Origin of the sequence: Pseudoxanthomonas japonensis (assembly GCF_043632995.1) — a bacterium.
Classification (GTDB): domain Bacteria; phylum Pseudomonadota; class Gammaproteobacteria; order Xanthomonadales; family Xanthomonadaceae; genus Pseudoxanthomonas_A; species Pseudoxanthomonas_A japonensis.
In genome coordinates this window covers 725,858-837,537 of sequence record NZ_CP171632.1, presented here as the reverse complement: position 1 = coordinate 837,537, position 111,680 = coordinate 725,858, and the positions used below count along the sequence as shown (strand labels likewise).

Annotated in this window: 112 protein-coding genes, 1 tRNA gene and 2 pseudogenes (2 of these 115 running past the window's edge); 41 read left to right on the top strand and 74 right to left on the bottom strand. The window is 65.3% G+C overall.

The genetic code is table 11. From position 1 onward, the window contains the following. Positions 1-618 carry the 5' portion of a site-specific tyrosine recombinase XerD gene (xerD, locus tag ACGHX3_RS03730; protein WP_394696440.1) on the bottom strand. It extends 336 nt beyond the left edge of the window, so the window shows 618 of its 954 coding nt (coding positions 1-618); its start codon is at positions 616-618; the stop codon falls past the left edge of the window. Positions 619-778: 160 nt separating this feature from the next. Between xerD and ACGHX3_RS03725 the strand changes: the two genes are divergently transcribed. Next, positions 779-1,252, top strand: a complete 474-nt coding sequence (locus ACGHX3_RS03725; protein ID WP_394696439.1) for an RDD family protein — start codon at positions 779-781, stop codon at positions 1,250-1,252. A 16-nt stretch (positions 1,253-1,268) separates the two neighbouring features. Next, positions 1,269-1,673 (top strand): FosX/FosE/FosI family fosfomycin resistance hydrolase, encoded by a 405-nt coding sequence (gene fosX / locus ACGHX3_RS03720; RefSeq protein ID WP_394696438.1) that lies wholly within the window; start codon positions 1,269-1,271, stop codon positions 1,671-1,673. Positions 1,674-1,734: 61 nt separating this feature from the next. On the opposite strand, the gene lptG is transcribed toward fosX, so the two are convergent. Then, positions 1,735-2,838 carry an LPS export ABC transporter permease LptG gene (lptG, locus tag ACGHX3_RS03715; protein ID WP_313929271.1) on the bottom strand — a complete coding sequence of 368 codons (1,104 nt, stop codon included), beginning with the start codon at positions 2,836-2,838 and terminating at the stop codon, positions 1,735-1,737. Beyond that, complete coding sequence (gene lptF / locus ACGHX3_RS03710) at positions 2,835-3,914, bottom strand: LPS export ABC transporter permease LptF (RefSeq protein ID WP_213601041.1); 1,080 nt, start codon at positions 3,912-3,914, stop codon at positions 2,835-2,837. The genes lptG and lptF overlap by 4 nt, the downstream gene beginning before the upstream one ends. A gap of 129 nt (positions 3,915-4,043) precedes the next feature. Here lptF and ACGHX3_RS03705 point away from each other — a divergent pair, with 129 nt between their 5' ends. The 4 genes from ACGHX3_RS03705 to ACGHX3_RS03690 all read left to right on the top strand — a co-directional run bounded on the left by ACGHX3_RS03705 (position 4,044) and on the right by ACGHX3_RS03690 (position 9,705). Further along, on the top strand, positions 4,044-5,534 hold the full coding sequence (locus tag ACGHX3_RS03705) for a leucyl aminopeptidase (RefSeq protein WP_394696437.1): 1,491 nt from the start codon (positions 4,044-4,046) through the stop codon (positions 5,532-5,534). A gap of 117 nt (positions 5,535-5,651) precedes the next feature. After that, positions 5,652-6,071, top strand: coding sequence for a DNA polymerase III subunit chi (locus tag ACGHX3_RS03700; RefSeq protein ID WP_162336945.1), 420 nt, complete (start codon positions 5,652-5,654; stop codon positions 6,069-6,071). 131 nt (positions 6,072-6,202) lie between these two features. After that, on the top strand, positions 6,203-9,241 hold the full coding sequence (locus ACGHX3_RS03695) for a valine--tRNA ligase (protein WP_394696436.1): 3,039 nt from the start codon (positions 6,203-6,205) through the stop codon (positions 9,239-9,241). 35 nt (positions 9,242-9,276) lie between these two features. Beyond that, positions 9,277-9,705: a methyltransferase family protein gene (locus ACGHX3_RS03690; protein ID WP_394697232.1), complete on the top strand. Its 429-nt coding sequence runs from the start codon at positions 9,277-9,279 to the stop codon at positions 9,703-9,705. Between the two features lie 290 nt (positions 9,706-9,995). On the opposite strand, the gene rimI is transcribed toward ACGHX3_RS03690, so the two are convergent. Genes rimI through pssA form a run of 3 tightly spaced genes read right to left on the bottom strand, consistent with a single transcriptional unit; the run spans position 9,996 to position 11,718 of the window. Further along, positions 9,996-10,505: a ribosomal protein S18-alanine N-acetyltransferase gene (rimI, locus tag ACGHX3_RS03685; protein WP_394696435.1), complete on the bottom strand. Its 510-nt coding sequence runs from the start codon at positions 10,503-10,505 to the stop codon at positions 9,996-9,998. Further along, a complete protein-coding gene (locus ACGHX3_RS03680) occupies positions 10,502-10,936 on the bottom strand; it encodes an alanine acetyltransferase (protein ID WP_394697231.1) in 435 nt (144 codons plus the stop codon). Before ACGHX3_RS03680 ends, rimI begins: the two co-directional genes overlap by 4 nt. A gap of 2 nt (positions 10,937-10,938) precedes the next feature. Further along, positions 10,939-11,718: a CDP-diacylglycerol--serine O-phosphatidyltransferase gene (gene pssA, locus ACGHX3_RS03675; protein WP_162336951.1), complete on the bottom strand. Its 780-nt coding sequence runs from the start codon at positions 11,716-11,718 to the stop codon at positions 10,939-10,941. 91 nt (positions 11,719-11,809) lie between these two features. On the opposite strand from pssA, the gene ACGHX3_RS03670 reads away from it, so the two are divergent. The 4 genes and pseudogenes from ACGHX3_RS03670 to ACGHX3_RS03655 all read left to right on the top strand — a co-directional run. Next, positions 11,810-12,205 (top strand): DUF4124 domain-containing protein, encoded by a 396-nt coding sequence (locus ACGHX3_RS03670; RefSeq protein ID WP_213601051.1) that lies wholly within the window; start codon positions 11,810-11,812, stop codon positions 12,203-12,205. Positions 12,206-12,214: 9 nt separating this feature from the next. Further along, positions 12,215-12,505, top strand: a complete 291-nt coding sequence (locus tag ACGHX3_RS03665) for a DUF4124 domain-containing protein (RefSeq protein WP_313929267.1) — start codon at positions 12,215-12,217, stop codon at positions 12,503-12,505. 70 nt (positions 12,506-12,575) lie between these two features. Further along, positions 12,576-14,270 (top strand): proline--tRNA ligase, encoded by a 1,695-nt coding sequence (locus ACGHX3_RS03660; RefSeq protein ID WP_394697230.1) that lies wholly within the window; start codon positions 12,576-12,578, stop codon positions 14,268-14,270. 129 nt (positions 14,271-14,399) lie between these two features. After that, positions 14,400-14,765: pseudogene (locus tag ACGHX3_RS03655) on the top strand (H-NS family nucleoid-associated regulatory protein); the annotation flags it as partial. Positions 14,766-14,837: 72 nt separating this feature from the next. Here ACGHX3_RS03655 and ACGHX3_RS03650 read toward each other — a convergent pair. After that, on the bottom strand, positions 14,838-16,085 hold the full coding sequence (locus ACGHX3_RS03650) for a threonine/serine exporter family protein (RefSeq protein WP_313929331.1): 1,248 nt from the start codon (positions 16,083-16,085) through the stop codon (positions 14,838-14,840). 103 nt (positions 16,086-16,188) lie between these two features. On the opposite strand from ACGHX3_RS03650, the gene ACGHX3_RS03645 reads away from it, so the two are divergent. Genes ACGHX3_RS03645 through ACGHX3_RS03625 form a run of 5 tightly spaced genes read left to right on the top strand, consistent with a single transcriptional unit; the run spans position 16,189 to position 20,541 of the window. Continuing rightward, a complete protein-coding gene (locus ACGHX3_RS03645; RefSeq protein WP_394696434.1) occupies positions 16,189-17,061 on the top strand; it encodes a DMT family transporter in 873 nt (290 codons plus the stop codon). Beyond that, positions 17,058-18,173: an ABC transporter permease gene (locus ACGHX3_RS03640; RefSeq protein ID WP_162336956.1), complete on the top strand. Its 1,116-nt coding sequence runs from the start codon at positions 17,058-17,060 to the stop codon at positions 18,171-18,173. Before ACGHX3_RS03645 ends, ACGHX3_RS03640 begins: the two co-directional genes overlap by 4 nt. A gap of 2 nt (positions 18,174-18,175) precedes the next feature. Further along, on the top strand, positions 18,176-18,985 hold the full coding sequence (locus ACGHX3_RS03635) for an ABC transporter ATP-binding protein (protein ID WP_213601057.1): 810 nt from the start codon (positions 18,176-18,178) through the stop codon (positions 18,983-18,985). 3 nt (positions 18,986-18,988) lie between these two features. Then, positions 18,989-19,915, top strand: coding sequence for an MlaD family protein (locus ACGHX3_RS03630; protein ID WP_213601059.1), 927 nt, complete (start codon positions 18,989-18,991; stop codon positions 19,913-19,915). Continuing rightward, a complete protein-coding gene (locus ACGHX3_RS03625; protein ID WP_213601061.1) occupies positions 19,912-20,541 on the top strand; it encodes an ABC-type transport auxiliary lipoprotein family protein in 630 nt (209 codons plus the stop codon). Before ACGHX3_RS03630 ends, ACGHX3_RS03625 begins: the two co-directional genes overlap by 4 nt. A gap of 13 nt (positions 20,542-20,554) precedes the next feature. On the opposite strand, the gene ACGHX3_RS03620 is transcribed toward ACGHX3_RS03625, so the two are convergent. Then, positions 20,555-21,175 carry an alpha-ketoglutarate-dependent dioxygenase AlkB family protein gene (locus tag ACGHX3_RS03620; protein WP_394696433.1) on the bottom strand — a complete coding sequence of 207 codons (621 nt, stop codon included), beginning with the start codon at positions 21,173-21,175 and terminating at the stop codon, positions 20,555-20,557. Positions 21,176-21,257: 82 nt separating this feature from the next. Between ACGHX3_RS03620 and ACGHX3_RS03615 the strand changes: the two genes are divergently transcribed. Together ACGHX3_RS03615 and ACGHX3_RS03610 are read left to right on the top strand one after the other, a co-directional pair. Continuing rightward, the gene (locus ACGHX3_RS03615) at positions 21,258-22,868 is read left to right on the top strand and encodes an electron transfer flavoprotein-ubiquinone oxidoreductase (RefSeq protein ID WP_394696432.1); all 1,611 of its coding nucleotides are present in this window, start codon (positions 21,258-21,260) and stop codon (positions 22,866-22,868) included. Between the two features lie 7 nt (positions 22,869-22,875). Then, on the top strand, positions 22,876-24,951 hold the full coding sequence (locus tag ACGHX3_RS03610) for a glycoside hydrolase family 99-like domain-containing protein (protein WP_394696431.1): 2,076 nt from the start codon (positions 22,876-22,878) through the stop codon (positions 24,949-24,951). Between the two features lie 90 nt (positions 24,952-25,041). Here the strand turns inward: ACGHX3_RS03610 and ACGHX3_RS03605 are convergent, their stop codons facing one another. From ACGHX3_RS03605 to ACGHX3_RS03595, 3 genes are all read right to left on the bottom strand, one after another. Beyond that, on the bottom strand, positions 25,042-27,417 hold the full coding sequence (locus ACGHX3_RS03605; protein ID WP_394696430.1) for a reprolysin-like metallopeptidase: 2,376 nt from the start codon (positions 27,415-27,417) through the stop codon (positions 25,042-25,044). Between the two features lie 178 nt (positions 27,418-27,595). Then, positions 27,596-28,228, bottom strand: a complete 633-nt coding sequence (locus ACGHX3_RS03600; protein WP_394696429.1) for a CoA transferase subunit B — start codon at positions 28,226-28,228, stop codon at positions 27,596-27,598. Beyond that, entirely contained in the window at positions 28,228-28,959 is a 732-nt protein-coding gene (locus ACGHX3_RS03595) for a CoA transferase subunit A (protein WP_394696428.1), read from the bottom strand. Before ACGHX3_RS03595 ends, ACGHX3_RS03600 begins: the two co-directional genes overlap by 1 nt. Positions 28,960-29,071: 112 nt before the next feature. Between ACGHX3_RS03595 and ACGHX3_RS03590 the strand changes: the two genes are divergently transcribed. The 7 genes from ACGHX3_RS03590 (at position 29,072) to ACGHX3_RS03560 (ending at position 37,671) form a co-directional block, all read left to right on the top strand. Then, positions 29,072-30,004, top strand: a complete 933-nt coding sequence (locus tag ACGHX3_RS03590) for a RimK family alpha-L-glutamate ligase (RefSeq protein WP_394696427.1) — start codon at positions 29,072-29,074, stop codon at positions 30,002-30,004. Positions 30,005-30,079: 75 nt separating this feature from the next. Then, a complete protein-coding gene (locus ACGHX3_RS03585) occupies positions 30,080-30,826 on the top strand; it encodes an electron transfer flavoprotein subunit beta/FixA family protein (RefSeq protein WP_394696426.1) in 747 nt (248 codons plus the stop codon). Further along, positions 30,826-31,773, top strand: coding sequence for an electron transfer flavoprotein subunit alpha/FixB family protein (locus ACGHX3_RS03580; protein ID WP_394696425.1), 948 nt, complete (start codon positions 30,826-30,828; stop codon positions 31,771-31,773). The genes ACGHX3_RS03585 and ACGHX3_RS03580 overlap by 1 nt, the downstream gene beginning before the upstream one ends. Before the next feature lie 164 nt (positions 31,774-31,937). Beyond that, positions 31,938-33,953 (top strand): rhamnan synthesis F family protein, encoded by a 2,016-nt coding sequence (locus ACGHX3_RS03575; protein ID WP_394696424.1) that lies wholly within the window; start codon positions 31,938-31,940, stop codon positions 33,951-33,953. A gap of 27 nt (positions 33,954-33,980) precedes the next feature. Continuing rightward, positions 33,981-35,861 (top strand): rhamnan synthesis F family protein, encoded by a 1,881-nt coding sequence (locus ACGHX3_RS03570; protein ID WP_394696423.1) that lies wholly within the window; start codon positions 33,981-33,983, stop codon positions 35,859-35,861. A gap of 47 nt (positions 35,862-35,908) precedes the next feature. Further along, positions 35,909-36,970 (top strand): NAD-dependent epimerase/dehydratase family protein, encoded by a 1,062-nt coding sequence (locus ACGHX3_RS03565; RefSeq protein ID WP_394696422.1) that lies wholly within the window; start codon positions 35,909-35,911, stop codon positions 36,968-36,970. A gap of 119 nt (positions 36,971-37,089) precedes the next feature. Then, positions 37,090-37,671 carry a hypothetical protein gene (locus tag ACGHX3_RS03560; RefSeq protein ID WP_394696421.1) on the top strand — a complete coding sequence of 194 codons (582 nt, stop codon included), beginning with the start codon at positions 37,090-37,092 and terminating at the stop codon, positions 37,669-37,671. An 81-nt stretch (positions 37,672-37,752) separates the two neighbouring features. On the opposite strand, the gene ACGHX3_RS03555 is transcribed toward ACGHX3_RS03560, so the two are convergent. The 10 genes from ACGHX3_RS03555 to ACGHX3_RS03510 form a co-directional block, all read right to left on the bottom strand. Next, entirely contained in the window at positions 37,753-38,565 is an 813-nt protein-coding gene (locus ACGHX3_RS03555; RefSeq protein ID WP_394696420.1) for a phytanoyl-CoA dioxygenase family protein, read from the bottom strand. Between the two features lie 71 nt (positions 38,566-38,636). Continuing rightward, positions 38,637-40,277: an acyltransferase family protein gene (locus ACGHX3_RS03550; RefSeq protein WP_394696419.1), complete on the bottom strand. Its 1,641-nt coding sequence runs from the start codon at positions 40,275-40,277 to the stop codon at positions 38,637-38,639. Between the two features lie 84 nt (positions 40,278-40,361). Next, positions 40,362-42,305 (bottom strand): sulfotransferase, encoded by a 1,944-nt coding sequence (locus tag ACGHX3_RS03545; RefSeq protein ID WP_394696418.1) that lies wholly within the window; start codon positions 42,303-42,305, stop codon positions 40,362-40,364. After that, a complete protein-coding gene (locus ACGHX3_RS03540; RefSeq protein WP_394696417.1) occupies positions 42,302-43,690 on the bottom strand; it encodes an ABC transporter ATP-binding protein in 1,389 nt (462 codons plus the stop codon). The genes ACGHX3_RS03545 and ACGHX3_RS03540 overlap by 4 nt, the downstream gene beginning before the upstream one ends. Then, on the bottom strand, positions 43,680-44,486 hold the full coding sequence (locus ACGHX3_RS03535; RefSeq protein WP_394697229.1) for an ABC transporter permease: 807 nt from the start codon (positions 44,484-44,486) through the stop codon (positions 43,680-43,682). The genes ACGHX3_RS03540 and ACGHX3_RS03535 overlap by 11 nt, the downstream gene beginning before the upstream one ends. Before the next feature lie 45 nt (positions 44,487-44,531). Next, the gene (locus ACGHX3_RS03530) at positions 44,532-45,728 is read right to left on the bottom strand and encodes a cystathionine gamma-synthase (RefSeq protein ID WP_394696416.1); all 1,197 of its coding nucleotides are present in this window, start codon (positions 45,726-45,728) and stop codon (positions 44,532-44,534) included. A 99-nt stretch (positions 45,729-45,827) separates the two neighbouring features. Further along, the gene (locus ACGHX3_RS03525) at positions 45,828-47,198 is read right to left on the bottom strand and encodes a pyridoxal-phosphate dependent enzyme (RefSeq protein WP_394696415.1); all 1,371 of its coding nucleotides are present in this window, start codon (positions 47,196-47,198) and stop codon (positions 45,828-45,830) included. A gap of 111 nt (positions 47,199-47,309) precedes the next feature. Next, entirely contained in the window at positions 47,310-47,528 is a 219-nt protein-coding gene (locus ACGHX3_RS03520) for a YdcH family protein (RefSeq protein ID WP_055940917.1), read from the bottom strand. 357 nt (positions 47,529-47,885) lie between these two features. Continuing rightward, the gene (locus tag ACGHX3_RS03515) at positions 47,886-48,782 is read right to left on the bottom strand and encodes an OmpA family protein (RefSeq protein ID WP_394696414.1); all 897 of its coding nucleotides are present in this window, start codon (positions 48,780-48,782) and stop codon (positions 47,886-47,888) included. Next, complete coding sequence (locus ACGHX3_RS03510; RefSeq protein ID WP_313929674.1) at positions 48,779-49,174, bottom strand: DUF4398 domain-containing protein; 396 nt, start codon at positions 49,172-49,174, stop codon at positions 48,779-48,781. The genes ACGHX3_RS03515 and ACGHX3_RS03510 overlap by 4 nt, the downstream gene beginning before the upstream one ends. Before the next feature lie 93 nt (positions 49,175-49,267). Here ACGHX3_RS03510 and ACGHX3_RS03505 point away from each other — a divergent pair, with 93 nt between their 5' ends. Next, complete coding sequence (locus ACGHX3_RS03505) at positions 49,268-50,407, top strand: PilT/PilU family type 4a pilus ATPase (protein ID WP_162336981.1); 1,140 nt, start codon at positions 49,268-49,270, stop codon at positions 50,405-50,407. Positions 50,408-50,475: 68 nt separating this feature from the next. Here the strand turns inward: ACGHX3_RS03505 and maiA are convergent, their stop codons facing one another. The 6 genes from maiA to rplM form a co-directional block, all read right to left on the bottom strand. Continuing rightward, on the bottom strand, positions 50,476-51,135 hold the full coding sequence (maiA, locus tag ACGHX3_RS03500; protein WP_394696413.1) for a maleylacetoacetate isomerase: 660 nt from the start codon (positions 51,133-51,135) through the stop codon (positions 50,476-50,478). A gap of 97 nt (positions 51,136-51,232) precedes the next feature. Beyond that, positions 51,233-52,222, bottom strand: a complete 990-nt coding sequence (locus ACGHX3_RS03495) for a fumarylacetoacetate hydrolase family protein (RefSeq protein WP_394696412.1) — start codon at positions 52,220-52,222, stop codon at positions 51,233-51,235. Between the two features lie 62 nt (positions 52,223-52,284). Continuing rightward, positions 52,285-53,031, bottom strand: coding sequence for a 2OG-Fe dioxygenase family protein (locus ACGHX3_RS03490; RefSeq protein ID WP_394696411.1), 747 nt, complete (start codon positions 53,029-53,031; stop codon positions 52,285-52,287). 68 nt (positions 53,032-53,099) lie between these two features. After that, positions 53,100-53,174, bottom strand: a tRNA-Gln gene (locus ACGHX3_RS03485). Between the two features lie 33 nt (positions 53,175-53,207). Further along, on the bottom strand, positions 53,208-53,600 hold the full coding sequence (gene rpsI / locus ACGHX3_RS03480; protein WP_162110517.1) for a 30S ribosomal protein S9: 393 nt from the start codon (positions 53,598-53,600) through the stop codon (positions 53,208-53,210). A 2-nt stretch (positions 53,601-53,602) separates the two neighbouring features. Beyond that, a complete protein-coding gene (rplM, locus tag ACGHX3_RS03475) occupies positions 53,603-54,031 on the bottom strand; it encodes a 50S ribosomal protein L13 (protein ID WP_055936916.1) in 429 nt (142 codons plus the stop codon). Positions 54,032-54,222: 191 nt separating this feature from the next. Between rplM and coq7 the strand changes: the two genes are divergently transcribed. After that, positions 54,223-54,864, top strand: a complete 642-nt coding sequence (coq7, locus tag ACGHX3_RS03470; protein ID WP_394696410.1) for a 2-polyprenyl-3-methyl-6-methoxy-1,4-benzoquinone monooxygenase — start codon at positions 54,223-54,225, stop codon at positions 54,862-54,864. Positions 54,865-54,892: 28 nt separating this feature from the next. Here the strand turns inward: coq7 and sugE are convergent, their stop codons facing one another. Beyond that, the gene (gene sugE / locus ACGHX3_RS03465; protein ID WP_394696409.1) at positions 54,893-55,213 is read right to left on the bottom strand and encodes a quaternary ammonium compound efflux SMR transporter SugE; all 321 of its coding nucleotides are present in this window, start codon (positions 55,211-55,213) and stop codon (positions 54,893-54,895) included. Positions 55,214-55,394: 181 nt separating this feature from the next. Next, positions 55,395-56,189, bottom strand: coding sequence for an adenosylmethionine decarboxylase (gene speD, locus ACGHX3_RS03460; protein ID WP_055936923.1), 795 nt, complete (start codon positions 56,187-56,189; stop codon positions 55,395-55,397). A 186-nt stretch (positions 56,190-56,375) separates the two neighbouring features. Between speD and crp the strand changes: the two genes are divergently transcribed. Then, positions 56,376-57,062 (top strand): cAMP-activated global transcriptional regulator CRP, encoded by a 687-nt coding sequence (gene crp / locus ACGHX3_RS03455; RefSeq protein WP_238391179.1) that lies wholly within the window; start codon positions 56,376-56,378, stop codon positions 57,060-57,062. A gap of 360 nt (positions 57,063-57,422) precedes the next feature. Continuing rightward, on the top strand, positions 57,423-58,172 hold the full coding sequence (locus tag ACGHX3_RS03450; protein WP_394696408.1) for a sulfite exporter TauE/SafE family protein: 750 nt from the start codon (positions 57,423-57,425) through the stop codon (positions 58,170-58,172). A 70-nt stretch (positions 58,173-58,242) separates the two neighbouring features. Here the strand turns inward: ACGHX3_RS03450 and ACGHX3_RS03445 are convergent, their stop codons facing one another. The 19 genes from ACGHX3_RS03445 to ACGHX3_RS03355 form a co-directional block, all read right to left on the bottom strand. Further along, complete coding sequence (locus ACGHX3_RS03445) at positions 58,243-60,087, bottom strand: peptidoglycan-binding protein (protein WP_394696407.1); 1,845 nt, start codon at positions 60,085-60,087, stop codon at positions 58,243-58,245. A 98-nt stretch (positions 60,088-60,185) separates the two neighbouring features. Continuing rightward, complete coding sequence (locus ACGHX3_RS03440) at positions 60,186-60,929, bottom strand: hypothetical protein (protein WP_394696406.1); 744 nt, start codon at positions 60,927-60,929, stop codon at positions 60,186-60,188. A 186-nt stretch (positions 60,930-61,115) separates the two neighbouring features. Then, positions 61,116-61,475, bottom strand: a complete 360-nt coding sequence (locus ACGHX3_RS03435; RefSeq protein WP_162336989.1) for a hypothetical protein — start codon at positions 61,473-61,475, stop codon at positions 61,116-61,118. A 54-nt stretch (positions 61,476-61,529) separates the two neighbouring features. Continuing rightward, on the bottom strand, positions 61,530-62,861 hold the full coding sequence (locus ACGHX3_RS03430; protein WP_394696405.1) for a hypothetical protein: 1,332 nt from the start codon (positions 62,859-62,861) through the stop codon (positions 61,530-61,532). Then, the gene (locus ACGHX3_RS03425) at positions 62,858-63,511 is read right to left on the bottom strand and encodes a hypothetical protein (protein WP_394696404.1); all 654 of its coding nucleotides are present in this window, start codon (positions 63,509-63,511) and stop codon (positions 62,858-62,860) included. Before ACGHX3_RS03425 ends, ACGHX3_RS03430 begins: the two co-directional genes overlap by 4 nt. 56 nt (positions 63,512-63,567) lie before the next feature. Beyond that, positions 63,568-63,750 (bottom strand): hypothetical protein, encoded by a 183-nt coding sequence (locus tag ACGHX3_RS03420; protein ID WP_394696403.1) that lies wholly within the window; start codon positions 63,748-63,750, stop codon positions 63,568-63,570. Beyond that, entirely contained in the window at positions 63,747-64,304 is a 558-nt protein-coding gene (locus tag ACGHX3_RS03415) for a hypothetical protein (protein ID WP_162336993.1), read from the bottom strand. Before ACGHX3_RS03415 ends, ACGHX3_RS03420 begins: the two co-directional genes overlap by 4 nt. Before the next feature lie 214 nt (positions 64,305-64,518). Then, on the bottom strand, positions 64,519-64,836 hold the full coding sequence (locus ACGHX3_RS03410) for a DUF4189 domain-containing protein (RefSeq protein WP_162336994.1): 318 nt from the start codon (positions 64,834-64,836) through the stop codon (positions 64,519-64,521). Between the two features lie 191 nt (positions 64,837-65,027). Next, positions 65,028-66,092 carry a type IV secretion system protein gene (locus ACGHX3_RS03405; protein WP_162336995.1) on the bottom strand — a complete coding sequence of 355 codons (1,065 nt, stop codon included), beginning with the start codon at positions 66,090-66,092 and terminating at the stop codon, positions 65,028-65,030. 60 nt (positions 66,093-66,152) lie between these two features. Continuing rightward, a complete protein-coding gene (locus ACGHX3_RS03400) occupies positions 66,153-66,935 on the bottom strand; it encodes a hypothetical protein (RefSeq protein WP_162336996.1) in 783 nt (260 codons plus the stop codon). Positions 66,936-66,953: 18 nt separating this feature from the next. Next, positions 66,954-69,464 (bottom strand): VirB4 family type IV secretion/conjugal transfer ATPase, encoded by a 2,511-nt coding sequence (locus ACGHX3_RS03395; RefSeq protein WP_394696402.1) that lies wholly within the window; start codon positions 69,462-69,464, stop codon positions 66,954-66,956. A 4-nt stretch (positions 69,465-69,468) separates the two neighbouring features. Further along, positions 69,469-69,783 carry a type IV secretion system protein VirB3 gene (locus ACGHX3_RS03390; protein WP_394696401.1) on the bottom strand — a complete coding sequence of 105 codons (315 nt, stop codon included), beginning with the start codon at positions 69,781-69,783 and terminating at the stop codon, positions 69,469-69,471. Further along, a complete protein-coding gene (locus ACGHX3_RS03385; protein ID WP_394696400.1) occupies positions 69,776-70,150 on the bottom strand; it encodes a TrbC/VirB2 family protein in 375 nt (124 codons plus the stop codon). Before ACGHX3_RS03385 ends, ACGHX3_RS03390 begins: the two co-directional genes overlap by 8 nt. A gap of 74 nt (positions 70,151-70,224) precedes the next feature. Further along, positions 70,225-71,019, bottom strand: coding sequence for a lytic transglycosylase domain-containing protein (locus tag ACGHX3_RS03380; RefSeq protein ID WP_394697228.1), 795 nt, complete (start codon positions 71,017-71,019; stop codon positions 70,225-70,227). Between the two features lie 89 nt (positions 71,020-71,108). After that, positions 71,109-72,149, bottom strand: a complete 1,041-nt coding sequence (gene virB11 / locus ACGHX3_RS03375; RefSeq protein ID WP_394696399.1) for a P-type DNA transfer ATPase VirB11 — start codon at positions 72,147-72,149, stop codon at positions 71,109-71,111. A 9-nt stretch (positions 72,150-72,158) separates the two neighbouring features. Then, on the bottom strand, positions 72,159-73,370 hold the full coding sequence (locus ACGHX3_RS03370; protein WP_213604706.1) for a TrbI/VirB10 family protein: 1,212 nt from the start codon (positions 73,368-73,370) through the stop codon (positions 72,159-72,161). Continuing rightward, positions 73,367-74,128: a TrbG/VirB9 family P-type conjugative transfer protein gene (locus tag ACGHX3_RS03365; protein ID WP_162337001.1), complete on the bottom strand. Its 762-nt coding sequence runs from the start codon at positions 74,126-74,128 to the stop codon at positions 73,367-73,369. The genes ACGHX3_RS03370 and ACGHX3_RS03365 overlap by 4 nt, the downstream gene beginning before the upstream one ends. Next, positions 74,125-75,057 (bottom strand): virB8 family protein, encoded by a 933-nt coding sequence (locus ACGHX3_RS03360; RefSeq protein ID WP_394696398.1) that lies wholly within the window; start codon positions 75,055-75,057, stop codon positions 74,125-74,127. Before ACGHX3_RS03360 ends, ACGHX3_RS03365 begins: the two co-directional genes overlap by 4 nt. A gap of 16 nt (positions 75,058-75,073) precedes the next feature. Further along, the gene (locus ACGHX3_RS03355) at positions 75,074-75,496 is read right to left on the bottom strand and encodes a TcpQ domain-containing protein (protein WP_162337071.1); all 423 of its coding nucleotides are present in this window, start codon (positions 75,494-75,496) and stop codon (positions 75,074-75,076) included. 676 nt (positions 75,497-76,172) lie between these two features. Between ACGHX3_RS03355 and ACGHX3_RS03350 the strand changes: the two genes are divergently transcribed. The 6 genes and pseudogenes from ACGHX3_RS03350 (at position 76,173) to ACGHX3_RS03325 (ending at position 81,463) form a co-directional block, all read left to right on the top strand. Further along, complete coding sequence (locus ACGHX3_RS03350) at positions 76,173-76,763, top strand: hypothetical protein (protein ID WP_394696397.1); 591 nt, start codon at positions 76,173-76,175, stop codon at positions 76,761-76,763. A 42-nt stretch (positions 76,764-76,805) separates the two neighbouring features. Then, positions 76,806-78,476, top strand: a pseudogene (locus tag ACGHX3_RS03345) (type IV secretory system conjugative DNA transfer family protein); the annotation flags it as partial. A 116-nt stretch (positions 78,477-78,592) separates the two neighbouring features. Continuing rightward, complete coding sequence (locus ACGHX3_RS03340) at positions 78,593-79,561, top strand: hypothetical protein (protein ID WP_394696396.1); 969 nt, start codon at positions 78,593-78,595, stop codon at positions 79,559-79,561. 99 nt (positions 79,562-79,660) lie between these two features. Further along, the gene (locus tag ACGHX3_RS03335) at positions 79,661-80,125 is read left to right on the top strand and encodes a hypothetical protein (RefSeq protein ID WP_394696395.1); all 465 of its coding nucleotides are present in this window, start codon (positions 79,661-79,663) and stop codon (positions 80,123-80,125) included. A gap of 55 nt (positions 80,126-80,180) precedes the next feature. Continuing rightward, on the top strand, positions 80,181-80,984 hold the full coding sequence (locus ACGHX3_RS03330) for a hypothetical protein (RefSeq protein ID WP_394696394.1): 804 nt from the start codon (positions 80,181-80,183) through the stop codon (positions 80,982-80,984). Positions 80,985-81,115: 131 nt separating this feature from the next. Next, on the top strand, positions 81,116-81,463 hold the full coding sequence (locus ACGHX3_RS03325; RefSeq protein ID WP_394696393.1) for a hypothetical protein: 348 nt from the start codon (positions 81,116-81,118) through the stop codon (positions 81,461-81,463). A gap of 15 nt (positions 81,464-81,478) precedes the next feature. Here the strand turns inward: ACGHX3_RS03325 and ACGHX3_RS03320 are convergent, their stop codons facing one another. From ACGHX3_RS03320 to rpe, 9 genes are all read right to left on the bottom strand, one after another. Beyond that, positions 81,479-82,201: an HAD-IB family phosphatase gene (locus ACGHX3_RS03320; RefSeq protein WP_394696392.1), complete on the bottom strand. Its 723-nt coding sequence runs from the start codon at positions 82,199-82,201 to the stop codon at positions 81,479-81,481. Next, positions 82,198-82,992, bottom strand: a complete 795-nt coding sequence (gene trpC, locus ACGHX3_RS03315; protein WP_213604711.1) for an indole-3-glycerol phosphate synthase TrpC — start codon at positions 82,990-82,992, stop codon at positions 82,198-82,200. Before trpC ends, ACGHX3_RS03320 begins: the two co-directional genes overlap by 4 nt. A 47-nt stretch (positions 82,993-83,039) precedes the next feature. After that, a complete protein-coding gene (locus ACGHX3_RS03310; RefSeq protein ID WP_162337012.1) occupies positions 83,040-83,399 on the bottom strand; it encodes an antibiotic biosynthesis monooxygenase in 360 nt (119 codons plus the stop codon). Between the two features lies 1 nt (position 83,400). Further along, complete coding sequence (gene trpD / locus ACGHX3_RS03305; protein ID WP_162337073.1) at positions 83,401-84,444, bottom strand: anthranilate phosphoribosyltransferase; 1,044 nt, start codon at positions 84,442-84,444, stop codon at positions 83,401-83,403. Between the two features lie 103 nt (positions 84,445-84,547). Next, complete coding sequence (locus ACGHX3_RS03300) at positions 84,548-85,126, bottom strand: anthranilate synthase component II (RefSeq protein WP_394696391.1); 579 nt, start codon at positions 85,124-85,126, stop codon at positions 84,548-84,550. A 3-nt stretch (positions 85,127-85,129) separates the two neighbouring features. Then, positions 85,130-85,969: a hypothetical protein gene (locus ACGHX3_RS03295; protein WP_394696390.1), complete on the bottom strand. Its 840-nt coding sequence runs from the start codon at positions 85,967-85,969 to the stop codon at positions 85,130-85,132. Then, positions 85,966-87,438, bottom strand: coding sequence for an anthranilate synthase component I (gene trpE / locus ACGHX3_RS03290; RefSeq protein ID WP_394696389.1), 1,473 nt, complete (start codon positions 87,436-87,438; stop codon positions 85,966-85,968). The genes ACGHX3_RS03295 and trpE overlap by 4 nt, the downstream gene beginning before the upstream one ends. Before the next feature lie 299 nt (positions 87,439-87,737). Beyond that, positions 87,738-88,670 (bottom strand): lipid kinase YegS, encoded by a 933-nt coding sequence (gene yegS / locus ACGHX3_RS03285; RefSeq protein WP_162337017.1) that lies wholly within the window; start codon positions 88,668-88,670, stop codon positions 87,738-87,740. Positions 88,671-88,916: 246 nt separating this feature from the next. Further along, the gene (gene rpe / locus ACGHX3_RS03280) at positions 88,917-89,591 is read right to left on the bottom strand and encodes a ribulose-phosphate 3-epimerase (RefSeq protein ID WP_313927978.1); all 675 of its coding nucleotides are present in this window, start codon (positions 89,589-89,591) and stop codon (positions 88,917-88,919) included. Between the two features lie 234 nt (positions 89,592-89,825). Here rpe and ACGHX3_RS03275 point away from each other — a divergent pair, with 234 nt between their 5' ends. Next, positions 89,826-90,662: an outer membrane protein gene (locus ACGHX3_RS03275; protein WP_394696388.1), complete on the top strand. Its 837-nt coding sequence runs from the start codon at positions 89,826-89,828 to the stop codon at positions 90,660-90,662. 40 nt (positions 90,663-90,702) lie between these two features. Here the strand turns inward: ACGHX3_RS03275 and ACGHX3_RS03270 are convergent, their stop codons facing one another. Continuing rightward, complete coding sequence (locus ACGHX3_RS03270; RefSeq protein WP_313927980.1) at positions 90,703-91,032, bottom strand: DnaJ domain-containing protein; 330 nt, start codon at positions 91,030-91,032, stop codon at positions 90,703-90,705. 199 nt (positions 91,033-91,231) lie between these two features. Between ACGHX3_RS03270 and ACGHX3_RS03265 the strand changes: the two genes are divergently transcribed. The 3 genes from ACGHX3_RS03265 to ACGHX3_RS03255 all read left to right on the top strand — a co-directional run bounded on the left by ACGHX3_RS03265 (position 91,232) and on the right by ACGHX3_RS03255 (position 93,152). Then, the gene (locus tag ACGHX3_RS03265) at positions 91,232-92,158 is read left to right on the top strand and encodes a phosphoribosylaminoimidazolesuccinocarboxamide synthase (protein ID WP_394696387.1); all 927 of its coding nucleotides are present in this window, start codon (positions 91,232-91,234) and stop codon (positions 92,156-92,158) included. A 94-nt stretch (positions 92,159-92,252) separates the two neighbouring features. Further along, a complete protein-coding gene (locus ACGHX3_RS03260; protein ID WP_162337021.1) occupies positions 92,253-92,585 on the top strand; it encodes an SMR family transporter in 333 nt (110 codons plus the stop codon). 87 nt (positions 92,586-92,672) lie between these two features. Continuing rightward, positions 92,673-93,152 carry a DUF962 domain-containing protein gene (locus ACGHX3_RS03255; RefSeq protein WP_162337022.1) on the top strand — a complete coding sequence of 160 codons (480 nt, stop codon included), beginning with the start codon at positions 92,673-92,675 and terminating at the stop codon, positions 93,150-93,152. 89 nt (positions 93,153-93,241) lie between these two features. Here the strand turns inward: ACGHX3_RS03255 and ACGHX3_RS03250 are convergent, their stop codons facing one another. The 9 genes from ACGHX3_RS03250 to ACGHX3_RS03210 all read right to left on the bottom strand — a co-directional run bounded on the left by ACGHX3_RS03250 (position 93,242) and on the right by ACGHX3_RS03210 (position 101,831). Further along, positions 93,242-94,099: an SDR family oxidoreductase gene (locus ACGHX3_RS03250; RefSeq protein ID WP_394696386.1), complete on the bottom strand. Its 858-nt coding sequence runs from the start codon at positions 94,097-94,099 to the stop codon at positions 93,242-93,244. Positions 94,100-94,105: 6 nt separating this feature from the next. Further along, the gene (locus ACGHX3_RS03245) at positions 94,106-94,477 is read right to left on the bottom strand and encodes a Na+/H+ antiporter subunit G (RefSeq protein WP_162337024.1); all 372 of its coding nucleotides are present in this window, start codon (positions 94,475-94,477) and stop codon (positions 94,106-94,108) included. Further along, on the bottom strand, positions 94,474-94,758 hold the full coding sequence (locus tag ACGHX3_RS03240; RefSeq protein WP_162337025.1) for a K+/H+ antiporter subunit F: 285 nt from the start codon (positions 94,756-94,758) through the stop codon (positions 94,474-94,476). Before ACGHX3_RS03240 ends, ACGHX3_RS03245 begins: the two co-directional genes overlap by 4 nt. Next, positions 94,755-95,255, bottom strand: a complete 501-nt coding sequence (locus ACGHX3_RS03235) for a Na+/H+ antiporter subunit E (RefSeq protein WP_213604721.1) — start codon at positions 95,253-95,255, stop codon at positions 94,755-94,757. Before ACGHX3_RS03235 ends, ACGHX3_RS03240 begins: the two co-directional genes overlap by 4 nt. 1 nt (position 95,256) lies before the next feature. Continuing rightward, positions 95,257-96,822, bottom strand: a complete 1,566-nt coding sequence (locus ACGHX3_RS03230) for a monovalent cation/H+ antiporter subunit D (RefSeq protein WP_394697227.1) — start codon at positions 96,820-96,822, stop codon at positions 95,257-95,259. Further along, positions 96,822-97,244, bottom strand: coding sequence for a Na+/H+ antiporter subunit C (locus ACGHX3_RS03225; protein WP_162337027.1), 423 nt, complete (start codon positions 97,242-97,244; stop codon positions 96,822-96,824). The genes ACGHX3_RS03230 and ACGHX3_RS03225 overlap by 1 nt, the downstream gene beginning before the upstream one ends. Positions 97,245-97,260: 16 nt before the next feature. Beyond that, complete coding sequence (locus ACGHX3_RS03220; RefSeq protein ID WP_394696385.1) at positions 97,261-100,092, bottom strand: monovalent cation/H+ antiporter subunit A; 2,832 nt, start codon at positions 100,090-100,092, stop codon at positions 97,261-97,263. 92 nt (positions 100,093-100,184) lie between these two features. Beyond that, positions 100,185-101,135 (bottom strand): calcium/sodium antiporter, encoded by a 951-nt coding sequence (locus ACGHX3_RS03215; protein ID WP_394696384.1) that lies wholly within the window; start codon positions 101,133-101,135, stop codon positions 100,185-100,187. A 72-nt stretch (positions 101,136-101,207) separates the two neighbouring features. Next, positions 101,208-101,831, bottom strand: coding sequence for a lectin (locus ACGHX3_RS03210; RefSeq protein WP_238391174.1), 624 nt, complete (start codon positions 101,829-101,831; stop codon positions 101,208-101,210). A 127-nt stretch (positions 101,832-101,958) separates the two neighbouring features. On the opposite strand from ACGHX3_RS03210, the gene ACGHX3_RS03205 reads away from it, so the two are divergent. Continuing rightward, entirely contained in the window at positions 101,959-102,498 is a 540-nt protein-coding gene (locus ACGHX3_RS03205) for a hypothetical protein (protein WP_202924128.1), read from the top strand. A 7-nt stretch (positions 102,499-102,505) separates the two neighbouring features. Here the strand turns inward: ACGHX3_RS03205 and hmgA are convergent, their stop codons facing one another. The 3 genes from hmgA to hppD are packed head-to-tail and all read right to left on the bottom strand — an operon-like array spanning position 102,506 to position 105,369. Further along, entirely contained in the window at positions 102,506-103,801 is a 1,296-nt protein-coding gene (gene hmgA, locus ACGHX3_RS03200) for a homogentisate 1,2-dioxygenase (protein WP_394697226.1), read from the bottom strand. After that, positions 103,794-104,213 (bottom strand): endonuclease domain-containing protein, encoded by a 420-nt coding sequence (locus ACGHX3_RS03195; RefSeq protein ID WP_394696383.1) that lies wholly within the window; start codon positions 104,211-104,213, stop codon positions 103,794-103,796. The genes hmgA and ACGHX3_RS03195 overlap by 8 nt, the downstream gene beginning before the upstream one ends. A gap of 58 nt (positions 104,214-104,271) precedes the next feature. Continuing rightward, positions 104,272-105,369: a 4-hydroxyphenylpyruvate dioxygenase gene (gene hppD / locus ACGHX3_RS03190; protein ID WP_394696382.1), complete on the bottom strand. Its 1,098-nt coding sequence runs from the start codon at positions 105,367-105,369 to the stop codon at positions 104,272-104,274. 77 nt (positions 105,370-105,446) lie between these two features. On the opposite strand from hppD, the gene ACGHX3_RS03185 reads away from it, so the two are divergent. Continuing rightward, positions 105,447-105,923, top strand: coding sequence for a MarR family winged helix-turn-helix transcriptional regulator (locus ACGHX3_RS03185; RefSeq protein WP_394696381.1), 477 nt, complete (start codon positions 105,447-105,449; stop codon positions 105,921-105,923). A 119-nt stretch (positions 105,924-106,042) separates the two neighbouring features. On the opposite strand, the gene ACGHX3_RS03180 is transcribed toward ACGHX3_RS03185, so the two are convergent. The 4 genes from ACGHX3_RS03180 to ACGHX3_RS03165 form a co-directional block, all read right to left on the bottom strand. Continuing rightward, the gene (locus ACGHX3_RS03180; protein ID WP_162337033.1) at positions 106,043-107,545 is read right to left on the bottom strand and encodes a peptide MFS transporter; all 1,503 of its coding nucleotides are present in this window, start codon (positions 107,543-107,545) and stop codon (positions 106,043-106,045) included. 185 nt (positions 107,546-107,730) lie between these two features. Further along, complete coding sequence (locus ACGHX3_RS03175) at positions 107,731-109,308, bottom strand: AbgT family transporter (RefSeq protein ID WP_394696380.1); 1,578 nt, start codon at positions 109,306-109,308, stop codon at positions 107,731-107,733. 57 nt (positions 109,309-109,365) lie between these two features. After that, the gene (locus ACGHX3_RS03170; protein ID WP_394696379.1) at positions 109,366-109,998 is read right to left on the bottom strand and encodes an energy-coupling factor ABC transporter permease; all 633 of its coding nucleotides are present in this window, start codon (positions 109,996-109,998) and stop codon (positions 109,366-109,368) included. A gap of 13 nt (positions 109,999-110,011) precedes the next feature. After that, the gene (locus ACGHX3_RS03165; RefSeq protein ID WP_394696378.1) at positions 110,012-110,872 is read right to left on the bottom strand and encodes a tryptophan 2,3-dioxygenase; all 861 of its coding nucleotides are present in this window, start codon (positions 110,870-110,872) and stop codon (positions 110,012-110,014) included. Positions 110,873-111,080: 208 nt separating this feature from the next. Here ACGHX3_RS03165 and ACGHX3_RS03160 point away from each other — a divergent pair, with 208 nt between their 5' ends. Then, positions 111,081-111,680 carry the 5' portion of a lamin tail domain-containing protein gene (locus tag ACGHX3_RS03160; RefSeq protein ID WP_394696377.1) on the top strand. 2,646 nt of this gene lie beyond the right edge of the window, so the window shows 600 of its 3,246 coding nt (coding positions 1-600); its start codon is at positions 111,081-111,083; its stop codon lies beyond the right edge, outside the window.

Here is a 111,680-nt window from a genome sequence, read left to right as displayed (position 1 = left end):
TTGCTGGGACTCCTCGCCCAACGGCACCAGCCGGTCCTTGCTGCCCTTGCCGGTGACCCGCAATACGCCCTGCCGAAGGTTGACCGCCGTCGCCGGCAGCGTGACCAGTTCGCTGACGCGCAGGCCGGCCGCGTACATCAACTCCAGCATGGCGCGGTCGCGCAGCCCTAGCGGCGAGGCGATGTCCGGTGCGGCCAGCAGTGCGTCGATCTCGGTTTCCGCCAGCGCCTTGGGCAGCGAGCGCGGCAGGCGCGGCGGCTCGAGCAGCGCCGTCGGGTCGTCGCGGCGCAGGCCGCGGCGCAGGCGATGGGCGAAGAAGGCACGCAGGGCGGACAGCAGGCGTGCATTGCTGCGTGGCGAATAGCCTTCGCGCGTGCGCCACGCCAGGTAGTCGAACAGCGCGGCACGATCCGCCGCCGCCAGGCCGCCCTCGCGACCGTTGCGCCAGCGCGCGAAGCCCTCCAGGTCGCGCCGGTAGCTGTCCAGGGTCGGTCGCGCGAGACCGCTTTCGGCCCAGATGGCGTCGAGGAAAGCCGCGATGTCCGCCGCGTCGGCATCCGGAACAGGTGGCAGGGCGATCGCCTGCTGGCGGCGATCGGCGGGCGTGCGGGCAGTCATGCGGGAAGCTTAGGCGATGCACCCGCTGCCGGGGTGCACCGGCGTCCTGTGGGAGCGACGTCAGTCGCGAAAAGAGGCCCCGCCGGATCGACCATCGCGACTGACGTCGCTCCCACAACACCAAGGGAGGTTGCCTGGGGTTAGCCGGTATCCTGTCGCGATGACGGAACCCGCCTCCACGCCCGAAAAACCCCGTGCCCTGATCGGCTGGCGCCTGCTCGCCCTGCTCTACGATGTCTGGCCGGTGCTGGCGATGTGGCTCGCCGTGGCCATTCCGTTCGTCCTCGTCGACGTGGTGATCAGCGACAACGTCCGCCACAACATCGAGCCCTACAGCCTGATGTGGTGGCTGCTGTGGAGCTGCTGCTGGGGCGCCGCCGGGTTGTACGCCACCTTCAGCTGGCTGCGTGGCGGACAGACCCTGGGCATGCGGCCATGGCGGTTGAAGGTGATCGCGGCCGACGGCGGCGCGCCGACGCTGGCCGCGTTGTGGCGCCGCTATGCACTGGCGACGCTGTCGATGCTGGCCGTGGGCCTGGGCTTCTGGTGGGCATGGCTGGACCGCGACCGGCTGGCCTTCCACGACCGCTTCAGCGGCACGCGCCTGGTGCGGCTGCCGAAGCGCCCGCGTTGAGGCCGCGCGGGTACCGATGAAAGGCATCAGCCACCTGACCTTCATCGTCCGCGATCTCGATCGCATGGCGACGTTCCTGTGCGAGGGTCTGGGCGCGCGGGAGGTGTACGACAGCGCGCATCGGAATTTCTCGCTGTCGCGCGAGAAATTCTTCGTCCTCGGAGACACCTGGCTGGCGGCCATGGAGGGCGAACCGCCTGCAGAGCGCTCGTACCAGCATGTCGCCTTTGCGGTAAGCGAGCCCGACCTATCCCGCTACCGGGACAGACTCGAGGCGCTTGGCGTCGAGATCCGCCCCCCGCGCGAACGCGTGGAGGGCGAGGGCCTGTCGCTGTACTTCTACGACTTCGACAATCATCTATTCGAGTTGCACACCGGCACGCTGGAGCAGCGGTTGGCGCGCTACGCGGACGGGCGATGAAGGCATCCAGGCAGTCCGGATGCGACCAGCGCCGGGCCATGCCCGTCCGCTGACCGATGCGTCAGCGGCTCCTGCGCCGGAACATCAGCCAGGAAATGCCCAGCAGGGCGAATGGCGGGATCGCGTAGGCGAGGCGGTAGTCGAGACGGAAGGCGCCGGCCAATCGCACGAACATCGTCTGCAGCACGTAGAAGCCGACCGCGAACACGATGCCGAGGAACAGCCGCTTGCCCATGCCGCCGCTGCGCAGGCTGCCGAAGGCGAACGGGATGGCGGCCAGGCACAGCGCCAGCACGTTGAGCGGATAGAACCAGCGCGCCCAGTACTGGTCCTCGTAGTCGCGCGCGTCCAGCCCGTTGCGCTTGCGGTAGTCGATGTTCTGGCTCAGCTCGTGGCTGGGCATGTTGCGTGCGCGTACCAGGCTGGACGACAGCACCGCCGCGTCCAGCTCCGACTCCCAGCGCTCGCCCAGCACCGTCGTCTGCACGGCGGAACGCTCCTTGAAGGTCGTACGGCGCACGTTCTTCAACAGCCAGTAGCCGTCCAGGTGTTCGGCAGTTGCCGCATGGGCGATCGACGCCAGCCGGCCGTCGTCGGCCAGCTCGTACATGCGCACGTCGCGCAGCTGCAGCGCCACCTTGCCGTCGGCCTGCGCCTTCTCTTCGCCACTCTGCGCGTACAGGAAGGTGTTGCCTTCGCGCGCCCACAGACCGGAGTAGCGGTCCATCGCGACGTTGCCGGTGCGCGCGGCCATCTTCAGCACATCGGCCTGACGCTGGCCCCAGGGCCCCAGCGTTTCGCCGCTGAACACCATCAGCACGGTCAGGATGCCCAGCGCCGCGGCGACCGACACGCTCAGGCGCAGGCGCGACAGGCCCAGCGCGCGCAGCGCGGTCAGTTCGGAACTGGCGGCCAGCTGGCCCAGGCCCATCAGCGAACCGATCACGGCCGCCGTGGGGAACATCGTGTAGGCACGGCGCGGCACGGTGTACAGCACCCACGCGACCGCATGGCCGAAGGTGTAGTTGCCTGTACCCAGATCGCCGATCTCGCCTGACAGCGCCATCACCACGTCCAGGCCGACGAGCACCGCCCAGGTCAGCAGCACGGTGACCAGAACGACCTGGCCCACGTACGTGTCGTGCAGGCGCGGCAACAGCCTCATGCGCGCCTCCGCGGCCGCGACAGCAGGCCGTCACGCAGATAGAACCAGAGGCCCGCCGCGAGCAGCGGCAAGGTCAGCCACCACAGCCCGGCCAGGCCCGGCAGCTTGCCGTCGGCCAGCAGCTGGGTGCCGTTGAACATCAGGCTGATGCCGACCAGATAGGCCAGGAAGCCCAGCATCACCCGTCCGTAGCGGGTCTGCCGCGGTGAACTGCGCGACAGCGGCAGCGTCAGCAGCGCGAACGCCAGCGCCAGCAGCGGCGGCGTCAGGCGCGCGTGCAACTGCGCGTTCGCATCCGGGCGTGGGTCGGCCAGCAGCTGCGGCGTGGTCAGCAGCTCGGGATCGTCCTTGTCCAGCGTGTCGGCGCGGTCCGGCAGCGCGACCTCGTTGGACTTGTAGCGGATCAGGCGGTAATCCAGCCCCGCACCATCGGGACCCTCGACCCGGAAGCCATCGTCCAGGCGCAGGTAGCGGTTGCGTTCGCCTTCGAAGAACATCTGCCCGGACTTGGCCGTCACCACGTCGATGCGGCCCTCGTTCGCACGATGCATGAACACCTTGCTGAGGCCGGTGCCGTCGGGCGACAGCGCGCTGACGTACACCACGGCACCGCTGGACAGCACGGTGAACTTGCCGGCATCCAGGCCCGACACCACCAAGCTGCGGTTGGCGTGTTCCAGCATGGTCTGCGCGGTGCGCAGCGCCCACGGGCCCAGCCACAGCGAGCATAGGCCGACCGCGATCACGACCGGCACCACCAGCATCATCAGCGGCCGCAGCAGGCGGCGCGGCCCGATGCCGGCCGCCGTCAGCACCGCCATTTCCGAATCCCGGTACAGGCGCGAGAACGCCAGCAGCAGGCCCAGCATCAGCGCCAGCGGGATGATGTAGGGCATGTAGTTGATGAACTGCAGGCCCAGTTGGGACAACAGCAGCCGCGCCGGCACCTTGCCGTCGGCCACGTCGCCCAGCAGGTCCGCCATCACGCCGCCCACGCTGACCATCAACAGGATGATCAGGGTGGCCAGGAAGCTCTGGGTGAATTCCCGGAAGAGGTAGCGGTCCAGCTTCGGCATCAGGGGGGCTTGATTTACAATCTCGGGCTTGTGCGCCGCATCTGCGGCGGCGGTCTCTGCGGTCCGGGATGGCATCCGCCACCTTCATCCGGCCCGCGATTGTACGTAACTGAACCGGGAATCTGATCAATGACGCTGGAATTCACCCTGAACCATGACGCCCCCGCCCAGGCCGGCGTCGACTGCGTCGTGGTAGGCGCCTACGCCGACAAGAGCCTGACCTCGGCCGGCCAGGCGGTGGACGCGGCCAGCGGTGGCAAGCTGTCGGCGCTGCTGCAGCGGGGCGACATCGGCGGCAAGACCGGCAAGACCACCCTGCTGCACGACCTGCCGGGCGTGACCGCGCCGCGCGTGCTGGTGGTGGGCCTGGGCGAAGCCGCCAAGTTCGGCGTGGCGCAGTACCTGAAGGCCATCGGCGATGCCGCACGGACCCTGAAGCTCGGCCCGGTCCGCAGCGCGCTGTTCACCCTCTCGGAAGTGACGGTCAAGGACCGCGACGCAGCGTGGAAGATCCGCCAGGCGGTGATCGCCGCCGACCACGCCTGCTACCGCTACACCGCCACGCTGGGCAAGAAGAAGAACGACGACCCGGGCCTGACGTCCTTCGCCGTCAGCGGCGACGATGAGCAGGCGCTGGCGCAGGGCATCGCGATCGCCGCCGGCGTGCAGGTCACCCGCGAACTCGGCAACCTGCCACCGAACATCTGCAACCCGGCCTACCTGGCCGAGCAGGCGCAGGCGTTCGCCTCGGAGAACGGCGCCGAAGCCGAGATCCTCGACGAGGCGCAGATGGAAGCGCTGGGCATGGGCTCGCTGCTGGCGGTCGCCCGCGGCTCGGTCAACCGCCCGCGCCTGATCGTCCTGAAGTGGAACGGTGCGACGGAGGCCGACGCCAAGCCCTACGTGCTGGTCGGCAAGGGCATCACCTTCGACACCGGCGGCGTCAACCTGAAGACGCAGGGCGGCATCGAGGAAATGAAGTACGACATGCTGGGCGCCGGCAGCGTCATCGGCACCTTCGTGGCCGCCGTGAAGATGAAGCTGCCGCTGAACCTGGTGGTGATCGTGCCGGCGGTGGAGAACGCCATCGACGGCAATGCCTATCGCCCGTCCGATGTCATCACCAGCATGTCCGGCAAGACCATCGAAGTGGGCAACACCGACGCCGAGGGCCGCCTGATCCTGTGCGATGCGCTGACTTACGCCGAGCGCTTCAAGCCGGCCGCGCTGGTCGACGTCGCCACGCTGACCGGCGCCTGCATCGTGGCGCTCGGCCGCTACGCCAGCGGCCTGATGAGCAAGCACGACGACCTCAGCAACGAGTTGCTGGGTGCAGGCGAGACGGTGTTCGACCGCGCCTGGCGCCTGCCGCTGTGGGACGAGTACCAGACGCAGCTGGAATCCAGCTTCGCCGACGTCTACAACATCGGCGGCCGCTGGGCCGGCGCGATCACGGCCGGCTGCTTCCTGGCCCGCTTCACCGAAGGCCAGCGCTGGGCGCACCTGGACATCGCCGGCGTCGCCAACGACGAAGGCAAGCGTGGCATGGCCACCGGTCGCCCGGTCGGCCTGCTGAGCCAGTGGTTGCTGGACCGCGCCGGTGGCGCGGCCGGGAATTGAGAATCGGGAACAGGGAATGGTGAGAAATATTCCTTCCGAACCATCGTCGGGATACGCCGAGATCGCTGCACCTCGCCTTTTCCATTCCCGATTCCCCATTCCCGATTCCCGACTCTCATGCGCGCCGACTTCTACCTGATCGCCAAGCCGCGGTTCCTCGAGGAACCGCTGAAGCTGGTCTGCGAACTGGCCCGCAAGGCCTACGACAGCAACCAGTGGACGCTGGTGCTGGCGCGCGATGCGGCGCAGGCGGAGGAACTGGACGAACTGCTGTGGGAGTTCGATCCGGACGCCTACATCCCGCACCAGATCGCCGGCGACGAAGAGGACGAGCTGACGCCCGTGCTGATCGCCACGCCCGATATCGATGTGCCGGCGCGGGCGCTGGTGATCAACCTGCGCGACGACGCCTTCACCGGCGCCTGCGAGCGCGTGCTGGAAGTGGTGCCGGCCGATCCGTCCGCACGCGAACCGCTGCGCGAGCGCTGGAAGCAGTACAAGGCGCGCGGCTTTGAAGTGAACAAGCACGACATGTAACACCCGTCATTCCAGCGAACGCTGGAATCCACCTTGCCGTTGCAGTGGCCTTGGACAAGGCAGCGCAAAGGCAAGATCAAGATGGATCCCGGCGTTCGCCGGGATGACGACCTCAGGAATTCTGGAACCCCATGACCGACCTCGCCTCCAGCTACGACCCGAAATCCTTCGAATCCCGCCTGTATGCGCAATGGGAGGCCGCCGGCTACTTCACGCCCAGCGGCAAAGGTGAGCCGTACACCGTGCTGCTGCCGCCGCCGAACGTCACCGGCACGCTGCACATGGGCCATGCGTTCCAGCACACGCTGATGGACGCGCTGGTGCGCTACCACCGCATGCGCGGCTACGACACGCTGTGGCAGATGGGCACCGACCACGCCGGCATCGCCACCGAGATGGTGGTCAGCCGCAACCTGGCACTGGAAGGCAACGGCGAGACCCGCGATTCGCTGGGCCGCGACGGCTTCATCGCCAAGGTCTGGGAATGGAAGGCACAGTCCGGCGACACCATCGAACGCCAGATGCGCCGCATGGGCGCGTCGGGCGACTGGTCGCGCAGCACCTTCACAATGGACGAGGACGCGTCGAGGGCGGTCATCGAGGCCTTCGTGCGCTGGCATGAGCAGGGCCTGATCTACCGCGGCCAGCGCCTGGTCAACTGGGACCCGGTGCTGAAGACGGCGATCTCCGACCTGGAAGTGGAAAACGTCGAGGAAGACGGCTTCCTGTGGTCGATCGAATACCCGCTCGCCGACGGCAGCGGTTCGCTGGTCGTGGCGACGACGCGCCCGGAAACCATGCTCGGCGATACCGCCGTGATGGTGCATCCGGAAGACGCGCGTTATGCGCACCTGATTGGCAAGGCGGTGAAGCTGCCGCTGACCGACCGCGAGATCCCGGTCATTGCCGACGACTACGTCGACCGCGAGTTCGGCACGGGCGTGGTAAAGGTCACTCCTGCGCACGATTTCAACGACTACCAGGTTTGGCAACGGCATGTCGAAAGCGGCGTTTTTGACGAGCTTCCGAGTCGTGGATTGATCAATATTCTTACGCCGACTGCGCGCATTGTCGGCGCCGCTGCGGATGATGTGGACAGCGCATCTGTGCTCGCGAAAACAGCAGTCGATGCGATCGAGAAGTCGTTGGCTAACCTGCCTATCGCCGACACGATTCCGGTCAAGTATCGCGGTCTGGACCGCTATGAAGCACGCAAAGTCGTGCTCGTGGACCTTGAAGACCTCGGCCTGCTGGTCGAGACCAAACCGCACAAGCTGCAGGTGCCACGCGGCGACCGGACGGGCCAGGTGATCGAGCCGTATCTGACCGACCAGTGGTTCGTGAAGATGGACGGCCTGGCCAAGCGCGGCCTGGAACTGGTCGAGTCCGGCGAGGTGAAGTTCGTGCCGCCGAACTGGATCAACACCTACCGTCACTGGATGGAGAACATCCAGGACTGGTGCATCAGCCGCCAGCTCTGGTGGGGACACCGCATCCCAGCCTGGTTCGATGCCGAGAACCAGTGTTATGTCGCACGAAGTGAAGGGGCTGCGCGGGAAACTTTTGGCGCCAAGGTAGCAGCACTGTCGGCAGAGCTTCTCGAACTCAAACTCTCTGAAGCCGACGATCTTTCGCCTGCCTCCACAGAGGCGCTGGAGCAGAGAATAGAGGCACTGAAGTCGCACGACCTTCGCCGCGACGAAGATGTACTGGAAACCTGGTTCTCCTCGCAGTTGTGGCCGTTCAGCACGATGGGCTGGCCGGATGCGGAGGCGATGAAGGAACGCGGCTTCGACCGCTACCTGCCGTCGTCGGTGCTGGTCACCGGTTTCGACATCATCTTCTTCTGGGTGGCCCGCATGGTCATGGCCACCGACAGCTTCGTCGGCCAGGTGCCGTTCCGCGACGTCTACATGACCGGCCTGATCCGCGACAAGGACGGCCAGAAGATGTCCAAGTCGAAGGGCAACGTGCTGGACCCGCTCGACATCATCGACGGCATCTCGCTGGAAGACCTGGTGGCCAAGCGCACCGGCGGCCTGATGCAGCCGAAGATGGCCGAGAAGATCGAGAAGGCGACGCGCAAGGAATTCCCGGACGGCATCGTGCCGCACGGCGCCGACGCGCTGCGCTTCACCATCGCCGCGCTGGCGACGCACGGCCGCGATATCAAGTTCGACATGGGCCGCGCCGAGGGCTACAAGAACTTCTGCAACAAGCTGTGGAACGCCACCCGCTTCGTGCTGATGAACACCGACGGTTTCTCCCTTCCCCCGCAAGCGGGGGAAGGTGCCCGACGGGCGGATGGGGGCAGCACGATGCCGAACCCGGTCACGGACGCTGAGAAGTGGATCCTCTCGCGCCTGGCCAAGGTCACCGCGGAGGCCGAAACCCAGTTCGCCGCCTACCGCTTCGACCTGCTGTCGCAGGCGCTGTACGAGTTCGCCTGGAACGAGTTCTGCGACTGGTTCGTCGAACTCGCCAAACCCGCGCTCAATGGCGACGACAAGGACGCGGCCGACAGCACGCGCCACACGCTGCTGTACGTGCTGGAATCGCTGCTGCGCCTGCTGCACCCGCTGACCCCGTTCGTCACCGAGGAACTGTGGCAGCAGGTCGCGCCGAAGCTCGGCATCGACGGCGACACCGTGTCGCTGCGTCCCTACCCGGTCGCCAGCGACTTCGCCGGCCAGGATTACGCGCAGGCCGATGCCGACGTCGAATGGCTGAAGACGATGGTCTCCACGCTGCGCCGCGTGCGCAGCGAACTCAACGTTTCGCCGGGCAAGACCGTCCGCCTGCTGCTGCAGGACGGCCACGACAAGGACCGCGCCCGCATCGCGCGCTTCACGTCGTCGCTGTCGTTCCTGCTGAAGCTCGACGACATCGCGTGGCTGGACGCCGGTGCCGATGCGCCCGTCTCCGCGGCCGCCGTGGTCGGCGAGCTGAAGCTGCTGGTACCGCTGGAAGGCCTGGTCGACCTGGACGCCGAGCGCGCGCGCCTGGACAAGGAGATCGCCCGCGTCGCCGGCGAGAAGGACAAGAGCGAAGCCAAGCTGGCCAAGTTCACCGACAAGGTGCCGCCGGCCGTCGTCGAGCAGGAGCGTCAGCGCCTGGTCGACTGGAGCAACCAGCTCGCCGCCCTGCACGGGCAGCGCGCGAAGCTCTGAACCGGCTGGAGACCCGTGTCCCGCCTCCGGTGGTGATGGCGCTGAGCGGCGCCATCGCCTGGGGCCTCGCGCAGGCATGGCCTTCGGCGCTCGTCGCCCTGCCGTCGTCGCTGCGCCTGATACTGGTCGCGTCGCTCACCGTGCTGGGACTGCTGTTGAATCTTTTGCCGAAGCTCGCATTCGGCCGGGCCAGCACGACGGTGAATCCACTTCGCCCGGCGTCGTCACGCGCATTGGTGACCACCGGACTGCATGGCGTATCACGCAACCCGATGTATCTGGGCCATGCGCTGCTGCTCGTTGCCTGGGCGTGCTGGCTGCGACATCCCGCCGCGTTGGTGGGGGTGCCGTTGTACATGGCGTATGTCACGCGATACCAGATCCTGCCGGAGGAGCGAGTGCTCTCGGCAACGTTCGGGACTGCGTACGACGCGTACCGGGCCCAAGTCCGTCGCTGGCTTTGATGCACGGAAGCCCGCGCTGTGTAACCGGCCCTTGCCGTCATCCCAGCGAACGCTGGGATCCACATTGACGTTGTCTCTGCAGTGCAGCCAGAAAAGCAGCGAGAAAAAATGAATTCCTGCGCTCGCGGGAACGACGGACAGACGCAGGGCTGATAGTTCTTCGTCATCCCGGCGAAGGCAGGGACCCATTGTCTTGGCTTTGAAGCAGCGACATCGCCGGATACCCGCCTTCGCCATTAGGACGGCTGCAGAATTCGCTGTGGGGGCTCCGAGGCGGGCCGGGGCCCGACCTACAGTGGCGGCATCGTGGTGATGTCGTCGGCGACCAGTTCGATCGCCATCACCAGCGCGTCCTCGCGACCGTCCTTCGCCGGGTAGTAGCGCGGGCGGCGGCCGATCTCGTTGAAGCCTTCGCTGTGGTACAGCACGATCGCGCCCGGGTTGGACGGACGCACTTCCAGGAACACGCGTTGCACGCGGTGGTCGCGCGCGATCTTCACCAGCGCACGCAGCAGATGGCGACCCAGACCGCGGCCCTGTCGCTCGGGCGCGATGCAGATGTTCAACACGTGCGCTTCATCGGCGGCGATGCTCAGCAAGCCGTAGCCGATCACCAGGCCGTGCTCGGTCATGACCCACGACGGGTAACCGGCCTTCAGGCAGTCCTTGAAGATGCCGCGCGTCCACGGGAACGGATACGCGCGCTGCTCGATGGCCATCACCGCGTCGAGGTCGCCCTCGCGCATCGGCCGCAGGCTGGACGTGGACACCGGTGAGGCCTCGACGCCCAGCGCGCTCATGTCGGCATGCCCCGCCGCAACCTGCGCAGGGTCGGCCACAGCGCGCGTTTGGCAGCCGGGTTGCCACGCAGGTCGGCCGAACTGGGCCATTGCGCGAACAGCTCCGCGGCGCCGGGCGCATTCGGATTGCAGCCCGAGGCGCGGATCAGCGCGAAATGCAGGCGGTCGGGCAGCTTCGCACCGCCGGTCCGCGGCGCCGGCGCTGCTCGCCGCGCGGGCGGCGCCGTGTCAATGGCGTCGCGGGCAGGCGGACGAGCGCGCGGTGCAAGGGAAGCAGGTGCCGGCGCAGGCGTCTCTTCACGTACGGCAGGGGCCTCCGCGACCACCGGCGCGCCTGCCTCGGTCGGCCAATCGGCCGGCAGGTAGACGGCATGGCCCAGCGCACGCAGCCAACCTTGCTGCTCGGCCGACCACAGCCGGTCCGCCGCCAGGCTCACGCCGCGGCGTCCTTCTGCCGGCGCAGGCGCTGCCACAGCCAGTAACCGGGGCCCGACAGCGCGTACACCACACCCACCGCGAACAGCGTCCGCGGCAGATCGATGAAGAGGATCGCCAGCACCAGCGGCACCAGCGCCAGCACAACGAACGGGATGCGGTCGGCCTTCGCTCCGCCCTCGCCCGTGCCCTTGAAACTCCAGAAGCGGATGCGGCTGACCATCAGCAGCGCGGCGACCAGCGTGACCGCCAGCGCGACGTAGCGCAGTTCCTCGCCGGTCCAGCCCAGTTCACCGTCCGCGAACGCCCAGACGAAGGACATCATCAGGCCCGCCGCCGCCGGGCTGGCCAGGCCGACGAACCAGCGCTTGTCCACCGTGCCCACCTGGGTATTGAAGCGCGCCAGCCGCAGCGCCGCGCAGGCCGCGTACAGGAACGCCACCACCCAGCCGACCCGTCCCATCACCGTGCTGTCGAACTTCAGCGCCGACAGCGACCAGTGGTACATCACCAGCGATGGCGCAAGGCCGAAACTGACCAGGTCGGCCAGCGAGTCGTACTGCACGCCGAACTCGCTGCTGGTGCCGGTCAGCCGCGCCACGCGGCCGTCGATGCCGTCCATCAGCCCCGCCACGAACACCGCGATGGCGGCATTGACGAACTGGCCGTTGGCGGCGGCGATGATCGCGAAGAACCCCGCGAACAGGCCGGCGGTGGTGAACAGGTTGGGCAACAGGTAGATCCCGCGCGAGCGCGGGGGCGGCTTGATTTCGTTCATGGGTCGCAGTTTAGCCCAGCGCTCCCCCGGCCGGCTTGCCTGCGCGCCCGGGGGATGCTGCAATCGGGTCTCCCGCGATCCGGAGCTTCCCATGCGCCTCCTGTCCTGCCTTGCCGTGCTGGCGCTCTGCCTGGCGACCGCCGCCACCGTACAGGCCCAGCAGGTCTACCAGTGGAAGGACAAGAACGGCGTGACGCACTACTCGGACAGCCCGCCGCCCAACCAGACCGTGCAGAACCGGCGCATCAACCAGTACGGGGCCGCGGCCGCGGAGGTCGCCCAGCCCGCAGGCAAGCCGGTCGACAACCCGCAGTGCGCCAGCGCGCGCGCCAACCTGCAGATCCTCGGCGCCACCAAGGGTCCCATCCAGCAGGACACCGATGGCGACGGCAAGCCTGACACGGTGCTGGACGACACCGGCCGCGAGAACCAGCGCAACCTCGCCGAGGCCGCGGTAAAGGCCTACTGCACGTCCGCCGGCACCTGATCGCACCGGATGCGCGCCTGGCCGGCGATCGTGGCAGGCGTCGCGCTGGGCGTCGGCACCGCCTGGTGGCTGTCCCGCGAATCGCCCGACACCACCGCACGCAAGCAGGCCGCTGCAGAACAGGCCGCCGCCGCGCAGGCCCGTGATGCCCGCCCATCGCTGTACCGCTGGCGCGACGACGCCGGCGTGCTGCAGATCACCGAGCAGCCGCCGAAGGGGCGCCGCTACGAGCGCATCGACCGTGATACCCCCAGCGGCATCCGCGTGAGCGGCGATGCGGCACCCGCCGACACGGATTGACCCTCGCCCGCCCCGCCCGCGGCCAAGGCTGGCAAAATAGCCGATTCGTCCCTCCCGGATCCCCATGCCGATGCGTCTGTCGCAGTTCCACCTCCGCACCACCAAGGAAACCCCGGCCGACGCCGAACTGGTCAGCCACCAGCTGATGCTGCGCGCCGGCATGATCCGCAAGCTGGCCGCCGGCCTGTACAGCTGGTCGCCGCTGGGCCTGCGCGTGCTGCGCAAGGTGGAGACGGTCGTGCGCGAGGAAATGGACAACGCCGGCGCGATCGAGATGATCATGCCGACCATCCAGCCGCGCGAGCTGTGGGAAGAGACCGGCCGCTGGGAGAAGTTCGGCGGCCAGTTGCTGAAGATCACCGACCGCAAGGAACAGCAGTTCTGCTACAGCCCCACCGCAGAGGAAGCCGTCACCGACTTCGCGCGTCAGGAGCTGTCCAGCTACAAGCAGCTGCCGGTCAACTTCTACCAGATCCAGACCAAGTTCCGTGACGAGATCCGTCCGCGCTTCGGCGTGATGCGCGCGCGAGAGTTCGTGATGAAGGACGCCTACTCCTTCCACATCACCGACGAGGATCTCGCCCGCGAGTACCGCAACATGCATGCGGCGTACACGCGCATCTTCACCCGCCTTGGCCTGGACTTCCGCGCGGTGCAGGCCGACAGCGGCGCCATCGGCGGCGATGCCTCGCAGGAATTCCACGTGCTGGCCGAGTCCGGCGAGGATTCCATCGCGTTCTCCACCGGCTCGGATTACGCCGCCAACGTCGAAAAGGCGCAGGCCGCCGAGCCCGCCCCGCGCGGCGCGGCCACCGAAGCCATGACCAAGGTCGCCACGCCCACGCAGAAGACCTGCGAGGACGTCGCGGTGCTGCTCGGCCTCCCGCTGCAGCGCACGGTCAAGTCGGTCGCGGTGATGACGGAGGCGGGCTTCGTGCTCGCGCTCGTGCGCGGCGACCACGCGGTCAACGAGATCAAGCTTGGCAAGGTCGCCGGCATGGCCGACTACCGCCTGGCGACGGAAGCGGAAATCCTCACGCACCTGGGCAGCGAGCCCGGTTTCCTCGGCCCCATCGGCGCGAAGCAGGCGATCCGCGTGGTCGCCGACCGCGACGTGGCGGCGATGGCGGATTTCGTCGTCGGTGCCAACGAGGCCGGTTTCCACCTCACCGGCGTCAACTGGAGCCGAGACCTGCCCGAACCGGAGACCGTGGCCGACATCCGGAATGTGATCGAAGGCGACAAGGCCGCCGATGGCGGCGAGATCCGTATCGTGCGCGGCATCGAGGTGGGCCACGTGTTCCAGCTCGGCCGCAAGTACAGCGAGGCGATGAAGTTCACCGTGCTGGACGAAACCGGCAAGGCCGCCGCGCCCGCGATGGGGTGCTACGGCATCGGCGTGTCGCGCATCGTCGCGGCGGCCATCGAGCAGAACCACGACGCCAACGGCATCATCTGGCCCGTGCCGATGGCGCCGTGGACGGTCGCCGTGTGCATGATCAATCCGAAGAACGACGCGGCGGTGAATGCCGCCGCCGAGCAGTTGCTGGGGGAATTGCAGTCCGCGGGCATCGAAGCGGTACTGGACGACCGTGGCCTGCGGCCCGGTGCGATGTTCGCCGACATCGAACTGATCGGCATCCCGCACCGCGTCGTCGTTTCGGAGCGCGGCCTGGCGGCGGGGACGTTCGAATACCGCGCGCGTCGTGCGACCGAGGCCGAGAATATCGGCCGCGACGAATTGCTCGCTCGACTGCGCGGCTGATGTCGCATGCTGAAGCGTGGGCGCGGTCGCGCGCTTACGCAGCGTGACGATTTGTACCGCGATTAACTCGTCATTATCATCGGGACTCTGCCAAGGACGGGCCTTTCCCTTCCTGACTGGAGATAGTTGATGTCGATCGACCTGCGTAACCTGTCCGCCAAGGAACTTGGCGCCCTGATTGCCAAGGCCAAGGAACAGCAGACCAAGCTGGCCAAGCGCACGCCCATCGCCACGGTGCGCGGCAAGATCACCAAGTTCGCCAAGGCCGAGGGCTACACGCTGGACGAGCTGTTCGGCACGCCCGGTACGCGCAGCGCGAAGGCGCCGGCGACCAAGCCGGGTCCGCGCGCCGGCAAGAAGCTCGGCAAGGTGGCGCCGAAGTACCGCAACCCGGCCAACCCGAAGGAAACCTGGACCGGCCGCGGCAAGCACCCGCGCTGGATGGCGGCCCTGATCGCGAAGGGCAAGAAGGCCGACGACTTCCTGATCAGGAAGAAGTAATCGCCGACGAACGACACGAAAACGGGAGGCCAGGCCTCCCGTTTTCTTTTGCGATGCGTGGCGGTCTCAGAGATTCTTTCGAGAGGAAATCAGCAGGTTGCCGAACAGCAGGCCGGCGACCAGCGCCATCACCACGTTGGTGACCGCCAGCAGGGCGGATTGGCCCACGCCCACGTCCTGCTGCTGCACCAGCGTCAGCAGGCCGCGCAGGCTGGTGCTGCCCGGCACCAGCATCAGGATGCCGGGCACGCGGATCAGGGCGCCGGGACGGTTGGCCCATCGTGCGAACGCATTGCCAGCGGCGGTCAGCGTCAGCGCCGACAGGAAGATGCCCACCGGGCTGCCCCAGGTCTGGCCGGCATAGCGCGAGATGCTGTAGCCGGCGATCGCCGCCGCCATCACCCAGAAGTAGTCGCGCTTGTGCGCCTTGAACAGCACGGCGAACGCGTAGGCGGCGAATACCATCGAGACCCACTCGACCCATTCGGGCTGCGGCCGCGAGGCGCGCACGTCCGGATACAGGCCCACCAGCTGCGCCAGCGTCACCGCGATCATGCTGCCGACCGTCAGCTTGAGCACGGTCGCCATCGCGCCGGCGAAGCGCGCCACCCCCGACACCAGGTGCTGGCTGGTCAGTTCGTTCACCGCGTTGGTCAGCGCCATGCCGGGCAGCAACACGATCAGCGAGGCGATGATCACCGTGTTGAGGTTCAGCGGCGCGATGAAGTTCGCCACCAGGATCGCGACGAAGCCGGCGACCAGCGCCGAGATCGCATCGCTGGCCTCCTTCATCTTCGGCCGCCGCGCGATCACTTCGCCCAGCACGCCGATGATCACGCCGATCAGGCCGGCCGTGGCCATGTCCAGCCACGGCAGCCGCCACAGGCCGGCCACCGCGGCGGCGGCCAGGCCCGAGGCGAAGATCTGCATGGCACGCCAGCGCCAGCTTGGCTTGCGATCAAGCGCTCGAAGCGCGGTGTGTCCCTGCGCAATGCTCATTTCCCCCGACGACACCGCGTCGGCGATGCGGTCGGCCTCGCTGAGCTTGTGCAGGTCGGTCTCGCCCGGCGCGAGCCGGATCACGCGCGTGCTGTCGCTGGCCCCGAGCGGGCGCGACGGATCGCTGAAGCTCAGGATCAGGCCGGTGGGATTCGACCACGGCTCGCAGTCCAGCCCCAGGCGCTGGGACAGGCCGACCACCGTGCCTTCCAGCCGCTGCGCGGTGGTGCCGTAGCTGTGCAGGCGGCCGGCGATCTCGCAGACGAAGGCGATGCGCTGGGCATAGGTGGCGGTGGTCAGCATGTCGTCGGCCATCGGCACAGTATCGCCCAAGCCCGCGCGCGATGGCTTCATGCGGGGCCGCTTACACTGTGCGCGGACGACGGGGGCAGGGGGCGAGGTGGGGATCGGCGAAGCCATGGCACTGGGCAGCGCGGCCGCGTGGGCGGTCGGCGTGATCCTGGCGCGCCAACTCGGCGCACACCTGCCGCCGCTGGCGCTCAACCTGCTGAAGAACGGACTGGTGCTGGCCGTGCTCGCGCCGGTGGCCGTCCTCGTGTACGCCGGTGCATGGCCCGTGTTGCCCGCGCGCGACGTGGCGATCGTGCTGGCCAGCGGCATCATCGGCATCGCCTTGGCCGACACGCTGTACTTCCGTGCGCTCAACGAGCTCGGCGCCGGGCGCATGGGCGTCATCGGCAACCTCTACAGCCCGCTGGTCCTTGTGCTGGGCTTCGTCTTCCTCGATGAGCGCCTCGGCGGTGCCCAGTGGCTGGGCTTCGCGCTGGTGGCGATGGGCGTGCTGCTGGTCAGCCGGCCACCCGGCGAATGGCGTACGCATCCGCAGCACACCGCACGCGGCGTGTTGCTCGGCCTGCTCGCCATCGCGTTGATGGCCGTGGCCATCGTGATGGTGAAGCGCACCCTGGAAACGCAGCCGCTGCTGTGGGTGACGCTGCTGCGCCTGGTCGGCGCCGTCGCCGGCCTGGTGCTGCTGGCCGCCCTGCCGGCCATGCGCAAGCGCATGCACTTCGTCCCCCGCGACGTGCCCTGGCACCGTCTGGTACTCGCCGCGCTCATCGGCCAGGGCCTGTCGATGGTGCTGTGGCTGGGCGGCTACAAGTACACCAGCGCCTCGGTGGCGGCGATCCTCAACGAGTGCGCCTCGGTATTCCTCGTGCTGCTGGCCGCGTTGTGGCTGCGTGAACCGCTGGGCCGCAGGGCCTTCACCGGCGTGCTGCTAACGTTCACCGGGATAGCCTGTATGCTCCTTGGCCGAGCGACGCCATGACCCCCACCCTTGCCCGCCCGCAGTACGAAGCAGATCCCGGCGACCCCCAGCGCGTGAAGCTGGCGGGCGACTGGACGCTCGCGAGCGCGTTGACGGTGGCCGAGCAGCTGAAGACGCTGCCGGAGACCGTCAACCGGCTCGATGCCACCGCGATCAACCGCATCGACTCGGCCGGCGTGCTGCAGCTGCTGCGCTTCGCCAAGCGCCGCGGCATGGAGCCTTCGGACATCGCATTCCGCCAGGACCACCAGGCGCTGGTCAGCACCATCGAGGACGTCGCCGACGACCGCCCGCCGCGCAAGCGCGACTACGGCTTCCTGGCCGCCCTGTCGCGGCTGGGCTTCCGCGTGCACGAGAACAAGCAGGAAATCATCGCCCTGCTCAGCTTCACCGGCGAGAACCTGGTCAAGCTGGTGCGCATGGTCAAGGAGCCGCGCCGCTTCCGCCCCACCGCCACCGTGGCGCACATGGAAGCCGTCGGCCTGGACGCCGTGCCGCTGGTGATCCTGCTGTCGTACATGGTGGGCGCGGTGATCGCCTTCCTCGGCTCCACCGTGCTGCGCGACTTCGGCGCGGAGATCTACGTGGTGGAACTGGTCAGCATCGCCTTCCTGCGCGAATTCGCGGTGTTGATGACCGCCATCGTGCTGGCCGGCCGTACCGCGTCGGCGTTCACCGCACAGATCGGCGCGATGAAGAGCCGCGAGGAGATCGACGCGATCCGCACGCTGGGGCTGGACCCGATCGACCTGCTGGTCATCCCGCGCCTGATCGCGCTGCTGGTGATGCTGCCGCTGCTGACCTTCATCTCGATGATGGCCGGCCTGGCCGGCGGCGTTACCGTGGGCGCCTTCGACCTGGGCATCCCGCCGCAGATGTACATCGCCCGCATGCACGACACCATCGAGGTGAAGCATTTCCTCGTCGGCCTGTCCAAGGCGCCGGTATTCGCGCTGGTGATCGGCCTGATCGGCTGCCTGGAGGGCCTGCGCGTGGAAGGCACCGCGCAGTCGGTCGGTGAGCGCACCACGTCCAGCGTGGTGCAGACGATCTCGCTGGTCATCATGATCGACGCGCTGGCCGCGTTGTGGTTCATGCACATGGACTGGTGAGCATGGCCGACGACACCCCCATCATCCAGGTGCGCGGCCTGGTCAACCGCTTCGGCGAACAGACCGTGCACGAAGACCTCGACCTGGACGTGCGCCGTGGCGAGATCATCGGCGTGGTCGGCGGCTCCGGTACCGGCAAATCGGTGCTGATGCGCTCGATCCTCGGCCTGCGCCAGCCGAACGAGGGCCAGATCACCGTGCTGGGCGAGGACGCCCGTTCGGAAGATCCGGCTGCGCGGCAGCACATCGAACGCAACACCGGCGTGCTGTTCCAGGACGGCGCGCTGTTCTCGTCGCTGACGGTCGGCGAGAACGTGCAGGTGCCGCTGAAGGAACATCACCCCGAGCTGCCCGACAGTTGGCGTTACGAGCTGGCGCTGCTGAAGGTGAAGCTGGCCGGCCTGCCCGCCGATGCGCTGAACAAGCTGCCATCGCAATTGTCAGGCGGCATGCGCAAGCGTGCCGGCCTGGCGCGGGCGCTGGCGCTGGACCCGCCGCTGCTGTTCCTCGACGAACCCACGGCGGGCCTCGACCCCATCGGTGCCGCCGCGTTCGACCGGCTGATCAAGACGCTGCAGGAAGCACTGGGCCTGACGGTCTTCCTGATCACCCACGACCTCGACACGCTGTATGCGATCTGCGACCGCGTCGCGGTGCTGGCCGACAAGCGGGTGATCACGGTGGCACCCATCGAGGAGGTCGAACAGTTCGATCATCCCTGGGTACAGGAATACTTCCACGGTCCGCGCGCGCGCGCCGCGCGCAGCGGACAGCAGGCCTCCCGGCCCCTCTCTTCGCAAACGGCGGTCTGATCCATGGAAACACGCGCCAATTACGTGCTCATCGGTGCCTTCACCGTCATCATCGCCGCCGCGCTGCTGCTGTTCGGCCTGTGGGCGGCGAAGTATTCGTCCGAGCGCACCTGGCAGGAATACCAGGTCGTCTTCCGCGAAGCGGTGACCGGCCTGACGGTCGGCAGCCCCGTGCAGTACAACGGCATCGCGGTCGGCTCGATCACCAAGCTGTCGCTGGCGCCGAACGATCCGCGCCAGGTGATCGCCCGCATCCGTGTGGAGTCGTACACGCCAGTGAAGACCGACACCCGCGCCAAGCTCGCCATCACCAGCCTGACCGGTCCGACCATCATCCAGCTGAGCGGCGGCACGCCGCAGGCACCGACGCTGACCAGCGTCGACCGCCGCGAGGCGCCCGTGATCCAGACCGCACCGTCGGCGCTGCAGAACATCACCGACACCGCCAACCGCATCGTCGAGCGGCTCGACCAGGTGCTCAGCGACAAGAACGTCGCCAGCATCACGGCGACGCTGCACAACCTGGAGTCGATGAGCAACTCGCTGGCCAGCCGCGAAGACGGCATCGAAGCCCTGATCGTCAGCGCGCGCGACGCCGCGCAGAACCTGGACAAGACGCTCACCACCACCAACGGCGCCATCGAGCGGCTGGACAAGAACCTGGTGCAGGAACTGCCGGGCATCCTGGACAAGCTGGAGACCACGCTGGGCAAGCTGGACTCGGCCGCCGGCAATGCCGATGCGATCCTCGGCGAGAACCGTGCCGCCATCAACAGCTTCGCCAGCGACGGTCTCGGCCAGCTGGGGCCCACCCTCACCGAACTGCGCGGGCTGGTACGCGACCTGCGTCGCGTCAGCGACCGCCTCGAAGGCAATCCCGCGCGCTACCTGCTCGGCCGCGACGCACCCAAGGAGTTCGACCCGAAATGAAGCCGCTGCGTCTTTTGTTCGCCCTCCCCTTCGCCCTGGCCCTGGCCGGCTGCTCGATCCTGGGCAGCGAGCAGCGCGATCCGGTCACGATCTTTGCGCCCGACGTCCGCGTGCAGGCGCGCCCGGAGTGGCCCGCCGCCGCCTGGACGCTCATCATCGCCAAGCCGACGGCCGCGCGCGTGATCGACAGCCCCCGCATCAGCGTGCGGCCGACGCCCGGCGAACTGCAGGTGTATCGCGGCGTCTCGTGGGCGTTGCCGGCGACGGACATGCTGCAGGACGCGGTGCAGCGCACGCTGGAGGATTCGGGGCGGATTCCCGCCGTGGCCAGCGCCGATGCCGGTATCCTCGGCGACTACAAACTGGTGATGGACCTGCGTCGCTTCGAGGCCGATTACGCCGGCAGCGCGCAGCCTTCGGCGGTGGTCGAAGTGAACGCCAAGCTCGTCAACAACCGTGGCCAGCGCGTCGTCGCGTCGCGCACGTTCCTGCAGCAGAAGCAGGCAACCAGCGTCGACGTGGCGCAGGTGGCGACCGCGTTCGAAGAGGCGCTGGAAGCGGCCACCGCCGATATCGCCGGCTGGGTGCTGGTCTCCGGCAACAGCGATCCGAACCCCGGTCGATGAGCCGGGCGGCGCGTCAGCGACCGCGCGCAGGATCGATCCAGCGGAACGTCAGGTTGATGCGTGGCGCCACCGGCTTCGCCGTGCGCGGCAAGGCATGGCGATAGTGCCGCTGGGTATCGCCGGACATCACCAGCAGGCTGCCGTGCGGTAGTTCGTATGCCGCCCGCAGCGCGGCATCCTGCTTGTGCTTCAGCACGAAACGACGCACCCCACCGAGGCTGATCGAGGCGATTACCGGCTGCGGCCCCAGTTCAGGCTCATCGTCGCTGTGCCAGCCCATCGCATCGCGACCATCGCGGTACAGATTCGCCAGCACGCTGTTGAACGGGGTGTCGAGGTCGTCCTGCAGATGCAACCGCAGGTCGGACAGGGCGTCCGTCCACGGATGCGGCGTGAAGTCCGTGCCCGAATAGCGGTACACCGCATCCGCATCGCCGATCCACGCGCTCAATCTCGGCGAATCGACCTGGCGCCCGAAGATCCGGATGCGGTGCACGCTCCACGGCAGCGTCCGGCGCAGATCGTCCAGTAGCGCATCGGCCTCGATGGGCGGCAGCCAGACGGGCCGATAGACGAGATGCGCGCCGGGCAACGCGTCCGGCCCATCCCCCGGCAGCGGCAAAGGTATGGTCATGTCCATGATGCTCGCGGATTTGCCCCGCCCCGTGCAAACCACGAAAATGGCGGAAGCCTAACGCCACGCTGGAGCCGAACCGATGTCCGATGTCGAACGCGATGTGATGGAGTACGACGTCGTCACCGTCGGCGCAGGGCCGTCGGGTCTCGCTTTCGCCATCCGGCTCAAGCAGCTGAATCCCGAGCTCTCGGTGTGCGTGATCGAGAAGTCCAGCACCATCGGCGCGCACATCCTCTCTGGCGCGGTCATCGAGCCGCAGCCGCTCGACGCGCTGCTGCCCGGCTGGCGCGACAACCCGCCGCCGATCTGCGTGCCGGCGAAGGACGACGAGTTCTGGTACTTCAGCAAGGACGGCGGCCGCAAGTTCCCGATCGTGCCGCCGGGCATGCGCAACCACGGCAACTTCATCGTCTCGCTCGGCGCCATGTGCGCCTGGCTCGCCCCGCAGGCCGAAGCGCTGGGTGTGGAGATCTATCCTGGCTTCGCCGCGTCCGAGACGCTGCACGATGACGATGGCAAGGTCGTCGGCGTGCGCATCGGCGACATGGGCGTCGCGAAGGACGGCAGCCACAAGCCCGGCTACACGCCCGGCATCGACATCCGCGCCAAGGTCACCGTGCTTGCCGAAGGCGCGCGCGGCCACCTGACCAAGCGGCTGGTGAAGCGCTTCGCGCTGGACAAGGACAGCGATCCGCAGGCGTATTCGATCGGCATCAAGGAGCTGTGGCAGGTGCCGGAAGGCCGCGTCACGCCCGGCAAGATCGTGCACACGCTCGGCTGGCCGGCCAGCAACGACATCTACGGCGGCAGCTTCCTGTACCACCTGGAGAACAACCAGATCGCGCTGGGCTACGTCAGCGGCCTGGACTACAAGGATCCGGAATACAAGCCCTGGGAAGCCTTCCAGCAATGGAAGAACCATCCGCTGATCAAACCGGTGCTGGAGGGCGGCAGCATCCTGTCCGCTGGCGCGCGCGCCATCGTCACCGGGGGCTGGCAGTCGCTGCCGAAGGTTGAGATGCCCGGCGCCCTGCTGATCGGCGACACCGCCGGCCTGCTCAACGTGCCGAAGATCAAGGGCACGCACCAGGCGATCCGCAGCGGCATGCTGGCGGCCGAACACCTGATCGCGTCGCAGCTCGCGCCGGAAGGCTTCGACGCGAAGCTGCGTGCCTCCGATGCGATGGCCGAGCTGAAGTCCGTCCGCAACATCAAACCCGGCTTCAAGAAGGGCCTGTGGTTCGGCATGGCGAATGCCGCATGGGAAACCATCACCGGAGGCCATTCGCCGTGGACGCTGAAGGTGAAGCCCGACTGGTCGTCGCTCGACAAGGTCGGCGAATACGAAGAGCCCAAGCGCGACTACGTTGACCGCACCCTGACCCCACGCGACCGCCTGCAGGGCGTCTACTTCGCCGCCACCGAACACGACGAAGACCAACCCGTGCACCTGCGCGTGCACGACACCTCCGTCTGCGTCAGCCGCTGTGCCGCCGAATACGACAACCCCTGCACCCGCTTCTGCCCGGCCGGCGTCTACGAGATCGTCGACGACGGCGAAGGCAAGCGCCTGCAGATCAACGCCGCCAACTGCGTGCACTGCAAGACCTGCGACATCAAGGACCCCTACCAGATCATCGACTGGGTGACGCCGGAAGGCGGGGCGGGGCCGAATTACCAGAACCTGTAGGAACTCCGTGTCGAACTCCCTGTCCCGACGCCTTCGCACCACGCTGTTCTACGCGCTGCGGACCGCCTTCCGCCTGACGCCCATGCCACAGCGCACGCGCGACCGGATGCGCGAACGCTTCCTGGACACCAAGGGACACTGGGTTCCTGAAGGACCGAGGGGACAGGCCCCAAGTGGCGACCTGCCACGTCGACCGTATGTGCGCTCCGATGAACGCGCCATCGGCTACGTCCCTTATGAGAAGGGTGAACTGCCTGACCCGCTGCCCGTCACGCTGGTCGCGTTTTATCTGCCGCAGTTCCACACCATCCCCGAAAACGACGAATGGTGGGGCAAGGGCTTCACCGAATGGCGCAACGTCACCCGCGCCCTGCCCCAGTTCGAAGGCCATTACCAACCAAAGTTACCCGGGGACCTCGGCTTCTATGACCTTCGCAATGTCGAGGTCATGCACGAACAGGCGCGTCTCGCACGCGAATACGGCATCAGCGCATTCTGCTTCTACTTCTACTGGTTCGGCGGCAAGACCCTGCTCGAAACCCCGCTTCGCAACTGGCTCAACGACAAGACCATCGACCTGAAGTTCTGCCTGTGCTGGGCGAACGAGAAGTGGACGCGTACCTGGGATGGACGGGGCGACGAGATCCTGATCGACCAGCAGCATTCACCGGAGGACGATATCGCGTTCATAGCGCATGTGGCGGAGTACATGCGGGACCCCCGGTATTTGCGACTGGAGGGGAAGCCGATGCTGGTCGTATACCGGCCAGGTGTCATGGCCGACATGGAATCGACGTCTGCGCGTTGGCGCGCCTGGTGCCGTGAGAACGGCATCGGCGAAATCCACGTTAGCTACGTGCAAAGCTTCGAGAAGCCACACCCGGATGAGATCGGAGCCAATTCCGCAATCCAGTTCCCGCCTAATGCTTTCACAGCCTCGCCGGTGTCAGATCGACAGCGCCTTATCAATCCACTCTACAACGGCAGTATCCTGGATTGGCGGGATATCGCTCATCAAAAGAATCCGGAAGAACGGTATTCCCTTATTCCCTGCGTCAATCCCTCTTGGGACAACGAGGCCAGACGTCCTGGCGTTGGGCGGACATTCTTGCATGCCTCGCCGCATGCCTATCACGACTGGCTGGTGTCGGCCGCCAGAACTCACTCCAGCGGCAAGGACAATCATCGACTCGTGTTCATCAATGCCTGGAACGAATGGGCGGAGGGCGCCTACTTGGAGCCGGACTCGCGATGGGGGTATGCGTACCTAAATGCGACGCGCGACGCATTAAACAAGGCCTCGGGAGAGCACGGGCACTGCATGGGAATGCGAACGGCAATTGCCGTGCATGCATGGTACATGCCTGAGTTGAGCCAACTGGCCCGCTCGGTCCGCAGCGCGGCACTGGACGCTCCGATCTACGTAACCTGCGCGATCGAGCACCACGACGAAGTTCTCCGTGCATTCGCCCGTGTCGGCCTTCACGATATCCACGTAACCACCGTTGACAATCGTGGTCGCGACGTCCTGCCTTTCCTGGCAACCGCGGCGAGGCTGATTGGACAGGGTTACGACTGGGTGCTCAAGCTCCACACCAAGCGCTCTCCTCATTTGGCTGACGGCTACCGATGGCGCGAAGAACTTACCGAAGGATTGCTGGCGAGCCCGCACGAACTGATTGCTGCGCTGGCACGCAACGTCAAGCATGGCGTCGTTGTTGCTGACGGGCACCTGCTGCCCCTACATGATTACTTGGGCGCGAACGAGGCCGCGGTTCGAAGTCTCGTTTTGAGAATGGGCGGTAATCCAGACGAAGCCCTTGCACTAGACCGATTTCCTTCAGGCTCCATGTACTGGCTGCGCCTGGAAGCGCTTCGGCCACTTCTCGACGTCGGCATTACCGAGTCGGATTTCGAAGTGGAGAGAAACCAGCTGGATGGCACTTTCGCCCACGCGATCGAGCGCATCATCGGCTGCTCAGGCCGGCTCGCCGGGTTCGAATCCACCAGCATGAGTGGCTTGCTGGAAGGGCGCTCATTGGATCAGGGCGATATCTACCCCTACGCCAGAAAACACACGTAACACTCGCGCAGAACAACGCCCGCCATTGGCGGACGTTGTTCCTTTACGCATCTGGATACTCTACGAGGCCCAGTGACGCAGGCTATCGAATCACCTGGCCTTCGAAACCGCGAACTCCCAACTTTCGTCAAACGGGACCGCGTGCAATGCGGTAGCCAGGTTGATCGCGAAAGACTGGTAATTGTCGCTCCCCCTCATGATATGCGCTTCGACCTTTCCGGAGCCGCCGGCGCGATTGATGGCATAGATGTCCAGTATCCCATCCTTGTCAAAGTCCCCGACACGGAAGTTCCAGCGATTGTCTGTTCCAGTTGAATGCATGACCGTCGCTACCTGCGTCACGAAATTCTGGAACCGGTTAGCGCCATTGAGCACGTGCAACTCCGTCTTGCCGCCTCCACCAACCTTCTTGAAAGCAAAGATATCTAACGAACCATCGCCATTGCGGTCGGCAACATCAAAATCCCACTCGTAACCTGCACCCGTGGCCTCAATCGCCGTCGTCGTCTGCAACAGGAAGCTCTGGAACAGGTTGCTGCCATTCAGCACGTGCACATCGGTGCGGCCAGATCCGCCACGTTTGTTGATGCAATAGAGGTCAAGCTTACCGTCGGCATTCTGGTCACCCAGTCGGAACACCCACGTATTGTCCGAGCCAGTGCCATGCAGCGCCGTCGCGATCTGCAGGAGGAATGTAGAATAGTTGGTCGCGCCATTCAACACGTGCACTTCGGTCTTGCCGGACGAGCCCTGTTTTGCAATGGCGTACATGTCGTCGATGCCATCGCCGTTATAGTCGCCGAAGAGCAGATCCCAGCTGTTGTTGTTACCGCCGACAGCGGCCAATGCGGTTGCCAGCTGACGGGAAAACCCCTGATAGTTGTTGTTGCCATTCATGAAGTGGACTTCAGTTTTACCTGAGCCCGTCGCAGTCTTCAGTACGGACGCAATGTCCAGAACTGCAGAGCTGAATGGCACCACCGTCGCGCGGAAGCTCGCGACAACCGGAATCGTCTGGTTAAGGCTTCGCGCATTGTCTTCGCTGTTGGCGACGCCGCATGCCAGATTACCGGCTCCGCCGCACGTGCTCTTGAGGGGTGTCGAGAAGATGCGATGGGCGACCTGACCTGTGTCGCCGTAAGCCATCACCGTATAAAAATTTCCGGCGGAGGCAGCGGTCTTGTAACCGAACGAATACGGAAAACGACCGTACTGCAGATATGTGGTTCCATCAGGCCTGGTCACAACCGCGTTGGCACGATCATGCGCTGAACCCATGAGGTGCGCCGCTTCATGCACGAGCGTTTCGTCGGCACAGTAATAAGTCTTGCCATCCGTGCCGGTGTCGTAACCGTCGCTGATCACGGCGTAACCCCAAGCGGCATCCGCCGAGGTGATGGCCGTCTGGTTGGCACCGTTCAACCACGCGATGCCGCAACCTTCGTTTTCCGGCGTATTGAACTTGCGCACCAGAACAGCGATGTCCGCACCATACTGGTCGCGCGCCGTACGCAGAGGCGCCAGACTTGCGGGAACCGTAACGGGAGAGTTGCCCGTGCTGCCGGTAAGTTCCTGCAGCGCCGTCTGGTTGGTGTTGGTGTTGGTGTAGCTGACCTGCACGGTGTTCACGATGCGCAGGTAACCGTTGATGTCGCTGTTGGCGAACGCCTGGTTGCCCACCTGCACCAGGTAGACAAGCCTCGTCGCGGCACCGGAAGCGCCACCATTGGCGGTGGCGAACTCGGGCGTGTAGCCCACGGCGACATCGATGGTGTTGGCGGCAGTCGGTGGGGCAGCCTGCGCCACCGCGGTGGCGCCCTGACTCACCTGTGCCGACTGGCTGACGGCCGCCGCCATGGACGAGCGCAGCGTGGCGGCCTCGGGAATCATGACGTCCTCGTGCCCCTTCGTCGCGGACACCACTTTGGACGGATCGGTCTGGACGGCGAACACGGTGCCGTTGCGGGTCTGCAGGCTCAGCGCCGGCTTGCCGTTCGCCTGAGGAATCGAGCCGAACACAGCCTTCTCGCCGAAGGTGATGATGGCTTCCTGCATCGGATCGCCACCGACCACGCGGCCGATCCAAGTCCAGTTGCCATCGATTTCCTCGACATGGCGCTCGTAGCGCAGTTTGACCTGGCTGCCATCGGGCGCCGGCACGGTCATTTCACCGGTCGCGATGCCCTTGAAGGCATGCGCCTCGCTCATGGCAGTCGGGAACCAGGTATAGGCGCCCTCCTGCTTGGTGGGAGTCGCTTTGTTCGGATAGGACAACAGTGCACCGCGGTCGGGTGCATTCGCGATGGAATCACCGATCGCGCGGGCCAGCGGCAGCGACGTCGGCAGATTGCCGGTCGCCTTGGTTGCGGCCACGCCGCGCATCCCTGCCATGCCCGATTCGGGGCTTTCTCCACTGCACCCGGCCAAAACCAACATCAAGGCGCAAGCGCCGACCCGGAGTTTCATACGTACGCCTCTGAGAAAAAACGGATAGAGCCCCTGAACGGACACTATAGCCCAGCCGCTGGGCCACAAATAGCCAACAGGTTCCCTTCTCCGCCTTATCGGCCGGAAAACGTACAGCTGAAAGTCAGACGTGCGGCATTGCGCGTGGCAACCGGACTTGCGTCACGGCTTGAGGCGCTCAGGCAGTCTTGAATGGGACGCCCGTCTTGCTTGTCAGCTCCGTCTCGGTCACGCCATCGGCCATTTCCACCAGGACGAGCCCTGCCGGGGTGACATCGAATACCGCCAGGTCCGTGATGATCCGGTCAACCACGCCCACCCCGGTCAACGGCAGATCGCACTGCGGCAGGATCTTGTGGCTGCCGTCCTTCGCCACGTGTTCCATCAGCACGACGATGCGCTTGACGCCGGCGACCAGATCCATCGCGCCGCCCATGCCCTTGACCATCTTGCCGGGCACCATCCAGTTGGCCAGATCGCCCTGGTCGGTTACCTGCATGGCGCCCAGTACGGCCAGGTCGATATGGCCGCCCCGGATCATCGCGAAGGAGTCGTGGCTGCCGAAGTAGCTGGCGCCCGCGCGCGCGGTGACCGTCTGCTTGCCGGCATTGATCAGGTCGGCGTCCACCTCGTTTTCCGTCGGGAACGGGCCGATACCCAATAGGCCGTTCTCGGACTGCAGCCAGACGTCGACGCCAGCTGGAATGTGGTTGGCGACCAGCGTCGGCAGGCCGATGCCCAGATTGACGTAGGCGCCATCGGTCAGTTCGCGGGCGGCGCGCTGCGCCATCTCATCGCGGGTCCAGGGCATCACTTGTCTCCTTGGCGGACGGTGCGCTGCTCGATGCGCTTCTCGGGGGTCGGGTTGTGGACGATGCGGTCCACGTAGATGCCCGGCAGGTGCACGTGATCGGGGTCGATCTCGCCGACCTCGACCACTTCCTCGACTTCCGCAATGCAGACCGTGCCCGCCATGGCACAGGCCGGGTTGAAGTTGCGCGCCGTCTTGCGGAAGACCAGGTTGCCGGCCTTGTCGGCCTTCCACGCCTTCACCAGCGACACGTCGGCCGACAGCGCCGTCTCCATGACATACCAGTGCTCGCCGAACTGGCGGGTCTCCTTGCCTTCGGCGACTACCGTGCCATAGCCCGTGCGGGTGAAGAAGGCCGGGATCCCGGCACCGCCGGCGCGCAGGCGCTCGGCCAGCGTGCCCTGCGGGTTGAATTCCAGCTCGAGTTCGCCGGACAGGAACTGGCGTTCGAACTCCTTGTTTTCGCCCACGTAGGACGAAATCATCTTCTTGATCTGCCGGGTCTCCAGCAGCAGGCCCAGGCCGAAGCCGTCGACGCCGGCGTTGTTGGAAATGGCGGTCAGGCCCTTGGCGCCGCTGTCGCGCAAGGCACCGATCAGCGCTTCCGGAATGCCGCACAGGCCGAAGCCGCCGACCGCCAGCGTCTGGCCATCCGCCACCACGCCCTGCAGCGCTGCCGCCGCGCTGGGATAGAGCTTCTGCTTGCCTCCGGAGCCGGGGTTACCCGCCATGGCGCGATCCATTCGATGAGGAAAGTCCCATTCTACCCAGCGCGCCGGAACCGACACAGGTACTTTCGGGCAATGGGAATGGCGCGCGTGCCGTGCGCGTACACTGGCGGGCATGAAGACCCTTGCCCTCGTCACGGCCGTCGCCGCGTCCGGCCACGACGATGATCTGGTGCCACTGCTCGATGCCTGTGCCGACGCCGGCCTGCACGCCCGCGCGGTGGCGTGGGACGACCCGACCGTCAGCTGGGCACGCTTCGATGCGGCGCTGCTGCGCTCGCCCTGGGACTACACCGAACGCCTGCCGGAATTCCTGGCGTGGTGCGCGCACGTCGACCGGGTCACCGACTTGCTCAACCCACTCAACGTGGTGCGCTGGAACACCGACAAGCACTACCTGGCGGATCTCGCCACCGTCGGTATCCCGGTGGTACCCACGCATTTCGTGGAACCGGACGCCGAACCGATGGAGGCCCTGGCGACCTTCCTGGCCACGTTCAATACGGCCGAATTCGTGGTCAAGCCGACGGTCAGCGCCGGTGCGCGCGACACCCAGCGGTACGGTCGCGACCAGCAGTTCGCCGCCGGCAACCATGTCGCCCGCCTGCTTGACCAGGAACGCAGTGTGATGCTTCAGCCCTATCTCGCCTCGGTCGATCGATGCGGCGAGACCGCACTGCTCTATTTCGACGGGCAGTTCAGCCACGCCATCCGCAAGTCCGCCCAGCTCGCGCCGGGCGAAGGTGCCCGGCAGGCCCCGATGGCGCTGGGCGACATCGCGGCGGGCAGCGCTACGGTCGCCGAACAGGCGCTGGCGGAGCGGGTGCTGGCCGCCACCGCGCGATTGAGGCAGTTGGAAGCTCCGTTGGCGTACGCTCGCGTCGACCTGCTGGCGGGTGCCGAGGGCGAGCCTCGCCTGCTGGAGCTCGAACTCACCGAACCCTCCCTGTTTTTCGCCCAGGCACCCGGCAGCGCCGCGCGATTTGCCGGCCTGCTGGCGGCACGCCTGGCAGACGGTACCGTACGGGCTCGCATGGACCCGGCCTGAGGGCTAAAATCGGCGTTCTGCCCTCGGTCTGCCGTCGCGACCGGGTCTCACCGCTCCTACAGGAATCCCCGCAGGATGAAGATTCTCGTCGCCTACAAGCGCGTGGTGGACTACAACGTCCGCATCCAGGTCAAGCCGGACGGGTCCGGCGTGGTCACCGACGGCGTCAAGCTGTCCCCCAACCCCTTCGACGAAATCGCACTGGAAGAAGCCCTGCGCCTGCGCGACAAGGGCATCGCGACGGAAGTGGTGGTCGCCACCATCGCGCCGGCCGACGCCCAGGCGCACCTGCGCAACGGCCTGGCCATGGGCGCCAACCGCGCCATCCACGTGATCACCGACCAGGCCATCCAGCCGCTGACCGCCGCCCGCACCCTGCTCAAGCTGGTGGAAAAGGAATCGCCCGACCTGGTGATCCTCGGCAAGCAGGCCATCGACGACGACGCCAACCAGACCGGCCAGATGCTGGCCACCCTGTGGAGCCGCCCCCAGGCCACCTTCGCGAGCAAGCTGGACATTGCCGACGGCAAGGCCACCGTGACGCGCGAAGTCGACGCCGGCCTGGAAACACTGGAAGTCGACCTGCCCGCCGTGGTCACCACCGACCTGCGCCTCAACGAGCCGCGCTTCATCAAGCTGCCCGACATCATGAAGGCCAAGAGCAAGCCGCTGGAAACGCTGCAGCTGGCCGACCTGGGCGTCGACGCCGCCGATACGCACACCACCACCCACTACGCCCCGCCCGCCAAGCGCAGCAAGGGCGTCATGGTGAAGGACGCGGCCGAACTGGTCGCCGCACTCAAGCAGAAGGGGTTGCTGTAATGGCCAAGGTTCTCGTCATCGCCGAACACCTGGACGGCAAGCTCAACGCATCCACCGCCAAGACCGTCAGCGCCGCCGCCGCCGTCAACGTGGACGCCATCGACGTGGTCGTGCTGGCCGCCGACCCGTCGGCGGTCGCCGCCGAAGCCGCGCAGATCGCCGGCGTTACGAAGGTGCTGACCGTCGCCAACGCCGCCAACGCGAACGCCATCGCCCAGGTACTCGCCCCGCAGATCGCCAAGCTGGCTTCGGGCTACACGCACGTGTTCGCGCCGTCGACCACCTTCGGCAAGGATCTGCTGCCGTGCGTCGCCGCGCTGCTCGGCGTCAACCAGGTCTCCGACCTGATGGCCGTGGAAGGCCCGCACACCTTCAAGCGCCCGATCTACGCCGGCAACGCGATCATCACCGTCGACGTTCCCGCCGACCAGACGGTGGTTGCCACCGTGCGTACGGCCTCCTGGCCGGAAGCCGCCAAGGGCGGCAGTGCAGCGGTTGAAGCCGCGAGCGTGGACGCCACACTCCCGACCCACACCCGCTACGTCGGCCTCGCCGCCGGCAAGTCCGACCGCCCGGACCTGCAGAGCGCGAAGCGCGTCGTCTCCGGCGGCCGCGGTGTCGGCTCGGCCGAGAACTTCAAGGTCATCTACGCCCTGGCCGACAAACTCGGCGCCGCCGTCGGCGCCTCGCGCGCGGCAGTCGACGCCGGCTACGTGCCGAACGAACTGCAGGTCGGCCAGACCGGCAAGATCATCGCCCCCGAGCTGTACGTGGCCGTCGGCATCTCCGGCGCCATCCAGCATCTGACCGGCATCAAGGACGCCGGCACCATCGTGGCGATCAACAAGGACGGCGAAGCGCCGATCTTCGAGATCGCGGATATCGGACTGGTGGGAGATCTGTTTGCGCTGTTGCCGGAGTTGGAAGCCCAACTGGCCGGGGCTTGAGCAGCTCAAACCTGCTGCAGGACCACGCGGCCGGCAGTAGTGGCTGTTTTCCGCCGGGGAAGGGGGGCCTCGGCGCCGAACGCTCGGATTGCGCCGAGACATGACCTGTCCGACCGTAACATTCCGAGATGTCCTTGGCTTCCAGCGTTGCCGGGGGATTCTCCATGAAATTTCAAGTTCAGACAGGGGTAGTTCAAGTGAGTCAGTCGAGTAACAAGCGGATGCGCCGTCTCTGCATCTTTTCCTTCTACGATCCGGAAGGCCAAGTGGACGATTACGTCGTCTACTTCCTGAAGGAACTAGGCAAGCACGTAGACGAGATCCTGCTTTATTCCAATGGCCCGCTGCTCCCGCACTCGGAAGAAGCGCTGCGTTCCGTGGTGGCGGAAATCATCATTCGGCCGAACTTCGGATTCGACGTACTGGCTTACAAGGAAGGACTGGAGAAAATCGACTTCGACGCCGAGCGACAGTTCGACGAAGTGTTGATGGTGAACCACACCTGCTACGGCCCCATCTATCCATTTGAAGAGCTGTTCTCCGAAATGGACAGCCGTTCCTGCGATTTCTGGGGTGTTACCGCGCACATGGAGATGGTGCCCAATCCGTTCACCGGTACCGGCCGCCTTCCCTACCACATCAACACCAACTTCCTCGCGGTCCGTGCCGACCTGTTGCGCTCGCCGCCGTTCAGGAAATACTGGTCGTCCGTCCAGGGGGCTTCCAACTACGAAGAGGCGATCCAAGGACACGAAACCCTCTTCACCCAGCACTTCACTGATCTTGGCTACGTCAGCGACACCTATCTGGATTGCCGCAAGTACGGCACCCACTATCCGGCGATCCTGGACATCGACGAGACGCTCGTTGATCGCAATCCGCTTCTCAAGCGGCGCGCATTCTTCCATGACCCACGGTTCTTGGAGCACTACGCGGCAGACCTTCCGCGTGCGCTCGAAGTGTTGGCCCGCACATCCACTTACGATCAGGAGCTGATCTGGCGCAACGTGATCCGCTCCGCCGAATTGCGCAACCTGAACACCAATGCTGCGCTGACCAGCATCTTTCCCGACGTACGGCTCAAGCAGGACGGCACGAAGCCGGACTACGGCCGCATCGCCGTGTGCGCGCATGTCTATTACACCGACATGCTGGAGGAGCTTCTGCAGCTTGCCGACACGATTCCGACCGAGTACGACTTCATCGCCACGACGGAGACCGCCGAGAAGAAGGCGTTCATCGAGCAGGCGGTGGCGGGCCGGAAGAACGTCGGCAACGTCATCGTGCGAGTGGTCGAGCGGAATCGTGGGCGCGACATGTCCTCGCTGTTCATCACGTGCCGGGATCTGTTCCTCGACGATCGCTACGCGCTGGTGTGCCGTCTGCACACCAAGAAGTCTCCGCAGGTGGCGGCGGGTCGCGCGAACATGTTCAAGCGCCACATGTTCGAGAACCTGCTCAACAGTCCTGGCTACACGACCAATGTCCTCGACATGTTCCATGACAAGCCATGGGTCGGCGTAGCGGTGCCGCCTCTGGTGCACATCGGCTACCCGACGATGGGCCACGTCTGGTTTTCGAACCTGGAAAAGGCGGAGATCTTCAAGCAAGGCCTAGACCTGAAGGTCAATTTCGATCCTGAGACACCCGTGGGCGCGTTTGGCACCATGTTCTGGTTCCGTCCCAAGGCACTGAGGAAACTGTTCGATCACCAGTGGCAGTGGGAGGACTTCAACCCCGAGCCGCACCATGTGGATGGTGGCCTGGCACACGTGCTGGAACGCCTCATCTGCTACGTGGCACAGGACGCGGGGTACACGACCCAGCAGATCATCAATGCTCAACTCGCCGGCTGGAACTTTTCCATGCTGGAGTACAAGTTGCAGAAGTTCTCCGCAGCGTTGCCGAATGCCGATTTCACCGGCCAGTTCAATTTCCTCGACCACTGGAAGCGCACGGGCTATCGGATCGACGCGCCCCACCCCGCCCCACCCGAACCAGTCGTGATCGAGATGGGCATCCTGCCGCATGCGTCCCCGCCGGCGCCGCCGACCATCAGACAGGCGCTCGGCGTACTGATGCTGTCTGCCAAGCGGTCGATCGCTTACCGCTTCCCGGGCCTGGTTCGCGCACTTCGCAGCCCATCCGCATCGCCCCGACAGGAAGACCAGACGCCCTGATCGTCCCGGTTCACGAATCTGCATTCCATGGAATCCATGCGCCGCCTCTGCCTTTTTTCCTTCTACGACCCCAACGGCGTCGTCGACGATTACGTCGTGCATTTCCTGGGTGAACTGACCCGTTTCGTAGACACGACCGTAGTCTATGTCAATGGCGACCTGCGGCCGGATGCCCGCCTCCGCCTGGCCGGCGTGGCATCCGAAATCATCGTGCGGCCCAACACAGGTTTCGACGTACTGGCTTACAAAGAAGGCCTTGTCCGCAGCAGGTTCGGCCGTGACTACGACGAAGTACTGCTGGTCAACCACACTTGTTACGGACCGATCTATCCCTTTGCGGAGCTTTTCGGCGAGATGGAACGTCGCGAATGCGACTTCTGGGGGGTGACCGCGCACAAGGAAGTGACGCCGAATCCGTTCACGGGAAAGGGCACGCTTCCCTATCACCTGAACGCGAACTTCATTGCCGTTCGTTCCCGCATGCTCCGCTCTCCCGCCTTTCGCCAGTACTGGAAAGCGATCGAAGGCAAGGCTACCTACCAGGATGCCGTACTGGAGCACGAAGCCGTCTTCACCGAGCATTTCCGCAAGGCGGGTTTCACCTGCGAGAGCTATCTGGACTGCAACACGTATGGGACGGACTACCCGGCGCTGCTCGATGCGGATGCAACCCTGGAAGATCGCAACCCGTTGCTGAAACGCAGGCTCTTTTTCCAGGAGCCCTCGCATCTCGAGCAATACTCTGTCGATCTGCCGCGCGCACTCGAGATCGTTCGCCGCACGTCCGGTTACGACACCGGCATGATCTGGCGCAACGCTGTCCGTTCGGCGGAACTGCGGACCATCACCACGAATGCGGGCCTGACCAGCGTCTTCCCGGACGTGCGCATCGATGCCGCGGGACCCGTCGACCGGTGGGGACGGGTTGCCATCTGCGCCCATGTCTACTATCCGGACATGGCGGAAGAACTGCTCGCGCTGGGCGACAACATACCCTGCCCCTATGATTTCATCGCCACGACCGACAGTATCGAGAAGAAGATCGCCATTGAGGAGGCGGCCGCGCGCCATCCCAATGTGCGCAAGATCATCGTCCTGGTCATGGAGCAAAACCGCGGCCGCGACATGGCTGGCCTGTTCATCACCTGCCGCGACCTGTTCCTCGGCGACAACTACGACCTGGTGTGCCGATTGCACACCAAGAAGACGCCGCACCTGCACACCGGACGCGGCAACGTGTTCAAGCGGCACATGTTCGACAACCTGCTGAACAGCCCGGGCCATGTCGCGAACGTGCTCGACATGTTCCGCGACCATCCGTGGGTCGGCGTGGCGGTGCCCTCGATCATCCAGATGTCGTTCGGCACACTGGGGCACGCTTGGGGCATCAATCGCACGCGTACGGCCGAGGTCGCAAAGCGTGTCGGTATCGATGTCACTTTCGATCCCTACACGCCCGTAGGGGCATTCGGCAGCATGTTCTGGTTCCGACCCAAGGCGCTGCGCAAGCTGTTCGCGCATGAATGGCAATGGACCGACTTCGAACCCGAACCCTACCCGCTCGACGGCACCCTCGGCCACGCACTCGAGCGGCTGATCACCTACGCCGCACAGGATGCGCAGTACACGACCCAGCAGATCCTTTGCCGGCACTTGGCCGAGTGGAATTTCGCGATGCTGGAGTACAAGCTGCAGAAGCTCACGTCCGCACTGCCGAATGCCGACTTCTCCGCGCAGGCCGACTTCCTGTATGCGTGGAAGAACGCCCAGTACAGAAGCGAGGCGATGCCCGTCATCTCGCGGCCCGCACCACCCTTGTCGAGGGCGTGGCGCGAGCTGCGGGCCGCTTGCCGCCGTTCGCTGGCCCACCGCTCGCACTCACTTGCGCGGCGATTCCGGGCAAACTAGCGCCTGTCGTCCGTCCCACGACCACCCCCGCATTCATGGAGAGAAAAGTGTCCACATGCCTCATCACCGGCGGTGCCGGCTTCATCGGCTGCGCCATCTCGCAGGCCCTGGTCAAGCAGTACGACCGCGTCGTCGTGCTGGACAATCTGCACCCGCAGGTCCATCCGGCTCAGACCCGGCCCGATGCGCTCGATCCGGCGGTCGAGCTGGTCGTGGGCGATGTGGCCGATCCCGTGGTGTGGGACGCCCTCTTGCTGGATGTGAAGCCCGATCTGGTGATCCACCTCGCGGCGGAAACGGGAACCGGCCAGTCGCTGACCGAAGGAACCCGGCACGCCAACGTCAACGTCGTGGGCACGACCCAGATGCTGGATGCCTTCGTACGCCATCATCGACTCCCTTCGCGTGTGGTCCTTACCTCGAGCCGGGCAGTGTACGGCGAGGGCGCATGGGTATCGGCCGAGGGCACAGTGAGCTATCCGGGCCAGCGCTCCAAGACGCAGTTGGAAGCCGGCGTCTGGGACTTTCCCGGCCTGCGCTGCCTTCCGTTCGAAGCCACCACTACCGAGCCGCGACCCACCAGCATCTATGGTGCGACCAAGCTCACGCAGGAAATGATCCTGAATGCCTGGGCGGCATCCTTCGGGGTCGAGGTGGGCCTGCTTCGGCTGCAGAATGTCTACGGCCCCGGCCAGTCGCTCAGCAATCCCTACACGGGCATCGTTTCGTTGTTCTCCCGCATGGCCAAGGCTGGGAAGGTCATTCCCCTTTACGAAGATGGACAGATCATCCGTGACTTCGTGTTCATCGATGACGTCGCCCGAGCCGTGCTCGCCGTCGCCACCCAACCCATTACTTCCGGACAGGCTTACGACATCGGCTCCGGGCGTGCCACCAGCATCCGTGAGCTGGCGGAGCTCATCGCAGGCATCTATGGAGCCCCCGAACCGGTCGTCAACGGCGCCTTCCGCAACGGTGACGTCCGTGCCGCCTCATGCGACATCCGTCGAACGACAGAAGCGTTGGGCTGGCAGCCCGAGTGGCCTGTCGAGAACGGAGTCTCGGCGCTTTGCGCATGGATCGACGGACAACCGTTGCCTCCCCTCTGACAACCGGGCCATGTCGGAGAACCGAATCAGGGCCCGCCAGGCCCGGAGTAGCACGCAACACGCTTGGCATTGAACAACGCACGTATCCACCTATCAACCGTACTCCTAAAGGAACACCCATGAAGCTCAGCAGCCTCCTTTCCAGCCACAAGATCACGGCCTTGGCCGTCGCGCTGGCCCTGTCGACCGCCGCCTGCACGCAGAAGCCGGCCGAGACCACGGAGCCGGTCGCTCCGGCCGCCGAACCGGCCGCCGCACCGGCCGAAACCGCGCCGGCATCCACGGCGCCTGAAGCCCTCGCTGCGTTCGCGCCCTTCACCGGCTCGCTGCCGGCCGACATCACCAACAAGGAATGCGCGCTGGACACGGTCAATGGCCAGGCCCCGGCGGCAACCACCAGCTTTGATGCGGGTGCGTCTGCTGCGCTGGGTGGCTGGGCCGGTAACGGCGCGGGCCAGGTTGCCAGCAACTTCCACCTGGTGCTGAAGGGCGCCACGCAGTCCTTCTCGACCGCGATCCAGCCGTCCGTGGCCCGCCCGGACGTCGCGACATCGCTCAACGCTCCCGGCCTGGAAAACTCCGGTTACACGCTCAACATGTCCTTGGCCGGTGTTCCCGCCGGCGACTACGCGATGTACCTGGCAGACCCCAGCAACACCCAGGCGACCTGCGACCTGCGGTACGCCTTCACCCTGAAGTGATCGATACAACAAGGGGCGGAAACGCCAGCAACAAAAAAGCACCGCGTAAGCGGTGCTTTTTTTTGGCCTGCGGCATCCAGATCAGTCCGGCGGGAATGCACCCGGTACGCCGTCGACCGTGGGATGCTGCCGGTACAGCCAGCGGGCGCCACCTTCCTTGCGGGTCTGCCACCCATTCCGTTCGCAATCATGCGTGCTGTAATAATGGAACACGATGCTTTTGCGGGTGCGGCTGGGATCGTTGATAGGCGAACCGCCATGAAACAGGTACGCGCTCCAGATGAACACGTCACCCTTCTTCGCGGCGAATGTCACCGGACTCAGTTGGCGCGAAGACGTCTGCTCCGCCATGTAGGCATTCCACTGGTCCATCTCGTTGTCCACCACATGGGTGGAGCCGCTGGAGAACACATACGGCGGAATGGCGTTGCTGCCGGGCCAGTAGCGCAGGGGACCCGCGTCCGCATGGCAGTCCTCAAGCGCGACCCATATCGCGATGAGATGGCCGCGCGTCTGCGGCGTCATGTAGAGCGCATCCACATGATCGGGCTGGCCGCTGCCACGTTCGAAGCTGAGCGAATTGCACAATACCGGCGTATCGCCGAGCAGTTCCTTCAAGATCGGACTCAGCCGTTCATTGAGGCCGACATTCCTCACCACGGGGATTTCCAGATACAGGTCGTTGACCTTGTACCAGTTGTTGCTCTGGTCCTTGTCGACCTGTGAGAGGTAACTGCGCTGGCCGGTCCGGTTGTCGTCGACCACCACGCGGGGATGCGATTCGAACCACGCAGCATCCTGCGCCTTGACTACCTCATCGATCTCCGCATGACTGTAAAACGCGGGGAGTACGTAGAAACCGTCCTTTTTCCATTTTTCGATATCAACGCTCATCACACTCCTCCTAACTGAACTTCGATTCTTTGACAAAGCATCTTCAAGGAAGGCCGGGCTTCCTTCGAGTATCAACGCGTCACCGGGGCACTCACGACAGCAAAGCTCCCTTCATCGGCCAATATCAGACCATCGAGCATCCCAGCCGAACATTTGTCTTGGAAAGCAATGTTAGCAAGGAAGCCTGACTCCATATTCTTGATCTTCAAGGAGTCGGCGACATCTGGACGTCGCTGCCCGAGGGGCGCAACACCCAGATATTTCCCACAATAAAAGACAAGCATTCTCACGCTGCGCGCGTCAGGGGAGACGTCCGCGGCCCAACCATGGACCCTAATTCGGCCCGGCTCTCCATAAGCGTTGTCTTGGCTGAATGCACTGTCGAAATGTCCCCTCAAGGCCGAGTCCATTTTCAAGTTGGCTGACGCCGCTGACCGTGCAAGATCAAACGGCTGTCCTGCCGATACTCCCTTGCTGGCTTCAATGCTTCTTCCAACCGCCGCCGCCGACTGGGCGATCTCGGCCGTCCTCTTTCGCTCCAACGCCGTATACATGCATATCGCAGCGATCAACGCCACCGCGGAAGCAAAAACACTTGTTCTACGCCCGCTCCAGACACCGTGTGAACCCTCGCTCCTCACTAGGAGCGCCTGGTTTAGCCAACGCTGGATCGGTAGTTCGATATGACGATAACTGAAGAATCCGAATACGAACGCCGGAACGAGCCAGAGACAAACCAGGAGGAGCGGAGGAACGCCGGCAACCCAACCCCTTCCTGACAGTAAAGTCAATATGCTGTAGAAAATGAACTGATGCCATATGTAAAGCGAGTACGAGGCGTCGCCAAGCTTCACCCAACCACCCGAGAACACCCAGACCTTTCTTTGCTCCAAAGCGACGACCGCGTAGATGATGAAAGCGCTTGGCAGTCCGTTGTAAAAAGTCCTGTACCAAGGATTTAGCGTGGACCATCCCAAGTCGCGCATGATCTCGAGCCCCGCCAAGAACGACACGACACCGACAAATGCGGCCGTCATCGCAAAAGCGGTGACACCGAGCCGTATTAGCCAAGCTACCGCCATCCCCATGATGAACTCGAGAATCAATGGAGAAAATGGTAATAGACCAATCCAGCCGCGCTGACCGACAAAATAGTCGTAGGCTATGATTCCCGTCACGCCAACAGCCCAGGCCCCGAGAATCTTTCCCACGTGCCGTGGCGAAATCACTAGCGCCAGGACAACAACGGCATAGAAATAGACCTCGAACGCCAGAGACCATGCCGCCATGATGTAGCTGTTGACATGGGTGAGCAGAAGGAACTGCTGGGCCAGCGGCTTAATGTCAGTGACAGGCGGCGCAAAATTGACCCACGGAGTCAGCAGGAAAGCGCATGCGAACACCAGCCAATAGATGGGGTAGATGCGCACGACACGCTTGACGCCGAAGTTCCACGCGCAACGCAACCTGGAGGCATCTTCCTCGCCACTCTTCATCGCCACCGTTGTAATGATGAAGCCAGAGATAACGAAGAAGATATCAACGCCACTGGATGCAATGACGCCGAAGAAGGAAAAATACTGGTCCAGTCCGATGCCGTGCATCAGAAGCAGCCCATGCCCGACAAACACCACGAGCGAGGCTATGCCTCTCATCGCCTGGATATTATTGATCATTCCTGCCGGCGGCGATTTGTTTTCTTGAGAGACCACGTTGTTATATCCCCGATTCTAGCTGCACTACTATCGATCAGTTATCGCCCCCCCGGACATCCGAAGACGCACTCTTGGTTCCAATCAGTCCCCCCGCTGCCTACCCGCAGGAATTCCAATCGCACGCTTGAATAGCCAGGCCTTGTCGCTCATTAATGCCCTGGCGTCATCGAGCTCAGCGCTAAGTTGCGCTGCCTCCGCTTGGGCAGCGTCCCGCGCAAGTGAGAGTTCAGTGAGGTCGGCGGCGGCGCCTCGCAGCATGTCTTCCATGCCGTCTCTAGCTTCAACCAGCTTTGCGTACGCACTACGGGTTTCAGACAGATCTCCTTTCAAGCTCTCAGCCTCTACCTCCAGCGTCGCTATACGCTGAGCCAGATTGGCCACCTCGCGCTGATGATCATTCAACTTGGCGCCGTACTCATGCTCCAGCTGGTTCTTTTCCTGTCGCATCCCTTCACTTGCGGCGAGCGCTTGAGCAAGATCTGAATTCTTGGCTTGGAGATGAATTTCCAACTCCGCGACTCTTGAATCCGCGACAGTACGCGCATCCTCCGCTTCCTGCCGAGCGCGTTCGACGACCGCGCTCGCACCAATCACGGACGCGCGCTCTTCGCTCGCCTTCACCTGCTCATCCAGCAAGCGTGTAATTTCGGCATCGCGCTCCGCAATCTTCTCACGCAGCTCTTTCTCCAGCTTGTCCGACACCTCGAACGCGCGCTCCACGAACAGGCGCTCGCGTTCAAGAGCGTCGCGCAAGGTGTCCAGCTCCCGCCGGTCCAGCGACAAACGGTCCAGCTCATGTGCTTGCTCGTCGAGCCGCGCCTGTGCCTGTTTGCGCGCTTCGACATGCACCTGCGCCTCGGCGCGCATCCATTCGAGTTGGGCGACATGTGCGCCAAGGCTCTCGCTGAGCTCACGCACCCGCTGCTCGATCAGGTCCTTCGCGACCACCAGCCCCTCGATGTTGTTCAGACGTTCGAGCGCCACCCGTTCGAGCTCGATGTTGGCCGCGGTACTGGCCTCCAGGGTGGCACGTAGCTCGCGCTCGCGCTGCTCCACCAGCTCCTTGGCGGTCAGTAGCCCATCGATGTTATGCATGCGCTCCAAAGCAACGCGCTCGAGCTCGTTGCGCTCCGCCACGAGATCGCGGACAGGTAGCGAGAACACCGACACGGCCGTCCCGTAAGCCTCGGCGCAGGCTTCCAACGCCCGCCAATCCGATTTCCCCAACGCCACGTCCAACGCACTCCGATACGCATGCTCAAGCAATGCCGGCAGCGGTGCAGAGTCGAGCAATGCGGACACGGCCGGATCACCCGCGCGCTGGTGCTGATCCTGGGGATTCAGGAACCCATCGATTTCCTGGCCGACGGCCGCGTACGCACTTGGCCACTCCAGCCCGAGCGACGTCGCCACCCTATCCATCGCGGGGCGCCAGTCTTCCAGCAGCTGCGTGTAACCCACGATGGCACGCGGGATCGACGACGATGCCGTTAGCGCCTCCATGAGGTGCTGTATCCACATGAGATATGCATGGCCCAGCGTCCAACCGTCCCGCTTGTGGAGCGACAACGCCACTTCGCGCGGATCACGGACTGCCAGGACAGCGCGCGCGCCGATCTTCAACCGTTCGAGGGCGGCCACCCAAAGCGGCAAGAGCCGGCACATGCGGGGGTCTTTGACCGCCCAAAGCGCCTGCCCGCGCATTTCCCTGGACACGAGCGCGGCGATCTCGGAGATCGCAACCTCGGTCGCCGGATGCTCAAGCCAACCTTCAGGCATTTCGCGCACATCGTGCCAGTTGCGCCCAAGCGCGGCCAACAGCTTCTCGTGGATTTCCACAGCTGCCGCATGCTCCCAGAAGCCTTTGCTGTTGTCGTCCTGGGGCTGCAACAACTCATCGCCCAATGGAACACCCAGCAGGTTCAACACGCGCGTGAGCGCGGAAGTACCGCTGCGATGCATGCCAAGCACCAGCACCACCGAGCGATCCGGGCCTTTTCCTACCACTGGCTTTTGATGCTTCATTCTGACCTCCCGGCATGTCGCACGGGAACGACCTCTGGAACCACATCGAAATCGACGAAGCCGGTCGCGATCCGGCCAGGATCCGGGGGAATGCGGAACACCACCACGTCCACCAGCCGGTCCAGGAAATGATCCTCCTCTCCAAGCCTACCGGTAACGCCGGCATTCATGAAGTAGGTGCCTGGAGCCACCATCGCACGGAACCTGAAACGTACGTCGATGCGTTCGCCGGATTCCACAACGGGTATCGGCTCCAGCAAGCTGGAAGAGACCGCACCACCAAGCTCGACTCCGGAGACCGTCTTGATCAGCATGCCGAAGCGGACGGACATCACGGTCCTTTCGAACGCCACCGAGTAAACATAGACATACTCACTACCCGGTCTCAACACGTTGACTCGACGGCCGGACAGAGTTTCGATGTGTGGGTCATCGATGTGCGCGCCATGCGTCTCGTAGCGGAATGCACTCTGCGAAACAAGACCAGGATCTAGGTAAACCTGTTCTTCATTGTCCCCAGAAGCGCCATGAGCAGCGGCTGCGTCGCCCGGCGGAATGCCCGCAGCATCGCCGATATCCTCATCGTCACCGCTGGCCAGTTGTTCCAAGTAAAGCGCCCGAAGCCGCGCCACGCGATCGGCTGGCGCATACAACAGCTTCTGGTAGCGCGTGACGACCTTCTTCGGCGCTCCAAGCGCAAGCAGCTCGCCGCGGTCAATCAAGACCGCGCGATTGCACAGCTCCAGCACCATACTCGCCGAGTGCGAGACGAAAATGATGGTTGCACCACTATCTCGCAGCCGCTCTATCCTGGCGAAGCACTTGCGCTGGAACGCCTCGTCGCCCACGGAGAGCGCTTCGTCCACGATGAGGATGTCCGGCTCGACATGGATCGCGACGGCGAACGCCAGACGCACGAACATGCCGCTCGAATAGCTCTTGACGGGCTGCTCGATGAAATCGCCGATGTCCGCGAACGCCACGATCTCGTCGAATCGCGATTGGACCTGTTCGCGCGAAAGCCCCAGCAGCGTTCCGTTGAGATAGACGTTCTCGCGTCCCGTGAACTCGGGATTGAAGCCGGCACCCAACTCGAGCAGCGCCGCGATGCGTCCTTGCGTCCTCACGTCGCCGCGGGTCGCGGCGAGCGTTCCGCAGATGATCTGCAGCAGTGTCGATTTCCCCGACCCGTTTCGCCCGACGATACCGACGGTCTCACCCTTCATGATGCGGAACGAAACGTCGTGCAGCGCCTGAAACTCACGGAACCAACGGTGCTTGCGCGACCGCGGCGATACCATCTGCAGGAGCCGGTGGTGCGGCTTTTCGTAGATGGGAAATATCTTGCTTACGGAGGACACATCGATCGAAACGTCAGAGGACATCGGCGAATCCCCTTCTTGTCACGCGGAAGAGACTGTGACCTGCGTAACACACCAGCCATGCGGCCAGCGCATAGACGCCAAGGCCCAACCAGTCAGGCTGCACACCCCATATCGCCACGGCGCGCGCCTGGTCGATGATGAAGCTCAGCGGATTGGCGAGGAAAAGCCAGCGCATGTCCTCAGGGATGGCGCTGATTGGAATGATGGCGGTGGAAGTGAACAGCAGCGCCGTCGTGAGCGCCCCCGTAACCTGGTTGATATCGCGAAAGTACACACCGAGCGAGGCGAGAATCCATGAGATCCCGAGCGCCAGAACGACAAGGGGGGCGACGACCAGAGGAAAGAGCAGGATCGTCCAGCCGACCCCCTCGCCGAACGCCAGCGCCAGGACGATGTACGCGAAGAGGTTCATGAACAGGTGGAAGAGCACCGACAGCACCATCGGCCAAGGCAACACCTCGAGCGGGAACACGACCTTCTTGACGTAACTCGGATTGCCCGACACCAGACGTGGCGCCTGCGTAACGCACTCTGCCAGGAAGCCGTGAACGATCAGCCCGACGAACAAGATGAGAGCGAAGCTGTGTTGCTTGCCCTCCACGGCAGGCCAATGACTACCCAGTATGCTGCCGAAAGCGAGCGTATACACCGCCAGCATCAGGAACGGGCTGATCAGCGCCCACAACAATCCGAAATTCGCGCCGCGATAGCGGCCCAGAATCTCCCGCTGCGCCAGCTCGCGGATCAACGAACCATGCTGCACTATCGAAGAGAATGGCCCCCTCATCTTCAGCATGCCGGGATTGCTCCATCGCCACCCGAGAATGGCCATGCACGACGCTCAGACGCCGTCTGCACGAAGCGCCCTCGCCAAGTCGGAGCGCAGATCCTCCAGTGCCTCCACGCCCACGCTCAACCGTATCAGTCCATCAGTGATGCCCAGCGCTTCCCGCCGCTCCACGGGTATCGAGGCGTGGGTCATCACGGCGGGATGGTTCAGCAGACTCTCCACACCTCCCAGCGATTCGGCAAGGGTAAAGAGCCCGGTGTTCTCGCAGAATTTTCTTGCGGCCTCGAAACCGCCTTTCAGAACCACGGAGACGATGCCGCCATAGCCCTGCATCTGCTTCGCGGCGAGCGCATGTTGCGGGTGCGAGGCGAGACCGGGGTAGATGACTTTCTCGATCGCGGGATGCGCTTCCAGCCACTGCGCCAACGCCAGCGCGTTCTCGCAATGCGCCTTCATCCGTAGGTGCAGCGTCTTCAGGCCACGAAGAGCAAGGAAGCTGTCGAACGGCCCCTGCACCGCCCCGATGGAGTTCTGCAGGAACGCCATCTGCTCGGCCAGTTCCGCATCGTCACCCACCACCACCATGCCGCCGACCATGTCGGAGTGGCCGTTGAGGTACTTGGTGGCGGAATGCATCACGACGTCGGCGCCAAGCAACAACGGGCGCTGCAGGATCGGCGAAGCGAAGGTATTGTCGACCACGACTCGCAGACCGCGCTTGTGCGCGATGTCGCAGATGGCGGCAATGTCGACGATCTTCAGCATGGGGTTGGTCGGGGTTTCCACCCACACCATTCGCGTCTCCGCCTTGATCGCGGACTCGAACGCGGTCAGGTCGGTCAGGTCGACGAAACTGAAATCCAGCGCCGCCGTGCGCCTGCGCACCCGCTCGAACAGCCGGTAGCTGCCACCATACAGGTCGTCCATTGCAATCACGTGACTGCCGCTGTCCAGCAATTCCAGCACGGTCGAAGTCGCCGCCATGCCGGACGCAAACGCGTAGCCTCGAGTACCGCCCTCGAGGGCGGCCACGCAACGTTCGTAGGCGAACCGTGTGGGATTGTGCGTACGCGAGTACTCGAACCCTTGGTGTACGCCTGGGCTGGCTTGCGCGTAGGTCGAGGTGGCGTAAATCGGCGGCATGACCGCGCCGGTCGTCGGGTCGGGCGACTGACCACCATGAATCGCCAGCGTACCGAGGGCCATGCCCTCGATCTGACCGCTGGATTGGGAACGGCTCTGCGACATATTTGGTTCCTTGAGCAGCCGGCAAGTTTACCAGCCGCGGCTTAACGCACTGTCCACGACACGCACGCCATGCGCCCCCTGTTACGCAGCCATTACTCGCTACTGGGCTCGCCGTCGCAGGTAGTTCAGCAGATCGATGCGGGTGATCAGGCCAAGGAACGCGTCACCGTCCGTGATGATGGCTACTTGACCCCTGTCGAACACCGGCAGCAGGGCCTCGATCGGCGAGCGCACGTCCAGCCGGTCCAGCTTGCTGACCATGGCGGTGGAGACCGGGTCGCGGAAGCGGGTTTCGTCGCCATAGACATGCAGCAGCACGTCGCTTTCGTCGACGATGCCGACCAGACGATCCCCTTCCATCACCGGCAACTGCGAGACGTCGTACAGCTTCATGCGCTGATACGCGGTCGTAAGCAGGTCGGTGGGGCTGACCACCACCGTGTCGCGCTGGCTGTAGGGGCGCAGGATCAGGTCGCGAAGGTCGCCATACTGGGGCCGGTCGATGAAGCCGTTGTCCAGCATCCAGTAGTCGTTGTACATCTTGGACAGGTACTTGTTGCCCGTGTCGCAGACGAACACCAGCACCTTCTTCGGGGTGGTTTGCTCGCGGCAGTACTTCAGCGCCGCGGCCAGCAGGGTGCCGGTGGACGAGCCGCCCAGGATGCCCTCCTTCGCCAGCAGCTCGCGGGCGGTATGGAAGCTCTCGCCGTCGCTGATCGCATAGGCCTTCTTCACCCGGCTGAAATCCGAGATCTGCGGCAGGAAATCCTCGCCGATCCCTTCCACCAGCCAACTGCCCGACTTGGTGCTGAGCGTGCCCTCGTTGATGTACTGGGTCAGGATCGAGCCGACCGGATCGGCCAGCACCAGCTCCGTCTGTGGCGAATGCTCGGCGAAGCAGCGCGACAGGCCGGTCATCGTGCCCGAGCTGCCGCAGCCGAAGACGATGGCATCCAGTTCGCCGTCCATCTGGCGCAGGATTTCCGGGCCGGTGCCGAATTCGTGGGCCGCCGGATTGTCCGGATTGCCGAACTGGTTGATGAAGTAGGCGCCCGGCGTTTCGCGGGCGATGCGCTCGGCCAGGTCCTGGTAATACTCAGGGTGGCCCTTCGCCACGTCGGAACGCGTCAGGATGACCTCCGCGCCCATGGCCTTCAGGTTGAAGATCTTTTCCCGGCTCATCTTGTCAGGGACCACCAGCATCAGCTTGTAACCCTTCTGCTGGGCTACCAGGGCCAGGCCGATGCCCGTGTTGCCGGCCGTGCCTTCGACCAGCGTGGCACCCGGCTTCAGATCACCGCGCTTCTCCGCGGCTTCGATCATCGACATGCCGATACGGTCCTTGATGGACCCGCCCGGATTGGCGCTCTCGAGCTTCAGGTAAAGGGTGCAGAGCCCGGTGTCGAGGCGCCTGGCCTGGACGATCGGCGTGTCGCCGATCAGGTCAAGTACGGAAGGGTGGATCGCCATGCGGCCGTGCATCCGGTGCGGTACAGGGCCGGGATTATCGCATTGGGTGACGCGGACGGCGACGGCCGACGAGGAGGCCGCCGCCGCCCGCGACGAGAAAACCGGGAAGGATCAGTGGGGCTTGGCGTCGTAGATCCGGAGCAATCGCTCCTTGGCGTGCAGCTTCTCGCGCTTCATCTGGCCGAGCAGGGTGTCGTCGATGGGCAGCACGCCGAGTTCGGCGTCGGTGACCTTCTTGTCCAACTCGCGGTGGCGCTGGTACAGCTGCTTGAATTCCGGATCGGCCTTGATGAGCGCATCGATGTCGGCCTGCGGTTGACCTTCGAACATGATCGTTACCTCCTTCAGCGGAAATACGAACGCCCCGGCCTTTGCAGGCACGGGGCGTTGGCTTGGGAGCGGAGCATCGGATCGACAGCGCGGGCACTTCCCATCGGAATGCCCGCTGCGGCCTGCTTGCCGGCGGCGGTCTCCAGGGGGATCGGTACGGGCGTCATCGGGGTCGATTCTCCGGTGAGCCAAGCGGCGGGAGCCACTTGGGTATACGACCCTACTCCTCGATTTCCGGCCCGGCAAGGGTCACTCCAAGTCGTTGATTTCTGGAACAAACCCCGCAAAGGCGGGCATTCAGGCTACACGCCCGAAAGCCACCATATTTCGTTCAACCCGCTGATTTACAAGACAAAATCAGTGCGTGACGATGATTTCCAGCGCGCGCGCCTTGCTGCCGGCCCCTTTCGCGGCGCTCTGCAGCCGCGACCTGGGGATGCCTGCGGCCACCAGGGCGTCGCGGAGCGCATCCGCACGGCGCTGGCCAGGCGTCTGGCTGTCGCCGAACCCCTCGACCCGGGCGCGGGCCTTGGGATTGGCCTGCAGGTAGGCCGCCAACGCCTTGGCACTGGCAGTGCCACCGGTCGACAGCTTGGCCGAACCACTCCCGAACGCATCCGCACCCAGCGTGAAGACCTCGCCGCGCGCCTCGAACTTCGACGCGGGCAGCTTGGCCCCCGAGACCAGTTCGGCTTCTTCGCGCGCCAGTTTCAGCTCGCGCTGGCGTGCCGCGCTCAGGCGGTTGGCCTGTTGACCGGCCACCGTGTCCAGCGTGGTTTCCGCTTCCTGGCGCGCGAGTGCTTCGGCTTCGGCGGCCAGGCGCAGGCGTTCGGTTTCCTCGGCCTGGATCTGCGCCTGCACGCGCAGGCGTTCGGCCTCGCGGCGCGCCTTCTCGGCTTCGCGGCGGCTGGCCTCCACCAGCAACTCGCTGCGGGTGCGGTCCAGCCGATCCACGTCACGGCGGGCCGCCTGGGTACGGGCGGCGATCTCGGCGATCTCCACGCGGCGTTCGGCGATGTACTGCGCCGTCTCGCGCTGGCTGCGGCGCGCCTTGTCGAACGCCGCGATGGCGTGCTGGGCCTGCAGCTTTTCGTAGGCGGCCATCTCGGCCAGGGCGGGATCGGCCTGCAGCGCCACCAGTCGCTGGTTCAATTGCACGACCACCGGATTGTCGGCGGCGCCGGCAGCCAGCGATGCCGTCGCGAGGGCGAGGCCCAGTACGGTCGAATGCAGGCTCATGCGGAAGGCGCTCATCGCTTGCCCTCCCCGCCGATCTGCCGCTGCAGGTCGGCGATCTCCGCCTGGCGCTGCGCCACTTCGGCCAGGGCCACCGCCTCCTGGCTGCGTGCACGGGCGAGATCGGCCTCGACCGCGGCCCGCTGCGCGAAGTCCAGCGCCTTTTTCTTGTCGCGTGCGGCATGCGCCGCCTGGGCCTGCGCCAGCGTCTGCCGTGCGGCCGCCAGCGGTTCGGGGGCGTACTGGTCCGCGTCCGCCTGGTCGGCGCGTTGTACGGCCTGCACCGCAGCTTCGAGTTCCGGCGTCGGCGCGCTCTGCGCAAAAGCGGGTTCACCCGACAGGGCCATTGCCGCTACTGCGGCGGCCATCACATGCAGGGGCCTGCGGAAGTGTGCGAAGCTAACGATCATTGGGGTGCCGTGACGTTGAGGGGTGCGCGCGGCCATTGTCGGAAGCCTTTGGCGCCGTTGCAACGTCGCCGCGCATCGTGGGGAGCTTTGCATATGGACATCGGCTATTTCCTGAAGCTGATGACCGAGAAGAACGCCTCGGACATGTTCCTCACGACCGGGGCGCCGGTCTACATCAAGATCGAGGGCAAGCTCTACCCGCTGGGCAATACCGGGCTGCCGCCCGGCATGGTCAAGAAGATCGCGTACTCGCTGATGGACGAAGGCCAGGTGCCGGTGTTCGAGCGCGAGCTCGAGCTCAACATGGCCATCGCCCTGCAGGACGCCGGCCGCTTCCGCGTCAACGTGTTCAAGCAGCGCGGCGAAGTCGGCATGGTCATCCGTGCCATCCGCAGCGTGATCCCGACCATCGAGGAGCTGAACCTGCCGCCGGTGCTGAAGGACATCATCATGACCCCGCGCGGGCTGGTGCTGATCGTCGGTTCCACCGGTTCGGGCAAGTCGACCTCGCTGGCGTCGATGATCGACTACCGCAACACCACCAGCACCGGCCACATCCTCACCATCGAGGATCCGATCGAGTACCTGCACAAGCACAAACAGTCGATCGTCAACCAGCGCGAAGTCGGCCTGGATACGCACGCCTTCCACAACGCACTGAAGAACGCGATGCGCGAGGCGCCGGACGTCATCCTGATCGGCGAGATCCTGGACGCCACCACCATGGAAGCCGCCATCGCCTTCGCCGAAACCGGCCACCTGTGCCTGGCGACGTTGCACTCGAACAACGCCGACCAGACCATCGAGCGCATCCTCAACTTCTTCCCCGAGAGCGCGCACAAGAACGTGCTGATGAACCTGGCGCTGAACCTGCGCGCCGTGGTCTCCCAGCGCCTGGTGAAGGGCACCGACGGGCGCCGCATGCCGGCGGCGGAGGTGCTGATCAACACGCCGATGATCCGCGACCTGCTGCGGCGCGGACAGGTGCACGAGATCAAGGCCGCGATGGAGGAGTCGCTGGAAGAAGGCATGGAGACCTTCGACCAGTGCCTGTTCCGCATGGTCAAGGAAGGCCAGATCGAGCAGGAGGAAGCGCTGCGCGCCGCCGACTCGCGCGACGGCCTTGCGCTCAAGTTCCGCCTGTCCGAAGGCAGCAAGGGCGAGCACGATCCCTACGCGGACTACGACAGCGGCGGCAGCAGTTCGCCGCGCATCACCCACGGCTTCGGCTGAGCGCGGACCGGGCAGTGCAGGCTGGAACGGGCGGGGAAACCCGCCCGTCCGCGTTTCACGCGCGCCGCTCAGGCGTTGGCGTCGGGCTGGTTGTCGGGCCGCGCCTGATCGAAAGCGGGCAACGCCAGGCAGGCCTGCTCGATGCGGACGATGGTCGGGAAGGCGCTCATGTCCACGCCGAAGCGGCGCGCATTGAAGACCTGAGGCACCAGGCAACAGTCGGCCAGACCCGGCGTCGCCCCATGGCAGAAGGCACCGGTGGCCGCGTCCTCGGCCAGCAGCGTTTCCATGGCGGTGAATCCTTCGATCACCCAGTGCTTGATCCAGTCGTCGCGCTCGGGCTGGGGTACGTTCCAGGTCCCCTCGAAATACTGCAGCACGCGCAGGTTGTTGAGCGAATGGATGTCGCAGGCGACCATCAGGGCCAGCGCGCGCACGCGGGCGCGGTCGCGGGCCGTCATCGGCAGCAGGCGGGGGGAGGGCCAGGCTTCGTCGAGGTATTCGAGGATGGCGAGCGACTGCCGGATCACCCGCACGCCGTGCTGCAGCGTGGGCACCATGTGCTGGGGATTCCTGGCGACGTAGTCCGGCGCGTGCTGCTGCCCGCCGTCGCGCACCAGGTGCACGGGCACCGTCTCGTAAGCCAGGCCCTTGAGGTTCAGGCCGATGCGTACGCGATAGGCGGCGCTGGAGCGCCAGTAGGAATACAGCCGGAGTTGCTCAGCCATGCAAGCCGCTCCCCGCGGTTTGCGCCTTCGAATGCCCGGAATCCATGCCCCACCCACCCTGCTCCGTCCTGGGTTCACACTGGACCCGGGCGCGCCTTCAAGGCAAGGGTTGCTTCTCGATCCGCTGCTCGATCGCGCCAAAAATGGAACGGCCGTCACGGTTCGTCATTTCGATGCGGACCACGTCGCCGAAACTCATGAACGGCGTGGACGGCTTGCCGTCACGCAGCGTCTCGACGGTGCGCTGCTCGGCGAAGCACGAGGCGCCCTTGGAGGTGTCCTCGTTGGCGATGGTGCCCGAGCCGACGATGGTGCCGGCCGACAGCGGCCGCGTCTTGGCCGCGTGCGCGACCAGTTGGGCGAAATCGAACTGCATGTCCACGCCGGCTTCCGGCGCGCCAAACCATTCACCGTTGATATGCGTGACCAGCGGCAGGTGCACCTTGTTGTCGCGCCAGGCATCGTCCAACTCATCCGGCGTGACGAACACCGGCGACAGCGCTGAGCGCGGCTTGGACTGCAGGAAGCCGAAGCCCTTCGCCAGTTCGCCCGGGATCAGGTTGCGCAGCGACACGTCGTTGACCAGACCGATCAACTGGATGTGGGCGGCGGCCTGCGCCGGCGTGACCGCCATCGGCACGTCGTCGGTGACGACGACGATCTCCGCCTCGAGATCGATGCCGTACTCCTCGCTGACCACCTTCACCGGATCGCGCGGACCATGGAACGCGGCACTGGTGGCCTGGTACATCAGCGGGTCGGTGTAGAAACTCTCCGGCACCTCTGCGCCGCGGGCACGGCGCACGCGTTCCACGTGCGGCAGGTAGGCGCTGCCGTCGACGAATTCGTAGGCACGCGGCAAAGGGGCGGCCAGCGCCTGCAGGTCGATATCGAACGCACCGTCGGCGTCGCCGGCATTCAACGACTCGTACAACGCATTGAGACGCGGCGCGGCGTTGCTCCAGTCCTCCAGTGCGCGCTGCAGCGTCGGCGCGATGCCGGTGGCGCGCACGCCGCGGGCCAGATCACGCGACACCACGATCAACGAACCGTCCCGACCACCTTCCTTCAGGGAACCCAGCTTCATCGCAACTCCAGATGGCGGCGCCCGTGCGCCATGGTTTCAATTGTAACGAAAGACGGCAACGATCAGCCGGCAGCGGTGTCGCCCTGGAAACCGTCCTTGCGGAACGTCAGTACCAGCGTATCGCGATGACCCTGCACGTCCAGCGGCTGGATGGGGGTGGATTCGTGGATGACGCGTTCGTCGTCGAGGAACAGCAGCGACCACGGCGCTTCCAGCGTGAAGCGCTGACCGTCCGGCCCGGCCGCAGCGAACACCCGGGTCTCACCGCCCTTGATGCCTTGGCGGCCCAGCAGCAGCACCGCAACGAAATCGACACCGTCGCGGTGCGCGCCTTCCGGCGTCGGCCGGCCGATGCCGTCGGTGGTGTCGATGCGGAACTGGTGCGCCTCCACGTACCAGGGACGCTCGCCCTTCAGCGCGGAGCACCACTGTCCCAGCCCTGCCAGCAACCGGGTCCAGGCCGGAGCGTCCGCGACACCCGGTTCGATCGGCTCGAACCAGCGCTGCATGCCGCCGTGCAGGGCGTTGTAGTCCAGCGACTGCCAGTGCGCGCGGTGCGGGACCTGCTGCACGCGGTCCGCATCGACGACGAAACAGGAATGCCGGCGACGCCGGTAACGACCACCGTCCTTGAGGTAACCGTCCACCTCCAGCCGATCCCAGCTGGGCAGCAGTGTGTCGAGCGCGTCGAGATCGATGCCCACTGCATCGGCCATGGCGCGCGGCTCCAGCACGGCATAGCCGCGCTCCTGCACGCGGCGCACGGCCTCGTCGGCGGGACAGAACGGCGGTTGGAACATCGCGACCATCGGCAAGATCCCTCAACGCAAAAACCCGCCAGAGGCGGGCTTTTGCGGATGTCCAGTGGACGTCAAGTTGGCAGCCCCGGATGGATTCGAACCACCGAATGCCTGAGTCAGAGTCAGGTGCCTTACCGCTTGGCGACGGGGCTGTGTAACCAGTGACGCGTAGTGTAGCGCGTCTGTTAGCGCTTGGAGAACTGCGTGGCACGACGCGCCTTGTGCAGACCGACCTTCTTGCGCTCGACTTCACGCGCATCGCGGGTCACGAAGCCTGCCTTGCGCAGTTCCGACTTCAGCGTTTCGTCGTACTCCACCAGCGCGCGGGCGATGCCCAGGCGGATGGCGCCGGCCTGACCGGTGATGCCGCCGCCGGTGGTCGTCACGGTGATGTCGAAGGTTTCGGTGTTCTTGGTCAGCTCCAGCGGCTGGCGCACGATCATGCGGCCGGTTTCGCGGCCGAAGAACTCGTCCAGCGGACGACCGTTGACCGTGATGTTGCCGGTGCCCTTGCGCAGGAACACGCGGGCGGTGGAGGACTTGCGACGGCCGGTGCCGTAGTTCTGAGTGATAGCCATGATTAGATGTCCAGGACCTGCGGCTGCTGAGCGGCGTGCGGATGATTCGGGCCGGCGTAGACCTTGAGCTTGCGATACATGTCGCGGCCCAGCGGGCCCTTCGGCAGCATGCCCTTCACGGCGGTTTCGATGACGCGCTCCGGATGGCGCTCCAGCGCCTGGGCCAGCGTCTCGGTCTTCAGGTTGCCGATGTAGCCGGTGAAGCGGTGGTACTTCTTGTCGGCCAGCTTGTTGCCGGTGACATGGATCTTCTCGGCGTTGATCACGACGAGGTAGTCGCCGGTGTCAACGTGAGGGGTATAGACGGGCTTGTGCTTGCCGCGGAGGCGACGTGCCAGCTCGGTGGACAGGCGACCCAGGGTCTTGCCTGCTGCGTCGACGACGTACCAGTCGCGCTGGACGGTCTCGGACTTGGCGGTAAAGGTGCTCATGTAACTCTCGTGTGTCTGGTCGGGCGGATTCCGCGGTTTCCCGGGCGGAACTTTGCCACGCGTTGTGAAGGGTGAAACGGAAGAGGCGGGATTGTACGGGGCCTTGCCGCAGTGCGCAACCCTGAGGCAACCCCTGCCAGTCGGGGCGTCCAGGGCAGACGACGGGCCCGTCGACGCGGCAGAATGACCCCATGACTACGCGGACCTTTTCGCCCTTCGATCACTGGCTGGTGGAAGCACAGCGCGGCCTGGACACCGTCTTCGGCAACCCGCCCGCCCAGCGCGCCAACCCGGCCGGGGACACCCCCGAGGTGGCCCTGGAGCCGGACGAACAGCGCCATGCCGCCGGCCTGATGCGCATCAACCATGTCGGCGAGGTCTGCGCCCAGGGTCTGTACTTCGGCCAGGCGGCCGTCGCCCGCGATGCCACCACACGCGCCCACTTGCTGGACGCTGCCCAGGAGGAGACCGACCACCTCGCCTGGTGCGCCGACCGCCTGCGTGAGCTGGACAGTCGGCCCAGCCTGTTCAACCCGCTGTGGTATGCCGGCAGCTACGCCCTTGGCGCCCTCGCCGGCCTGCGCGGGGACGGCTGGAGCCTGGGCTTCGTGGTCGAAACCGAGCATCAGGTGGAAGCCCACCTGGACGAGCACCTGGAGTCCCTGCCCCCCGCCGACCTGCGCAGCCGGGAGATCCTCAAGGTCATGAAGGCCGACGAAGCCCGCCACGCGGACCATGCGGAACAGGCCGGCGCGCGCATCCTGCCTCAGCCGATCCCGACGCTGATGGCCGGCGCTTCGAACCTGATGAAAGCCGTCGCGTACAGGCTCTAAGGCGTGCGACGGCGGGCCCGGGCCCGCCCTATGACGCGGACACCAGCTTCAGGCCGACGATGCCCGCCACGATAAGGCCGATACACGCCAGTCGCGCGGCCGTGGCGGGTTCCTGGAACAGCCACATGCCGACGAACGCAGTACCGACCGCGCCGATGCCCACCCAGATCACGTACCCCGTACCCAGCGGGACGTGCTTCAGCGCGAGCGCCAGCAGCCAGAAGCTGGCCGCCGCGGCCACCGCCGTGACCATGCTGGGTACCAGGCGGCTGAAGCCTTCCGAATACTTCAGGCCCACGGCCCACACCACTTCCAGCAATCCCGCCACCACCAGATAGACCCACGCCATACGTCACCTCCTCAGGTTCATTGCCCGGGCCATAACGCGAAACGGCCCGGAACTCGCGTTCCGGACCGCCGTCGGTCCTGATGCGCGGCTCACGCCGCGGGCGGGTCGTCCCGCCGTTGTGTGTGGGCAGACTAGCGCAAGCCATCCGAACCGGATGTAACCCGCGCCCGTCGCCAACCCGTCATTCCGGCAGGTTGCGCCCGTGGTACAGCTCTTCGATCTCCCGCTTCAGGCGCGCCTCGATCTTCATGCGCTCCTTGAACGACAGGTTCTTGGCCTTCTCCTCGAACAGGTAGTTGTCGAGGTCGAACTCCTTCAGGTGCATCTTCGTGTGGAAGATATTCTCCTGGTAGACGTTCACGTCGAGCATCTCGTAGCGCGACTTGATGTTCTTGGCCAGGAAGTCCTGGATCGAGTTGATCTTGTGGTCGATGTAGTGCTTCTTGCCCTTCACGTCGCGGGTGAAGCCGCGCACCCGGTAATCCATGATGACGATGTCGGATTCCAGGCTTTCGATCAGGTAGTTCAGCGCCTTCAGCGGCGAAATCACGCCACAGGTCGCCACGTCGATGTCGGCGCGGAAGGTCGCGATGCCGTTGTCCGGATGGGTTTCCGGGTACGTGTGGACCGTGATGTGCGACTTGTCCATGTGCGCCACCACCGCGTCGGAGATGATCTCCTTGCCCGCATCCTTCTTGTCGATCACCGGCTCCTCGGAGATGAGGATCGTCACCGACGCGCCCTGCGGGTCGTAGTCCTGGCGGGCCACGTTCAGGATGTTGGCGCCGATGATCTCCGCCACATCCGTCAGGATCTGGGTCAGGCGATCGGCGTTGTATTCCTCGTCGATGTACTCGATGTAGCGACGGCGCTCGTCCTCGGACGAGGCGTAGCACACGTCGTAGATGTTGAAGCTCAGCGCCTTGGTGAGGTTGTTGAAGCCTTGCAGCCGCAGGCGAGGCAGGGGTTTTACCACGGCGGTGGTCCCTCTCAGGGGGTGTCGGATGAGGGGGCGGATTATGCGCCATACGGGGTGACAGTGAAATGTCCGTGGCCCGCCCGTCGGTACGCCGTCACATACTGGCCCAGCCCTTGCATGGCCTGCGTTTGCCGTCGGCTACGTATTCGGACTAAGCTTCCTGAATTACACGCCGTGACCACCATGAGCCCAGGCATCCCCCTTGCAGCCCCCGCTCGCCCCGCCGCCAGCCCGCTGACGCCGGACAACGCCACGCTCGAGCGCTTCCTGGCCCATAGCCATCGGCGCCGCTACCCGGCACGCGCGGATGTCTTCCGCCCGGGCGACCCGGCTGGCACGCTCTATTACGTGGTCAGCGGCTCGGTCAGCATCATCACCGAGGAAGACGACGACCGCGAACTGGTCCTCGGCTACTTCGGCTCCGGCGAGTTCGTCGGCGAAATGGGCCTGTTCATCGAGTCCGACCGCCGCGAAGTCATCCTCCGCACCCGCACCCAGTGCGAACTGGCGGAAGTCAGCTACGAGCGCCTGCACCAGTTGTTCCTCGGCACGCTGTCGGCCGATGCGCCCAAGCTGCTGTACGCCATCGGCGCGCAGCTCTCGAGGCGTTTACTGGACACCAGCCGGAAAGCCAGCCGCCTGGCGTTCCTGGACGTCACCGACCGCATCATCCGCACGCTGCACGACCTGGCGCGCGAGCCAGAAGCCATGAGCCACCCCCAGGGCACCCAGTTGCGCGTGTCCCGCCAGGAACTGGCGCGTCTGGTCGGCTGCTCGCGCGAAATGGCGGGCCGCGTGCTGAAGAAGTTGCAGGCCGATGGCGCCCTCCACGCGCGCGGCAAGACGGTCGTGCTGTACGGCACGCGCTGACGCCGACTCCGCCTCACGCGCTGCGTCGGCACCGCTCGCATTGCACATAGCCTTCCGGCGCCACCGTTCTTTCCCGATGGCGCCACGGTGCGCCCGTGGCGTCGCGCGTACGCCGCCCTGTCCGAGGCGACGCAGGGAATCGTCCGCACCGCAGATGGAGTTTCACGCATCTGCGTGTGACACCTGCCCACAACAGCGGGACCAGAGCGCCTTCTGTCGGATGTGACAGCCTGCTTCTAGCGGTATCCCGTGCGTTCGCCCTGCCGCGCATCGATGCGGCGACGTCCGCGGAACCCACGCCTTCACACGTTATGCTCGGACCTGATCGCCCGGCACCTCCACGCCGGGAGGACGGGGCGGATGGAGTTCGGCAGCGAGTTTTTCTGGTTCGTCCTGATCGGCCTGGGCGCGCAACTGGTCGACGGCGCGCTCGGCATGGCGTTCGGGCTGATCTGCTCGTCCATCCTGCTCAGCATGGGCCTGCCGCCGGCCGCAGTGAGCGCCAGCGTGCATGCCGCCGAAGTGGTCACCACCGGCGTTTCGGGCGCCTCTCACGCCTACTTCCGCAACATCGACAGACGCCTGTTCTGGCAGCTGACGGTCGCCGGCTCCGTCGGTGGCGCGATCGGCGCCTACGTGCTGACCCGGTTGCCCGGCGATGCGATCCGTCCGTTCGTCTATCTCTATCTGTTGGCGCTGGCGGTGCTGATCCTGGTGCGTTCGTTCGGTCGCTGGATGCCGCGCGAACAGGTCAAGCGCGTGCCGGTGCTGGGATTCTTCGCCGGCCTGCTGGACGCCACCGGCGGTGGCGGCTGGGGGCCGCTGGCCACCTCGACCCTCCTCGCCCGCGGCGGCCAGGCTCGCACGACCATCGGCACCGTCAGCGCGTCGGAATTCGTGGTGACGCTGGTGGTGTCGATCACCTTCATCCTGACCATCGGCCTGGATCATCTCGAGATCGTGCTGGGTCTGCTGGTGGGTGGCGCCATCGCCGCGCCGTTCGCGGCGTGGTTCGTGCGGCATGTCCCGGAGAAGATCGTGCTGAAGGTGGTCGGACTACTGGTGCTGTGCATCAGCCTGTACCAGATCGGACGCGCCTGGCTCACGTGAGGCGCCCGGGCGCGTAGCGCCGAAACACGCGGACCGCCACCGGCGGCCCGCGCATCTAACTGCCCATCCGTCAGCGGGACTGGCCCGTCTGGTCGCGCGGCTGCGCAACCTGCTGGTCCATCACGGCGTGCTCCTTCTGCTGCCAGCCCTGGCCCGCCGGCGTCTTCAGGTAATCGTCCAGAGCCTGCCGCATCGCCCGATCGTCTCCGCCGTGCATGGCGGAGAACATGCGGTCCACGAACGACCGCTGCGCATCCTCGCTGCGCGGATTCTGCGGCGTGGTCTCCCCAGGCGTCGTCTCGCGTGCCGCATCGCGCGTGGCCGTTGCCATCGCCGCACGGGAGCGGTTGCCGTATTCGCCATCCACCTTCAGGCCATGATCCTCCTGGAACGCACGCAGTGCGTGTTCCGTCTGTGGGCCGAACTTGCACGACGTGGTCTCCAGTGGTTGGCCATCGGCACCGCGATAGCCCAGCTGGTTCAGCTGCTGCTGAAGCTCGCGCACCGATGCGCCGGAGGCCCCGTCACGCAACACCTCGGGCGTTGCTGCACGTGCGGGCGCCACGGCATCACGCTCGGCGCCACGCAGGTGCGGCAACGGATCGACCTGCCGGCCGTCGCGCCACATTTCGAAGTGCAGGTGCGTATCGCCCTGGGCGGGCGTGTTGCCGGTCCGCCCCATGGTGCCGATCTGCTGCCCGGCTTCGACACGCTGTCCGTTGCGCACGCTGAACTCGTCCAGGTGGAAGTACTTGGTCAGCGTGCCGTCGTCGTGACGCACGTGGACGGTATTGCCGGCGGCGCCGTTGTTCGGGCGCACCACGACCGTCCCGCCGGCGACGGCCACCACGGGATCGCCGACATCGCCCTGGATATCGATGCCGCCGTGCCGCCGGCCACCGCTGCGCGGCGTACCGAATTCGCCCCGGCCTTCGCGCGGCTTGTCGGCTTCATTGATGTCCTGATTGCCCGGCGTCGGCCAGGCCAGCCTGCCCTCGCGCTGTTGCATCTCCACGGTTTGCGCACGATTGCGCTCCTGTTCCGGCAACGCGAGTTGCTGTGCGATCGCTTCGCGCGTGCGCGCATCGGCATTGCCGGTGGCTTCCAGCTGGTTGGCGGCCTGGAAGGCGCGCACCGCTTCCTGCGTCTTGCCGCCGTAGATGCCCGAACGCGTCTCCAGCTCCGCACCCTGGCCATCACGGAAGCCGAGCTGGTTCAGCGACGCCTGCAAGGCGCGCACTTCTTCGCCACGCTCGCCGCTCTGCAGCACGCCGTCGGTCAGCGGCGACGTGCGTTCGCGGACAGCCGCATCGGGCTGGCCTGCCTGGATGCCACGGTCCGGAATGCTGATAGCAGCGTACTTGCCGTTCCAGTACTGCGAGAACGCCGTGGCCAGTTCGCGATCGCCCAGCCCACGCAACGCGTCGGTCGTAAGGCCAGTCAGCCGCTCGGCATCGCGCGCACTGATGTTGTTGAGGATATTGCGGCGCGTATCGTCGCGGGTGAACTCGCCCGTCGCGATCGCGCTCTGGATGGATGCGTAGCCTGCCGCACCCTGCTGATGGGCCAGATACAGGTCCAGGCCACTGGGCGCCTCCTGCCCGGACAGGAAATCATGTCCACTGCGCGACTGCCGACGCGTGATGTCGGCAAGGTTGTCGCGATAGAGTGCGGCAGCCGCGCGTGTACTCTCTGCCGGATCGAACTCGCGGCCGGCGATACCGTACTGCGCTGCGGTGCCCGGCATGAACTGGAACAGGCCCTTGGCGCCGCTGGGATTGCTCGCGTCGGGATTGAAACGCCCGCCCGTCTCGATATAGGCGAACCGGAGGAAGTCCTCGCGCGGAATGCCGCTCGCCTGTGCCTGGCGTTCGACGATGTCGAGGATCTGTTCACGGGTGTACTGACTGGCCATCGTTGGCTCCTTTGCTGATGTGCGCGACCGGGAGGGTCGCAGGACGTCAACCGGGCCCCTCCGTGGGCCTGATGCAAGTCGGTCAACTGGAAGTCGGATTATTTGGAGTAGCGCTCACTCGTCTCGTCGAAGCTATAGACCGCGTCGTCTGCTGATGTCATGTCGCGGACTTTTCCGGGCGACGCGATGGTCGTTCCCTGGGACGACACCTTGAGGCGGGGAAGGCCCTCGCCCACCTGCTCGAACGTCAGCGTTCCGGTGCTGGCGACACACGGCATCACTTGCTCGCCATCGCATGCGTCGCTGTTGTCGTTGCTGACAGGGATACTTCCAAGGTAGCCCCACTGCCTGAAACCGAGCTTGTCCACACTGCCTGGGTCGAACAGCAGCAGACTGAACATGCCCACCTCCGTTCCGTTCATGAAATCCCGTGTGGGCACCGCCAACAGATAGCGTCCATCGCCGGTCTTGAACGACTGCGCCTTCCGCGAATCATCGATCTGCTCCGGCCGTCCCATCCTGCCGAACTCACCGACATAGCCATCGGTATCCGGCTTCGACCACTCCACCTTGCCGTCCTTCTCGACGCGCGTGAACGTCGCCTGCGAGATGGCGACATGCTCCGGATCCTCCATCATGCCGTCGTCGCCCTCGGGGCCTTCGCCCCCGCTCTTGGCGCCGAAGCCGGTGAAATAGTGCTTGCCGTTGAGATCGAACGCGTGGCCGTACCAGTAGCTGACGGTCGCACCGCCATCGACCTTGTAGCTGACCGCACCGTCGCCGTCGCGCTGGTAGATGAAGTACAGCACGCTGTCCGGTGAGGGTGGCTTCAGCTCCGACATCTGGTGATCCTTTTCTTGGGGGGGCTTCGTCTGCGCCGCGGCATCCGCAGTGCGCCCTGCCGGGGCATCACAGCCGACGACCAGAACCGCAATGGCAGCAACGAGCAGGGGGGAAAGGATGTTCATGCGCTTCGACCTCATGTCCGTGATTCCTTGGCAATACCTTCTGTTGAAGGATCGAACCCGTCAGTGGCGGATGGGCGTGTTTTCCGGTCGACCACCGCCCTCCCAACGTCCCGACTCGATCGCCTTGGGGCAGACGGCCTTGTACTGGGCGAACGACAACGTGTCGTCCTGGGTCCAATCCTTGCCGTACGGGTTGGGCGGACGACAATAAGGCATCAGCATGAAAGCGCCGGTGAAAGGCGGCATGGGCTTCCAGCACGGCATCGGATTCTTCCTGACATCCTGGCCCTGCGTGCAGAACACGAACGGATCGTCCATGCGGTAATAGAGTGGCTGGTAGTAGCCACTGGTGGACTGCGCGCCGAGATCGAACAAGACCAGCAGGCTCAGCGGGATGATGAACTTGATGTTTCGTTTCATGGCTACGTTCCTCGTAGTGCATGGACACTCATGGTTTGACAGGCCGTTCCGCGATCAACGTGCGATGTCCATCTGCACGGGCTTGTGTTCGACGTTCGGCGTGGGGGATACACGCTCCTGCTCCGTCAGCCCCGCTTGATGCGACTCCATACGTGGCGCAGGTTCGGCAAGTCGCTGTCGATGGATCTCGAGTTGGCTCTGCCAGGCCTGTCCGTACGGCGAGGCCCGCAGGTCCTGCAGGGCGATGCGCAAACCATCAGGGTCGTTGGCCCTCGCGCTGGAGAGCAGGCGATCCACCTCATCTGCGGCAGAGCGCACCTCGGACTTGAGTGGCGGGTGGAACGGTCCGGCAGGCTCCATGCCGTCCACCCTCTTCGCGTTGCTGCCATCGCGCGCGCGCGCAGTGGCGGCGAAGGTACCCCATGCAGGCAGGAGCGACGCCGTGCGCGTTCGCTCGTCACGCGCACCGGGCTCGCCTGCCTGGACCGTGCCACGCAATGCATCGAATCCATCGCGCAGTGCCCCATGGGGGCCGCGTGCCGCGATCGTGATGGCGCCGCGCATTCCTTCCACATCGTCGCGATACTTGCCGATCATCGGCGCGTACTCGCTGGCCAGTGCTTGTGTCCGCACATCTTCCAGCACCGAGCGGTCCGGGCGCTGCTCACCATCCACGTTGAGGAAACGGTGCATGTCGTGCGAACCGAATCCCCGGATGCCGGCGACCAGGCTTGCACGCGGATCCAGCAGCCGCGCGCCGTTGTTGGCGTAGCCCGCGCCCACCAGCATGCCGATCTCGTCCGGCTGCGCGTAGATGCGCACTTTTCCGTAATGCGGACTGGCGGAGCTGACGGTATCCGCCGCCATCACATGGTTCACAACGCGATCGCCACCTTCCGGGATCCGTCGATCCAGGCTGACCGCTCCATAGGCATTGAACGTCTCGCCGCGCAGGTCGTAGTAGTGGGCACTGACCTGCGCCAACGTACCGCCCAGCGAATGGCCGGTGACGGTGACTTCGGGCGTACGCTTTCCCGGCAGCTGTCCTTGCTTCTCGGCGTAGTCGCGCGCCCATCTCGTGAGGGCGACTGCGTCGTCCGCCTGCAGATTGGCCCGAGTCAACACCATCGCGCCATCCGTCTTGATCAAATCGTCCCAGCGCTGCCTTTCGAACTCGGTGCCCCTGTGCGCGACGACGATGTCACCGCTGCCGAGATGCTGGTAGACCGTGCCCTGATAGCCCGTTCTCGTATTGTCGACGAAGTGAAGAATCTTGTACCTCACACCCTCAAGCTCAATCTCCTTATTCACGAGATCGCGCATCTGGCCGTCGCGATCGTAGCTGTGCTCGACCAGGTTCGCGTACTGCTGGGATGCGAGCGTCATTTGGTGAGCTCCTCGGTCTCCATGCTGACGCTGAAGAATTCAGCGCGACTCCCTTCAGGAACGGCGTCGATGCCGCTCTCACCGAAATCAGGGAAGGCATCAAAGTCTTCGACCCGGGGATAACGCGCCTTCCAGAAGTAGGTCCGCTTTCCCTCCCCCTGCTCGACCTGTTCGCGATCCAGGCTAGCGATGAATCGAGTTTCCTGCTCCGCGCCCGTCGCACGCAGTTGCACCTGCACCTGAATCAGTTCCCAACGGCAGATGCCCCTGCCGTGGTAGTCCTCGTCGATCATTCCATCCGTGTAGAAGATGCCGGCGTATTCGGCTTCAGAGACGCGCACCAGCTGGAACGGGATGTCATTCGTGGGTATCGGCGAAAGGTGTCCGCTAGGATTGGCGTTCGGCGGCGGCAGGCATTCCGGCGTCACGACATCATGCTGCGTCGCACTGACCGCCACCTTGAGCGGACCCGGCGCATCGTGGATGTGCATGCGCAACCGGTACGCCTGCACCGGGTTGGGGTTCTCTTTGTATTGGGGTCGTTGTTTCATGTCCACGGTGTCACCGCATGCAGTTATGAAGAAAAGAGCGATTCCAAGAAGTATCGGCGACCATGAGAACCTGTTCTCAGAAATGATATGTGTGCTCATTTATCCGTCCTGAGTTCCTCTGATCGCTCACACGCTGGCCACTGGCTTCCATCTCACTAGCTATTTGCGCCGACTCCACATGGCTGCTGGTAACCGGATCGCGGGCTGTCGACGAAGTGGACGACCTTGTACTTCTCGCCTTCGAGTTCTACCACTTTGTTCACGAGCGTGCGCATATCGCCGGCCCGATCGTAGCTGTGCTCGGTGAGGTTGGCGTATTGCTGGGATTCCAGTCTCATTGCCGGGGACTCTCGGCAGTGATCGTGACGGAGAAGAGGTCTCCTCGCAGGCCTTCGCGGACATCCTCCACGCTCGTCACGCCGTAGTCGGGAAAATCGTCCATGAAAGAGCGCGGGTAGCCGCCTTTCCAGTAGTAGACCGTCTTGGGGCCACCGCCGGACAGTTCATTCTTGTCCAGACTGACGATGAACCGTGTCTCGCCCTCAGTCCCGCTCGCCTTCAGCTGCACCTGCACCTGGATCAGTTCCCAACGGCAGATGCCCCTGCCGTGGTAGTCCTCGTCGATTATTCCATCCGTGTAGAAGACGCCGGTGTACTCGGCTTCAGACGCCCGCTCCAGCTGGAACGGGATGTCATTCGTGGGTATCGGCGAAAGGTGTCCGCCAGGATTCGCATTCGGCGGCGGCAGGCATTCCGGCGTCACGACGTCATGCTGCGTCGCACTGACGGTCACCCTGAGCGGACCTGGCGCATCGTGGATGTGCATGCGCAACCGGTACGCATGCACCGGGTTGGGGTTCTCTTTGTACTGGGGTCGCTGTTTCGTGCCCACGGCGTCACTGCATGCGGTCATCACGACAAGCGCGATTCCGATAGATATCGATGACCATAGTGGCGTTCCTCTCATGACGTTTCACTACCGCGCTTATCGCTCTCGCAGCTGAGAGATTTCATTCGACGTTTGCCCAGCGACTGCCTTGGCATCCAGTCCGGAATGATCGTCCTCATCATCCGCCGCCGTTGCCCGATTTACGCAACTTTCAAGCTCACTGCTGAAGTAGCGGACGAGTGCAGTTCGAGTAGTTGACCTTGCACTCGCGTCCGTTGCGTTGAGAGCATGTCTCGAGTGCTATGCCGGCAGCATCCTCGATAGTGGACCCATCGCGATAGATGGCAATCGAGCTTCCCTGAAGGAATTGCACGGGCTCCACCACCACGGCACAGTTGTTCTTGTAATCAAAAACCGGCTTGCAGTTGAGCCCGCCCATGTTCTTGCATTTCCTCAGTGCCTCCGCGCGAGCTGAGCGGCGGCTTAGCTGACCCGTCGAAGTTCCAACGTTGCCGGTGCTCTCATCCTCCGCCATGGCCCCCCAAGTAAGCCGCCAACGGGGCGGCGGCGGCGCGGCCTGGCTTCCTGGCCCGGTGGGGAGACACTGGGCACTTCCTGGCGTAACTCCTTGTGGACACGCCATCTGCGCGTGAGCTGATGCGAGGCCAACGACGAGGGCTCCAACGGCACCCCCCCACTGGAGCAGGCGCCGGACCGGTATCGCATTCATCCGTAATTCCTCTGGGGAATCTGAGTGGCGGTCTCTGCCGCACCAGTGTTCGGACCGGGTGCCGGCGCCGGCGCATACGGCCCGCCCGGCCGCGTCGGCTGCATCGCCTGCCCTTGCCCAAACGCGTTGTAAGCCATGAACTGCCCGACGGTGCCCTGGAAGAATGCGGCAGCCATGGGCGGCACGGTGACCAGAAACAGCGTCATCAGCAGTCCCAGTCCGCCCTGCTGCATGGCCATGCTGCTGACGCCCTGGGGCGAGGCGTTGGCCGCGAGCATGGTCAGGTACTGGGCGGCGTACGACACCGCCACCGCACCCAGCAGCTTCGAGATCATCGACACCGTGAAGCTCAGCACCGCCAGGGAGAACATCGTGCCGATGCCGTACCAGACCCACTTCTGGAACATGCCCTTCGTCTGCTCGAAGCCCAGGCACAGGATGAAGAACGGCCCCAGGCCGATGAACAGCGCCATGGCCATCTTGTACATCAGCAGGATCGCGCCTCCCATCAGCGAGGGACCCGCCACCCCGACACCGGTGAACCACATGGTTCGCGTCTTCGCGGCCTGCAGCGTTTCGTCAAAGCTGGTGTAGAGGGCGTCGATGGCCACCATCGCACCTTCCATCGCCTGCAGATTGTCGTCGATCGAGTCCTCGGGACCTTCCTCCTCACCGGTCACCATCGCGTTGATGGTGGTCGGCATGTCGTCGGTCAGCAGGCGATGGATGTCGCTGCTGCCCAGTGAGAACGTCGTGGCCACGGTGATGATCAGCACCCACTTCAGGGACTTCACGACAAGCTCCATCATGAACTGCCGGGACTGGCCGGTAACGATGCGATAACCCTGCAGCAGGACCCATAGTGTCAGCAGGACGAACGCGATGCCGCCGATCCACTCGGCCATCGCGCCGAGCAGGTTGTCGCGGAAGATATTGATCTCTTCGTCCACCCAGTCGAAGACGAGCCGGAAGAACGCCCAACGCTCGACAGCGCCGATCGCCGCCTCCATGCCGCGCAGCAGCAAGGCGACTCCGTTATCCAGTGAGGGCAGGTTTGCCATGTTCATTCCTTCGTGCCGCTGCGACCCATCCTGTGTCGCAGCGCTAGTTCGGACCCAGGATCAGTTGCGCCGCTTGGACTGCGCGATTTCGAGGGCCGCTTTCAGCGTGGCAATACCCACCGCCCCACCGATGACACCCGTCAGTCCACCACCGCCGCCTTCGCCCTTGCCGTCCAGTGCCTGCTGGGCAAGCGTCTTGCTGGCCTCCTGCAGATAGCCTATGCGGGCCACATAGGCGTCCATGTACGTCTGCTGCTGCTGGCGGTCGATCTCCATCTGCGACATCAACAGCAGGATGCGGTTGGTGTTGTCCTGGAGTTTGCCGACCTCATGGCTCTGTATGCTGCCACGCTGCCGCTTAAGCTCGTCCAGGTAGCGCTGGCGCTGCGTGGTGACTTCATACATCTTCAGCGAGTAGTTGTACTTCGCCAGCTCGGTGTTGACGATCTCGCGGCACAACTGGTACTGCTGCTGCGCGATGCCGCTGGTAGCCTGCTTGCAGCGGTTGTCGGCGTTCATGTTGACGCCGCTCTTGGTCGGCTGCGCGTGCTGCAGCTTCTCCTCGGGTTCCGGCGCCGCCTTGCTGTCTTCGTTGCTTCCGTTGAACGATTCGAAGACCTGCTGCTGGTACAGCTCGCGCAGGTTGCCATTGACGGTGCCATTGCCATTGCCGTTCGCACTCGTGGTGCCGAGACGGGTGTTGACGTCCTGGAGCTTCGTATTGGCGGCGTTGTCGACGACCCGCCATTGCGCCTGCGCATTTCCGAATGCCCCCAGACCCAGCACGAGCAGGGCCATGGCTGCGTGACGGGACGTGATGACGGGCGTTGTCAGCGTGTACATGCGGGAGTCCTCTCTGCTTCAGCGCTGGAGACTGGGTTGGATGGCACGCGTTGCCTGCGGGCCGGTGGAGCGGTCTTTCGGACTGGACGATGATGTGCCGGCGCCGTCGCGCCTACTGCGCGAGCCCTTGCGCTCTTCCTGGAAGCGCGGCAGCCATTGCTCGGGCAGCAGATCGGCCTTGTCGATGCCCCGACCCTCGGCTTCCTCGTCGACGATACGGTGCATGATCTCGATGTTGTCGGTACTGGCGGAGATCACCGCGAGCGCGTCATCCAGGCCGCGCAGGTTGAGCTGGCATACCGTCGAGGCGTGGCCCTGCTTGACCAGGAAGCAGCGCGACCGTTCATCGAGGCTCTTGATCACCTGGAACTCGGCTTCGGTCAGCTTGAGACCGTCGATGTAGTCCTCGCGTGCGGCATTCGGGTTCGGCAGCAGGATCAGCGTGGCCGTCTGCTCGATCAGAGCCGCCGAGATGTCACTCGCCAGCGCGTCCTCCGGGCTCTGTGTGGCGAAGATGCCCAGGCCGTTCTGCTTCCGGATCGTCTTCTGCTTGTTCTTGGCGAAATCCTTCAACGCTCCGCCGCCGTCGAGTATCTTCCAGAACTCATCCATCACGTAGATCAGCGGCCGGCCGTCGATCAGTTCCTCCAGCCGGTGCAGCAGGTAGTTGATCACCGGCACGCGGATCTCGGCGTTCTCGATGACGTCGGTGTAGTCGAAGCCGATGATGCTCGCCCGGCTGAGGTCGATCGTATCCACCGGGTTGTCGAACACCCAGCCCAGCGCATTGCCCGCCGTCCACTTGCGCAGGCGCGCATACAGACCGTCATCACCCATGTTGGGCAGGCTCTTCTGGAAGTTGGTCATCGATCGCAGGTGCAGCGGCATGTCGAGCATGGCCTCGACGGCCCGGAAGATGTCCTCGTCCTCGCGCGCGGTGTAATGCGTCTTTCCCGCCAGCACCTTGACCAGTCCTGCGAGGAACTGGACGTTGCCGTCCGTACGTTCGCACTGGAAGGGATTGAATCCGGTGGGCTGTCCGTTCTCCAGCGCCAGGTAGTTCCCCCCGCACGCACGTACGAAGATCTCTGCGCCGCGATCCTTGTCGAAGAAGAAGATGGTGGGCACCGGATCGAACTTCTGCACCTGGCTGAGCAGGAAGTTGATCAGCGCCGTTTTTCCGGTGCCGGACTTGCCGATCACCATGGTGTTGGCGATCGCCTTCTCACCCAGCGAGTTCTCGGCCGGGTGCGTCGCATGGAAGTTGAAGTAGTACGGCTGCCCGTTGGTGGTCTGCAGCACAGTGACGCTTTCGCCCCATGGATTGTTGTCGCGCTTGCCGGTGGCGAAATTGTGGAGCGGTGACAGACCGAGGAAGTTCAGCGAACTGACGTTGGCCAGGCGCGTGCGGTAACGCCAGTTGCCGGGCAGCTGGGAATAGAAGGAAGAGCAGACGGCGAGATCCTCTTTCGCCGAGACGAAACCCGCATTGGAGAGCTCGGCCCGCGCGACCGCCAGGTTCTGCGACAGACGCTGCTGGTCTTCCGCATACAGCGTCAGGATGAAGTGGTACTCGCCCAGGACGAAGTTGCCGGACGCCACCTGATCCATGGCGTTGTCCATCTCCACGATCTGGCTGACCGCCTTGTCGCCGGATGAGATCATCATGCCCTTGGTGCGGTCCAGGACCTTGAGGGCATCCTGGCGCCCCATCGGACTGAAGGAATGGGTGATGACGTACTCGAAGTCCAGGTACTTCAGCCCATTGAGAATCCCGGGCCAGGTACCGTCGGTGTATTCCTTGATGTTGAGGATTGCGCCGAAATGGTTCTGTCCGTCCGGCGTGCTGACCACGAAGTCGCCGGTCTTCGACGAGAACATGTGCCGGCTCACGGCGAGATAGTCGTACAGCGGCGCATTCAGCACCGGCACCGGCTCCGAGATGCGGTTGAGCAGGAAGCCGAAAAACTCCAGCGTCTCGGAAAACACCCCGCCGGCATCCGACTCGTACATGCCAAGCCGGACCGGCGCATAGTCCTTGAGCACCGCTTCGACGTTGCCGGCCAGTTCCAGCAGCTTGCCGACGGCCTGCTCCTGCTCGGCCTGCAGCCGGGGGACGTTGGTCGACTTCTCGACGAACTTCTTCCCCATGACGATGGGGCGGTAGATCATCGTCAGGTACAGCTCGTTCTGCATGATCTTCTGTGCGGACAGCGTTTCGAAATAGCCGTCCGACAATGCCTGGTTGAAGGTCTGCGCGTAACGCGCACCGGAGCGGATGCACCCACGGCGGCGCAGGTCGTGCACCCAGAACGCGACATTGACGAAGTCCGGTGCCCGCAGCGTCTGCAGCATGCGGTTGAACGTGTTATGGCGATGCTCCAGTTCCCATTCCTCGCGCCCGACGAACGGCAAGCCATCCAGCCGCCAGGTCAGCAGGAAGTCGCCACCGGTCGTCTTGACCACGTGCGGCGACACGTGGGCGGACAGGGGGATGAACTCGGCGATGGACAGGTCGGGCGCGAGCATGAGATCAGTCCGGGAGCGAGTCGTCGAAGCGCTTGCGATAACTGTTGGGCGTGAACACCCACATGCCTTCGTGATGGCGCAGGTTCCGGACCTTGGTCCGGAACTGCCACCGCAGGCCCAGCAGCCGGAAGATCATTTCATCGCGGCGCGCCATCTGACGCATGATGAAGATGACCGCAGGCAGCAGGGCCAGGAAGAACATGTTGAAGTAGAACGTCAGCAACAGACAGGCACCCGCGCCTATGGTGAAGGGCACGTAGGGCACCCCCATGAACATCGGCGGACGGGTGCACCCTCTGAAGAGCACGTTCTTAAGCATACTGGCTCAGCATCTGACCCACGGTCACTGCCGTGGAGGTGACGTCGGACGGCAGCAGCATCTTCGCGATCTGTGCGGCGGCACCGATCAGGAAGCCACCGATCAGCACCGGCGCCACATCACCAATTCGCTTGTGGTTGAAAGCGATCTGATAGCCAGCGAAGATGACCGCTATGGTCACGATCGCGATCGACGCGATATTTAGGAGGCCGTTGATGTTCTCGAAGAACTTGGTGACGCGTCCCGAGGCACCAGTCGCATCCTGAGCAAATGCCAGCTCAGGGAATGCGAGCGCCGCGACGGCGAAAGACGCGATGGCCAGAGTAATGAAGATCTGCTTTGCGTGGATCGTGTGTGCGTTATTCATGGTGTACCCCAAGTGGTGATGGTGACGATGGGTGGCACTTTCGCGTGCCGCTATGCCATCCGTGGCGGGTTCTGCTAGAAGACGAAAGCGTCATCCCTCCCGGATGTCTGCACGGCCGACGACGCTTGCGGCGTCACGGCGGTGTTCTGGTAATAGGCTTGTACTGTCACGGGAGCCTCGCTCGAAGCCTGGGCGATGACCGGCGCCGACGCTGCAATGGCGGAGGGCGGCACCACCCCTGCCTGTTCCGGCACTGTCGTGGCGGGCGGAGGCGCGGCTGGCGGCGGGCGGCTGGCAGGGGCATGCGCAAGGGTCGCGGCCTCGATACGGCGAGCCACGAGGGACGCCGCCGCACTGGTCACCGCTGCACGCGGAGTCGCTCGCTGAGGACCGGCGACGCTGCGTCGGTCGATCACCGGGATGGCGGCCGCGGTATCGCTTCCCACCTGCCGCTGCCAGGAAGCGAACACCTTCTGGACGTAGCCATGGCGGTAGCCGGTAGTGAAATTGCCCGAGTAGTAGCAGCTGAAAGCCTTGCCCCAGTCGCTGCCCGACCGCGAGTAGCACTCGGCGAGGATGCGCGACCCCGCCTGGAGATTGGGACAGACATCGAAGGCTTTCTCGTAGCTGTCCAGCCCCTGCTTCGCCAGGTTGTAGCGGTTGACCTGTGCCAGCCCCAGCGAGAAGTTGTAGCCCCGATCCTCCAGCATGCGCGCGGTCGACAGCGCTTCGGCCAGGTTGCGCGGCTGGCGTGCCAACCGTCCTCCCACCACACCGATCGCGTAGGGGTTGAACGAGGACTCGACCTTGACGACGTGTTCCATCACCGTCGGTGGAACCGCCAGTCCGGTGCAGCCCATCAGCTCCATGCCGGGCAGCATCAGCAGACCCTCCCGCGGCCAGAGGGTGCACGATGTCCTTGCGAGAGATGCTTGAAGTTCATTCACGTTTCTCCAGGTCAGGACGCCAGGGCGCGGGCAGGATCGAAATCGATGCCGGTGATGTAGCGCCGACCGGCATGGGCCTTGATATGCACCACGATGTCGATGGTCATCTTCAGCAGGCGCTTGATTACCTCGAATTCCAGGCCCGCGCCTTCGGCCGACGCCTTCACCATCAGCGCGAGCTGATCCCAGGTCTGTGCGGTGCTGCCTGCGTGGCAACTGGTGATGGAGCCCGGGTGGCCCGACGCGCAGTTGCGGATGAAGTAGAAAGATTCATCGCCGCGCAGCTCCGCCAGGATGATGCGGTCCGGCTTCATGCGCAGGCAGGCCTCCATGCAGTTCTTGGCGGTGACGTTGCTGGCGCTCTGCCCGCCTTTCGAGTACAGCAGATGGACGACGTTGGGTTGCCGGATGAACAGCTCGCGCGCATCCTCGATCGTCACCAGGCGCTCCTGGTCGGGGATGTGGTTGACCAGCGATTTCATGAAGGTGGTCTTGCCGCTACCGGTCGCACCGGCGACGACGATGTTCTTGTGGTACTGCACGGCCTTGCGGAAGAACTCGGCGTAGTTACGGCTGCGGCGCAGCTCCAGCAGTTCCTGGTCGTGATCACCGAGCACCTGCTGCTGCTCGAGGATCTCATTGAAGAAGCCGTCCTGTTCGTACTGCTCCAGCGACTTGCTGAACTTCGCAGGCAGACGGATGGTGATCGACACCTTGCCAGCGTCGCAGGCCGGCGGGATCACGAACTGGGCGCGTTGCCCGGTGGGGAACGTCAGCGAGACCATCGGATCGATGTCGGTGATGCGCTGGCCGGTATTGCTCTCGTTGACGACGGACGTGCAGAACTGTCGGGCGCGCTCGAAGGTCAGCGTCGGCACATCGGCTTTCAGCCAGCCCTCGCGCGCCGTTTCCAGGTAGATCTCGCCCGGGCGGTTGATGCAGATCTCGGTCACGTCCGAGGAATGCATGTGATCGCCGATGCCGAGCACCTGGTACTGATAGTCCAGGAACTCGTTGGAGACGCGCGCCAAGGGCTCGTTCTGCGTGTCCATGCCAGCGTCTCAGCGCATCACCGCAGAGAAGTCGACATCGCGGGCGACGTAGACGTTGACGATGGTGCCCTGGTTGATGGTCACCGTCGGCGGCCGCGCCATGTTGCGGTCCAGTGCCATGTTGGCCAGGCGCTCCATGGTCCTGGCGGTATTGCTCTCGTACGGGTTCTGGACGATGGCACCGTTGACGATCGAGGTCTCCTGCGGACCGTGCTTGGCACCGGCGTACTTGAAGGCGTCGCTCAGCATGCTGATTAGCAGTGCGGACGAGATGCGCTGCGCCCAGTGCGCTGAGTAATGGCCCGGATTGCCGGCGGCACCCAGCATGTCGGTACCCGGGCTGCGCATGTTGACGTCCATGCCGGTCGGCGTGGTGATGCGGTCCCACACGATGGCCGCCCGCTCGCCGATGATGGCGTCCGAGTTGTAGCTGCCCATGACCTTCGAGCCGCGCGGCAGCAGCAGGCGTTTGCCGTTCACCGAATAGACCGGCTCCGTCACCACGCAAGACGTGTAGCCGGGCACGTCGGTGATGACGCGCGACTCCAGTACGCAACGGATATAGGTGCCGCGCAGCAGCAGGGTATTCGGGTTGTAGAGCGGCTTTGCGCTGGTCACGCCGTCGGGTGGCTCGCGCGGCGCGGCCGGTGCCTGCCCCTGCCCCATCAACGCGGCGTACTGGGCCATGCCGGCATCCTGCATGCCGGCGCCTGCGGCAGCGTCCGGATTTCCGCCCTCACCGAACGTGGTGGCCATGTCGAGCATGCGCCGCTCGCGCAGCGAAGGCGCCTGCTGGCCCGGCATGCCGGGCGGCATGGCCATCATCGATGCCGTGGATGGGCCCGAGTCCTCGACCATCGGCAACGGCGGCAGATCGGGCTCGACCGGTACCGGCGGCGCTTCCGGCGGAAGTTCAGGCAGGTCGCGTGGTGCAGCAGGGATGACGACCTGCTCGCCCGGCGCTTTCGCGGGCGTGTCGCCCTGCTTCGACGACAGTCCGCCACTGAAGATCCAGAACACCACCAGCAGCATCAGCGCGATGATGCCGGCCAGAAAGATCAGGGCCTTGCGGTTCAGCCGCTGCACATCGGCCGAGCGCAGGTACGGCGCATTGGCATCCAGATCCGGATCGGCAGCCGGTACCGCACGCTGGTACGGATTCTGCGGAGCGACCCGCTCGGGGCCTGCCTCGGGATGATCGTGGGGCGTCTGGTTCGTCATTCCGGGCTCCTGCGCAGGCCCACCACGTTGTCGCCATGGCGGATGACCAAGTAGGGGTAGGTGCCGTGCACGACGATGGTGTCGTCCTGCACCGTCGAGTTGACGACGAACTCATCGCCACCCTCGCTGTCGCGCGCGAACACGACCGGGAAATTGCCGCTCGGGAAGCGGGTGCGATCGCCCATGCGGATGTAGGTGAAGCGTCGGTCGTCGTACACGGTCGTCGGCACGAGCCACGCCGGTCCACGCTTCCGCTGTGCGTACTCGTAATTGAAGTGATAGTTGCGGCCCGGCTCGACGCCCGTGTTCAGTTCGGCATCGGGCTCCTGCGGTCTGGCGGCCTGGCCGGCGAAGCTGGTGTCGCCGGGATAGACGAACGAGATGCGGTACTGCACACCCGCCGCACGCGCCTGGTCGAGTACCCGCCAGTCGGTGGCGACGACCTTCAGCTCGAAGATGTACGAATGCGCGGCCGTACGCACCAGCAGGTTGGTATCCACATCGACGTTCTTCGGCTTCAGATAGAAGACATTGCCGCGACGGCTGATGTCCCAACCGCCGCTGAAGCCGGTGCTGAAGTCCAGGATCTCCTCATGGGGCGACAGCTCGATCTGGGTGGTGATGCCCAGCCCGGTGCGCACCGGGTACACCTTGTCCGGCGCATACGTGTACTGCTCTATCACCTGCGCGACGGCAGGCAGCGTCGCGAAGAGCAAGCCGACGGCGACCACATGCAGCAGGACGTCCTTCAACCTCATCGTTGGGGCACTCCGGTTCCGGTCTCGGTCTCCGACTGCTCCGCGGGCTGCGGCGCCGTCGATACATCGTTCTCGCCCGGCACGGTGGGCGGACCCGCCACGGCGGTCGCAGCGGGATCGACAGCGGTCGCGGGTACCGCCACGGCAGGCGCGGCACCGCCAGCCATTGGCGGTGGCGCCGGGAACTCACGCTCGGGCAGCGCAGCGGAAGCGAAATCGTCGTCCACGCGGTAATTGGTCACGCGGAACCCCAGCGGATTGAGCAGCCGGTCTTCCTCGTTCAAGCGCAGGTCGGGGTTGTAGATGAACTCCATCGTGGCGATCTTGCTGTCCAGCGGCTGCGAGGTACCCCGCCCCTTTTCGTAGACGCTGCGCTGGAATCGCACGGTCGCGCCCGTCGGGCGACGCCCCTCTCCCCCGCCTATTAGCACGATGCTCAGGATGCGCGTGCGGACCGCGCGCGCGCCGCCATAAAGACGGAAAGGACGCGCCGGATTGCTCTCCGCATGCAGCGCGGTGTAGGCAGGCGCGACTGCAGGCCCCGCCATCGACAGCGTCGTGCGCCAGTTGCGCTGGCCGACCAGGCCCGAGTCGTAGGACTCGCGTGCCAGCACGAACTGCGCAACGTTGCTCTTGTTGATCGCTTCCTCGGTGGTGACGTCGCGGTCCTGGAAGTTGCCCGACAACCGCGCCACGCTGGCCGTGCCGGTGTAGGGATCGGCCATCACCAGATAGGGCACTTTTTCCTTCAGCGGCAGGAACAGGAAATACCCGCCCGCCAGGATCAGCGACATCACGATGGCCGACCACGCGACCAGCCAGGCGCGTCGTTCGCTCTTGCGCGCGCGCTCGGCCAGCGTCAGCTCGAAGCTGACGCCCTGCGCCACGGCGCGATCGATCTCGGGGGAGGAGGTCTTCTTCCTGAACATGCGCGGGCCGTCGCCTTCAGTCGCCCAATGCCGCAGCGGGCGCGACGTCCGCCGACGGTCGCGATGCCTGACTCACGATGATCCGCGGACGCTCGACCACCACCTGCACGCCTTGGTCCGCGTACGCGGCCGACAGCGAAGCTGCGGCATCTTCGAGGCTGCTGGTGCGGATCTGCGCGACCGGCGCATGCAACGTGTAGTCGTTCGGATGCAGGTATGCCAGCGTCAGCCTGGCGTCCTTGGCCCAGCGAACCAGCATGGTCCTGAGCGTGCCGTCCGCCGGCGACGCCTGATAGACATACGCCTGCTGCAGCGGAATGGCCTGCGGCGCTTCCGCGAAACGGTTCACCGGACGCCAGCGTCCATTGATGTCCGCCGCCTGTGGCGTGGCGCATCCCGCGACCGCCAGCGACACCATCACGACACACAACACGATCATCTTGTGAAGAACGATGTTCCGGATCACGAAGCCACCTTTCTGCAATCGTCGGCAACAGACCTCCGGTACGCATCCCCGAAGGAAAACGCCACGGCACTGATGAATGTCTCCGGGTGGCGATGCGCGCCCGCACGCGTCGGGAGATCTACGCCTCCCGAGGCTATCGCCGTGCGCAGGATATCCGCCTGCGCATTGCCCCCTGTGCTCGCATCCATTGCGTAACGCTCCTTTTAAACTCGCGCGACTTTCAACACACATCGCACGTTCATTCCGTTTACTGCATCACGACAGTCGCGCCGAACATAGCCACGCCTTTTTGTGTCGTCAACCAAAATAAAAACGTAAACGCATGTACGACGATCTTCCTAGTGGTGCACTCACTTCAGTAAACCGCATAAAACAAGCATCGCGTTGCAATTGGATGAAATTTCGCGCGCACGTTCGATCATGAATGTGAAGAAGCACTTGAAAGCACGAACGGCGTCACATCGAATGTGAAAACATTCTTCACTGCGATGAACAACGTGGATAATTCAAAAGATTCATATGAAACACCCTTGATCTCTGTAGGAAATTTCCTACCCCATGCATCGCGGCGGGTCCGCTTGAACGTCAAACCTCTGATGCATCATGCTGGGAATCACGTGCGGTTATTCCTCGTGCGACAAGGAGCGATATGGAACCGTCGAAGATGGAAGAGTTCGTCGCCAATGCGGCACTGCTGGCGGCACATCTGACAGAGCAGTGCAACAAAGCGGCAGCGACGCAGCAGACATCCGCACAGGAATTGCAGGCATCCGCAAATGCGGTCAGGAAGACCATCGAAGAAGGCAAGCGGGAAATGAGCGAACAGGCCCGCAGCGCCGTGCACGATGCGCTGGCGCAGGAAATTCCGGCCGCCACGCACAGCATCGGCGAGACAGCGCTACGACTTCGCCATGTCGTGGATCACCTGCAACGCGAGCAGGCGCAGCTGTCGCAGCGCGCACGATTTCTCGGATGGAAGTCGCTCGGCGCGCTGTCGGTGGCCTGTCTGGCGCTGGTGGCGGGCAGCGGTTATGCGTCATGGCACAACGTGCAGCGCTCGGAACGCGCGAAGGTGGATGCGGAAGTGCTGGAAGCGTTGCAGCACGTCACCATCACCTCCTGCGGCGGGCAGCCTTGCATCAAGCTGCAGGATGGTCTGCCACGCTGGCAGAAGAACGATCAGTACGTGCTGATCGACACGTCGGTGAAGCAGGAAGGCGCGGCCGGCGGCGCCCGCTGAGGCCGCAACGGCATTCATCAAGGAACGACGACAGGGGGCTGTGTGGGCAATACGCGTGTGGTGATCATCCTGGTGCTGGCCGCGCTCGCGGCCGTCGGCGCCCTCTATCTCTCCGGCTACCTGGCGCTGCTGTTCCTCGGCCTCGATGGCGGACAGGTCGGCGCCGGTACCTACGTCGACTACCTCAAGCACCTCGACCATCCACGCGTGCAACCCTATGCATGGCGCATCAAGGCGGCCGGTGCGGTCGGCGGCGGGCTGATGCTGCTGTTCTGGGCCGCGCTGTCGGTGATGGTCTACAAGTTGCGCAGCTATCGGAACCTGCATGGACGCGCGCGCTTCGCCGGCATGATCGACCTGGCGAACAAGGGCTTCCTGTCGAGCAAGGACAACGGCATCGTGGTCGGCCAGATGAATGGCAAGCTGCTGCGCCTGTCCGGGCAGCAGTTCGTCATCCTCGCGGCCCCTACCCGCTCGGGCAAGGGCGTTGGCGTGGTGATCCCCAACCTGCTCGACTACCGCGAGTCGGCGGTCGTGCTGGACATCAAGCAGGAGAACTTCGACCTGACCTCGGGCTGGCGCCGGTCGATCGGGCACGAGGTCTACCTGTTCAATCCGTTCGCGGAAGACCGCCGCAGCCATCGCTGGAATCCGATGACCTACGTATCGCCGGATCCGGCCTTCCGCGTCTCCGACCTGCAGAGCATCGCGGCCATGCTGTATCCGGACGGCGACGACAAGGACAAGTTCTGGGTCAGCCAGGCGCGCAACGCCTTCCTCGCCTTCACGCTGTACCTGTTCGAACGGCGCGATAACGACCGCACCGCGGAAGCGCCCACCCTGGGTGCGGTGCTGCGCCTGGCGTCGGGCGATGGTGGCGAACTCAAGCCCTACCTGCAGAAGCTGGTGGAGGCACCGTTCCTGAGCGGCCAGGCGCGCACGGCGTTCGCGGGCCTGCTGTCGCAGGCGGACGTGACCTTCGCCTCCATCATCGGCTCGTTCCGCGAACCGCTGAATCCCTGGCTGAACCCGGTACTGGACGCGGCCACCAGCGCCGACGACTTCCGCCTCGACGACGTACGCCGTCGCCGCATGACCATCTATGTCGGCATCCAGCCGAACAAGCTGGCGGAGAGCCGGCTGATCGTGAACCTGTTCTTCAGCCAGCTGATCAACGTCAACACCAAGGTGCTGCCGCAGAACGATCCCACGCTCAAGCACCAGTGCCTGCTGCTGATGGACGAGTTCACCGCCATCGGGCGTGTCGACATCATCGCCAAGGCGGTCGCCTACATGGCCGGATACAACCTGCGCCTGCTGCCCATCATCCAGTCGATGGCGCAGCTGGACGCGGTCTACGGAAAGGAACTGTCGCGCACCATCATCACCAACCATGCGCTGCAGATCATCTATGCGCCACGCGAGCAGCAGGACGCCAACGACTATTCGGAGATGCTCGGCTACACCACCATCAAGCGTCGCGCGCGTACGCGTTCGCATGGCCAGGGACGCAACGTGTCGGACAACGAGGTGCTGGAGAAGCGGGCCTTGATGCTGCCGCAGGAACTCAAGGCGATGGGGCCGGAGAAGGAAATCGTGCTGTATGAGGGTCTGGCCCACCCGATCCTGTGCCGCAAGGTGCGCTATTACAAGGACAGTTACTTCACCAAGCGGCTGCTGCCGAAGGTCGATATCCTGCCTTTGTCGCTTGAAGCATCGCACGCTCACAGGAATGACGTCCGCGTCCGTGTGGCCGATGACGAGCGCACCCGCGCGTCGCTGTCGGCGGGATGACCTCTACCGCTTCAATGCATCGCAAGGGAACGTAGTTGAATATCATGGACGAGAAGGGCCCGGATCTCGGGCCTGGATACTGCGGTGATTCACTGCATGCGCAGCAACTGCTTCGCGACCTGGCCATCGTCAACGAGCGCACCTTGCGCGAACTGGGCCCCCTGCCTCCCGGTGGCGCGCCAGTGCAGGCCAAGCGCAAGCCCAATCGCCCGCATTCACCCGCATCCGTTGCCGTTCAGGACGATGAAATGAACCCACTTCAGCGGATCATGACCACATCCACCTTGGTGGCTGGCGCGTTGTCAGCCTGCGGCGAAGCCCACTCACCCGGGGAACTTGCGGAGCCCGCACCCGCGTCGGCAGCGACGGCCTCCGCGCCCACAGCACCCACACCGTCACCAACACCGACCCTCTCACCCCCCGAAACCGCGTCTGCCGCGCCCACGAAGCCCGTGGCAGACGAAGCCACCGTCGAGACCGAACGCGGCCCGCCTATTCCCTCGGCTACGCTCCGGAAGCAGGTACTGGCGCTGCTGGACAACCTGCAGACGCTGGAAGACATGGAACACACGCACCTGGAGTCGATCTTCAAGGTCCGCATGGTGAAGAACCCGAGGGTGCGCGATGGCCATGAGTACTTCGGCATCACGACCGAGGGATGGACGTATCGCATTTCCGTCACCAAACTGTATGCATTGAGCGAGCCGCCGACGATCACGATCGCGCTCAACAATGGTGTGGAACCATGGACCGACCAGAAGCCCGCCTACTGCACGATGGATTTCGAAGAACTCGCCAACGAAATCGTCGTCTTGGGATACGAGCGCGCAGCGACGCGCTCCACGTTCGGAAACAAGCCCTCCTGGGGATTTGGCAGGGACGTACCAGCCAACCGTACCGGGTTCAGCATGAGTGTCTATCTCTACTACCTGGACGAAGGCAGCGACTCGGAGCGCGCCTGCGTGGATTGGTTCAAGATTGATGGAGGCCCTCGCCGTGAGTAGGTTGCCGCCACATTTGCTGCGCCTCACCGATGGCTTGCCTCCGACAAGCGCCCCGAGATAGAGGAAGCGATCGCCACATCGCCCTACCTGCAACAACGGATGAACCAAGCCATCGAAGCCGGTCAACTCCGGCATATCCGGCTCACCCCAACCGGCGTGAACGAGGGAGGGCATTACGACAGCCATGAAAAGGCCATCTATGTCAGCGTGGATACTTTCACGAAGCCAGGACTGGAAGAGCCACGCAGACGAATCGATGTCATCACCGGCACCCTTGGCCACGAGACAGGGCATGCATTGAACACGGCGGAATCACGGAAGACCCTGCACTTCGTTGCCGCCCAGATAACGGAGGAGATACGTGCCGCCGGCCCCGGCGGAAGCGCCGACGTGACACCGCATTTTTCCCTGTATCAGCGTGCCGCCCGCCGTGATGAGGCTATCGCCGAAGTCGAGGGATTGGAATGCCCTGGCCAGCCGCATCCAATACACCAGTGGCGGAATAATCACCCGGGAAGCGATGCTGGAGCGGGCAGCTCCCACAACCAATTGCGCCAAGCTTGATGAGGAGCGTCTCCCCCAGCTCGCCCGCGGCATCGTCCTCGACCGGGACATGCACATGTCCGACACGCGCCTGCCCAAGGCCGGCGCCATCAATGTCGGACCGGTGGCGCAGTGCCATTTCGACCAATCCGCCAGGACACTCGGAGCGCAGGGCAAGGCCGACTACCGCAACTATTACGGCGCCTATCTGATCGAACAAGTTGGCCAGGACACGGCACACTGGGCCCGACCGCCGACAATCAAACTGGACATGGCCCGGTTGGGGCTGGATCCGGCGCAACTGGAAAGCACCGGCCTCAATCTTGGCGGACGGAATCTTGGCCTGATCGATACCAGCGATGGCCAACGGCTTATCACCCTTCGTCATGCGGACGATGGGAAGAAGCAGGTTCCCGATGGCTTCGTCGTTGCTCATGACCGCGATGTACGGGATGACGAGCGGATTCCCCGGCTCGCGCGCTTCGGGGATGACACCCTCCCTCTGCGCGGGGAACCCGCTCCCATTCCCACAACACCGGCCGCGCCCTGCGACCCAGATCATCCACAGCACGCCCTTTACGAAACCCTGAAGCGGCATCTTCCCGACTACACCAGCGAAGCCCGCCTGTCGCAGTTCACCGAGGCCTGCCACACCGCGGGCATCACGTCGCGCAGCCTGGCCACGATTGATGTCGAAGGCACACAGGCGCGCTTTTCAACCAAGGAAGGCTGGCCACGCGTCGAACTCGACCTGGACCAGGCCTCTGTCGCACGGGATACAAGCCTGCCGCAGAGCGAGACGCCTGGCTGGCCCCTGCCGGAGCGCAGCATGCCGGCACCGACCGCGCCGCCTACGCAGGTGCAGGGGCCCGCGCACTGACCAAGGGCCGCAGCGCGGCGACGTACCCGAGGCATCACCCCGTTGACCGGACCGTCGCGCCGCCTTACAACAGGCGCCTCGCTTCCCATGTCGCAGGATCTCGCATGCAATGCCCCAAGTGCCAAGGCACGATGGAACTAGTCACGGTTCCGCAAGCCAATGTTCATCGCTGCAGCCAGTGCAGGGGATTGTGGTTCGAGATGGTGGACCACGAGACGTTGAAGGACCGAGCGGACGAGATCGACACCGGTGACCCGTCCGTGGGCGAGCAGTACAACAAGATCGACCGGATCACCTGCCCGTCCTGCATCGGCAATCGCCCCCTGATCCGCATGGTCGATCCTTTGCAGCCGCACATCTGGTTCGAGAGCTGCAAGGGATGCTATGGCCGCTTCTACGACGCGGGCGAGTACCAGGATTTCGCCGAGATCGAGTTCGCGGACCTCATCAAGGACTGGAACGCGCCTGAACGGATCTGATCCGCCGCCTTGCGGTCAGGCGGCGTCCGCGCCGCCCCGTTCCTTGCAGCCCCAGTTGAGGATGGGCGTGCCCGGCGGCAGGACGCGGCGGAACATCGCCACCCGCGCGGCCTTGGGATTCACCACGACCGGCGCGCGCGCCGCCTTGAGCAACGGCAAGTCGGCACTGCTGTCCGAATACGCCACGGCGATTTCGCCATAACCACGCTCGCGCAGCATGCGCATCTTCTCTTCGTTATGGCAGTGGCGCGTGGCCACGACCGCGCCCAGGCGCGGGCCGACGGCGGTACCGATGACCGGCACGTCTTCGTGGGCGACGAAGCTCAGGATCGCGCGCGCCAGTTCCGGCGGCGCGCCGGTGGCCACCACCACGTTGTCGCCACGGGCGCGATGATCGCGGAACACCTCGAGCGCGTACGGCAACAGGCGCTGCTGCACCTCGTCACGATGTGTCGCCACGTACTGGTCGATCAGCGCGTCGAAGCTGCGCCGGCCATGCAGGCCGAACGTGCCGATCCAGATATAGCCGGAGATCCCGCGACGGCGCGTCGGCAGGAACGCCACCATCGGCCCCAGCACGACCGACGCGGCCAGCGCGACCGCCATGCGCAATGGATTGCGCTGGATCAGCCACTTGACCAGATGACCACCGGAGTCACCGTCGTACAGCGTGTGGTCGAAATCGAAGACGACGACCGGGGCATCGGCACGCGGCGTCGGATAGGAAACGTCCGTCATGCCGCGAAGAATAGCTGACGCAGCGCCTCGCCAGGCTCTTCGGCGCGCATGAAGGTCTCGCCGACCAGGAAGGCGTCGACGCCAGCCGCGCGCATCGTGGCGACATCCTCGGGCACCAGGATGCCGCTCTCGGTCACCAGCAGCCGGTCCTTGGGCACCGCGTCCTTCATGTCCAGCGTGGCCTGCAGCGATACCTCGAACGTGCGCAGGTTGCGGTTGTTGATGCCGACCAGCGGCACCGGCACCTGCAGTGCACGCTCGAGCTCATCGATGTCGTGCACCTCGACCAGCACATCCATGCCCAGTTCCATCGCCAGGCCGGACAGGTCGACGAGTTGTCCGTCATCCAGCGCCGCCACGATCAGCAGGATGCAGTCGGCGCCGAGCACGCGCGCTTCGTAGACCTGGTAGGGGTCGACGGTGAAATCCTTGCGCAGCACCGGCAGCGTGCACGCCTCCCGCGCCTGCTTCAGATAGTCGTCCGCGCCCTGGAAGAAATCGACATCGGTCAGAACGGACAGGCAGGCCGCGCCGCCGAACTCGTAGCTCACCGCGATGTCGGCCGGCCGGAAGTCAGGACGGATCACGCCCTTCGACGGGCTGGCCTTCTTCACTTCGGCGATCACCGCCGGATCGCCCTGCGCGATCATCGCGTTCAGCGCATCGGCGAAGCCGCGCGTCGGCGAGGCGTCTCCGATGCGCGTACGCAGGTCGGCCAGCGACACGCGTGCGCTGCGATCGGCGATTTCCTCTGCCTTGCGGGCGAGGATGGTGGTCAGGATGTCGCTCATGCAGTCCTCAGGCGGGCACCCGCCTGGGCGGGACCCCTATTTTCGCACTATCCGCGGCGCCCGGCGGCGTCGCGGTCCCAGCCGTAGGCACGCTCGACCCTGGCGACCCGTAGCTCGAAATGGTCGTACCAGTCCCGCCGACCCTGCTCGCGCGCCGCCGTGTGCTCGGCATGCTGGCGCCAGGCAAGGATCGCGGCCTCGCTTTCCCAGTACGCCACCGTGATGCCGAAGCCATCCGCGCCGCGCGTGGACTCCATGCCGAGGAAGCCGGGCTGCTGCTGGGCCAGTTCGACCATGCGCTCGGCCATGGCGCCGTAACCGGCATCATCCTGGCCGTTGCGCTGCGAGGAGAAGACCACCGCGTAGTAAGGAGGCTTCGGCAGGCTGGCGAATCCGCTGGCGGCCATGTCAGTGCGCGTCCTGTTTTGCAAGCGCCTGGGTGGTGGCGACGAACTGCTGCAGCCGCTCCAGCGCGCGACCGCTGGCGATGGCGTCGCGCGAACGTGCGATGCCATCTTCGATGCTCTCCGCCACGCCGGCCACGTACAGGGCCGCGCCCGCGTTCAGCACCACGATCTCCCGCGCCGGGCCGGGCCGGTTGTCCAGCACCCCCAGCAGCATCGCCTTCGACTCGGCCGCGTCGGCGACGCGCAGGTTGCGGCTGGCCGCCATCGCGATGCCGAAATCTTCAGGGTGCAGCTCGTACTCGCGCACTTCGCCGTCGCGCAGCTCGCCGACCAGCGTGCCGGCGCCGAGCGACAGTTCGTCCATGCCGTCACGGCCCCACACTACCAGTGCGCGCTCCGCGCCCAGTTCCTGCAGCACGCGCGCCTGGATACCGACCAGATCGGGATGGAACACGCCCATCAGGATGCTCGGCGCGCCGGCCGGATTGGTCAGCGGCCCGAGGATGTTGAAGATGGTGCGCACGCCCATCTCGCGCCGCACCGGCGCGACCACCTTCATCGCCGGGTGATGCACCGGCGCGAACATGAAGCCGATGCCGGCCTGCGCGATCGACTGCGCCACCTGGTCCGGCTGCAGTTCGATGTTGACGCCCAGCGCCTCCAGCACGTCCGCACTGCCCGACTTCGACGACACGCTGCGATTGCCGTGCTTGGCGATGCGCGCACCCGCCGCCGCCGCGACGAACATCGAACACGTGGAGATGTTGAACGTGTGCGAGCCGTCGCCGCCGGTGCCGACGATATCGACCAGGTGCGTGCGGTCGGCGACGTCCACCGTCCGCGAGAACTCGCGCATGACGGTGGCCGCGCCGGCGATCTCACCGACGGTTTCCTTCTTCACGCGCAGGCCGGTCAGGATGGCGGCCGTCATCGTCGGCGATACATCGCCGCGCATGATCTGGCGCATCAGGTCGACCATCTCGTCGTGGAAGATCTCGCGATGCTCGATGGTGCGCTGCAGGGCTTCTTGGGGGGTCAGTGGCATCTTCGGTTGCCTGTAGGAGCGGGCCATGCCCGCGATACGCTGTGCACCCGGCAGGAAAAGCGTCGCGGGCATGGCCCGCTCCTACACAGGCAGGGGTGGGAGATCATCGCTCCAGGAAGTTCTTCAGCAGCGCGTGGCCGTGCTCGGTCAGGATCGACTCGGGATGGAACTGCACGCCTTCGACGGGGAATTCGCGGTGCCGCAGCCCCATGATCTCCTCGAAGCTGCCATCATCGTTCTCGGTCCAGGCGGTGACCTCCAGCGCCTCCGGCAGGCTGGAGCGTTCGACCACCAGCGAGTGGTAGCGGGTGGCTTCATAGGCATCCGGCAGGCCGGCGAACACGCCCTTGCCTTCATGGCGGATGCGCGAGGTCTTGCCGTGCATGATGCGGCCGGCGCGGATGACGTTACCGCCATACGCCTGCCCAAGGCTCTGGTGGCCGAGGCAGACGCCGAGGATCGGCGTGTTTGCGCCCAATCGCTCGATGATGTCCAGCGACACGCCGGCTTCGTTCGGCGTGCACGGTCCGGGCGAGATGACGATGCGCTCGGGCGCGAGCCTGGCGATCTCGTCCACCGTCATCGCATCGTTGCGCACCACCTTCACCTCGGCACCCAGCGACTGCAGGTACTGCACGAGGTTGTAGGTGAAGCTGTCGTAGTTGTCGATCATCAACAGCATGGTTCAGTCCTTACCTCCGGAAACATGACCCGGATAGTCTTTGAGTCTGAGCGTCACCACAGATAGTTCTTTGAGCAAGGGAGCTGCATTCGGGTAGCTGGAATCGGCGTACACCCCATCGACTCCAAACTTTCCCATGTCCTCAACTGTGAGCGTCCATTGGCAATCGCAGCCAATCTCTTGGCCGAAAACAGTAATACGACCGTCTACCCGCCGCGCCCTGAAGAATTCCATCTGTTCTTTGCGATCCCTTTCGACCGAAATCGCAATCTCAGGGCGCTTCAGGTACTCAAGCAAAGCCTCTCCTTTGTATTCCTTCGATTCAGAGTGTCCGTCACTGTCCACTACAGTTGCGGTGATCGGCATGTCTTGCGGGCGGAGCGGGGAGCCGTGCCACGTGAGAAGTGCACCGGGCTCAATGAACTTTTGCCTTCCCGATACGAAAACATAATTTGCGCACGATGACGCACAAATGCTGCCGATTACCCTTACGTCCATGGATCGCGCCAGCACCAGATCGCCAAGCCTCATGCCTTCGGTCACTTCTCCACCTTGGGATTCGATGGCAAGAACGCTGACGGAGGGATGTTCGGCCAAGTACTTCTCGGCTTGATCGACACCCCGTTTCATCAGCAGGCCGCGATAAGTGAGCACGCCACCTTCAACTGCAACTGAAAAAGATTTATCTGGCGATACGTACTTCTGAGGAGTCCTGATGGTCGTGCAGGATGCGAGCGCTAGAGACGCAGTGATCGCTACCAAGAAGTGCAACAAATCACAGTACAGGTTACGAGCCGGATCCTTGTCATTTCTCTCGAAATAATCATAAAAACGCATTTTCACAAGCCCCTCGCGGCTTCGGCGACGGCGCGGAACAGCGCGCGGCCCTTGTTCATCGTCTCGTCCCATTCCTTCTCGGGATCGGAGTCGTAGACGATGCCGGCACCGGCCTGCACGTGCAGGCGGCCATCCTTGATGACGGCGGTGCGGATGGCGATGGCGGTGTCGGCATCGCCATGCCAGCCGATGTAGCCGATGCTGCCGGCATAGACGTTGCGCTTGATCGGCTCCAGTTCGCGAATCACTTCGAGTGCGCGGATCTTCGGCGCACCGCTGACGGTGCCGGCCGGGAACGTCGCACGCAGCACGTCGGCGTAGCTCAGGCCGGGCAACAGCTTGCCGGTGACTTCGCTGACGATGTGCATGACGTGGCTGTAGCGCTCGATGACGAACTGCTCGCCCACCTGCACCGTACCGGCCTCCGACACGCGGCCGGTGTCGTTGCGGCCCAGGTCGATCAGCATCAGGTGCTCGGCACGCTCCTTGGGATCGGCCAGCAGTTCGGCTTCCAGCGCGATGTCCTCGTCGTGCGTCTTCCCGCGCGGACGCGTGCCGGCGATGGGGCGCACGGTGACTTCATTGTTCTCCAGGCGCACCAGGATCTCGGGCGACGAACCCACCACCTGCACGTCGCCGACGTCGAGGAAGTACATGTACGGAGACGGGTTCAACGCGCGCAGCGCGCGATACACGTCCACCGGGCGCGCGTTGAAGGGCACGCTCAGGCGCTGGCTCAGCACCACCTGGAAGATGTCGCCGGCGCGGATGTATTCCTTCGACTGCTCCACCGCGGCGATGAAGCCGTCGTGGGTGAAGCCGGAGACGAAGTGGCTTTCGTCCAGCACGTCGCGGGTGATCGGTGTCGGGTACGAGCCCGGCTGACGCAATTTGGCCGTCAGCGCGTCCAGCCGCGCCTGCGCCTGCTCCCAGGCCTCCGCTTCGCGCGGATCGGCATGGACGATCAGGTACAGCCGCCCCTTGAGGTTGTCGAACACGGCCACTTCTTCGGACAGCATCAGCAGGATGTCGGGCGTGCCGAGTTCGTCCGGCTTGTCGCCGGTCGCCAGCCGCGGCTCGACATAGCCGATGCACTCGAAGCCGAACCAGCCGACCAGGCCACCGGTGAACCCAGGCAGGCCGTCCAGCTTGGGCACCGCGTAGGCGGCGCGCAGGGCTTCGACTTCGGCGAAGGGATCGGCGACCTCGCGCGTCTCGACCAACTGGCCGTGGTCGTGGATCTGCAGGGTGTGGCCGCGGAAGGTGGCCACGCGGCGCACCGGCAGGCCAATGATGGAATAGCGGCCGAAGCGCTCGCCGCCTTCCACCGATTCGAACAGGTAGGTATGCGGCGCGTCGGCGAGTTTCAGGTAGACCGAGAGCGGCGTGTCCAGGTCGGACAGCACTTCACGGACGACGGGGATGCGATTGAAGCCTTCAGCAGCGTACTGCTGGAACTGGGCGTGCGAGATCAAGCGGGCTTTCCTTCCGGGACACGGTGGCGGTACGGGCGACGGCTACGGGCCACCATCGCCAGCCACGGCGTGCGGAATCTTTGGAAAGCGGGAGCGCGGGATGGGACACGGGGCTACTTTACCCGACGCATCGGCCCGGCGGCCACTGGGGAGAGCATGAATCACTGCCGTCATCCCCGCGGCTTTCAACAGACGCACGTCTGGTCGGGCGGGGGCCCGGTGACTTCAGGTCACTGAGAAGCCAAGTCGCTGGGTTCCCGCCTTCGCGGGAATGACGAGCGCGCGCTTTCGGCGCTTTCCTAAGGTTGCAGACGCAACGGACAAGCCACCGGCAGATGCATGCGGATGCGGCCGGGGACGCACTCGATGCGGAAACGGCGGGACTGCACGGGCTCGCCGTCCAGGTTCAGGATCAGCGACTGGTCGGCTTCCAGTTCGACCCACGGCAGGCGCGCGCGGGTGGCCACGCGGTCCAGCGCGGCGTGCTTGCCGTCCTTCACCAGCGTGCCCACGGTGGCGGCGACCTCGCCGGACAGCTCCGGGACGATAGTCAGGTCGAGCAGACCGTCGTCGATCAGCGCATCCGGGCACAGTGCCTGCCCACCGCCCGCCTGCCGCCCGTTGCCGATGCCCAGCGCGATGAAATCGCCCTGCCACTCGAACTCCGGACCGCGCACGCGCGCCGCGACCGGCTCGATGCGTCCCAGCTTGGCGACGCCGGTGATGAGATACGCCAAGCCACCGAGCATCTTCTTCAGGCCCTCATCGGTCTCGACGGTGACCTCGGTGCCGAAGCCGCCGCTGGCGAGGTTGGCGCACCAGTGCGGACCGTCTTCGGCATCGATCCGCAGGAGATCCACAGGAGCGGGTGCGGCATCGCGGACCAGCTGCAAGGCGGGCAGCGGCTCGTCCGGAATACCGGCCGCGGTGGCGAAGTCGTTCGCCGTGCCCAGCGGCACGAGGCCCAGCGATGGCAGCGCATCGGCCGGCCCGTCGCGATGGGCGAGCGTCGTCGCCACTTCGCTCAGCGTGCCGTCGCCACCGGCGGCGATGACGGTATCCACGCCGTCTCGGATCGCTTCGGCGACATAGCGCTCGGCATCGCCGTCTTCCCAGGTCACGCGCACGTCGAGCGTGATGCCGGCCTCGCGCAGGGCACCGACGGCCTCGCGCAGGTCGTCATCACCAGCGGATTTGCCGTTGAGGATCAGGCGCCAGCGGGGTGCGGTCATGGGGAGTCCTTGAGAGTGGCGCGAGCATAGCCGGTCCGTCGTGGGAGCGACGTGAGTCGCGAAAGCTGGAAGGTCAACAAACTCGCGACTTACGTCGCTCCCACAGCATCCCTGCCTGACACGCTGTCACGGGCCCGTCACAGACCATGCGTAGTGTGGAAGGCCATAGCAGGGACGACGGGCGGAGGCAGGATCAGCCTCCAATTCTTCCGGGGCGGTGGCGCAGGCCATCGCCCTTCTGCTTTTTCAGGCGCGCGCGTCGGCCACCGCGGCCCGCATGCGATCGATCACGTCCTTGTAGTCCGGCGCATTGAAGATCGCCGAGCCGGCGACGAACGCATCCGCGCCCGCCGCCGCGATCTGGCCGATGTTGTCCGCCTTCACGCCACCATCGATCTCCAGGCGGATGTCCTTGCCGGTCTTGTCGATCATCGCGCGCACGGCACGCAGCTTGTCGAGCGCCGACGGAATGAACGCCTGCCCGCCGAAGCCCGGGTTCACCGACATCAGCAGCACCAGGTCCAGCTCCGGCAGCACCCAGTCCAGCACCTCGACCGGCGTGCCGGGATTGAGCACCAGGCCGGCCTTGCAGCCCAGCGATTTGATCAGCTGGATCGTGCGGTGCACGTGCTTCGAGGCTTCCGGATGGAAGCTGATGATGCTGGCGCCGGCCTCGGCGAAGTCCGGGATGATGCGGTCCACCGGCTCCACCATCAGATGCACGTCGATCGGCGCGGTGACGCCGTGCTTGCGCAGCGCGCTGCACACCAGCGGACCGATGGTCAGGTTGGGCACGTAGTGGTTGTCCATCACGTCGAAGTGCACCCAGTCGGCGCCGGCCTTCAGCACGTTGTCGACTTCCTCGCCCAGGCGGGCGAAGTCGGCGGACAGGATGGACGGGGCGATGATGCAGGTCGACATGATGGCTTGATCGGGAAGGTGGCCAGCGCGAATTCTAGGCCTGCGAACCCACGATTTCACCTTCACGCGGCCTGCACTGCCTTGAACGCACCGGTAACACGCTGCGGAGCGGCTGCATCTCCGCCCGATGGCGCGCCGTAAGGCGAACCGGCGCGACAGACGCGCCATCGTGCCCTGCCGTCCGGGGCTCCATCACTCAGGGCTCGCAGCGAGCCCGTTCCGCAGGAGCACTTCATGAACAAGCGACACGCGTGCGCATCCGCCCTTGCTTTGGCTTGCATCGCCACGACCTTGCCTGCCGCCGCGCAGACGTCCGACTGGACGGGCGGATACGTCGGCCTCCACCTCGGCCGCGTCGACAAACCGAAGGACGGCAATGACCGCTTCCTGTTCGATACCAACCTCGACGGTACCTACACGGATACGGTGCGCACTGCGGCGGGCGCTGACGCCTTCTCGCCCGGCTCCTGCAATGGCGTGGCGAACGGCGCGACGCCAGGCGACGGGTGCCGAGGCAATTCCGGAGGCGCGGACTGGGGCGTGCGCGCGGGCTACGACTGGCAGGCGGGCGCATGGGTCTTCGGCGTGACCGGCGAGTACGCCATGAACGATGCACGCGACGCGGTGACGTCCTTCAGCACGACGCCCGCGTTCTACACCATGCTGCGCAAGGTGGACGGCATGTACGCAGTACGCGCACGCGCCGGCTACACGTTCGGCACCGGCGGCGACAATCTGGTCTACGCGACGGCGGGTGGAGCGCGTGCCCGTATCGAGAATACCTACCTCACCAGCAACGGCGTGAACACGTTCACCAACAATGGCAACCACACCGCCTCCGGCCACCAGTACGGTGTCGGTTACGAACGTCGCCTTGGCGAACGCTTCACGGTAGGCCTCGAGTATCTGGCCACGCGTCTGGATGACGGCGATTACCGCGTCCGCGCGGCTGGGCCGGCCCCGGCCACGAACCCCTTCATCCTGCAGAACGCCGCAGGCACCGACTTCCGTCGTAGCGATAGCGATCTCGACCTGGACAGCCTGCGCCTGACGATGAACTACCGCTTCTGATGCAACCTGCGTGCCCGGCCATGCGTCGGGCACGCTCACATCACCGCCGCTTGCGCAGGGTCTTGATGCGGTCGTAGGCGGCGTTGATCTCGCCGGCCTTGTGTTCGGCCTGGCGGCGCAGGTCTTCCGCGGCGCCGGCCATCTTGTCGGGGTGGTACTGGGAGATCAGCCGGCGATAGGCCTGGTCGATCTCCGCATCGCTGGCGTCGCTGGTCAGGCCGAACACGCGGTAAGGGTTCTCGCGACTGAGCTTGAACCAGTCCTCGTCGAAGGCGTGGCCGATGATCAGGCCCACCAGGCCGCCCAGCGGATGGCGCATCAGCAGCCAACCGGCCACGAATCCCAGCAGTTTTCCGTACCAGCGCTTCATTCGGCCCGCCTTCTCCGGCAATCGCGCCATTTTACGGCACATGGCGCTCCCGAGCCCGTACACTACGCGGCCCGGTGCGGTACCCGGCCCCCGCAGCAGCGGGTAGACGGTCGCCCCGGGGCACGGGCGCACGGCCTGCCGCACGCCCCCACGACGCTGTATCGCCTCGCTGGTTTCCGGAACTCCCGAAGGAGTGTTTGTGCCCACGACGTTGCTGCAATCCGATCTGCCCGGCCTCACCCTGCGTCACCGCGGCAAGGTCCGCGACGTGTTCGATCTTCCGCGCGACCGCCTGCCCGCCGATGCGCCTGCGGGCGATTACCTGTTGATGGTGGCCACTGATCGCCTGAGCGCGTTCGACGTGGTGCTGCCCGACCCGATTCCCGGCAAGGGCGAGATGCTCTGCCAGATTTCCAATTTCTGGTTCGCCAAGACGGCGCACCTGATGCCGAACCATCTGACCGGCATCGACGTGGCCGGCGTGCTGCCGGCCGGCGTCGACGCAGCGCTGTACGCCAAGCGCGCCGTGGTGACGAAGAAGCTGAAGCCCGTCCCGGTGGAAGCCATCGCCCGTGGCTACCTGATCGGCAGCGGCTGGAAGGATTACCAACGCACCGGCAAGGTCAGCGGCATCGAACTGCCCGATGGCCTGCGCCAGGCCGAGAAGCTGGCCGAGCCGATCTTCACCCCGTCGACCAAGGCCGCTGTCGGCGACCACGACGAGAACATCGACTTCGACGCGATGGTGAAGACCGTGGGCGCGGAGCTGGCCGAGCGCGTGCGCGACGCCACGCTGCGCATCTACCGCTTCGCCGCCGACTTCGCCGCCGAGCGCGGCATCCTGCTGGCTGACACCAAGTTCGAGTTCGGCACCGACGAGGACGGCCGCCTCTACATCATGGACGAGATGCTGACGCCGGATTCCTCGCGCTACTGGCCCGCGGACCTGTACGAGGTCGGCACCAGCCCGCCGAGCTACGACAAGCAGTTCGTGCGCGATTACCTGGAAACACTGGACTGGAACAAGACCGCGCCCGGTCCGTCGCTGCCGGCGGAGGTCATCGAGCGCACCCGCGCCAAGTACGCCGAAGCGCTGCAGAAACTGGCCGGCATCGTCGTCGACTGACCTGCTCCCTGCCCCGCATCCGGGTGGTGCGGGGCAAGCCGGGGTTCAGCGTTCCGTGCAGTAGGCTTGCCACCCTTTCCCCCGGTGCGCACGCATGAACGCCTACCTCTACCTCGCCCTGGCCATCGTGGCCGAAGTCATCGCCACCAGCGCCCTGAAGGCCTCCGAAGGCTTCACGCGACTCGGCCCGTCGCTGCTGGTCGCCGCCGGTTACGGCGTCGCGTTCTACTTCCTCTCGCTGACGCTGAAGAGCGTCCCCGTGGGCGTGGCCTACGCCATCTGGTCCGGGGCGGGCATCGTGCTGATCGCGCTGATCGGCTGGCTGGTGCTGAAGCAGCCGCTGGACCTGGCGGCGATGCTGGGCATGGCGCTGATCGTGGCCGGTGTGGCCGTGATCCAACTGTTCTCCAAGGCCGCCGCCCACTGATCCGAACGCCGATCCCGGTCCCGGCACACCCCGTCGGGCTGGGGTATGCTCCATACCCTGCCGCATTGCCATCCTCGGGAGGGATGAATGAACGCGACCGCGCAACGTCCGGTGGACCGCTGGTTCGCCAGTTATTCCGGCGACCACGTCAACGAGACCAACCAGCTGATCCACGTGTTCGCCGTGCCGGCGATCCTGTGGACGGTGGTGGCGCTGCTGTGGTGCATCCCGGTGTTCGGTACCTGGGTGAAGTCGGGCATGTGGGCGGCGCTGGCGATGTTTGCCGCGTGGATGTACTACTACAAGCTGTCGCGCCCGCTGGGCTTCGGCATGCTGGCGATCTTCATCGCGATGGCCTGGCTGACACGCTGGCTGGAAGCGCTGCTGGGGCTGCAGAACCTGTTCTACCTCGCCGTCGGCGTCTTCGTGTTGGCGTGGATCGCGCAGTTCATCGGCCACAAGATCGAAGGCAAGAAGCCCAGCTTCCTCACCGACCTTACCTACCTGCTGATCGGCCCGGTGTGGGTGCTCAGCAAGTTCTATCGGAAGATGGGCTGGCGGTATTGAGCGTAGCGCCGGGCTTGCCCGGCTGACCCGGCTGATGCCGTTCGCGGGTTCGTTTCGGGGTTTCGAAAAGCAGCGGAGCAAGCTCCGCTCTACGCACCGAGCGCACGCCTGTCGACGATGAACGCCCGCGGCGCGTAACCGAAGTCGTTGCGCGCCGGCGTCGCATCGAACACCAGATCCTCGCGCATGCGCGCCACCGCATCGTCGGAGAGCCCGCGCATCGCGCCCGCCATGCGGGCGAACGACAGCACCGCGCGGAAGACCGGCATCGGCAGCTGCCATAGCGTCGCAGGCGGATCGAGCGCCGCCAGCGTGCGCACCACCATCTCGCGATAGGCCAGTGTTTCGCCGCCGGGAAGCGCATACGCCTGCCCGTGCGTCGCCGGTGCATCCACGACGGCCAGTGCGGCGGCCGCCAGATCATCGACGTGGACTGGCTGGCGCCTGCCCTCCGCACCGCGCGGCAGCACGAAGAACCCCATGCGCCGCGCCATCGCCGCGATCCGCGCCAGCGTCTGGTCGCGGCCTGCGCCGTAGACCAGCGTCGGGCGCAACAGTGTGGCCGATGCCCCCGTCGCCGACGCCGTGTCGAACACCAGCCGCTCGGCGGCCTGCAGTCGCGCGACGATGTCGCGCTCGTAGGCATCGCCCGAGGCCTGCTTCGTGTCGAGACTGGTGGAACCGAACGCGACCACGCGCGGTGCCGCAACGAGTCCTCGCCCGTACCACTGCGCGAATCCGTCCAGCGGGCCGGTGCTGAAGATCACATCGACGCGGTCGGGCAAGCTGTCGATGCCTTCGAACTCGCCGGTCAGCCACTGCACGTTCGACGACGGCGGGCGCGGCGTCCGCGATACCGCGAACACCTGCCAGTCGCGTGCATCAAGCCTGGCGAGCAGCGCCTCGCCGATCTGTCCGCTCGCACCAAAAACGAGGGCCGTGCGCATGAGGGATCAGGCGTCCGGCGCGGCGTCTTCGTCGACCGCGTCGATGGGCTTGGCCGGCTCGCCGCCCGGCATCGGCGGACGCTCCGCCATGTGCAGCGACAGCGCCGCCTTGGCCATCAGGTGCGCGCTGATCGGCGCCGTGATGAACAGGAACGCGGTGATCAGCAGTTCCCTCGGTTGCGGATCGGTACCGCTCAGCGCGTGGTAGCCGACCGACGCGATCAGCATGCAGCCCACGCCCAGCGTGCTGGCCTTGGTCGGTCCATGCAGGCGCTTGAAGAACTCCGACAGCTTCAACAGGCTGAAGGAGCCGACCAGAATGAAGAAACTGCCCACGGCCAGCAGCAGCACCAGCAGGATGGCGAAGACCCAGCTCATTCGACAATGTCCCGTCGCAGCACGTACTTGCTCAGCACCACCGTGCCGACGAAGCCCAGCATGGCGATGATCAACGCCGCCTCGAAGTAGACCGCCGTGCCCAGGTACATGCCGAACAGCACCAGCTGCGCGATCGCGGCCACGAAGAGCGTATCGAGCGCGAGGATGCGGTCGGGCACGCTGGGGCCGCGCACCAGCCGCACCAGCGCCAGCAGCATCGCCAGGCCGACCACGTGCATCGATGCCACGATGGCGTACATCACCAGCGCCTGAGGGGTCATGGGAAGATCTCCATCAGCGGCGCCTCGTAGCGCGTCTTGATCTGCCGGATCACCGCATCGGCATCGTCCAGGTTCAGCACGTGTACCAGCAGGTGGCTGCGATCGTCCGACAGCACCGAAGACACCGTGCCCGGCGTCAGCGTGATGATGCTGGTCAGTGCGGCGATGCCGTGGATGTTGCCGATGTCGAGCGGCACCCAGATGAAGCCCGGCCGGATCTTCCGTTCCGGCCCCAGCACCTGCAGCGCCACGGTGACATTGGCGGTCACGATATCCATCGCCAGTACGCCCAGCATGCGCGGCACGCTGCGCAAACGTCCGATGCGGGCGAACTCGCGGTCAAGCCGCGCGGCGAAAGGGGGAATCAGCAGCGCCAGCAGCAGCGCCATCACCACGTGTCCGGCACTGATCTCGTCGTTCAACAGCAGCCAGAAGCAGAACACCGCCACGCTCAGCGGCAACGACGGCAACCAGCGCTTGCGCCAGGATCCGGCCATCTCAGGGCTCCCTCAGCACGGGCGTCGCGGCGCGCACGTGCTCCACATAGTCGGCAGGCGACTGCAGCTGCGTCGCCGTCGCCCGCGTGTAGTCGAGCACCGGCGCGGCAGCCAGCACCAGTGCCACGCCATACGCCAGCAGCAGCACGATGGCCGCGGTTTCCAGCGGACGCGACGGAGCCGGTGCCACATCCTTCTCCGGCGTGTAGGCCTCCAGCTTGTCCACGCCGGCATCGGGCCAGGGCTCGACGCGCCAGAACAACCGGGTTCCCGCGCGCGCCAGCCCCACCAGCATCAGGAAGCTGGTGCCCAGCACCAGCGTCCAGATCCATGCCGTGCGTGGGCCGGCCGGCACGGCTTCCAGCAACAGCAGCTTGCCGATGAAACCCGACAACGGCGGCAGGCCCGCCAGCGACACCGCCGCGACGAGGAACAGCAGCCCGGGCACCGTCTTGTCCGGCAGCGCCGCCACCAGGTCCTTGCGGTCGCTCGCGCGGCCGCGACGCCGACGGATCAGGTCCGCCAGCAGGAACAACGCAGCGCCGGCGAAACTGCTGTGCACCAGGTAGTACAACCCCGCACCGACCGTGCCGGCGGTATGCAGCGAGAACGCGACGAACAGCGTCGCCGCCGAGCCCAGCACCAGGTAGGCCGCCAGCGCGCGCAGCCGGTTCGCCGCCAGCACGCCCAGCGACGCCAGCACCAGCGTCACCGCACCCAGCGCCAGCAGCGCCGGCCAGGCGAACCCGTCCAGCGGTCCCAGCGCCCCGAAGGTCAGCGTGCCCAGGCGAAGCACCGCGTACAGGCCGACCTTGGTCATGATGGCGAACAGCCCGGCCACCGCCGCCGGCGCATGCGTGTACGTCTCGGGCAGCCAGAAATACATCGGCAGCAGCGCGGCCTTGGCGCAGAACACCACGAAAAGCAGGCCCGCCGCGGCCTTCACCATCGCCACGTCGCCGGGCGGCAGCTGAGCCACGCGCGCGGACAACTCGGCCATGTTGAGTGAGCCGAGCAACCCGTACAGCAGGCCCAGCGCGATCAGGAACAGCGTCGAGGCGGCGATGTTGAAGGTGACGTAATGCAGGCCGGCACGCATGCGTTCGCCGCGCCCGCCGCTGAGCATCAGCCCGTACGAGGAGATCAGCAGCACCTCGAAAAACACGAACAGGTTGAAGACGTCGCCGGTGAGGAAGGCGCCATTCAACCCCATCAGCTGGAACTGGAAGAACGCATGGAAGTGCGGCGCGCGCCGGTCCCAGCCCGCGCATGCATGCAGCAGGCAGGCCGCACCCAGCAGCAGGCCGACCAGCAGCATCAGCGCCGACAACCGGTCGACCATCAGCACGATGCCCAGCCGCGCCGGCCAGTCGCCCAGCAGATAGACCGACACGGCACCCGAGCCCGCCGACGCGACCAGCACAACGGCAACCGCCAGCATCGCGGCGATCGAGATCCACGCGACGATCCGCTGCGGCACCATGCCGAAACGGCGATGTTCGAAGAACAGCGCGATGGACGCTGCGAACAGCGGAATCAGGATCGGCAGCGCCGGCAGGTGCTGCATCATGCGCGCGCCTCCGGCTCGTCGCCCTTCGCCGCCTCGCGCGCTTCGTCATGGCGGCGCTGCTCGCTGGCCAGGAACTCGCGCTCGGCCTTGCGGCCATCGACGTGGTCGCTGTCGTTGTCGCCTCGGCTGCGGATCGACAGCACTACCGTCACCGCCGTCATCGCGAAGGCGATCACGATGGCCGTCAGCACCAGCGCCTGCGGCAGCGGGTCGGTGTAGTGCGCCAGTGTCGGCGCGACGCCTTCGCGCAGCACGGCCGGCTTGCCGGGCGCCAGCCGCCCGCCCGCGAAGATCAGCAGGTTGGTGGCGTACGACAGCAGCGTCAGCCCCAGGATGACGTCGAACGTGCGCGCCCGCAGCAGCAGGTACACGCCCGCCGCGGTCAGGATCGCGATCGCGCTCGCCATGGCCAGTTCCATTACGGCGTCTCCTCCATCAGCGCAGTTCCCCCGTGCGGGTCGAGCGTTCGCCCGGCTCCATCACGCCCAGGTGCGACACGCGCGTACGCGAAGGCCGGATGGTGCCCATCATCGACAGGATCAGCATCGCGCCGCCGAACACCACCAGGTACACGCCGGTATCGAAGCCGATCGCACTGGCCAGCGGCACCGTACCGATCACCGGCAGCTCGAGATCGAGATGCCCGCTGGTCAGGAAAGGCACGCCGAAGCCCATCGACGCCACGCCGCTCACGCCAGCGATGATCAGGCCCACGCCGATGCAACGCACATAGTCGAAGCCGAAGCGCGACTCCACCGACGCCGCGCCCTGGATGACGTACTGCACCAGCAGCGGCACGGCCAGCACCAGGCCGGCGATGAAACCGCCGCCTGGCGCGTTGTGCCCGCGCAGGAACAGGAACACCGACACGGTCAGCGTCAGCGGGAACATGATCTGCGCCAGGTCCGCCGGCACCGGCAGCTTGATCGGCGGTCCCGACATGACCTTCTCCGGCGCCATCCGCGCGCGGCGCAACAGCGCATGCACGATCAGCGCCGCGATGCCGAATACGGTGATCTCGCCGAAGGTATCGAAGCCACGGAAGTCGACCAGGATCACGTTCACCACGTTGCTGCCGTAGGCCTCCGGCAACGAACGCGCCAGCAGCTCCCCGCTGATGGTGTCCGCCGGGCGCGTCATCATCTGGTAGGCCAGCAGGCCGGCACCGCCGCCCGCGACCGCGGCCACGACGATGTCGCGCAACCGGCGGCGCGGCGTGCGCTCCGGCGGCGAACGCGGCGGCAGGTAGTGCAGGCCGAGCAGAAGCAGGACCAGGCTGACCATCTCGACCATCAGCTGGGTCAGCGCCAGGTCGGGGGCGGACAGGAACACGAAGGCCAGGCTGACCATCAGGCCTGCACCGCCCAGCACGATCACGGCGAGCAGCCGCTGCCGGTACAGGCGGATCGTCCAGACCGCGCACACCACGAGCACCAGCCACAGCAGCCAACCCAGCAGCGGCATGGGCTGCGGCGCGCGCCACTGCAACGGGGCTGCATCGCCGGCGACGAACGGCGCCGCACCGGCCGCGACCGCGGCCAGCACCAGGAACAGCAGGCTCCGCTGCAGGCTGCCATTGGCGATCAGCGCGGTGAAACGACCGGCCAGCGCGTAGAGCGCCTCCATGTTCCAGCGGAACACGAGGCGGCCGAACGAATGCCGCACGATGGCGTGCAGATCGAACAGCCGGCGCAGGCCGAAGTACAGCGCGATGCCACCGGCGATGCCGGCCAGGCTCATCAGCAGCGGCTTGTTGATCCCGTGCCACACCGCCAGGCTGTACTCCGGCATGGCGTCGCCCAGGATCGCCCCCGCGCCTGCATGCAAGACCGGCGCGATGGTCCACGCCGGGAACATGCCCACCGCCACGCACAGCACCACCAGCACTTCCACCGGTATCTTCATCCAGCGCGGAGGCTCGTGCGGCACCACATCGAGGTCGCGCGGGCCCTGGCCGAAGAAGGTCTCGTAGACAAAGCGCAGGCTGTAGGCCACGCCGAAGATGCCGTACAGCAGCGCCGCGACGGCGATGGCGTCGCGCATCGCCCGATGGCCCGGAATATCGAGCGCCTCGGCGAAGAACATCTCCTTCGACAGAAACCCGTTGAGCAGCGGAATGCCCGCCATCGCCAGCGACGCGATGATCGCCAGTGCGCTCGTCCACGGCATCAGCCGTCGCAGGTTGCCCAGCCGTCGCATGTCGCGCGTGCCGGTCTCGTGGTCGATGATGCCCGCCGCCATGAACAGCGACGCCTTGAACGTGGCGTGGTTGAGGATGTGGAACACGCCGGCCACCACCGCCATCGGCGTGGAGATGCCGAACAGCAGCGTGATCAGGCCGAGGTGCGAAATGGTCGAATACGCCAGCAGGCCCTTGAGATCGTGCTGGAAGATCGCGAACCAGGCGCCGACCAGCAGGGTCAGCGCGCCGACCGTGGTGACCACGTAGAAGAACAGGTCCGTCCCCGCCAGTGCCGGATGCAGCCGCGCCAGCAGGAACACGCCGGCCTTCACCATCGTCGCCGAGTGCAGGTAGGCCGAGACCGGCGTCGGCGCCGCCATCGCGTGCGGCAGCCAGAAGTGCAACGGGAACTGCGCACTCTTGGTGAACACGCCGGCCAGTACCAGCATCAGCGCCCACGGATACAGCGTGCTGCCGCGGATCAGGTCGCCCGAGGCGAGCACGATGTCCAGGTCGTAACTGCCGACGATGCGACCGATCAGCAGCACGCCGCCCAGCAGCGCCAGACCACCTGCGCCGGTGATCGCCAGCGCCATGCGCGCGCCTTCGCGCGCGTCCTGCCGGTGCGACCAGAAACCGATCAGCAGGAACGAGCTGATGCTGGTCAGTTCCCAGAACACCACCAGCAGCAACAGGTTGCCCGCCAGCACCACGCCGAGCATCGAGCCCATGAACAGCAGCAGGCAGGCGAAGAAGCGCGGTGCGCTGTCCTTCTCGCTGAGGTAGTAGCGCGCGTACATCACCACCAGCGCGCCGATGGCCAGCACCAGGCCGGCGAACATCCACGCCAACCCGTCCAGGCGCAGGGTGAAGGCCAGGCCGATCTGTGGAATCCAGGCGTGGTCCGCGCGCAGGTTCCAGCCCTGCAGCACGCTGGGCGTCATCCAGGCCAGCAGCACCAGGCCCAGCAATGGCGCCAGGCCGGCCAGCCATGCGGTGGCGCCGCGCGGAAGGCCGCGCGCCAGCGCCACCACCAGCGCGAGCACGAACGGCAGCGCCAGCAGGATTTCAAGGAAAGGGATCATCTACCGCCTTGCGTTGCAGGGAATGCGTCATTCGCGAGCAATCGCCCCGAGTTTAACAAACCCGTTCACACATGCCTGACCCACTGTTCAGGTCAGGCGAGCAGCGCGATCTCCAGGACCACCCAGCCGACGAAGGCGGCGAGCAGGATGCCGCCCTCGACGCGGCTGATGCGCAGGTCGCCGCGCAGCATCGGGTACAGCACCAGCACGAAAGCGATCGCTGCAGGCAGTTCGAGCCGCACGAACGATTCCGGCAGCGCCAGCGGTCGGAAGGCTGCCATCCCGCCGACCACCACCAGCAGGTTGAACAGGCTGGAGCCGATGACATGGCCGGCGACCATGTCCCCCTGCCCGCGCCGCGCCGCCATCGCGGCGGCGGCGATCTCCGGCAGCGCGGTACCGATCGCCACCGGCAGCAGGCCGGTCAGCAGCGGCGACAGGCCCCAGTGCGCGCCGATCACCGGTGCGCCCTGCACCACGAAGCGGGCACCGTAATAGAGCAGCGCGGCGGCCACGGCGAAGCGCAGCAGGTTCATCCACAGCACGGTGCTGGTGCGGGCATACGTCTCGATCTCTGTCCGCACCGCGACCTGCTCGCGCGATGCGCGCGCCAGCAGGAACACCAGCGACGCCACGAAACCCAGCAGCAGCACGCCGCCCTCGGTACGGCTGACCACGCCGTCCAGGCCGAACACGATCAGCGCCAGCGTGGCGAGCGCCAGCAGCACCAGCAGCGGCGACAGCACGCGCAAGCGGACCAGCACCGGCGCGACCAGCGCAGCGACGCCGAGCGTCAAACCGAGGTTGACGACGTTGCTGCCCACCGCGTTGCCGAGCGCGAGTTCCTGCGAGCCCACCCATGCGGCGCGCGCATTGACCGCCAGTTCCGGCAGCGAGGTACCGAAGGCGATCAGCAGCAGGCCAGCCACGAACGGCGACGCGCCGAGACGCTGGGCCAGGCCGGATGCGCCCTTGACGATGGAATCCCCACCCAGCGCCAGCAGCACCAGGCCCAATGCGAAATAACCCCAGGCTTCCGCCATCGCCGTACTCCCCGTCGAGTCTGCGGCGATTCTATGCCCGGCCCGCCGGAGCGGCCAGCCGGGCGCCGCCGGTCAGGAGCAGCCTTCTACGTACTCGACCTGCGGCGACAGGCCCACGCGCCACGAGGTCACTTTGCCCGCGGCATCGGCCTCGAAGACCAGCTTGGTGGTCGGTGCCACGTCGCCAGCGTCGATGGTCAGGTACTGGCCGCCTTCGGTGTACTTGTGCGGCGAGGCCTTCAGCGCACCGCCGTAGAGCTTCTGCACCTCGTCGACGCTCATGCCAACCTTGCCGCCGCCGGGCGCGGTCTCCTTGTCGGTGCCCACGTCGTAACGGACGAACTTGCCCTCTTCCATCATAAAGGCGAACTCGGCGGGCTTGCTGATCCACTTCGGCCACAGGTAGTGGCACGTGGTGCCTTCCATAGGCGCACCGTTGAGCTCGCCACCCCACGCCGCGCGCGCTTCGTCGACCGTGCTGCCCAGCTTCATGTCGCCGTAGCCGAGGAAGCTTGCCTGGCTGACCGGTCCGGCGGGCGCCGCCGTATCGTCGACCGCAGGTGCGGGGGCAGGCGCTTCCGCCATCGGCGTGCTGGTCGCGGTGGTCTGCGGCTCCGCCGTCGGCGCAGCGGCCTCTTCGCGCTGACAGGCGGACAAGAGGGTGACGACCATCACGATCGGCAGCATGGACTTCATGGGGGGCTCTCTCCAGTGCACAAACATGAATCCTAGCGGTGGCGCGTTAAGTCGCCGCGATGAAGCGCTGTCATCGGCACTTCATCGCACCCGGCTAGCCTGCGCACGGCCCGATCGACCCGTCGCCATGCGCCCAACCAAGACAGACCTCGCCCGCCAGACCCTGCTGGTCCATACCGGCACGCTCGGCATGCGCGAACGGCGTACGCTGATCCTCTGCGACGGGCAGCGCGATCTGGCGGAACTCGTCCGGCTGCTGGGCCAGGATGCACCGCTGCTGGTGCAACGCCTGATGCACGATGGCTACCTGACCGCGACGTTGTCGCGGCCGGAAGCAAGGTCCGCCGTCGAGCGCATCGTGGCGCCCGCTACGCCGGCGCCAACCGGACCACGACGTTCGCTGGTGGCTGCCAGGGTCTATCTGACGGGCATGCTGGAACTGCAGCGCGACGATGGCGCACGCCGCCATCGCGAACGCCTGCAGTCGCGGCTGGACGACGATGCGATGCTCGCGGCGCTGGCCGATGCGCTGCGTTTCCTCGAAGCACGCGTGGCGACGACGCTCGCCGGCCGCATCCGCGAACGCCTGCTGGAAGCGCTGCCGGAAGATGCGGCCCACCGGTTGCAGGACGTGTCCGACGCGACGCTGGACATCGCGGCGCGCTGACCGCGGCTCAGTCGGGACGCGTGAAGTGCTTGCGCAAGCCCGCCCAGCAGGCCTGGTAGTCGCGCTGACGGTGCGCCGCCTCGACGGCCTGGCGCGTGGGCCGGATCACCGCACGCGTCTCGAACATGAAGGCCATCGTGCCGGTGATGACGTCGGGCTTCGACAGGTCGGCGTTCGATGCCTTCTCGAACGTCGCCGCATCCGGCCCATGCCCGGTCATGCAGTTGTGCAGCGAGGCGCCGCCCGGCGCGAAGCCTTCGGCCTTGGCGTCGTACACGCCATGGATCAGGCCCATGAACTCGCTGGCGATGTTGCGATGGAACCACGGCGGCCGGAACGTGTCCTGCGCCACCAGCCAGCGCGGCGGAAAGATCACGAAATCCATGTTGCCGACACCGGGCGTGTCGCTGGGCGAGGTCAGCACCAGGAAGATCGACGGATCCGGATGATCGAAGCTGATCGACCCGATCGTGTTGAAGCGGCGCAGGTCGTAGCGGTACGGCGCGTAGTTGCCGTGCCAGCCCACGACGTCCAGCGGCGAATGGCCGATGTCGGCCCGCCACAGGTGGCCCTGGAACTTGGCGATCAGCTCGAACGCACCTTCCACGTCTTCGTACGCCGCGACCGGCGTTTCGAAGTCGCGCGGATTGGCCAGGCCGTTGGAGCCGATCGGCCCCAGGTCCGGCAGGCGCAGCGCCGCGCCGAAGTTCTCGCACACGTAGCCGCGCGCTTCGCCATCCAGCAGTTCGACCAGGAAGCGGACGCCGCGCGGAATCACCGCGATCTGCTGCGGCTCGATATCGATCACGCCGAACTCGGTGGCGATGCGCAGGCTACCCTGCTGCGGCACGATCAGCAGTTCGCCGTCGGCATCGTAGAAGTAGCGGCCCTGCATCGACCGGTTGGCGGCGTACAGGTGGATGCCGACGCCATGCATCGCATCCGGTGAACCGTTACCCGCCATCGTGTACAGACCGTCGACGAAGTCCGTCGGGGTTTCCGGCATCGGCAGCGGCGACCAGCGCATCTGGTCCGGCGACACCGGCCCCGCGCTGAAGTCGCTGTGCAGCCGGTGCTGTGCATACGGCGCGAACGGTCCGTGCATCGCCGCCGGACGGATGCGGTACAGCCAGCTGCGCCGGTTCTCCGCGCGCGGCGCGGTGAAGGCCGTCCCGCTCAGCTGTTCCGCATACAGCCCGTGCGCCACGCGCTGCGGCGAGTTGCGGCCCTCCGGCAGCGTACCGGCGATCGCCTCGCTGGCGAAGTGGTTGCCGAAGCCGGTCATGTAGTTGTCGCTACTCATCGTCACGCTCGCTTCTCGCTTGAGCCCCTCTCCCTTCGGGAGAGGGGTTGGGGTGAGGGTACGGCCGGCACACGGTGTTCCAGATCACCTCGACTACCGCCTCTGTCGCCCGCAATACATCATGGTCCCAGAAGCGCAGGATGGTCCAACCTTGAGATCGCAGGATCCGCGTCCTGGCGGCATCAAGCCGCGTCGTATGCTGCGATCCATCAAGTTCGACGATCAGTTTCTTGTCGATACAACAAAAATCGGCGACGTAAGGCGGAATCGGGTGCTGGCGACGGAACTTGAGCCCTTCGAGTCTTCGCCCACGCAGAACTTTCCAGAGTTTCAGCTCCGCATCCGTCATGATCCTGCGCAGACGGCGCGAATGCTCGAGCGTGGTGGTGGGTAACGGCGGCTTGATCTCCATGACGCCACCGTACCCTCACCCCAACCCCTCTCCCGTCGGGAGAGGGGCTCTTGCTACGTCAGAGAACCCCGCGCTTCATCTGGTCGCGCTCGATACTCTCGAACAGCGCCTGGAAATTGCCTTCGCCGAAGCCTTCGTTGCCCTTGCGCTGGATGATCTCGAAGAAGATCGGGCCGAGCGCGTTCTGGGTGAAGATCTGCAGCAGCTTGCGCTCCTTGGTCTCCACGTCGGCGTCGATCAGGATCTTGTTGCGGGCCAGGCGCGCGACGTCCTCGCCATGGTTGGGGATGCGCTGGTCGATCACGTCGAAGTAGGTATCCGGCGTATCGAGGAACTCGACGCCGGCCTCGCGCATGCGCTCGACCGTCGTATAGATGTCGTCGGTGAAGCAGGCGATGTGCTGGATGCCCTCGCCCTTGTAGGCGTCGAGGTATTCGTTGATCTGGCTCTTCGGATCGCTCGACTCGTTGAGCGGAATGCGCACCATGCCGTCCGGCGCGGTCATCGCCTTCGACAGCAGGCCGGTCTTGGCGCCCTTGATGTCGAAGTAGCGGATCTCGCGGAAGTTGAACAACCGCTCGTAGTAGTCCGCCCACTTGGCCATGTTGCCGTGGTAGAGGTTGTGGGTCAGGTGGTCGATGAAGGTCAGGCCGAAGCCTTTCGGCATCAGGTCGACGCCCGGCAGGTATTCGTAGTCCGGATCGTGGATGGTGCCCCGGTCGTCGTAGCGGTCGACGATGTAGAGCATGCAGCCGCCAATGCCCTTGATGACCGGCGCAGCGACGGCCTTGGTCAGTTCGTCGGCGGCGTCGAACGACTCGGCACCGTTCTTCAGTGCCTGCACGCGCGCCCACTCGGCCAGCTTCTTCACCCGGATCGCGAAACCGCAGGCACTGGGACCGTGCTCGGCGGCGAAGCGCGCAGCGAAGGAGTCCGGATCCTCGTTGATGAGGAAGGTGCAGTCGCCCTGGCGGTAGGTGCTGATGGCGCGCGTCCTGTGGCGCGCGACCTGCACGAAACCCAGCTTGCGGAAGTAGTCGTGCAGGTGGTGCGCCTGCCCGGCCGGCGCGGCGAACTCGACGAATTCGAAGCCGTCGATGCCCATCGGGTTGTCGAACGTCGTGGGCTGCATGCCCAGGTTGGGTTGTGCGTTCATGGGACGTCTCGCTAGGCTTGCGTGGATACGCGCCAATATAGTTTCAGACGAAACCACCTACAAGTAGCAGCGCACCAATGAGCCAGCCACCCGACAACCCGCCCATCCACGCCGATTTCGACCTCGACCGTCTGTTTTCCTACCGGTTGAGCGTGCTGTCCAACCGGATCAGCAGCGCGATCTCCCGCGAATACCACCGCCGTTTCGGGCTGGCCATCACCGAATGGCGGGTCATGGCGGTGCTCGGGCGCTTCCCCGGCCTGTCCGCCGGCGAGGTGGCCAACCGCACCGCGATGGACAAGGTGGCGGTCAGCCGGGCGGTCGCCCGCCTGCTGGAACGGGCGCTGATCCAGCGCGAGATCCATGGCGACGACCGCCGCCGCTCGGTGCTGGCGCTGACCGATGAGGGTTTCCGGGTCTACGACGAGGTGGCGCCGATGGTCATCGAGTACCACCAGCGCATGCTGGAGCCGCTGACCGAGGAGGAACGCACGATGCTCGATCGGTTGATCGACAAGCTGGCCGGGGAAGGCGTCAAGCGCATCGAGGGCTGAGGCCCTCCATCCCTGCAAACGAAAAACGGCGGCCGATGGCCGCCGTTTTTCTTTGGATCCCCGCCTTCGCGGGGATGACGCATTGGCAAAGCCGCGCGCTCTGCGCACGGGCCAATGCGTCACTTCACGCCGTGCATCAGGCGGTTGACCAGCGGGGCGACCAGGAACAGCAGCACGCCCGACCCGACCAGTGCCCAGAAGCCGAACGTGTAACCGGCGTGCGCCGACTGCACGGTCATGCCGCCTTCGCCGCTGACCTTGCCGGCGAAGATGCCGGCCAGGTTGTTGCCGATCGCGATCGAGAGGAACCAGCAACCCATCGCCATGCCGGCCAGACGCGCAGGCGCCAGCTTGGTCGTCATCGACAGGCCGATCGGCGACAGGCACAGCTCACCGACCGACTGGATGACGTAGACCATGAACAAGGTCCAGAACGGGATCTTGCCGTTGCCGTCGACCATGCTGTTCAGCGCGATCATCAGCAGCAGGAAGGCCAGGCCGTTGAAGATCAGGCCCAAGCCGAACTTGCGCGGGATCGACGGATTGTTCTTGCCCATCCGCACCCACATCCACGCCATGACCGGGGCCAGCGTGATGATGGCGATCGAGTTCACCGACTGGAACCACTCCAGCGGGAACACCCAGTCGCCGAAATCGCGGTTGACGATCTTGTCGGCGAGGAAGGTGAACGAGCTGCCCGCCTGCTCGAAGAACATCCAGAACAGCACGTTGAACACGAAGATGATCAGCATCGCCACGACCATGTCGCGCGCGACCTTGCCGTTGCGGGCGCCTTCGACCAGCAGCATCACCGCCGGCACGACGAACAGCGCCATCAGGATCGCCTGCAGCGCGCTCGCATCGATGGTCAGCAGGAAGTAGAACAGCGGGATGCCGACCACCAGGCCGAGCACAGCCACCAGGCCAACGCGGCCCAGGCCTTCCTGGCCGGGCGCCGGCAGGCCGATGCCCTTGAGCTGGCTGCGACCGACCCAGAACCAGATCAGGCTGGCGATCATGCCGATGCCCGCCGAAATGAACACCCACTGGTAATGCGGGTCTTCATTGGTGCCGAAGACCTTGCGCGCCAGCCAGCCGGTGATCACCGGGGCGATCATCGCGCCGATGTTGATGCCCATGTAGAAGATGGTGAAGCCGGCATCGCGGCGCGCATCGCCCTGGAAATACAGCTTGCCGACCATGGTGGAGATGATCGGCTTGAACAGGCCGTTGCCGACGATGATCGTGGCCAAGCCCAGCTTGAACAGCGGCTCGGTCGGCGAAGCCAGCAGGAACAGGCCCAGCGCCATGAACACCGCGCCGAGCAGGATCGAGCGCTGGAAGCCGATCAGCTTGTCGGCCACGTAACCGCCGAAGATCGCACCGGCATACACCAGCGCCAGGTAGGCGCCATACATCTCGCTGGCGGGCTTTTCGCCGGCCGCGTTGCCACCGTGGAACTGCGCCACGATGTACAGCACCATCGCCCAGCGGATGCCGTAGAACGCGAAGCGCTCCCAGAACTCCGACATGAAGAGCATCCACAGCGGACGCGGATGACCCAGGACCTGCTTGAATTCCGGTATCCGTTCCGGCGTTGGTGATTCGACGGCTCCGCTCATGCGGGCTCCCCCTTCTAAAGTGGTTCAGGACTTCAATCGTCCGTGCCGCAGGCACGGGACGCGCGAGGATTACCGACGCGGGCAGCGGGCGTCAAACCGGCCCGCAATGGCGTCCAGACCCAGGTCCCGCTGTTCAGGGAGCCAAGTGGTTGCAGGAGAAAGGATTTTCTTTGCGCATGGCCCGCTCAGGCCGGCGCGTACTCGTAGCTCGCGCCCACGCCCAGCGGCAGTCCCAGCGCCCAGTAGCCCAGCAGGAACAGGGTCCACGTGCCCAGCAGGGCCAGCGAGTACGGCAGCATCATGGCGATCAGCGTACCGATGCCCGTGCCGGTGACATAGCGCCGGCAGTAGACGACGATCAGCGGGAAGTACGGCATCAGGGGCGTGATGATGTTGGTGGTCGAATCGCCCACCCGATAGGCGGCCTGGGTCAAGTCGGGCGACACGCCCAGCTGCATCAGCATGGGCACCAGGATCGGACCGATCAGCCCCCACTTGGCCGAGGCCGAGCCGATCAGCAGGTTCACCGAACCGGTGAGCACGATGATGCCGGCCAGCGTGATGCCCATCGGCAGTCCCAGCGAACGCAGCAGGTCCGCGCCCTCCACCGCCACCAGTGCGCCCAGGTTCGAGTTGCCGAACGCGGCGATGAACTGCGCGCAGAAGAACGCCATGACGATGTAGTAACCCATCCCGCTCATCGCCTTGGCCATGCCCTGGATGATGTCCCGGTGCGTCTTGACCGTGCCGGCCGCGTAACCGTAGACGATGCCGGGCAGCAGGAAGAACACGAAGATCAGCGCCACGATGGACTGCATCAGCGGCGCGGCGGGCGCCAGCAAGGGGTGCGTCTGCGGCGGCACCTGCTCGGCCGCTGCGCGCCACGGCGAATCGTCGCCGGCCAGGCTCCATCCGAACAGCGCCACCGCCACCACCATCGCCCCCAGCGCCCAGGCCAGGCCGCGGTTCTCCGCGCGCGCCACCGCTTCCATCTGCGGCAGACCGGCCGGGTCGCCATCCACCGGCGTGCCACGCAGGCGCGGTTCGATCACGCGGTCGGTCAGGAACCAGCCCACCAGCACGATCAGCAGCGTGGACGCGGAGGTGAAGTAGAAATTGTTGAGTGGATTGATCTCCAGCGTCGGCGCGACCACCTGCGCTGCGGTCTGGGTCAGGCCGGCGAGCATCGGATCGAGCGAGGACGGGATGCCCACGGTGGCGGAGAAACCGCCCGACACGCCCGCGAACGCGGCCGCGATGCCGGCGAGCGGATGCCGCCCGGCGGCATAGAAGATCACCGCGCCCAGCGGAATCACCAGTACGTAGCCCGCATCCACGGCCACATGGCTGAGGATGCCGACCAGGATCAGCATCGGCGTCAGCAGCGTGCGCGGCGTGACCGACAGGATCTTGCGCAGCACCGCATTGATGAAGCCGGTGTGCTCGGCCACGCCCAGCCCCAGCATCGCCACCAGCACCACGCCCAATGGCGGGAAGTTGACGAACGTCCGCACCAGCCCCGCCATGAACCCGGTCAAGGACGTGCCCGCGAGTTGGTTCGCCACCTCGATGGGCTGGCCGGAGCGCGGATCGATGGCTTCGAACGACACCCCCGACAACCACCAGGACACCCCCCACACCAGCACCATCAGGATCAGGAACAGCACGGCCGGATCGGGCAACCGGTTGCCGGTCCGTTCGACCAGGTCCAGCAGGCGGGTGGCGAGGCTGCGCGGGGCGTTCTCCGGACGGACGTCGGTCATCGTGCGGCAGGTTCCTTCAAGGGGTTCCTCCGCATGCTACCAGCCCGGCCTCAACGCTCAGTGCGGCCGGAGGTAGCGCGCGTCGTCGAACGTGCTGCACCACTGCGGCCGGTAGACCACGACCAGCGCCATGACGCCGCCGCACAGGAAGGCTTCGCCGAACATCATCAACGGCGTGGCGAGCAGGTAGAAGGACGCGCCCGGCATGTCCAACCACACGGCGACCAGGTACTTGGCGAGGTTGCACACCGCGATCGCCAGCGCACCGCCCACGAAACCCTGCACCAGTACGTAAGTGAACAGGTTCGGCGGCAACCTGCGCTCGCACCAGCGCGACCACGCCCAGCCCAGCGCGACCGGCACGACGGCCGTGGCGAGGAAGTCCGGGCCCGGACCCAGCCAGACGTAGCCGAACGGCCATGCCACCAGCGACACCACCGCCAGCGCCCACAGCGCGAACGCCGGCCCGAACATCAGCACCGCGACCATCGCACCGATGAAATTCAGCTGCACGCCCGCCAGGCCATGCGTGTTGAAGATGCGCAGAAGCAGCAGCGCCATGGTCGCGATGCCGAGTACGCGCTGCGCTTCTTCATCGTCCCTCAGCTTGTGCCAGGGCAGCCGGGTAGCGGCGACCGCCAGCAGCGACACGCCCAGTACTGCGGACGTCCACGGCAGCAGCACCGGCACGTGCATTCCGGGGTCAGCGACCGGGCCCGATCGAGGTGCGTACGTCGAACAGTTCGGGGAAGAACGTCAGCTCCAGCGCCTGTCGCAGGAAGCCGACGCCGCTCGACCCGCCGGTGCCGCGCTTGAAGCCGATGATGCGCATCACCGTGCGCATGTGGCGGAAACGCCACAGCTGGAACTGGCTTTCCAGGTCCACCAGGTCCTCGCACAGCGAGTACTCGCGCCAGTAGCGGTCGGTGTCTTCGTAGATCGCCTCGAACACCGGCAGCAACGCGGCATCCGCCGCATGCGACTGGCGCCAGTCGCGCTGCAGGTGCTGCGCCGGGATCGCGTGGCCCCAGCGCGCGAGGTACATCAGGAACTCGTCGTACAGGCTGGGCGCATCCAGCACGGCTTCCAGGCCGGCATGGCCTTCCGGATCGTGCGAGAACACCTTCAGCATCGCCGCGTTCTTGTTGCCCAGCAGGAACTCGATGGTGCGGTACTGCAGCGACTGGAAACCGGACGATGGGCCCAACAGGTCGCGGAAGCCCATGTACTCGGACGGCGTCAGCGTCTCCAGCACCGACCACTGCTCGGTCAGCTGGCGCAGCACCTGCTTGGCGCGCGCCAGCACCTTGCGGCACTGCCAGACCTGGTCGCGCTGCAGGAAGCCGGTCGCCGCACGCAGTTCGTGGATCATCAGCTTCATCCACAGCTCCGACACCTGGTGCTGGACGATGAAGAGCATCTCGTCGTGGTGCGGCGGGTCCGACACCGGATGCTGCGCCGACAGCAGGCGGTCCAGCTGCAGGTAGCCGCCGTAGCTCAGGCGGCCCGACAGGTCGGTGTGGATGCCCGCTTCCAGCGGGCGTTCGTTCTTCTCTACGGCCATCCGTCGATCAACCGGGGCGCCACGGGGCAGCGGGGGCGCCAGCGTAACCGATGGCGGACGGCCGCCCGGACAAGACGAACAAAAACGGGCACTTATGTCACGGGTATGAAATGCGTGTAGCCCACGCTTTGGTTACATTGCGTCGGCCGGGGGTGGCATCGCCTCCGACGGGGGGCGGCGTCCAATCCACTGAGGGAGAACCCGTTACATGGAAATGCCACGGGGCCGCGTTGCGGCCGTGCTCGCGTCTTTCGCCTTGCTCTTCGCCGCCTCGTCGGTGCAGGCACAGGTGGTCATCAGCCAGGTCTACGGTGGCGGCGGCAACAGCGGCGCCACGCTGAAGAGCGACTTCATCGAGCTGCGCAACAACGGACCCACCGCGGTGGACCTGACCGGCTGGAGCGTGCAGTACACCTCCGCGGCCGGCACCACCTGGAGCGGACGCACCCCCCTCACCGGCAGCATCCCGGCCGGCGGCTTCTACCTGGTCCAGCAGGCGCAGGGGACCGGCGGCACGGTCGACCTGCCCGCCCCGGATGCCGTGGGCACCATCGCGATGAGCGGTACGGCCGGCAAGGTCGCGCTGAGCCGCAGCACCACCGCGCTGACCGGCGCCTGCCCGACTGCCGATGCCAATGTGGTCGACTTCGTCGGCTTCGGCAGCACCGCCACCTGCTTCGAAGGCAGCGCGCCGACCGGCACGCTCAGCAACACCACCGCCGCGCTGCGGGGCGGCGATGGCAGCATCGACACCGACAACAACGGCGCCGACTTCGCGGTTGGTGCGCCGAACCCGCGCAACAGCGGT

Coding starts and splice junctions, on each gene's coding strand:
- ACGHX3_RS03725 (WP_394696439.1), top strand. CDS start 779: ATGACGGAACCCGCCTCCACGCCCGAAAAACCCCGTGCCCTGATCGGC.
- fosX (WP_394696438.1), top strand. CDS start 1,269: ATGAAAGGCATCAGCCACCTGACCTTCATCGTCCGCGATCTCGATCGC.
- lptG (WP_313929271.1), bottom strand. CDS start 2,838: ATGAGGCTGTTGCCGCGCCTGCACGACACGTACGTGGGCCAGGTCGTT.
- lptF (WP_213601041.1), bottom strand. CDS start 3,914: ATGCCGAAGCTGGACCGCTACCTCTTCCGGGAATTCACCCAGAGCTTC.
- ACGHX3_RS03705 (WP_394696437.1), top strand. CDS start 4,044: ATGACGCTGGAATTCACCCTGAACCATGACGCCCCCGCCCAGGCCGGC.
- ACGHX3_RS03700 (WP_162336945.1), top strand. CDS start 5,652: ATGCGCGCCGACTTCTACCTGATCGCCAAGCCGCGGTTCCTCGAGGAA.
- ACGHX3_RS03695 (WP_394696436.1), top strand. CDS start 6,203: ATGACCGACCTCGCCTCCAGCTACGACCCGAAATCCTTCGAATCCCGC.
- ACGHX3_RS03690 (WP_394697232.1), top strand. CDS start 9,277: ATGGCGCTGAGCGGCGCCATCGCCTGGGGCCTCGCGCAGGCATGGCCT.
- rimI (WP_394696435.1), bottom strand. CDS start 10,505: ATGAGCGCGCTGGGCGTCGAGGCCTCACCGGTGTCCACGTCCAGCCTG.
- pssA (WP_162336951.1), bottom strand. CDS start 11,718: ATGAACGAAATCAAGCCGCCCCCGCGCTCGCGCGGGATCTACCTGTTG.
- ACGHX3_RS03670 (WP_213601051.1), top strand. CDS start 11,810: ATGCGCCTCCTGTCCTGCCTTGCCGTGCTGGCGCTCTGCCTGGCGACC.
- ACGHX3_RS03665 (WP_313929267.1), top strand. CDS start 12,215: ATGCGCGCCTGGCCGGCGATCGTGGCAGGCGTCGCGCTGGGCGTCGGC.
- ACGHX3_RS03660 (WP_394697230.1), top strand. CDS start 12,576: ATGCGTCTGTCGCAGTTCCACCTCCGCACCACCAAGGAAACCCCGGCC.
- ACGHX3_RS03650 (WP_313929331.1), bottom strand. CDS start 16,085: ATGGCCGACGACATGCTGACCACCGCCACCTATGCCCAGCGCATCGCC.
- ACGHX3_RS03645 (WP_394696434.1), top strand. CDS start 16,189: ATGGCACTGGGCAGCGCGGCCGCGTGGGCGGTCGGCGTGATCCTGGCG.
- ACGHX3_RS03640 (WP_162336956.1), top strand. CDS start 17,058: ATGACCCCCACCCTTGCCCGCCCGCAGTACGAAGCAGATCCCGGCGAC.
- ACGHX3_RS03635 (WP_213601057.1), top strand. CDS start 18,176: ATGGCCGACGACACCCCCATCATCCAGGTGCGCGGCCTGGTCAACCGC.
- ACGHX3_RS03630 (WP_213601059.1), top strand. CDS start 18,989: ATGGAAACACGCGCCAATTACGTGCTCATCGGTGCCTTCACCGTCATC.
- ACGHX3_RS03625 (WP_213601061.1), top strand. CDS start 19,912: ATGAAGCCGCTGCGTCTTTTGTTCGCCCTCCCCTTCGCCCTGGCCCTG.
- ACGHX3_RS03620 (WP_394696433.1), bottom strand. CDS start 21,175: ATGACCATACCTTTGCCGCTGCCGGGGGATGGGCCGGACGCGTTGCCC.
- ACGHX3_RS03615 (WP_394696432.1), top strand. CDS start 21,258: ATGTCCGATGTCGAACGCGATGTGATGGAGTACGACGTCGTCACCGTC.
- ACGHX3_RS03605 (WP_394696430.1), bottom strand. CDS start 27,417: ATGAAACTCCGGGTCGGCGCTTGCGCCTTGATGTTGGTTTTGGCCGGG.
- ACGHX3_RS03600 (WP_394696429.1), bottom strand. CDS start 28,228: ATGCCCTGGACCCGCGATGAGATGGCGCAGCGCGCCGCCCGCGAACTG.
- ACGHX3_RS03595 (WP_394696428.1), bottom strand. CDS start 28,959: ATGGCGGGTAACCCCGGCTCCGGAGGCAAGCAGAAGCTCTATCCCAGC.
- ACGHX3_RS03590 (WP_394696427.1), top strand. CDS start 29,072: ATGAAGACCCTTGCCCTCGTCACGGCCGTCGCCGCGTCCGGCCACGAC.
- ACGHX3_RS03585 (WP_394696426.1), top strand. CDS start 30,080: ATGAAGATTCTCGTCGCCTACAAGCGCGTGGTGGACTACAACGTCCGC.
- ACGHX3_RS03580 (WP_394696425.1), top strand. CDS start 30,826: ATGGCCAAGGTTCTCGTCATCGCCGAACACCTGGACGGCAAGCTCAAC.
- ACGHX3_RS03575 (WP_394696424.1), top strand. CDS start 31,938: ATGAAATTTCAAGTTCAGACAGGGGTAGTTCAAGTGAGTCAGTCGAGT.
- ACGHX3_RS03570 (WP_394696423.1), top strand. CDS start 33,981: ATGGAATCCATGCGCCGCCTCTGCCTTTTTTCCTTCTACGACCCCAAC.
- ACGHX3_RS03560 (WP_394696421.1), top strand. CDS start 37,090: ATGAAGCTCAGCAGCCTCCTTTCCAGCCACAAGATCACGGCCTTGGCC.
- ACGHX3_RS03555 (WP_394696420.1), bottom strand. CDS start 38,565: ATGAGCGTTGATATCGAAAAATGGAAAAAGGACGGTTTCTACGTACTC.
- ACGHX3_RS03545 (WP_394696418.1), bottom strand. CDS start 42,305: ATGAAGCATCAAAAGCCAGTGGTAGGAAAAGGCCCGGATCGCTCGGTG.
- ACGHX3_RS03540 (WP_394696417.1), bottom strand. CDS start 43,690: ATGTCCTCTGACGTTTCGATCGATGTGTCCTCCGTAAGCAAGATATTT.
- ACGHX3_RS03535 (WP_394697229.1), bottom strand. CDS start 44,486: ATGCTGAAGATGAGGGGGCCATTCTCTTCGATAGTGCAGCATGGTTCG.
- ACGHX3_RS03530 (WP_394696416.1), bottom strand. CDS start 45,728: ATGTCGCAGAGCCGTTCCCAATCCAGCGGTCAGATCGAGGGCATGGCC.
- ACGHX3_RS03525 (WP_394696415.1), bottom strand. CDS start 47,198: ATGGCGATCCACCCTTCCGTACTTGACCTGATCGGCGACACGCCGATC.
- ACGHX3_RS03520 (WP_055940917.1), bottom strand. CDS start 47,528: ATGTTCGAAGGTCAACCGCAGGCCGACATCGATGCGCTCATCAAGGCC.
- ACGHX3_RS03515 (WP_394696414.1), bottom strand. CDS start 48,782: ATGAGCGCCTTCCGCATGAGCCTGCATTCGACCGTACTGGGCCTCGCC.
- ACGHX3_RS03510 (WP_313929674.1), bottom strand. CDS start 49,174: ATGATCGTTAGCTTCGCACACTTCCGCAGGCCCCTGCATGTGATGGCC.
- ACGHX3_RS03505 (WP_162336981.1), top strand. CDS start 49,268: ATGGACATCGGCTATTTCCTGAAGCTGATGACCGAGAAGAACGCCTCG.
- maiA (WP_394696413.1), bottom strand. CDS start 51,135: ATGGCTGAGCAACTCCGGCTGTATTCCTACTGGCGCTCCAGCGCCGCC.
- ACGHX3_RS03495 (WP_394696412.1), bottom strand. CDS start 52,222: ATGAAGCTGGGTTCCCTGAAGGAAGGTGGTCGGGACGGTTCGTTGATC.
- ACGHX3_RS03490 (WP_394696411.1), bottom strand. CDS start 53,031: ATGGTCGCGATGTTCCAACCGCCGTTCTGTCCCGCCGACGAGGCCGTG.
- rpsI (WP_162110517.1), bottom strand. CDS start 53,600: ATGGCTATCACTCAGAACTACGGCACCGGCCGTCGCAAGTCCTCCACC.
- rplM (WP_055936916.1), bottom strand. CDS start 54,031: ATGAGCACCTTTACCGCCAAGTCCGAGACCGTCCAGCGCGACTGGTAC.
- coq7 (WP_394696410.1), top strand. CDS start 54,223: ATGACTACGCGGACCTTTTCGCCCTTCGATCACTGGCTGGTGGAAGCA.
- sugE (WP_394696409.1), bottom strand. CDS start 55,213: ATGGCGTGGGTCTATCTGGTGGTGGCGGGATTGCTGGAAGTGGTGTGG.
- crp (WP_238391179.1), top strand. CDS start 56,376: ATGAGCCCAGGCATCCCCCTTGCAGCCCCCGCTCGCCCCGCCGCCAGC.
- ACGHX3_RS03450 (WP_394696408.1), top strand. CDS start 57,423: ATGGAGTTCGGCAGCGAGTTTTTCTGGTTCGTCCTGATCGGCCTGGGC.
- ACGHX3_RS03445 (WP_394696407.1), bottom strand. CDS start 60,087: ATGGCCAGTCAGTACACCCGTGAACAGATCCTCGACATCGTCGAACGC.
- ACGHX3_RS03440 (WP_394696406.1), bottom strand. CDS start 60,929: ATGTCGGAGCTGAAGCCACCCTCACCGGACAGCGTGCTGTACTTCATC.
- ACGHX3_RS03435 (WP_162336989.1), bottom strand. CDS start 61,475: ATGAAACGAAACATCAAGTTCATCATCCCGCTGAGCCTGCTGGTCTTG.
- ACGHX3_RS03430 (WP_394696405.1), bottom strand. CDS start 62,861: ATGACGCTCGCATCCCAGCAGTACGCGAACCTGGTCGAGCACAGCTAC.
- ACGHX3_RS03425 (WP_394696404.1), bottom strand. CDS start 63,511: ATGAGCACACATATCATTTCTGAGAACAGGTTCTCATGGTCGCCGATA.
- ACGHX3_RS03420 (WP_394696403.1), bottom strand. CDS start 63,750: ATGAGACTGGAATCCCAGCAATACGCCAACCTCACCGAGCACAGCTAC.
- ACGHX3_RS03410 (WP_162336994.1), bottom strand. CDS start 64,836: ATGGCGGAGGATGAGAGCACCGGCAACGTTGGAACTTCGACGGGTCAG.
- ACGHX3_RS03405 (WP_162336995.1), bottom strand. CDS start 66,092: ATGGCAAACCTGCCCTCACTGGATAACGGAGTCGCCTTGCTGCTGCGC.
- ACGHX3_RS03400 (WP_162336996.1), bottom strand. CDS start 66,935: ATGTACACGCTGACAACGCCCGTCATCACGTCCCGTCACGCAGCCATG.
- ACGHX3_RS03395 (WP_394696402.1), bottom strand. CDS start 69,464: ATGCTCGCGCCCGACCTGTCCATCGCCGAGTTCATCCCCCTGTCCGCC.
- ACGHX3_RS03390 (WP_394696401.1), bottom strand. CDS start 69,783: ATGCTTAAGAACGTGCTCTTCAGAGGGTGCACCCGTCCGCCGATGTTC.
- ACGHX3_RS03385 (WP_394696400.1), bottom strand. CDS start 70,150: ATGAATAACGCACACACGATCCACGCAAAGCAGATCTTCATTACTCTG.
- ACGHX3_RS03380 (WP_394697228.1), bottom strand. CDS start 71,019: ATGGAGCTGATGGGCTGCACCGGACTGGCGGTTCCACCGACGGTGATG.
- virB11 (WP_394696399.1), bottom strand. CDS start 72,149: ATGGACACGCAGAACGAGCCCTTGGCGCGCGTCTCCAACGAGTTCCTG.
- ACGHX3_RS03370 (WP_213604706.1), bottom strand. CDS start 73,370: ATGACGAACCAGACGCCCCACGATCATCCCGAGGCAGGCCCCGAGCGG.
- ACGHX3_RS03365 (WP_162337001.1), bottom strand. CDS start 74,128: ATGAGGTTGAAGGACGTCCTGCTGCATGTGGTCGCCGTCGGCTTGCTC.
- ACGHX3_RS03360 (WP_394696398.1), bottom strand. CDS start 75,057: ATGTTCAGGAAGAAGACCTCCTCCCCCGAGATCGATCGCGCCGTGGCG.
- ACGHX3_RS03355 (WP_162337071.1), bottom strand. CDS start 75,496: ATGATCGTGTTGTGTGTCGTGATGGTGTCGCTGGCGGTCGCGGGATGC.
- ACGHX3_RS03350 (WP_394696397.1), top strand. CDS start 76,173: ATGGAACCGTCGAAGATGGAAGAGTTCGTCGCCAATGCGGCACTGCTG.
- ACGHX3_RS03335 (WP_394696395.1), top strand. CDS start 79,661: ATGAACCAAGCCATCGAAGCCGGTCAACTCCGGCATATCCGGCTCACC.
- ACGHX3_RS03330 (WP_394696394.1), top strand. CDS start 80,181: ATGTCCGACACGCGCCTGCCCAAGGCCGGCGCCATCAATGTCGGACCG.
- ACGHX3_RS03325 (WP_394696393.1), top strand. CDS start 81,116: ATGGAACTAGTCACGGTTCCGCAAGCCAATGTTCATCGCTGCAGCCAG.
- ACGHX3_RS03320 (WP_394696392.1), bottom strand. CDS start 82,201: ATGACGGACGTTTCCTATCCGACGCCGCGTGCCGATGCCCCGGTCGTC.
- trpC (WP_213604711.1), bottom strand. CDS start 82,992: ATGAGCGACATCCTGACCACCATCCTCGCCCGCAAGGCAGAGGAAATC.
- ACGHX3_RS03310 (WP_162337012.1), bottom strand. CDS start 83,399: ATGGCCGCCAGCGGATTCGCCAGCCTGCCGAAGCCTCCTTACTACGCG.
- trpD (WP_162337073.1), bottom strand. CDS start 84,444: ATGCCACTGACCCCCCAAGAAGCCCTGCAGCGCACCATCGAGCATCGC.
- ACGHX3_RS03300 (WP_394696391.1), bottom strand. CDS start 85,126: ATGCTGTTGATGATCGACAACTACGACAGCTTCACCTACAACCTCGTG.
- yegS (WP_162337017.1), bottom strand. CDS start 88,670: ATGACCGCACCCCGCTGGCGCCTGATCCTCAACGGCAAATCCGCTGGT.
- rpe (WP_313927978.1), bottom strand. CDS start 89,591: ATGTCGACCTGCATCATCGCCCCGTCCATCCTGTCCGCCGACTTCGCC.
- ACGHX3_RS03275 (WP_394696388.1), top strand. CDS start 89,826: ATGAACAAGCGACACGCGTGCGCATCCGCCCTTGCTTTGGCTTGCATC.
- ACGHX3_RS03270 (WP_313927980.1), bottom strand. CDS start 91,032: ATGAAGCGCTGGTACGGAAAACTGCTGGGATTCGTGGCCGGTTGGCTG.
- ACGHX3_RS03260 (WP_162337021.1), top strand. CDS start 92,253: ATGAACGCCTACCTCTACCTCGCCCTGGCCATCGTGGCCGAAGTCATC.
- ACGHX3_RS03255 (WP_162337022.1), top strand. CDS start 92,673: ATGAACGCGACCGCGCAACGTCCGGTGGACCGCTGGTTCGCCAGTTAT.
- ACGHX3_RS03250 (WP_394696386.1), bottom strand. CDS start 94,099: ATGCGCACGGCCCTCGTTTTTGGTGCGAGCGGACAGATCGGCGAGGCG.
- ACGHX3_RS03245 (WP_162337024.1), bottom strand. CDS start 94,477: ATGAGCTGGGTCTTCGCCATCCTGCTGGTGCTGCTGCTGGCCGTGGGC.
- ACGHX3_RS03240 (WP_162337025.1), bottom strand. CDS start 94,758: ATGACCCCTCAGGCGCTGGTGATGTACGCCATCGTGGCATCGATGCAC.
- ACGHX3_RS03235 (WP_213604721.1), bottom strand. CDS start 95,255: ATGGCCGGATCCTGGCGCAAGCGCTGGTTGCCGTCGTTGCCGCTGAGC.
- ACGHX3_RS03230 (WP_394697227.1), bottom strand. CDS start 96,822: ATGCAGCACCTGCCGGCGCTGCCGATCCTGATTCCGCTGTTCGCAGCG.
- ACGHX3_RS03225 (WP_162337027.1), bottom strand. CDS start 97,244: ATGGAACTGGCCATGGCGAGCGCGATCGCGATCCTGACCGCGGCGGGC.
- ACGHX3_RS03220 (WP_394696385.1), bottom strand. CDS start 100,092: ATGATCCCTTTCCTTGAAATCCTGCTGGCGCTGCCGTTCGTGCTCGCG.
- ACGHX3_RS03215 (WP_394696384.1), bottom strand. CDS start 101,135: ATGGCGGAAGCCTGGGGTTATTTCGCATTGGGCCTGGTGCTGCTGGCG.
- ACGHX3_RS03210 (WP_238391174.1), bottom strand. CDS start 101,831: ATGAAGTCCATGCTGCCGATCGTGATGGTCGTCACCCTCTTGTCCGCC.
- ACGHX3_RS03205 (WP_202924128.1), top strand. CDS start 101,959: ATGCGCCCAACCAAGACAGACCTCGCCCGCCAGACCCTGCTGGTCCAT.
- hmgA (WP_394697226.1), bottom strand. CDS start 103,801: ATGAGTAGCGACAACTACATGACCGGCTTCGGCAACCACTTCGCCAGC.
- ACGHX3_RS03195 (WP_394696383.1), bottom strand. CDS start 104,213: ATGGAGATCAAGCCGCCGTTACCCACCACCACGCTCGAGCATTCGCGC.
- hppD (WP_394696382.1), bottom strand. CDS start 105,369: ATGAACGCACAACCCAACCTGGGCATGCAGCCCACGACGTTCGACAAC.
- ACGHX3_RS03185 (WP_394696381.1), top strand. CDS start 105,447: ATGAGCCAGCCACCCGACAACCCGCCCATCCACGCCGATTTCGACCTC.
- ACGHX3_RS03180 (WP_162337033.1), bottom strand. CDS start 107,545: ATGAGCGGAGCCGTCGAATCACCAACGCCGGAACGGATACCGGAATTC.
- ACGHX3_RS03175 (WP_394696380.1), bottom strand. CDS start 109,308: ATGACCGACGTCCGTCCGGAGAACGCCCCGCGCAGCCTCGCCACCCGC.
- ACGHX3_RS03165 (WP_394696378.1), bottom strand. CDS start 110,872: ATGGCCGTAGAGAAGAACGAACGCCCGCTGGAAGCGGGCATCCACACC.